General features: G+C 34.0%; 103 protein-coding genes and 2 tRNA genes (2 of these 105 cut by a window edge). 70 read left to right on the top strand and 35 right to left on the bottom strand.

Annotated features, from left to right (window positions below):
* Nucleotides 1-66, top strand: the end of a protein-coding gene (locus EIG86_RS12495; RefSeq protein ID WP_127846516.1) for an anti-sigma factor. Its footprint begins 717 nt before the window's first position; only the last 66 of its 783 coding nucleotides appear in the window; the start codon falls outside the window, past its left edge; its stop codon occupies nt 64-66.
* A 2-nt stretch (nt 67-68) separates the two neighbouring features.
* On the opposite strand, the gene EIG86_RS12490 is transcribed toward EIG86_RS12495, so the two are convergent.
* Nucleotides 69-545, bottom strand: a complete 477-nt coding sequence (locus tag EIG86_RS12490; RefSeq protein ID WP_127846515.1) for a TspO/MBR family protein — start codon at nt 543-545, stop codon at nt 69-71.
* 94 nt (nt 546-639) lie between these two features.
* On the opposite strand from EIG86_RS12490, the gene mvaD reads away from it, so the two are divergent.
* The 3 genes from mvaD (at nt 640) to EIG86_RS12475 (ending at nt 3734) form a co-directional block, all read left to right on the top strand.
* Entirely contained in the window at nt 640-1707 is a 1068-nt protein-coding gene (gene mvaD / locus EIG86_RS12485; RefSeq protein ID WP_127846514.1) for a diphosphomevalonate decarboxylase, read from the top strand.
* Nucleotides 1708-1882: 175 nt separating this feature from the next.
* Nucleotides 1883-2821 (top strand): mevalonate kinase family protein, encoded by a 939-nt coding sequence (locus EIG86_RS12480; RefSeq protein ID WP_127846513.1) that lies wholly within the window; start codon nt 1883-1885, stop codon nt 2819-2821.
* 10 nt (nt 2822-2831) lie between these two features.
* Nucleotides 2832-3734, top strand: coding sequence for a geranylgeranylglycerol-phosphate geranylgeranyltransferase (locus EIG86_RS12475; RefSeq protein WP_127846512.1), 903 nt, complete (start codon nt 2832-2834; stop codon nt 3732-3734).
* 20 nt (nt 3735-3754) lie between these two features.
* Here EIG86_RS12475 and EIG86_RS12470 read toward each other — a convergent pair whose 3' ends face one another.
* Nucleotides 3755-4270: a hypothetical protein gene (locus tag EIG86_RS12470; RefSeq protein ID WP_127846511.1), complete on the bottom strand. Its 516-nt coding sequence runs from the start codon at nt 4268-4270 to the stop codon at nt 3755-3757.
* Between the two features lie 85 nt (nt 4271-4355).
* Entirely contained in the window at nt 4356-5033 is a 678-nt protein-coding gene (locus EIG86_RS12465) for an SCO family protein (RefSeq protein ID WP_127846510.1), read from the bottom strand.
* 153 nt (nt 5034-5186) lie between these two features.
* Here EIG86_RS12465 and rseP point away from each other — a divergent pair, with 153 nt between their 5' ends.
* The 4 genes from rseP to mutS all read left to right on the top strand — a co-directional run bounded on the left by rseP (nt 5187) and on the right by mutS (nt 10431).
* Nucleotides 5187-6551 (top strand): RIP metalloprotease RseP, encoded by a 1365-nt coding sequence (rseP, locus tag EIG86_RS12460; RefSeq protein ID WP_127846509.1) that lies wholly within the window; start codon nt 5187-5189, stop codon nt 6549-6551.
* A 93-nt stretch (nt 6552-6644) separates the two neighbouring features.
* Nucleotides 6645-6718: transfer RNA gene (locus EIG86_RS12455), tRNA-Asn, on the top strand.
* Nucleotides 6719-7229: 511 nt separating this feature from the next.
* Nucleotides 7230-7676 carry a ferritin-like domain-containing protein gene (locus tag EIG86_RS12450; protein ID WP_127846508.1) on the top strand — a complete coding sequence of 149 codons (447 nt, stop codon included), beginning with the start codon at nt 7230-7232 and terminating at the stop codon, nt 7674-7676.
* Nucleotides 7677-7845: 169 nt separating this feature from the next.
* Nucleotides 7846-10431: a DNA mismatch repair protein MutS gene (gene mutS, locus EIG86_RS12445; RefSeq protein WP_394342218.1), complete on the top strand. Its 2586-nt coding sequence runs from the start codon at nt 7846-7848 to the stop codon at nt 10429-10431.
* A gap of 6 nt (nt 10432-10437) precedes the next feature.
* On the opposite strand, the gene hemW is transcribed toward mutS, so the two are convergent.
* Complete coding sequence (hemW, locus tag EIG86_RS12440) at nt 10438-11568, bottom strand: radical SAM family heme chaperone HemW (protein WP_127846506.1); 1131 nt, start codon at nt 11566-11568, stop codon at nt 10438-10440.
* An 81-nt stretch (nt 11569-11649) separates the two neighbouring features.
* On the opposite strand from hemW, the gene EIG86_RS12435 reads away from it, so the two are divergent.
* Nucleotides 11650-12147 carry a DUF456 domain-containing protein gene (locus EIG86_RS12435; protein WP_127846505.1) on the top strand — a complete coding sequence of 166 codons (498 nt, stop codon included), beginning with the start codon at nt 11650-11652 and terminating at the stop codon, nt 12145-12147.
* Nucleotides 12148-12211: 64 nt separating this feature from the next.
* On the opposite strand, the gene EIG86_RS12430 is transcribed toward EIG86_RS12435, so the two are convergent.
* Both EIG86_RS12430 and EIG86_RS12425 read right to left on the bottom strand, forming a co-directional pair.
* Nucleotides 12212-14149, bottom strand: a complete 1938-nt coding sequence (locus EIG86_RS12430; RefSeq protein ID WP_127846504.1) for a M1 family metallopeptidase — start codon at nt 14147-14149, stop codon at nt 12212-12214.
* Between the two features lie 83 nt (nt 14150-14232).
* Nucleotides 14233-15279, bottom strand: a complete 1047-nt coding sequence (locus EIG86_RS12425) for a hypothetical protein (protein WP_127846503.1) — start codon at nt 15277-15279, stop codon at nt 14233-14235.
* Between the two features lie 88 nt (nt 15280-15367).
* On the opposite strand from EIG86_RS12425, the gene EIG86_RS12420 reads away from it, so the two are divergent.
* The 8 genes from EIG86_RS12420 to EIG86_RS12385 all read left to right on the top strand — a co-directional run bounded on the left by EIG86_RS12420 (nt 15368) and on the right by EIG86_RS12385 (nt 27235).
* Nucleotides 15368-16267: an ABC transporter ATP-binding protein gene (locus EIG86_RS12420; RefSeq protein WP_127846502.1), complete on the top strand. Its 900-nt coding sequence runs from the start codon at nt 15368-15370 to the stop codon at nt 16265-16267.
* A 6-nt stretch (nt 16268-16273) separates the two neighbouring features.
* Nucleotides 16274-17098 (top strand): ABC transporter permease, encoded by an 825-nt coding sequence (locus EIG86_RS12415; RefSeq protein ID WP_127846501.1) that lies wholly within the window; start codon nt 16274-16276, stop codon nt 17096-17098.
* A gap of 31 nt (nt 17099-17129) precedes the next feature.
* Nucleotides 17130-19724, top strand: a complete 2595-nt coding sequence (locus EIG86_RS12410; protein ID WP_240032221.1) for a T9SS type B sorting domain-containing protein — start codon at nt 17130-17132, stop codon at nt 19722-19724.
* Nucleotides 19725-19918: 194 nt separating this feature from the next.
* Nucleotides 19919-21124, top strand: a complete 1206-nt coding sequence (locus EIG86_RS12405; protein ID WP_127846500.1) for a DUF4856 domain-containing protein — start codon at nt 19919-19921, stop codon at nt 21122-21124.
* Between the two features lie 74 nt (nt 21125-21198).
* A complete protein-coding gene (locus EIG86_RS12400; RefSeq protein ID WP_127846499.1) occupies nt 21199-22326 on the top strand; it encodes an imelysin family protein in 1128 nt (375 codons plus the stop codon).
* A 68-nt stretch (nt 22327-22394) separates the two neighbouring features.
* On the top strand, nt 22395-23759 hold the full coding sequence (locus EIG86_RS12395) for an HTTM domain-containing protein (RefSeq protein WP_127846498.1): 1365 nt from the start codon (nt 22395-22397) through the stop codon (nt 23757-23759).
* Nucleotides 23740-26169, top strand: coding sequence for a TonB-dependent receptor domain-containing protein (locus EIG86_RS12390; protein ID WP_127846497.1), 2430 nt, complete (start codon nt 23740-23742; stop codon nt 26167-26169). The genes EIG86_RS12395 and EIG86_RS12390 overlap by 20 nt, the downstream gene beginning before the upstream one ends.
* Nucleotides 26170-26500: 331 nt before the next feature.
* The gene (locus EIG86_RS12385) at nt 26501-27235 is read left to right on the top strand and encodes an energy transducer TonB (protein WP_127846496.1); all 735 of its coding nucleotides are present in this window, start codon (nt 26501-26503) and stop codon (nt 27233-27235) included.
* Nucleotides 27236-27301: 66 nt separating this feature from the next.
* Here the strand turns inward: EIG86_RS12385 and EIG86_RS12380 are convergent, their stop codons facing one another.
* Nucleotides 27302-28714 carry an HmuY family protein gene (locus tag EIG86_RS12380; RefSeq protein ID WP_127846495.1) on the bottom strand — a complete coding sequence of 471 codons (1413 nt, stop codon included), beginning with the start codon at nt 28712-28714 and terminating at the stop codon, nt 27302-27304.
* Nucleotides 28715-28718: 4 nt separating this feature from the next.
* A complete protein-coding gene (locus EIG86_RS12375) occupies nt 28719-30848 on the bottom strand; it encodes a TonB-dependent receptor plug domain-containing protein (protein ID WP_127846494.1) in 2130 nt (709 codons plus the stop codon).
* Between the two features lie 113 nt (nt 30849-30961).
* Here EIG86_RS12375 and EIG86_RS12370 point away from each other — a divergent pair, with 113 nt between their 5' ends.
* The 3 genes from EIG86_RS12370 to EIG86_RS12360 are packed head-to-tail and all read left to right on the top strand — an operon-like array spanning nt 30962 to nt 32888.
* Entirely contained in the window at nt 30962-31858 is an 897-nt protein-coding gene (locus EIG86_RS12370) for a DUF6607 family protein (protein ID WP_127846493.1), read from the top strand.
* A 2-nt stretch (nt 31859-31860) separates the two neighbouring features.
* Nucleotides 31861-32397, top strand: a complete 537-nt coding sequence (locus tag EIG86_RS12365; protein ID WP_127846492.1) for an FMN-binding protein — start codon at nt 31861-31863, stop codon at nt 32395-32397.
* Entirely contained in the window at nt 32397-32888 is a 492-nt protein-coding gene (locus EIG86_RS12360) for a hypothetical protein (RefSeq protein WP_127846491.1), read from the top strand. The genes EIG86_RS12365 and EIG86_RS12360 overlap by 1 nt, the downstream gene beginning before the upstream one ends.
* Before the next feature lie 74 nt (nt 32889-32962).
* On the opposite strand, the gene EIG86_RS12355 is transcribed toward EIG86_RS12360, so the two are convergent.
* Both EIG86_RS12355 and EIG86_RS12350 read right to left on the bottom strand, forming a co-directional pair.
* The gene (locus tag EIG86_RS12355) at nt 32963-33355 is read right to left on the bottom strand and encodes a PUR family DNA/RNA-binding protein (RefSeq protein WP_127846490.1); all 393 of its coding nucleotides are present in this window, start codon (nt 33353-33355) and stop codon (nt 32963-32965) included.
* Between the two features lie 76 nt (nt 33356-33431).
* Entirely contained in the window at nt 33432-35192 is a 1761-nt protein-coding gene (locus EIG86_RS12350) for an ABC transporter ATP-binding protein (RefSeq protein ID WP_127846489.1), read from the bottom strand.
* 148 nt (nt 35193-35340) lie between these two features.
* On the opposite strand from EIG86_RS12350, the gene nusB reads away from it, so the two are divergent.
* The 7 genes from nusB (at nt 35341) to EIG86_RS12315 (ending at nt 39375) form a co-directional block, all read left to right on the top strand.
* The gene (nusB, locus tag EIG86_RS12345) at nt 35341-36282 is read left to right on the top strand and encodes a transcription antitermination factor NusB (protein WP_127846488.1); all 942 of its coding nucleotides are present in this window, start codon (nt 35341-35343) and stop codon (nt 36280-36282) included.
* A 55-nt stretch (nt 36283-36337) separates the two neighbouring features.
* On the top strand, nt 36338-36832 hold the full coding sequence (locus tag EIG86_RS12340; protein WP_127846487.1) for a DUF1573 domain-containing protein: 495 nt from the start codon (nt 36338-36340) through the stop codon (nt 36830-36832).
* Between the two features lie 3 nt (nt 36833-36835).
* The gene (yajC, locus tag EIG86_RS12335; RefSeq protein ID WP_127846486.1) at nt 36836-37141 is read left to right on the top strand and encodes a preprotein translocase subunit YajC; all 306 of its coding nucleotides are present in this window, start codon (nt 36836-36838) and stop codon (nt 37139-37141) included.
* A gap of 85 nt (nt 37142-37226) precedes the next feature.
* Nucleotides 37227-37787 (top strand): thioredoxin family protein, encoded by a 561-nt coding sequence (locus EIG86_RS12330; RefSeq protein WP_127846485.1) that lies wholly within the window; start codon nt 37227-37229, stop codon nt 37785-37787.
* 101 nt (nt 37788-37888) lie between these two features.
* On the top strand, nt 37889-38206 hold the full coding sequence (gene trxA / locus EIG86_RS12325; RefSeq protein WP_127846484.1) for a thioredoxin: 318 nt from the start codon (nt 37889-37891) through the stop codon (nt 38204-38206).
* 78 nt (nt 38207-38284) lie between these two features.
* Nucleotides 38285-39217 carry a DUF58 domain-containing protein gene (locus tag EIG86_RS12320; protein WP_127846483.1) on the top strand — a complete coding sequence of 311 codons (933 nt, stop codon included), beginning with the start codon at nt 38285-38287 and terminating at the stop codon, nt 39215-39217.
* 84 nt (nt 39218-39301) lie between these two features.
* Nucleotides 39302-39375, top strand: a tRNA-Asp gene (locus EIG86_RS12315).
* Between the two features lie 183 nt (nt 39376-39558).
* Here EIG86_RS12315 and EIG86_RS12310 read toward each other — a convergent pair.
* The 5 genes from EIG86_RS12310 to EIG86_RS12290 all read right to left on the bottom strand — a co-directional run bounded on the left by EIG86_RS12310 (nt 39559) and on the right by EIG86_RS12290 (nt 46532).
* Nucleotides 39559-39855: a thioredoxin family protein gene (locus tag EIG86_RS12310; RefSeq protein ID WP_127846482.1), complete on the bottom strand. Its 297-nt coding sequence runs from the start codon at nt 39853-39855 to the stop codon at nt 39559-39561.
* A 69-nt stretch (nt 39856-39924) separates the two neighbouring features.
* Complete coding sequence (locus tag EIG86_RS12305; RefSeq protein WP_127846481.1) at nt 39925-43377, bottom strand: efflux RND transporter permease subunit; 3453 nt, start codon at nt 43375-43377, stop codon at nt 39925-39927.
* Nucleotides 43378-43379: 2 nt separating this feature from the next.
* A complete protein-coding gene (locus EIG86_RS12300; RefSeq protein WP_127846480.1) occupies nt 43380-44558 on the bottom strand; it encodes an efflux RND transporter periplasmic adaptor subunit in 1179 nt (392 codons plus the stop codon).
* Nucleotides 44559-44562: 4 nt separating this feature from the next.
* Nucleotides 44563-45930: a TolC family protein gene (locus EIG86_RS12295; protein ID WP_127846479.1), complete on the bottom strand. Its 1368-nt coding sequence runs from the start codon at nt 45928-45930 to the stop codon at nt 44563-44565.
* Entirely contained in the window at nt 45927-46532 is a 606-nt protein-coding gene (locus EIG86_RS12290) for a TetR/AcrR family transcriptional regulator (RefSeq protein WP_127846478.1), read from the bottom strand. Before EIG86_RS12290 ends, EIG86_RS12295 begins: the two co-directional genes overlap by 4 nt.
* Before the next feature lie 250 nt (nt 46533-46782).
* Here EIG86_RS12290 and EIG86_RS12285 point away from each other — a divergent pair, with 250 nt between their 5' ends.
* The 3 genes from EIG86_RS12285 to ctlX are packed head-to-tail and all read left to right on the top strand — an operon-like array spanning nt 46783 to nt 49348.
* Nucleotides 46783-47463: a peptidoglycan DD-metalloendopeptidase family protein gene (locus EIG86_RS12285; RefSeq protein ID WP_127846477.1), complete on the top strand. Its 681-nt coding sequence runs from the start codon at nt 46783-46785 to the stop codon at nt 47461-47463.
* A gap of 42 nt (nt 47464-47505) precedes the next feature.
* A complete protein-coding gene (locus EIG86_RS12280) occupies nt 47506-48417 on the top strand; it encodes a dimethylarginine dimethylaminohydrolase family protein (RefSeq protein ID WP_127846476.1) in 912 nt (303 codons plus the stop codon).
* Between the two features lies 1 nt (nt 48418).
* Complete coding sequence (ctlX, locus tag EIG86_RS12275; RefSeq protein WP_127846475.1) at nt 48419-49348, top strand: citrulline utilization hydrolase CtlX; 930 nt, start codon at nt 48419-48421, stop codon at nt 49346-49348.
* Between the two features lie 77 nt (nt 49349-49425).
* Here ctlX and recQ read toward each other — a convergent pair whose 3' ends face one another.
* Nucleotides 49426-51612: a DNA helicase RecQ gene (recQ, locus tag EIG86_RS12270; RefSeq protein ID WP_127846474.1), complete on the bottom strand. Its 2187-nt coding sequence runs from the start codon at nt 51610-51612 to the stop codon at nt 49426-49428.
* Between the two features lie 89 nt (nt 51613-51701).
* Between recQ and EIG86_RS12265 the strand changes: the two genes are divergently transcribed.
* From EIG86_RS12265 to lptB, 5 genes are read left to right on the top strand one after another with little or no spacing between them, the layout of a single operon-like run.
* Nucleotides 51702-52664, top strand: coding sequence for a KpsF/GutQ family sugar-phosphate isomerase (locus tag EIG86_RS12265; RefSeq protein ID WP_127846473.1), 963 nt, complete (start codon nt 51702-51704; stop codon nt 52662-52664).
* Nucleotides 52665-52670: 6 nt separating this feature from the next.
* Nucleotides 52671-53510, top strand: a complete 840-nt coding sequence (tatC, locus tag EIG86_RS12260) for a twin-arginine translocase subunit TatC (RefSeq protein WP_127846472.1) — start codon at nt 52671-52673, stop codon at nt 53508-53510.
* Entirely contained in the window at nt 53507-53869 is a 363-nt protein-coding gene (locus tag EIG86_RS12255) for a carboxymuconolactone decarboxylase family protein (RefSeq protein ID WP_127846471.1), read from the top strand. Before tatC ends, EIG86_RS12255 begins: the two co-directional genes overlap by 4 nt.
* A gap of 22 nt (nt 53870-53891) precedes the next feature.
* Nucleotides 53892-54551, top strand: a complete 660-nt coding sequence (locus EIG86_RS12250) for a hypothetical protein (protein ID WP_127846470.1) — start codon at nt 53892-53894, stop codon at nt 54549-54551.
* Between the two features lies 1 nt (nt 54552).
* The gene (gene lptB / locus EIG86_RS12245; protein ID WP_127846469.1) at nt 54553-55308 is read left to right on the top strand and encodes an LPS export ABC transporter ATP-binding protein; all 756 of its coding nucleotides are present in this window, start codon (nt 54553-54555) and stop codon (nt 55306-55308) included.
* 22 nt (nt 55309-55330) lie between these two features.
* On the opposite strand, the gene EIG86_RS12240 is transcribed toward lptB, so the two are convergent.
* The 5 genes from EIG86_RS12240 to tgt form a co-directional block, all read right to left on the bottom strand.
* Nucleotides 55331-56587: an asparagine synthetase B gene (locus tag EIG86_RS12240; protein ID WP_127846468.1), complete on the bottom strand. Its 1257-nt coding sequence runs from the start codon at nt 56585-56587 to the stop codon at nt 55331-55333.
* Between the two features lie 16 nt (nt 56588-56603).
* Complete coding sequence (gene dnaB, locus EIG86_RS12235) at nt 56604-58148, bottom strand: replicative DNA helicase (RefSeq protein ID WP_127846467.1); 1545 nt, start codon at nt 58146-58148, stop codon at nt 56604-56606.
* A gap of 163 nt (nt 58149-58311) precedes the next feature.
* Nucleotides 58312-59268, bottom strand: a complete 957-nt coding sequence (locus tag EIG86_RS12230) for an acetyl-CoA carboxylase carboxyltransferase subunit alpha (protein ID WP_127846466.1) — start codon at nt 59266-59268, stop codon at nt 58312-58314.
* Between the two features lie 74 nt (nt 59269-59342).
* Nucleotides 59343-60422 carry an LptF/LptG family permease gene (locus EIG86_RS12225; RefSeq protein ID WP_127846465.1) on the bottom strand — a complete coding sequence of 360 codons (1080 nt, stop codon included), beginning with the start codon at nt 60420-60422 and terminating at the stop codon, nt 59343-59345.
* Between the two features lie 11 nt (nt 60423-60433).
* Nucleotides 60434-61564 (bottom strand): tRNA guanosine(34) transglycosylase Tgt, encoded by a 1131-nt coding sequence (gene tgt / locus EIG86_RS12220; RefSeq protein ID WP_127846464.1) that lies wholly within the window; start codon nt 61562-61564, stop codon nt 60434-60436.
* Between the two features lie 195 nt (nt 61565-61759).
* Between tgt and EIG86_RS12215 the strand changes: the two genes are divergently transcribed.
* A complete protein-coding gene (locus EIG86_RS12215; RefSeq protein ID WP_127846463.1) occupies nt 61760-62605 on the top strand; it encodes a transketolase in 846 nt (281 codons plus the stop codon).
* 36 nt (nt 62606-62641) lie between these two features.
* Nucleotides 62642-63598, top strand: a complete 957-nt coding sequence (locus EIG86_RS12210) for a transketolase family protein (RefSeq protein ID WP_127846462.1) — start codon at nt 62642-62644, stop codon at nt 63596-63598.
* Between the two features lie 56 nt (nt 63599-63654).
* Here EIG86_RS12210 and EIG86_RS12205 read toward each other — a convergent pair whose 3' ends face one another.
* Nucleotides 63655-64083 carry a BLUF domain-containing protein gene (locus tag EIG86_RS12205; protein ID WP_127846461.1) on the bottom strand — a complete coding sequence of 143 codons (429 nt, stop codon included), beginning with the start codon at nt 64081-64083 and terminating at the stop codon, nt 63655-63657.
* Nucleotides 64084-64251: 168 nt separating this feature from the next.
* Between EIG86_RS12205 and EIG86_RS12200 the strand changes: the two genes are divergently transcribed.
* The 11 genes from EIG86_RS12200 (at nt 64252) to EIG86_RS12150 (ending at nt 73534) form a co-directional block, all read left to right on the top strand.
* Nucleotides 64252-65022 carry a 3'-5' exonuclease gene (locus tag EIG86_RS12200; RefSeq protein ID WP_127846460.1) on the top strand — a complete coding sequence of 257 codons (771 nt, stop codon included), beginning with the start codon at nt 64252-64254 and terminating at the stop codon, nt 65020-65022.
* Between the two features lie 7 nt (nt 65023-65029).
* The gene (locus EIG86_RS12195) at nt 65030-65644 is read left to right on the top strand and encodes a fumarylacetoacetate hydrolase family protein (RefSeq protein ID WP_127846459.1); all 615 of its coding nucleotides are present in this window, start codon (nt 65030-65032) and stop codon (nt 65642-65644) included.
* Between the two features lie 3 nt (nt 65645-65647).
* The gene (locus EIG86_RS12190; protein ID WP_127846458.1) at nt 65648-66895 is read left to right on the top strand and encodes a competence/damage-inducible protein A; all 1248 of its coding nucleotides are present in this window, start codon (nt 65648-65650) and stop codon (nt 66893-66895) included.
* Nucleotides 66896-66979: 84 nt separating this feature from the next.
* Nucleotides 66980-67219, top strand: coding sequence for a 50S ribosomal protein L28 (gene rpmB / locus EIG86_RS12185; protein ID WP_127846457.1), 240 nt, complete (start codon nt 66980-66982; stop codon nt 67217-67219).
* A 21-nt stretch (nt 67220-67240) separates the two neighbouring features.
* The gene (gene rpmG, locus EIG86_RS12180) at nt 67241-67423 is read left to right on the top strand and encodes a 50S ribosomal protein L33 (RefSeq protein ID WP_003440979.1); all 183 of its coding nucleotides are present in this window, start codon (nt 67241-67243) and stop codon (nt 67421-67423) included.
* A 3-nt stretch (nt 67424-67426) separates the two neighbouring features.
* Entirely contained in the window at nt 67427-67579 is a 153-nt protein-coding gene (locus EIG86_RS12175) for a DUF4295 domain-containing protein (RefSeq protein ID WP_127846456.1), read from the top strand.
* Between the two features lie 119 nt (nt 67580-67698).
* Nucleotides 67699-68655, top strand: coding sequence for a signal recognition particle-docking protein FtsY (gene ftsY, locus EIG86_RS12170; RefSeq protein WP_127846455.1), 957 nt, complete (start codon nt 67699-67701; stop codon nt 68653-68655).
* Between the two features lie 5 nt (nt 68656-68660).
* Entirely contained in the window at nt 68661-68960 is a 300-nt protein-coding gene (locus EIG86_RS12165; RefSeq protein ID WP_127846454.1) for a hypothetical protein, read from the top strand.
* A gap of 101 nt (nt 68961-69061) precedes the next feature.
* Nucleotides 69062-70366, top strand: a complete 1305-nt coding sequence (rimO, locus tag EIG86_RS12160; RefSeq protein WP_127846453.1) for a 30S ribosomal protein S12 methylthiotransferase RimO — start codon at nt 69062-69064, stop codon at nt 70364-70366.
* Nucleotides 70367-70525: 159 nt separating this feature from the next.
* A complete protein-coding gene (gene bshC, locus EIG86_RS12155; RefSeq protein ID WP_127846452.1) occupies nt 70526-72139 on the top strand; it encodes a bacillithiol biosynthesis cysteine-adding enzyme BshC in 1614 nt (537 codons plus the stop codon).
* 6 nt (nt 72140-72145) lie between these two features.
* A complete protein-coding gene (locus tag EIG86_RS12150; RefSeq protein WP_127846451.1) occupies nt 72146-73534 on the top strand; it encodes a pyridoxal phosphate-dependent decarboxylase family protein in 1389 nt (462 codons plus the stop codon).
* Nucleotides 73535-73608: 74 nt separating this feature from the next.
* Here EIG86_RS12150 and EIG86_RS12145 read toward each other — a convergent pair whose 3' ends face one another.
* Complete coding sequence (locus EIG86_RS12145; protein WP_127846450.1) at nt 73609-74136, bottom strand: DUF2911 domain-containing protein; 528 nt, start codon at nt 74134-74136, stop codon at nt 73609-73611.
* 257 nt (nt 74137-74393) lie between these two features.
* On the opposite strand from EIG86_RS12145, the gene gyrB reads away from it, so the two are divergent.
* The 4 genes from gyrB (at nt 74394) to secDF (ending at nt 81606) form a co-directional block, all read left to right on the top strand.
* On the top strand, nt 74394-76334 hold the full coding sequence (gyrB, locus tag EIG86_RS12140; protein ID WP_127846449.1) for a DNA topoisomerase (ATP-hydrolyzing) subunit B: 1941 nt from the start codon (nt 74394-74396) through the stop codon (nt 76332-76334).
* 36 nt (nt 76335-76370) lie between these two features.
* Nucleotides 76371-77384, top strand: a complete 1014-nt coding sequence (locus tag EIG86_RS12135) for a DUF6588 family protein (RefSeq protein ID WP_127846448.1) — start codon at nt 76371-76373, stop codon at nt 77382-77384.
* A 33-nt stretch (nt 77385-77417) separates the two neighbouring features.
* Entirely contained in the window at nt 77418-78341 is a 924-nt protein-coding gene (locus EIG86_RS12130; RefSeq protein WP_127846447.1) for a malate dehydrogenase, read from the top strand.
* 193 nt (nt 78342-78534) lie between these two features.
* Nucleotides 78535-81606, top strand: coding sequence for a protein translocase subunit SecDF (gene secDF, locus EIG86_RS12125; RefSeq protein WP_127846446.1), 3072 nt, complete (start codon nt 78535-78537; stop codon nt 81604-81606).
* 78 nt (nt 81607-81684) lie between these two features.
* Here secDF and EIG86_RS12120 read toward each other — a convergent pair whose 3' ends face one another.
* The 3 genes from EIG86_RS12120 to EIG86_RS12110 form a co-directional block, all read right to left on the bottom strand.
* The gene (locus tag EIG86_RS12120; RefSeq protein WP_127846445.1) at nt 81685-82689 is read right to left on the bottom strand and encodes a 3-oxoacyl-ACP synthase III family protein; all 1005 of its coding nucleotides are present in this window, start codon (nt 82687-82689) and stop codon (nt 81685-81687) included.
* 123 nt (nt 82690-82812) lie between these two features.
* The gene (locus EIG86_RS12115; protein ID WP_127846444.1) at nt 82813-84120 is read right to left on the bottom strand and encodes an ABC1 kinase family protein; all 1308 of its coding nucleotides are present in this window, start codon (nt 84118-84120) and stop codon (nt 82813-82815) included.
* Nucleotides 84121-84783, bottom strand: coding sequence for a TetR family transcriptional regulator C-terminal domain-containing protein (locus EIG86_RS12110; RefSeq protein ID WP_127846443.1), 663 nt, complete (start codon nt 84781-84783; stop codon nt 84121-84123). It abuts the gene before it with no gap.
* 156 nt (nt 84784-84939) lie between these two features.
* Here EIG86_RS12110 and htpG point away from each other — a divergent pair, with 156 nt between their 5' ends.
* The 9 genes from htpG (at nt 84940) to EIG86_RS12065 (ending at nt 93200) form a co-directional block, all read left to right on the top strand.
* Nucleotides 84940-86832, top strand: a complete 1893-nt coding sequence (gene htpG, locus EIG86_RS12105; protein ID WP_127846442.1) for a molecular chaperone HtpG — start codon at nt 84940-84942, stop codon at nt 86830-86832.
* 179 nt (nt 86833-87011) lie between these two features.
* Nucleotides 87012-87827, top strand: coding sequence for a hypothetical protein (locus tag EIG86_RS12100; RefSeq protein ID WP_127846441.1), 816 nt, complete (start codon nt 87012-87014; stop codon nt 87825-87827).
* Nucleotides 87828-87888: 61 nt separating this feature from the next.
* On the top strand, nt 87889-89835 hold the full coding sequence (thrS, locus tag EIG86_RS12095) for a threonine--tRNA ligase (RefSeq protein ID WP_127846440.1): 1947 nt from the start codon (nt 87889-87891) through the stop codon (nt 89833-89835).
* Between the two features lie 59 nt (nt 89836-89894).
* Nucleotides 89895-90410 carry a translation initiation factor IF-3 gene (gene infC, locus EIG86_RS12090; RefSeq protein WP_262707805.1) on the top strand — a complete coding sequence of 172 codons (516 nt, stop codon included), beginning with the start codon at nt 89895-89897 and terminating at the stop codon, nt 90408-90410.
* Between the two features lie 28 nt (nt 90411-90438).
* Entirely contained in the window at nt 90439-90636 is a 198-nt protein-coding gene (gene rpmI / locus EIG86_RS12085; RefSeq protein WP_026302647.1) for a 50S ribosomal protein L35, read from the top strand.
* 95 nt (nt 90637-90731) lie between these two features.
* Nucleotides 90732-91076 carry a 50S ribosomal protein L20 gene (rplT, locus tag EIG86_RS12080; RefSeq protein ID WP_127846438.1) on the top strand — a complete coding sequence of 115 codons (345 nt, stop codon included), beginning with the start codon at nt 90732-90734 and terminating at the stop codon, nt 91074-91076.
* A gap of 165 nt (nt 91077-91241) precedes the next feature.
* Complete coding sequence (locus EIG86_RS12075) at nt 91242-91487, top strand: hypothetical protein (RefSeq protein WP_127846437.1); 246 nt, start codon at nt 91242-91244, stop codon at nt 91485-91487.
* Nucleotides 91488-91553: 66 nt separating this feature from the next.
* On the top strand, nt 91554-92324 hold the full coding sequence (locus EIG86_RS12070; protein ID WP_127846436.1) for an ABC transporter substrate-binding protein: 771 nt from the start codon (nt 91554-91556) through the stop codon (nt 92322-92324).
* 69 nt (nt 92325-92393) lie between these two features.
* On the top strand, nt 92394-93200 hold the full coding sequence (locus tag EIG86_RS12065) for an alpha/beta fold hydrolase (RefSeq protein WP_127846435.1): 807 nt from the start codon (nt 92394-92396) through the stop codon (nt 93198-93200).
* Nucleotides 93201-93202: 2 nt separating this feature from the next.
* Here EIG86_RS12065 and EIG86_RS12060 read toward each other — a convergent pair whose 3' ends face one another.
* On the bottom strand, nt 93203-93904 hold the full coding sequence (locus EIG86_RS12060) for a DUF4197 domain-containing protein (protein ID WP_127846434.1): 702 nt from the start codon (nt 93902-93904) through the stop codon (nt 93203-93205).
* A 176-nt stretch (nt 93905-94080) separates the two neighbouring features.
* On the opposite strand from EIG86_RS12060, the gene EIG86_RS12055 reads away from it, so the two are divergent.
* On the top strand, nt 94081-97515 hold the full coding sequence (locus EIG86_RS12055; RefSeq protein WP_127846433.1) for a methylmalonyl-CoA mutase family protein: 3435 nt from the start codon (nt 94081-94083) through the stop codon (nt 97513-97515).
* A gap of 150 nt (nt 97516-97665) precedes the next feature.
* Complete coding sequence (gene guaB / locus EIG86_RS12050; protein WP_127846432.1) at nt 97666-99138, top strand: IMP dehydrogenase; 1473 nt, start codon at nt 97666-97668, stop codon at nt 99136-99138.
* 95 nt (nt 99139-99233) lie between these two features.
* On the opposite strand, the gene EIG86_RS12045 is transcribed toward guaB, so the two are convergent.
* Nucleotides 99234-99761: an OmpH family outer membrane protein gene (locus EIG86_RS12045; RefSeq protein WP_127846431.1), complete on the bottom strand. Its 528-nt coding sequence runs from the start codon at nt 99759-99761 to the stop codon at nt 99234-99236.
* 53 nt (nt 99762-99814) lie between these two features.
* A complete protein-coding gene (locus EIG86_RS12040; protein WP_127846430.1) occupies nt 99815-100267 on the bottom strand; it encodes an SRPBCC family protein in 453 nt (150 codons plus the stop codon).
* A 118-nt stretch (nt 100268-100385) separates the two neighbouring features.
* Between EIG86_RS12040 and EIG86_RS12035 the strand changes: the two genes are divergently transcribed.
* The 7 genes from EIG86_RS12035 (at nt 100386) to EIG86_RS12005 (ending at nt 109485) form a co-directional block, all read left to right on the top strand.
* Nucleotides 100386-102305, top strand: a complete 1920-nt coding sequence (locus EIG86_RS12035; RefSeq protein WP_127846429.1) for a peptidylprolyl isomerase — start codon at nt 100386-100388, stop codon at nt 102303-102305.
* Nucleotide 102306: 1 nt separating this feature from the next.
* Nucleotides 102307-103173, top strand: coding sequence for a hypothetical protein (locus tag EIG86_RS12030; protein WP_127846428.1), 867 nt, complete (start codon nt 102307-102309; stop codon nt 103171-103173).
* Nucleotides 103154-104596, top strand: a complete 1443-nt coding sequence (locus EIG86_RS12025) for a peptidylprolyl isomerase (protein WP_127846427.1) — start codon at nt 103154-103156, stop codon at nt 104594-104596. Before EIG86_RS12030 ends, EIG86_RS12025 begins: the two co-directional genes overlap by 20 nt.
* 3 nt (nt 104597-104599) lie before the next feature.
* Nucleotides 104600-105553: an AAA family ATPase gene (locus EIG86_RS12020; RefSeq protein WP_127846426.1), complete on the top strand. Its 954-nt coding sequence runs from the start codon at nt 104600-104602 to the stop codon at nt 105551-105553.
* A gap of 244 nt (nt 105554-105797) precedes the next feature.
* The gene (locus tag EIG86_RS12015) at nt 105798-108065 is read left to right on the top strand and encodes an aconitate hydratase (protein ID WP_127846425.1); all 2268 of its coding nucleotides are present in this window, start codon (nt 105798-105800) and stop codon (nt 108063-108065) included.
* A gap of 89 nt (nt 108066-108154) precedes the next feature.
* A complete protein-coding gene (locus tag EIG86_RS12010; RefSeq protein WP_127846424.1) occupies nt 108155-108718 on the top strand; it encodes a TlpA family protein disulfide reductase in 564 nt (187 codons plus the stop codon).
* Nucleotides 108719-108786: 68 nt separating this feature from the next.
* A complete protein-coding gene (locus tag EIG86_RS12005; RefSeq protein ID WP_240032220.1) occupies nt 108787-109485 on the top strand; it encodes a DUF3291 domain-containing protein in 699 nt (232 codons plus the stop codon).
* Here the strand turns inward: EIG86_RS12005 and EIG86_RS12000 are convergent.
* The 6 genes in view from EIG86_RS12000 to EIG86_RS11975 are tightly spaced (at most 5 nt apart) and all read right to left on the bottom strand, a layout consistent with a single transcriptional unit that may run on beyond the window.
* A complete protein-coding gene (locus EIG86_RS12000; protein ID WP_127846423.1) occupies nt 109482-110645 on the bottom strand; it encodes a lycopene cyclase family protein in 1164 nt (387 codons plus the stop codon). The two genes, EIG86_RS12005 and EIG86_RS12000, sit on opposite strands and share 4 nt — an antisense overlap.
* Complete coding sequence (locus tag EIG86_RS11995; protein ID WP_127846422.1) at nt 110626-111267, bottom strand: carotenoid biosynthesis protein; 642 nt, start codon at nt 111265-111267, stop codon at nt 110626-110628. The genes EIG86_RS12000 and EIG86_RS11995 overlap by 20 nt, the downstream gene beginning before the upstream one ends.
* Nucleotides 111264-112736, bottom strand: coding sequence for a 1-hydroxycarotenoid 3,4-desaturase CrtD (gene crtD / locus EIG86_RS11990; protein ID WP_317129935.1), 1473 nt, complete (start codon nt 112734-112736; stop codon nt 111264-111266). The genes EIG86_RS11995 and crtD overlap by 4 nt, the downstream gene beginning before the upstream one ends.
* 5 nt (nt 112737-112741) lie before the next feature.
* Nucleotides 112742-113185: a sterol desaturase family protein gene (locus EIG86_RS11985; protein WP_127846420.1), complete on the bottom strand. Its 444-nt coding sequence runs from the start codon at nt 113183-113185 to the stop codon at nt 112742-112744.
* 2 nt (nt 113186-113187) lie between these two features.
* Nucleotides 113188-114027, bottom strand: a complete 840-nt coding sequence (locus EIG86_RS11980) for a phytoene/squalene synthase family protein (RefSeq protein WP_127846419.1) — start codon at nt 114025-114027, stop codon at nt 113188-113190.
* Nucleotides 114024-115343 carry the 3' portion of a phytoene desaturase family protein gene (locus EIG86_RS11975; protein ID WP_127846418.1) on the bottom strand. 147 nt of this gene lie beyond the right edge of the window, so only the last 1320 of its 1467 coding nucleotides appear in the window; its start codon lies beyond the right edge, outside the window; it ends in the stop codon at nt 114024-114026. The genes EIG86_RS11980 and EIG86_RS11975 overlap by 4 nt, the downstream gene beginning before the upstream one ends.

Here is a 115343-nt window from a genome sequence, read left to right as displayed (position 1 = left end):
TTGGAACCAGAAGGTGGAAGCAAGACGCCAAATCTAGATCAATTGTATGCTTTGGGAACGATTTAAAATCAGTTTAATCGCCAAATTTCAAAATTCAAAATAGCTGCAAAAATAACCCAAATAAGATAAGGAATTAGCAGGTATGCAGCTAAGTTGTTAACAACCTTAAACCATTTGATGGTGATTATTATCAAAATCAATAAGGCTAAAATGACTAGAAATGCAAGTAATGGAGATTGATATCCAAAAAATACTATTGACCACATCGCATTCAAAATAAGTTGAAATGCAAAATGATACAAAGCAGTTTTAACCCAAAGGTGGTGTAAACCCCGACTCCAAACGATTCCAGCGGAAATCCCCATCAAGATATAAAGCGATGTCCAAACTGGGGCGAAAATCCAATTCGGGGGATTGAAACTTGGTTTGTTCAGTTCTACATACCAAGTATTTATACTGGTTTGTGTAGCAATAGAACCCAAAAAGCCCACGCCTAGACAAATCAAAATACATATGATAATTCTTATAGCAAGTCTTGATTTCATGAGTTATGATTTTCAGCAAAATATTAATATTTTTTGATTAAAGCAATATGGGTCAAAAATTCAGTCTTTCATTATATTTGTTCAAAACTTTAGTATGCAATCATCAAACTTCATTTTCAAAAACACTTCACTTTTGCCAAAATTAGGCTGTTATAAAGCAGAAGCACCAAGTAATATTGCCTTGGTGAAATATTGGGGAAAACACGGTGAACAGTTACCAACCAACACTTCTATTAGTTTTACTTTGAATGAATGCAAAACTAAAACTGAGGTTCATTTGTTGGAGAAAATTGAAGCAGACGACCAATTTCATTTTGAAGTTTATTTCAATAACTACCTCAAACCAGATTTTAAACCTAAAATCAAGACTTTTCTGAAGCGAATTGAAATATATGCACCTTTTTTGAAATCTTTCAAATTTGAAATCAGAACACAAAATACATTTCCTCATAGTAGCGGTATCGCTTCTTCTGCAAGTGGAATGGCAGCATTGGCTAAATGTATTTTACAGATGGAACAAAACATATTTGTTGATTTGCAAGAAGATTTTTTAGTTCAAAAAGCATCATTTTTAGCGAGATTAGGCTCAGGTAGTGCAAGCCGAAGCACAAATGGTGGCTTGGTGGTTTGGGGTGAACATTCATCAATAGAAAATAGTTCAAATTTTTATGGAATAGACTATCCATACGAAGTTCATGATAATTTTAAATCATTTTGCGATACAATTTTGCTAGTAGATCAAGGAAAAAAAGAAGTGAGTAGTAGCGTGGGGCATAATTTGATGCATAATCATCCTTTCGCATCACAAAGATTCAAACAAGCGGATGATAATATTGAAAAAATCAAAGCTATTTTTGAATCTGGGGATTTAATGTCTTTTATCAATTTGATAGAATTCGAAGCGCTTTCACTTCATGCTATGATGATGACAAGTCAGCCGTATTTTCTTTTGATGCAACCGAATACGTTGGAAATCATCAATGCAATTTGGGCGTTTAGAAAAGAAACTCAGACACCAGTCGGTTTTACTCTAGATGCAGGTGCGAATGTTCACTTGCTATATCCAAAATCTTCTGAATCAAAAGTTTTGGATTTAATTGAACAAAAACTTAAATATTTTTGTCAAAATCAAAGTTTTATAAAAGATTATGTGAAAATATGATTTTGTTAAATGTTTTTGTTTAATTAAATAAACAATATTTTGTAAATTTGTAATATAATGGACTGGTAAATTTTAATTTAACTAGAAAAAAATATTCATTTAAATGAATGAATATCATTCCAAAATGATTAATCTTTGCATATTGAAAAATGCTAATCTGCTTTAAGTTATATCTATGAAAGGACCTCTGTTTTACTCAAAAATTCTTTTGTTTGGTGAATATGGTATCATCAAAGATTCTAAAGGCTTATCTATTCCTTATAATTTTTACAACGGCGCTTTAAAAGTTGATGAAACTCCCGATGAAAAAGCCATCCAATCCAACCGTGAGTTGAAAAGATTTGCTGATTATTTAGGCAGTTTTCAGTCTAAACATCAAGATTTAGTCAGTTTCGATTTGAAAAGCTTAAAAGCCGATTTAGAAAATGGCATGTATTTCGATAGCAGCATTCCGCAAGGTTACGGAGTTGGAAGTAGCGGAGCTTTGGTAGCAGCGATTTATGATAAATATGCCTTCAATAAAATTACAGTTTTAGAAAATTTACAGCGAGAAAAATTATTGAAACTTAAAACGATTTTCTCCGAAATGGAATCTTTCTTTCATGGCAGTTCATCTGGTCTTGATCCATTAAACAGCTATTTGAGTTTGCCAATTCTTATCAATTCTAAAGACAATATTGAGCCAGCTGGTATTCCTTCGCAAAGTAAACATGGTAAAGGTGCTGTTTTTTTACTAGATAGTGGCATCATTGGCGAAACTGCACCAATGGTAAAAATTTTTATGGATAATATGAAGCAGGAAGGTTTTAGAAATATTATTAAAGATAAGTTTGTAAAACATACAGATGCTTGTGTAGAGAACTTTTTGGAAGGAGATTTCAAAACACTTTTTGGTAATATCAAACATTTGTCCAACGTGGTTTTGGATCATTTCAAACCTATGATACCAAAACAATTTCATAAACTTTGGAAAAAAGGAATTGAAACCAATGATTATTATTTAAAGCTTTGTGGCTCAGGTGGAGGAGGTTATATTCTTGGGTTTACTGAAAATTTAGAACAGGCCAAAAAAGCTTTAAAAGATTACAAACTAGAAGTCGTTTACACCTTCTAAATTTCATTACATGTCTAGAGAGAACAGATATCTGTGGCTCAAGTTTTTGAGTTTGTTCTCGGTTATTCGCGGGTACAATATATTGGTTATTGTAATAGCTCAATACCTTACGTCGATTTTCATAATGGCTCATCATTTGCCTATTTCTGATGTGGTTTTGGATGTTAATTTGTTTTTGATTGTCATTTCAACTTCATTAGCTATTGCCTCTGGATACCTGATTAATAATTTTTACGATTCTGAAAAAGATTTAATAAATCGGCCACGCAAAACTTTGCTTGATAATTATGTAAGTCAACAGACTAAACTTGGCGTTTATTTCCTGTTGAATTTCTTGTCTGTGATTATCGCAAGCTATGTCGGTTTTAAGGCGGTTTTGTTTTTTTCTTTTTATATTTTTTCACTTTGGTTTTATTCACATAAATTAAAAAAATATGCTTTTTTGGGCACCTTGTCTGCAGGCTTGCTTGCTATTATGCCATTCTTTGTAATTTTTGTGTATTACAGAAATTTCGAATTGGTGATTTTTGTTCACGCTTTATTTTTGTTTTTGGTGGTTCTTATCCGTGAATTGGTGAAAGATTTGGAGAATCTTAAAGGTGATTTTACTCAAAATTATCAGACTATACCTGTTAAATACAACGTGAAATTTACAAAAAAATTAATTTCGATTTTGGTCATATCTACCATTGTTCCGGCTTTGGTATTGGTGACAAAATTCGATTCTGGTTATATGGATTATTATTTTTTACTTTGTGTCGTTTTACTTATTGTCTTCCTTTGGCAATTGTGGCGTTCAGCGCAAAAGCTACACTATTTGTTACTTCACAATTTGTTGAAATTCATTATTCTATTAGGTGTTTTTAGTATTGTTTTAATTGATATTGATGTCTTAATTAAGAAATTATTTTAAATAAATCGAATATCAAATTTTCAATCCGCTTGAAGCTTTGCAGCCTCAGATTTTAAGCACTCATTTTTAGTTTCAGAATTAGTACAAAACCAGCTCAACTGACTTTCAAACTTATACAATTTCGGATTACAACCATTTATACAGCCGTGGCAAACAACAGCGTTTGGTGCTAACCACATATTTTCCAAATTTTGAATCGGAAATTGTTCAGTTCCTGGATAAACTTTTTGATTCTTTTCGAAAATTCGGGTGGCTAATTTCCAGCCATTATCTTCGCTTGTAAGCAATAAAAAAATGTAATTTTCTTTTGAATCTTCAACTTGATCTTGAATGATTTCAATATTATCAATTTCAAAATTTAAAAATTTTTCAGCGCTTTCTATCAAATTTTGAATGTTTTCATTCATTTCATAACTGCCATCCTTATTTTTTGTTGCAATTTCAATTGATTTAAGTTTAATTTGATTAGCTTCTTCAATAAAACTATTTGGATTGGAAAATATTAGGAAAGTGATTATAAATAGTAAAGTTTTCATAATGCTGAATTGTAGTTAAATCATTTCAAATTTATAAAAAAAATATATAACCAATCTTCAAATATGATGATTAAAAATTTTAGAATCAAGGCTTTTCATATTCAAGTTTCAAGATAGCAATATCATCGATAAGTTGTTCGATCTCTTCAGGATTGGTGCCATCGTAGAACCCACGGATGCGTCTTTCTTTGTCCACTAAAACAAAATTTTCCGTGTGTACCAAATCATACGGCCCACCATCGCCCTCGGTTTTGGAGGCTAAGTATTCTTTTCTGGCAAGTCTATAAATTTGCTTTTTATCGCCAGTTGCCAATTGCCACTTTTCATCGATTACACCTTTTTCTTCAGCGTATTTTTTGAGCTGTTTCACATTATCTATTTTTGGTGTAACAGAGTGGGATAGGAGTTTGATTTCATCATCATTTTTGAACTCTTTTTGCAAAGTTTGCATGCTTTTCGCCATGTCTATGCAAATGCTTTGACAAGTGGTGAAAAAGAAGTCAGCAACGTAAATTTTATCTTTAAAATCTGCTTGAGTAATTGTGTCACCATTTTGGTTTATCAATTTGAAATCACCAATTTTATGATATTTCCTAACGTATTGAATGGTGGTGTCCACCAAATCTGCTGTAACCATGCTAGGTTGATATACCGGAAGTTTAGGTGTTGGTTTCAGTTGTTGATAAATCAAGGTGATGATAATCGCAGATAGAATGAGCATGACCACTGCAAAAAACTTGTATTTGGCGAAAAACTTCAGCATGTAAAAAACTTTTTTACAAAATTAAACCGATTTTGCTGAAATAAGCCTAACGACTGTTACAATAATATGTTAAGAGCCAAATGGAATGCCGATGAAAAATTTTCTATACCATATTAAAAGTTTACTTTTGCACCTTGAAAAAATTTTAAATTAATGGATCCATTTCTTATTAAAGCCATTCAGCTCATTTTGAGTTTGTCTATATTGATTGTCCTTCACGAATTAGGACATTTTATCCCTGCGAAATTATTCAAAACTCGTGTTGAAAAATTCTACTTATTTTTTGATGTGAAATTTTCACTTTTCAAAAAGAAAATAGGCGATACTGTCTATGGAATAGGTTGGTTACCACTCGGCGGTTATGTGAAAATATCTGGAATGATCGATGAAAGTATGGATAAAGAGCAAATGGCAAAACCCGCAGAACCATGGGAATTTAGGAGTAAACCGACATGGCAACGATTGATTATTATGATTGGTGGCGTGACAGTCAATATTGTACTTGGTTTTTTCATTTATATGATGGTGCTTTTTGTTTGGGGTGAAGATTATATAGATCCTTCAGTTTTTGATGACGGACTCGCTACAAATGAAATAATGCAAGATTATGGGTTTCAGAATGGAGATAAGATTCTAAATGTGAATCAGAAACCTTTAGATAGCCAGATTGATATTAATAAGTTTTTACTATTAAGAAGTGTAGAAACTGTTGAAGTGAAGCATCCTGATGGTAGTGTTGAGGTGATTGAATTGCCAGAAGATATCGGTCAAAAGCTTTTTCAAGCGGGTGAGATGCAATCCTTTTCACCAGTAAGAAAACCTTTAATCGATAGTGTGAAACCAGATACACCAGCCATGAAAGCTGGTTTAAAAAAGGGAGATTTAATCACTTCTGTCAACGGAAATAAAGTTGAATATTGGCATGAATTTACAGAAATGGTCGAGGCGAATAAAGGTGAAAATATTCGTATTGGTTATGTGAATTCTGTGTCAGAAAATAAAGCTTTAAATAGAGAGCTCAATACAGAAGGTATGCAAGAAGTTAGCGTAACTACAACAGATGAGGGAATGGTTGGTGTTTATGTGAAGTCTTTAACATCTTCAGATATTAAAACAAAAACCTATACCTTAGGAGAAAGTATCTCTGCTGGTTTCGATTATGCGTATTGGACTTTGCACGATTATGTAGCTCAATTTAAATATGTGTTCACCGAAAAAGGCGCGACACAAGTAGGAGGTTTTGGCGCTATTGGAAGTTTATTTCCAGATGCGTGGGATTGGCAAGCGTTTTGGTCAACGACAGCATTTATCTCTATTATTTTAGCATTTATGAATATTTTACCGATTCCTGCTTTAGATGGTGGCCACGTCATGTTCTTGTTATACGAAATGATTTCTGGAAGAAAACCAAATGAAAAAGTAATGGAATACGCCCAAATGATTGGTTTCTTTATACTTATAGCCTTGGTTTTGTTTGCTAATGGTAATGATGTGTATCGTTGGCTGACTGGTGGATAAAAAATATTTTATTTTTCATGTAAAATGTTTTGTGTAACTAAAAATTGGTTTTATATTTGCATCCGCAAAACGGAATAAGTTTTACGAAAATATTCCTCCTTAGCTCAGTTGGTTAGAGCATCTGACTGTTAATCAGAGGGTCCAAGGTTCGAGTCCTTGAGGGGGAGCAAAAAAAGCCTAGTACACACGTACTGGGCTTTTTTTAATCATTTTTACTTTACTAGCATTTATCCAGATTTATCCAAAAGTCAACTTTTTCCTTTAGCACGTCAACGTACCTGTTTTAGATATATAAAAATGTTTTAGTTACAATTTTATGAGTTACAGGTTTTCAATATTATTCAGCATAGTTGGAGAATGAATTATATCTGAATGTTGAAAATAGGAATATAATATTGAGACTATCTTGGCTTCATACTTCAATAAACCCTTTGAAAAATAAGCATAACTGTAATTTTCTTCAAGGGTGAATTTTCATTTAAATTATTTCATATTTGGAATAGAAAAACTTCAACAATCACAAAAACGCTTTTATTTTTTACGCTGATCTTTTTAGAATATTAAATTATTCCTGAATTAGTTAATGTAGTGCTAATATATTATTAATAAATGTGTTAAACTACTATTTAGTTATTGTAAATGTAATGTTCGTTCTTAATTTGAAATAAAAAATAAGATATGAAGTATACAAAAGAAATTTCAAATAAGTTAAACGAATTACTTGAGAAAAATTACGATGCTGAAGCTGGTTATATAGCAGCCAAAGAAAATGTCAAAAATTCAAATCTTAAAAATTTTTTCAAGGAAAGAGCAACCGATAGATATGATTTTGGTCATGAACTCAAAGACGAAATAAAATCTTATGGTGAAGAGCCTGATAAAGGAACAAGTTGGAAAGGAGAAGCTCACCGCGCTTGGATGAATCTAAAATCTACTTTTTCAAGCAACAGTGATGATGCAATCCTACAAGAAGCCATAAGAGGTGAGAAAGCGGCGCTTGAAGATTACAATAAAATTATTCAAAATGCAGACCTCACGCCTTCAACCAAAAAAGTGCTTGAGAAACAACGTGATAGTGTTCAATCAGCATTAGATATGGTAAAAACAGTTGAAGACTTCATCTAATTTTCCATATTTAATTATATTTTAAATATTTAAAATCCATCTCAAAGTATAATTTGAGATGGATTTTTGTTTTGAATAAATAATATCCTAAGAATTTTCCTTTTGCTATTTTTGCCCCTTAAAATAATTTATTTTGGCTAAAAATAAAAGTGATAAAGTCACACCGCTAATGAAGCAATACAACGCTATCAAGGAGAAACATCCTGATGCCATGTTATTGTTCAGAGTTGGTGATTTTTATGAAACATTTGGTGAAGATGCCGTCAAAGCTTCTAGAATACTCAATATTGTTTTGACCAATAGAAACAATGGAAGTGAGCGAACAGAATTGGCAGGATTTCCACACCATTCTCTCAATACTTATTTGCCAAAACTCGTTAAAGCCGGAGAACGCGTTGCAATTTGCGACCAACTAGAAGATCCAAAAGCGACAAAGAATATAGTGAAACGTGGCGTCACAGAATTGGTTACGCCAGGAGTCGCTCTGAATGATGAAGTGCTTAATAGCAAATCAAATAACTTTTTAGCGTCCATTTTTATCGGAAAAAAGAAAAGACTTGGCATCGCATTTCTCGATGTTTCGACTGGAGAATTTCTGACTTCGGAAGGCACTTTAGAAGATATAGATAAACTTCTGCAGAATTTTAACCCTAGTGAAGTTTTAATTTCCAAAAAACATAAAACCGAATTCAGTGCTAGCTTTACTGAAAACTACAACTTATTTTATCTTGAAGATTGGGTTTATACATTCGATTTTGGAATTGATGCGCTCAATTCTCATTTCAAAACCACCTCTATGAAAGGTTTTGGTATTGAAGAATTCAACGAAGGAATTATCGCTTCTGGAGCTATTCTTCATTATTTGTCGGAAACCAATCACAACCAACTACAGCATATCAATAAAATTTCTCGGATCGTCAAAGAGGATTTTGTGTGGATGGATAAATTCACTATTCGTAATTTAGAACTTTACCAATCCAATTCAGCCAATGCCGTCACTTTGATAGACGTAATTGACAAGACATCTTCGGCGATGGGCAGCCGAATGCTGAAACGTTGGTTGGCTTTGCCTTTGAAGAATATTTTCAAAATCAATCAGCGTCTTGATAGCGTGGCTTTTTTGAAATCGAATTATGAAATTCAACAAGGAATCGTTCAACAGTTGAAACAAATTTCAGATATCGAACGCCTGATTTCGAAAATCGCCACCCTGAAAATTACGCCTAGAGAATTGGTGACGCTCAAAAATTCATTGGATGCGCTGGATGTAATAATCGATTTACTTCAGAAATCCAAACACGAAACTTTGCAAACCATTGCAGACCACATCAATCCATGCGTGCTTTTTCGTGACAAAATCAAAAAAGCTTTGCATGAAGACGCGCCTGTCAATATTGCCAAAGGCAACGCCATCCGAGACGGTTTTTCTGACGAATTGGATTCTTATCGAAAAATGGCGTTTTCTGGACACGATTACTTAGATGAATTGCTTCAAAAAGCTTCTGAAGAAACCAAAATTCCAAGTTTGAAAATTGGGAGCAACAATGTTTACGGCTATTATATTGAAGTCAGAAATACGCATAAAGACAAAGTGCCTGACTCGTGGACAAGAAAACAAACTTTGGTCAACGCCGAGCGTTACATTACGGAAGATTTAAAAATTCTGGAAGAAAAAATACTGAATGCTGAAGAGAAAATTTCAGTTCTAGAACAAAAACTTTTCAATGATTTGGTGCATTGGTCGCAAGATTATATTCGGGTCATTCAGCAAAATGCGACACAAATTGCAAAAATAGATTGTTTGTGTGGTTTTGCAGCTTTAGCCTTGTCCAACAATTATCACCGCCCACAAATTTCAGATCATTTCGATCTGAGTATCAAAGCTGGTCGTCACCCAGTGATCGAAACTCAACTGAAAGCTGAAGATGTTTATATCAGTAATGACGTGCATCTCGACAAAGAAACCAATCAAATTATCATGATTACTGGGCCAAATATGAGTGGTAAATCTGCTATTTTAAGACAAACCGCATTGATTGTTTTGTTAAGTCAAATCGGATGTTTTGTTCCAGCAGATGAAGCTGAAATCGGTTTGGTTGATAAAATTTTCACCAGAGTAGGGGCGAGCGATAACATTTCTATGGGAGAATCTACATTTATGGTAGAAATGAATGAAACTGCCAGTATTTTAAATAATATTTCTGAACGCAGTCTGATTTTGCTTGATGAAATTGGGCGTGGTACCAGTACATACGACGGGATTTCTATCGCTTGGGCAATCACGGAATATATTCACGAACATCCTTCAAAAGCACTCACACTTTTTGCGACGCATTACCACGAACTGAATGAAATGTCCAAAGAGTTTGACCGTATTAAAAACTACAATGTATCTGTCAAAGAGTTGAAAGACAAAGTTCTATTTCTTCGAAAACTTGTGCCTGGCGGTAGTGAACACAGTTTTGGGATTCATGTTGCTAAAATGGCAGGCATGCCACAATATGTGATTCAACGTGCCAATAAAATATTGAAAAAATTGGAATCTTACCGTGAAAATGACGATGCCAATCAAGTCGCACAGGCGGCTCAAATTGAACCGCAACTTAGTTTTTTCAATCTGGATGATCCTTTGTTAGAAAATATTAAAGAAGAAATTTTAGATTTGGATATTGATACGCTTACGCCAGTTGAAGCGCTAATGAAATTGAACGAAATTAAACGAATGATCAAGCCGAAGAACAAACGAGACGCTTAAGATTAATTATTTTAAATTCAATTTGAATAAATCTGCAGCAATGCCATCGGTAAGAAACTTCCCAGTTTTGGTCACTTTTACTGAATTTTCATTCACCTCCAATAATCCATTTTGGAAATGCGGTTCAGCTTGTTGAAGCAAATAGGTTTTGAAATTTAAACCGAATTTGTCTTCAATTTCTAACAAATTTGCTCCCCATTTTGTGCGCAGACGCGTCATTACATATTCATTGTAAGCGTCCGTTTTCGATAAAACTTCGGTGTTCTGAGGCAATTCACCAGTATTGATGGCTTTAATGTATTTGATGTTGTGATTGACGTTCCAACTTCTGGTATTTTCAATAAAACCATGCGCCGATGGCCCGATGCCTAAATAAAATTTCCCCGTCCAATACGCGGTATTGTTTTGAGAAAAATAACCGCTTTTTCCAAAGTTTGAAAATTCATAATTATCAAAACCAGCTTCAGCGGTTTTTTGAAGTAAAATATCGTAATGCAATTTTGCTAAATCATCATCTATTGGCGGAATCACCGCTTTGTCTATAAAATATTTCAGTGCTGTATTCGGTTCAACAGTTAGGGCGTAACTGGAAATATGTGGCACGCCCAAAGCTATGGTTTTTTCGATGTTTTGTGTCCATCGCATTTCACTCATTTTAGGAATGCCATAAATCAAATCGATAGAAATATTGTCGAAATATCGCTGCGCCATCAGAATACTCTGCTCAGCTTCTTCTGCATTATGAGCACGATTCATCAATTTTAAATCTTCCTGAAAAAAAGATTGTACGCCAATGCTTAAACGATTGATTCGGGTTTTGGATAATTTTTTTAAATAGTCCTCAGATAAATCATCTGGATTGGCTTCCAAAGTGATTTCTGGTTTTTCTGAAACTTGATAATGCTTGTCAATGGTTTCAAAAATCTGCTCCAATTCTTCGAAACTCAACAAGCTTGGCGTGCCGCCACCAAAATAAATATTTTGAATCTCGTCCGGCAGATGATTTTTGCGCATTTCCAATTCTTTGCAAATAGCGTCGACGAGTTCAGACTTATGTTTCAATGAGGTAGAAAAGTGAAAATCGCAGTAGTGACAAGCTTGTTTGCAAAATGGAATGTGAATATAAATGGACGACATAACAAGAATTTCAGCAAAAATAATTTTTAAATTCCGGCTTTTCTGTACTTTTAGGTTGAATTTAATTTCAACATTCTAAAGATGACGATATTTTTATTAAGCCTTGGATTTCTATTTTGTATTGCTGGGATTATCGGTAGTTTTTTACCGGTTTTGCCTGGACCACCCATTTCTTGGTTAGGATTTTTGATTATGTACTTCACGCCTGAAATCGATTTGAGCATTACATTTTTGTTGGTAACTTTTGGCGTAGCAACACTGATTTTTATTTTGGATTATATCGTTCCTGTTTTAGGAACAAAACGCTATGGCGGTAGTAAATTTGGGGTTTACGGCACAAGTATTGGGCTGGTGGTCGGTTTGTTTTTTCCACCATTTGGAATTATAATTGGGCCTTTTGTCGGTGCTTTTTTAGGCGAAATGATTTTCAATAAATCCAATTCCAAAATGGCTTTTCGATCGGCTTGGGGTTCATTTTTAGGCTTTTTAGCGTCAACGTTTATGAAATTTATCACCGCTTTGGTATTTACAGGAATGTATATTTACAAACTCATAGAATTCCGAGATTTTATTTTTTAGTCAAAAAAAAGCCATCCAAAACTGAATTTGGATGGCTTAAATATTAAGATTTTGTTTCTTTTTCCTAGTCTTTATAAAGATTTACAGGCCATTTGTCGTTGGAATAATTCACATCTGGTAAGATTTTATCCGGATCAATTTCTATGCTTTGGATTGTTTTGTCTGACGTAAATTTGTGCGTCCAAGTATTGCCGCGTTGCCAAATTTCAACTGGTAAAGTTTTCATAGAAGTGGTTCCGTCTTGGTAAGTAATTTTCATTTTGACTGGCATTGGCACTTCGCCATTATTGGATACAGTTAAGAAATATTCGCCATTTCGTTCACGCAGCGAGTCGATGGCTAAATCGATATTGCCAGTGCCATAAAACCAATTTCCAAAAAACCAGTTCAGGTTTTCTCCGGCTGCATTTTCCATGTGATTGAAAAAATCTTTAGGTTGTGGATGTTTGTAAGCCCAAGTTTCAATATAAGAACGGAAAGCGAAGTCAAATCTTTCTTCACCTAAAATATATTCTCTTAACATAATCAAGCCTAAAGCTGGCTTGTAATAGGCAATCATACCTAAATTTCTAAGATTTGCCACATCTGGATAAGTATCAATGCCTTCGCGTTCGTCGCTTAAAAACCAACCAGTAAGATTTCTAGGTTGTCCCAATCTTGCTGGATATTCGCCATCGTTGAAAGCCAATGTGCTGTAATAATTGATAAAGGTGTTGAAACCTTCATCCATCCAAGCGTAGCGTCTTTCGTTGCTGCCGACAATCATCGGAAACCAATTGTGTCCGAATTCGTGGTCAGTGACGCCCCAAAGACTAGCGCCTTTACTCTGCCAACTACAAAAATTCAATCCTGGGTATTCCATGCCGCCGATATCTGCAGCTACATTGACCGCCGCTGGGTAAGGATATTCGAACCACATTTCGGAATAATGTTCTACGGAAGCTTTGCTATATTCTGTTGATCTTGACCAAGCGTCTTGACCATCACTTTCTATCGGGTACGCTGATTGAGCAAGACAGTCTTCACCGCTTTGCAAATTGATTTTAGCCGCATCCCAAATAAATGCTTTAGATGCTGAAAATGCAAAATCCCTTGAATTCTCGATTTGAAATTCCCAAGTTTGTGTTCCTGAGCTTTTAGCAAAAAGACTGGCATCACCAATTTCTTCTGGTTTGATCAAATATACCGTTTCTTCGCTATTTTGTGCTTTTTCATATCTGTTATAAAGTTTATCAGACATTACGTCCTTAGGATTTAGTAATTCACCTGAAGCAACGACTAGATAATCATGTGGGACGGTTACTTCTACTTCAAAATCGCCGTAATCGTAGTAAAATTCACCTGCACCAAGATAAGGTTCTATATTCCAACCTTGAATGTCATCGAAAACTGCCACTTGTGGAAACCATTGTGCTAACGCATAGATTTCACCATTTTTGGTGGACAATCTTCCCATACGATCCATGCCATCTACAGGGATTTTGAATTCAAAATTCATAGAAACTTCAGCTTTGCCACCTTCAGCTTTCAAAGGTTGGTCAAAAAAGACCTGCATTCGCGTATCATTGATAAGGTGTTTTGTTGAGGTTGCGCGTCTGACTTTGGATTCCAAATTCGTGATTTTGACGCCTTTTCCAGTATCGCCAACATAACGGTTTCCTCCGGCCGGAGTTGTAAGCGTACCTCTAGAATTTTCAGTAAATCTATTTTGTTCCAAAAACATCCAAATATAATCTAAGTCCTGAGGACTGTTATTGATGTAGGTCATAATAATTTGACCTTCGAGGCTGTGATTTTCAGGATTTAGTCTAACCTTAATTTTATAATCAGCTTCATTTTGGAAGTAAGCTGGTCCAGGTTTACCAGAGGCTGTTCGGTATTGGTTACCATTTCGATTCATGAATTCATCGAATACATCTTGGTTATTTTCAATTTGGCCGTAGCTTACCGCGGAAACGATGCTACATCCTAAAAGCAATAAAAATTTAGAGATAATTTTCATTTTATTTTTCGATTTAAATTTATTCGGCACTAAAATATAAAAACTGAATTGGTTTATTACAATTTGTAGGTTTTCAAATGATTTTATTCAATGTCCAGATAATTTCTTTTAACGAAATCTAAAGCTGTTTTTAGAATATGACCCATGGTTTTACAGCGTTTAAAGCGAATATCTTTGGTATATGTAACCAATTCGCTGCGCAGTTGGTTCACGTTATCTTGACTAGAAACGGTGTCTTTTATCATGCACCGAATCAACATTCTGAATCTTTTTTCTGAAGTAATTAATCGTTTTGCAACTTGCGAACGTTCTTCTTTTCTGTATTGTTCAATAGAAGATTCTGCCAGACGTTCGCTGACCAAATTGACCATTGGACGGTTTTCTTTAAAAAAATGTGGCTGGTAAACTTTCAAATTGCCTTCATAATTTTGTTGGTCAAAATCGATTGCGCGAATTTTGTAATCGACATGGTCAAAATCATGGGTAGGAATTACCACATAATTATACGAACGCATATCGCCCAGAAGTCGTAAAGTACAGCGTTCGTTGAACTTTACAAACTGTTTGGCAATTTCTGTTTGCGCACGTGAATCGCATTCTGGCAATTCTTCTTTGATGAAAACATCTCCTGGAATTCCGGCAATGTGTTCTTCAATTAAAGTGTCCTTATAAACTAAAAAATTGATTCTATTTGGTGATAGAATATGTTCAAAATCTAAACCATAAATTCTAGATGCATCAGCTTTTTTGACATAAAAATAGGTGAAATTATCGTTTAGAACATTTCTGATTTTTATTCTGAAAGGTTTTGAATTCCCAAATGTACAATAGTCAATGGCGTCCACATTCAGAAAATCCAGATGTTCACTTCGACCATCAGAATGCAGAATCAAATATACACGTTTCAAGCTATTATCTATTTCCTCACGTTCAAAATCAGGATAATAACAACGCACCCAAAGCGTATCTTCATCGTGCCTGTCGTAAACCACAATAGAACCAGAAAAACGTAATAAGTCGTCGTAAGACACAGGTATTTTTGTGTTTCTGTTGTAAGTTTGAAGATATTTTTGAAGCTGAACATTTATTTGAAAAGTCGGCTTCTTTTTGGACATCAGTTTTTGTTCCATCAACTTTTTTTTCAAAGATAATGAAATTTGAATGCCTTTTTTGTAACATATTTTTAACTCAACCGTCGAATCACTAAAAGCAAAACCATTGGAAACCATTCTTAAAATAGATGAACTCACGAAGAAATTTGGAAATCTTGTTGCTGTAGATCGCTTGTCTTTTGAAATAGAAAAAGGTAATGTTTACGGTATTTTAGGGCCAAATGGAAGTGGGAAATCTACAACACTCGGCATGGTGTTAAATGTCGTCAACAAAACTTCAGGAAATTTTTCTTGGTTTAACGGAAATAAACAAACTCACGAAGCTTTAAAAAAAGTCGGTGCCATCATAGAAAGCCCAAACTTTTATCCAAGCATGAGTGCTGAAGATAATCTGAAATTAGTCTGCAAAATCAAAGGTGTTGATTACAGTAAAATTGATGAAAAACTGGAAATTGTCAATTTGCTAGATCGTAAAAAGCACAGTTTTAAAAGCTATTCTTTAGGAATGAAACAGCGTTTAGCAATTGCCTCCGCACTTTTGAATGATCCTGAAATTTTAATTCTAGATGAGCCTACCAATGGTTTAGATCCACAAGGAATTCACCAAATTAGAGAAATTATTAAGAATATCGCAGCTGATGGGATGACTATTTTGTTAGCTTCACATCTGTTGGACGAAGTTGAAAAGGTCTGTTCCCACGTGGTTGTAATTCGTAATGGTGTGAAACTATATTCTGGATTGGTCGATCAAATGAATGCAACACATGGTTTCTTTGAAGTAAAAAGTAATGACCGAATCAAGCTTGAAGACTTTTTAAGCAATCACCCAAAGATTGAAAAATTTACAGAACTAGAAGATAACTTATATAAAGCCTTTTTGGATTCACCCTACGATTCGCAAAAATTTAATGAAGAAGCCTTTGCTAAAGGCGTTATTTTTTCGCATTTAGTACAGCGAAAAGATTCACTTGAAGAACAATTTTTACAACTTACCAACCAGAAATAAGAAACTATGTTTAGACTATTATCTATAGAATTTCATAAACTCAAGAACAGCAAATCTTCCAAAATTCTAAGTATTATCTATTTTGTGTTGTTCTGTTTTATCGCTTTGTTTGCATCCATTCGCTTCAATTTTGGCTCTATAGATTTCAGGGTTGCTGATCAGGGTATTTTCAATTTTCCTTACATATGGCATTTCAACACCTATTTTCTAGCTTTTTTGAAGTTGTTTTTGGCCATTGTAATCGTCTCCATGATGTCTAGCGAATATACCAATCGTACTTTGAAGCAAAACTTGATCGATGGTTTAAGCAAAGAAGAATTCATTTTATCGAAATTTTATAGCATTCTAGTATTTGCATTAGCCTCAACTATTTTGGTGTTTTTGGTCAGCATGGTTTTAGGTTTAATTTTCTCCGATTACGATGAAATTGACATTATTTTTTCTGAAATGGAATATTTACCAGCTTATTTTGTCAAGCTGACTGGCTTCTTTTCTTTATGCATGTTTTTTGGAATTCTATTGAAACGTTCTGCATTCGCTTTGGGTTTTCTTTTTTTATTGTGGATTTTTGAAGGAATTATTCAATTAGTAGTTAGATTTCAAGCCAAATCATTGGATTTTATTGTTGATTTTCTGCCATTGCAATCGATGTCTAATTTAATTGTGGAACCGATAACAAAACTCAGTACAATCAAATCTGCAGCCTCTCAAATCAATCCTGGATTTGAAAAAGACTATGACGTTAGCTGGTTCGGAATGCTTATAGTTGTTGTTTGGACTTTAATATTTGTTTATGGGTCTTATAACCTATTAAAACGTCGAGATTTGTAATTTCCTTTTATATTTGAGGAAAATCAAAAATTTGATTCAAAAACTTACTATTCTTACTTTTATTTTTGTTACGCTTTCAAGTTTTGCTCAAGGCGAAGCTAATAACTGGTATTTTGGTAATGGTGCAGGAATAACTTTCAACACAAACCCACCAAGCTCAATCCTAGACGGGCAATTATATACAAACGAGGGCTGTTCTTCTATTTCAAATTCCAATGGCGATTTATTGTTTTATACCGATGGCAGAACAATTTGGAATCGGGAACATCAAATTATGCAAAATGCTGATTATTTTGGTGCTACAGGCTTGCACGGTGATCCTTCAAGTACTTCAAGTGGTTTGATTGTTCCTCATCCAACAAGCCCAAATTTATATTTTGTTTTCACAGTAGATGAACCTCACCATAGTAATGCATTTGCGTATCCAGACCAAGGTCCTGCAGATCAAAACGGAAATCCTATTTCAGAATATCCTGATGTACCAGGTCATTCTGTGCCACAAGACGACGATGGATTTAATAATGGATTTAATTATTCCATTGTAGATATCAACTTGAATAATGGTTTGGGTGATGTTGTGAGTGGAGAAAGAAATAATCATCTAATCACTTATGATGAAAATAATGCAGAAGATGTAAAATACAAATCTTCTGAAAAAATTACCGCAGTTCGCGGAGCAGATTGCAATTCTGTATGGGTAATTACTCATTTTAAAAATACATACTATTCTTTTTTAATCGATGAAAATGGCATTAATGAAACGCCAGTAGAATCTGTTGTTGCACCAAACATAACGACAGATAATTACCGAAGAGCAGCCATTGGATATTTGAAAGCTTCACCTAGCGGTCAAAAAATTATAGTAGCCCATAACACGACAAATTTTAACCAATCTACTATTGAAGATGAGGGAGATGGAAGCGTTTACATTTATGATTTTGATAATGCAACGGGAGAAGTGAGTAATCCGTTGCTTCTCATAGATAATGTAAATGCTTATGGTGTAGAATTTTCACAAGAAGCTACAAAAGCATATGCAACAGTAGACGATAACGGATTTAAACTTTACCAATGGGATTTGGAAAGTGATGATATATCCAATAGCTTTATTAACCTTCTCGATACTGAAATCTCAGCATCATCTGCTTTGCAACTTGCTCCGAATGGCAGAATATATCATTCAGTATTGGGAACAAATACGCTTGCTGTTATTCAAAATCCAGATGCTTTAGGTGCAGATGCCAATTATAGTCAAAATGTGGCTTTTGGCGCAATAAACTTATCAGGAAGAACCAACACATTTGGCTTACCTCCATTTATACAGTCCTTATTTAGTTCCAGAATTGGTATTGTGAATACGGGGGAACAAGTAATAAGAACTGAAGTCACTCTTTGTGATGAGTATAGTTTTACTTTAAGCTATGAAGATATTGATGGTGCAACTTATATTTGGAGTAAAAATGGAGAAGAGATTTCTGATGAGAATGATTCTTCGTTGGAAGTGGAATTGCCTCCAGACGTGAGTTTACCCTACCAAGAAAATTATAGTTTAGAAGTTAGTTTGAATGATGGCAGTTGTCCTTTGCTTGGTGTGGCTACAATAAATTTTATTGAACCTCCTATTTTTCAAGAGGTCGATTTGCTGGAATGTAAAAATATAGGTGAACAATTTGTTAGTTATGACCTAAATCAAGCTTCTTCAGAATTTTTAAATCAGGCTAATCTGAATCAAAATGAAGCAAATATTTCGTTTTATATTTCTGAAGAGGAAGCTGAGAATGAAGAAAACGTAATTACAAATATTTCAAATTTTGACAATTCAGAAGGATTGACTGAAATTTATACCTTGATTAAGTCTTTTGAAAGTTGCAAATTTATTGCAAAAGTGAATTTGAATGTAGAAAATTTTCCAGACCTCGATCTAGAAGATGAAATTAGAATTTATTGTTTAGAAAATCTACCAAACCCAATAACATTGTCGGCTCTTAAAAATAATGAAAACATAGATCAATATGATTTTTATTGGTCAACTTCTGAAAACACGCCAACAATTCAGGTTAATGAACCTGGAAATTATTCAGTAGAAGTCAGTAATTTAGATTCAGGATGTGCTATTCAAAAAAACATTGAAGTGATCAATTCCAATCAAGCGATTTTCGATTTAGAGATTGAAGATGGAATGGGAGGAAATAATTCAATCGAAATCTTTGTTTTAGAAAGCAGTTTAGGTGAATATGAATATTCGCTTAATGGTAATTATTTTCAAGATGAAAATGTTTTTGAAAATTTAGAGTCCGGTGTGTTCACCGTTTATGTACGTGATAAAAACGGCTGTGGAATGACTAATAAAACCATAGGAATTATTGGTGCAATGAATTTTTTCACTCCCAATAGTGATGGCATTAATGACGTTTGGCATTTAAAAGGTGTTTATAAAGATGAAAATAGAGATGTCCATATTGATATTTTTGACAGATATGGCAAAATGCTTTATAGCTTTACAACTACTTCTCGAGGTTGGGACGGTACTTACAACGGTAGAAAAATGCCTTCCAACGATTATTGGTATCGGATTATTCTTGCTGATGGCCGTGTTCTAACAGGGAATTTCACACTTAAACGTTGATATTTAAATAGATTTTAGCCTACTAAATATCATTTCCTAGACTTTTTTGGTAATAAGATTCTGATCCTAAGATCATCCTCGAATTTTAACTATTGTTATTTAAACTTAATACAAATAAAATTTGGTGAATTTGTGAAGTGTTTTATATTTGCATCGTATTTATAACAAGTCTAAATTAAAACAAACGAATTAGAATGAAAAAATCAAATTTATTTTTAAGCTTATTTTTTACTGTAGCATTGCTTTTGACTTCTTGTAGTGACGATGATGATAATGCAATTATTACCCCAGAAGTTGAAGCACCACAAACTTATAGCTTTGAGCGTGATGGTAATTCAACCGTAAGTTATTCAGGTCAGACGACCAGAATTATGATGGGAAATGAGCTCGATGATGCATTGAAAAACACAAGCAAAACAGAAACTGACTTATTATCTATGTATGCGCACCAAGAAGGTGATAATGATTTTTCTGATGCAGACCTAAATGCATCTGATAAAAGTTTAAGAAGTAAAACCGCAGCATCTAGAGATTATTTTTCTGCAAATACTACAGATGCACAAGCAATCAAAAATCAATTTGATAATTGGATTAGTGCGCAAGTAATAGAAGTTTTTCCAAATTGGAATACGACAGCTGCTCCTGGTCAAGCTGGTCAAATTCAAGAAGCAGGAGGTGGAAGCGTACGATATGTGAATGCTAAAGGTCTTGAATATAATCAGGCGGTGCTAAAGTCTCTTATAGGCGCTGTAATGACAGATCAAATGCTCAATAATTATTTAAGTGTTTCTGTATTAGATGAAGCTAATAATGTTGAAAACAATAATAATGACATTACAGAAGATGGTAAAAATTACACTACCATGGAACACAAATGGGACGAGGCATTTGGTTATTTATATGGTACAGATAATCAGTTGAATCCAGAACTTGGTCAAGATAGCTTTTTGAACAAGTATTTAGCTCGTGTAGAAAATGATTCAGATTTTGAGGGTATTGCAGATGAAATTTATAATGCTTTCAAATTAGGTCGTGCTGCAATAGTTGCGAAAGATTATAGTTTAAGAGATCAACAAGCTGAAATTATAAAAGAGAGAGTTTCTGAAATAATTGGCATCAGAGCTGTTTATTATTTAGAACAAGGAAAAAATGTAATTGCTAATGATAAAGGTGCAGCATTTCACGATTTGTCCGAAGGAATTGGTTTTATTTACAGTCTACAATTTACCAGAAATAACGATACTGAAGCGCCTTATTTTTCTAAAGCTGAAGTTGATGCTATGCTAGATACTTTACTTGAAGGTAATGGATTCTGGGATGTTTCTGAAGAAACATTAGAAGAACTTGCTAGCCAAATAGCTGCCAGATTTAATTTTACTTTAGAACAAGCTGGAAGCTAATTTAGAATTAGTTTAAGACTAAATTAAGTACCAAAAAGCTTTCTTACTTTTTATATTTGCAAAAAAAAATGAACATGATGAAGAAAATCATTTTAGGTCTTTTTACTTTAGCTTCTGTTATGATGATAGTCGCTTGTAGTTCAGATGATAATGATTCTGGGAACTCAGTCAATGATGGTTTCGATCGCTCAGCTATGTTAAGCAATTGGGCTAATAATATCATCATTCCAGTTTATGAAGATTTAGATACAAAGCTAGAAGCAATGGTTGCTCAAAAAAATATTTTTATTGCAGAACCAAATACTTCTAATCTTGAAAATATGAGAACTTCCTGGAAAGAAGCTTACAAAGTTTGGCAGCATGCAGAAATGTTTAATGTGGGGATAGCTGAAAACACAAATTATATCTTTCAGATGAATGTGTATCCAACTAATACTGTAGATATTCAGCAAAACATCGATAATCAAAATTATGATTTAGCGAGCGTCAATAATAATGATGCTGTCGGTTTTCCAGCTTTAGATTATATGCTTTATGGCTTAGGAGATTCTGATGTTGAAATTCTAGAATTCTACTCAACTTCAGCTGATTCTAACAATTATAAAACCTATTTATCTGATCTTACAGACAGGATGGAAAGCTTAACCCAAGCTATACTTGACGATTGGAAAAATGCTTACCGAGATAGTTTTGTAAATAATACAGACAATTCTGCAACTGGATCAATCAATTTAGTAGTTAATGATTTTATCTTTTACTATGAAAAGGGATTTAGAGCTAATAAGTTTGGAATACCAGCTGGTAATTTTTCACCAAATCCTTTACCAGATCGAGTAGAAGCTTTTTATGCCGGTGATTTTTCCAAAACATTAGCACTTGAAGCTGTTGATGCAATAAAAAACTTTTTTAATGGTCGTGCTTATGTTGGAGGTAATGAAGGGAGAAGTCTTGATGACTATCTCGATTTTCTCAATACCATTAAAGATGGTGAAGATCTTAGCACGCTGATCAATAACCAATTTGTTGCAGCAGAAAATAAGATTAATACGCTGAACGATAGTTTTGCAGAACAAGTTGAAAACAACAGTGTGGCAATGACCGAAACTTTCGACATTATCCAACTTGGAGTTGTTTTTTTGAAAGTTGATATGCTACAGGCTTTGGATATAAGTGTAGATTATGTTGATGCTGATGGAGATTAATATATTCTAAGTAAAATTATTATTAAAAATAAGGGATTTTCAGAATTTGAAAATCCCTTTCTATTCTTATGTTAAATCATTTTAAATCCTACTTACATAAACAAGTCTCAGCCGCACCACTGGCAGTGTTTAGAATAGGCTTTGGGTTGATGATGTTTATCAGTATTATTCGGTTTTGGAGCTATGGTTGGATTGAAAAGCTCTATCTGAATCCAAAATTTCATTTTTCATACTATGGTTTTGAATGGGTGAAACCTCTTGGAGATTGGACTTATCTTATATTTATCATTTGCGGGATTTCTGCTTTGTTTGTAGCACTTGGGCTAAAGTATAGATTATCAATTGTCTTATTCTTTTTGAGTTTTACCTATATAGAATTCATGGATAAAACCACTTATCTCAATCACTACTACTTTATCAGTTTAGTTAGTTTTTTGATGATATTTCTACCTGCCAATGCTTTTTATTCTATAGATAATATCATAAGAAAAAAGCAATACGCCCTCATTCCAAAATGGACCATAGATACGATTAAACTAATGCTTGCCATTGTTTATTTTTATGCGGGTTTGGCAAAACTCAACAGTGACTGGTTATTCAAAGCAATGCCTTTGAAAATATGGTTGCCTTCTAAATATGATTTACCTCTCATTGGCGGGAACTTAATGCATCAAGAATGGTTTCACTATGTTATGAGCTGGTCTGGAATGTTGTATGATTTAATGATTCCTTTTTTGCTCTTGTATAAAAGAACACGAATTTTTGCCTTTATTTTAGTGGTGTTTTTTCACATTTTTACAAGAGTTCTCTTTCCTATAGGCATGTTTCCCTATATTATGATTATTGGAAGTTTGATATTTTTTGATGCTGAAGTTCATCATAAAATTATCAATTTTATAAAAAAAATGCTTCAATTATTCAATATAGAACCTAAAGGTGTAAAAACCGAAGCTTACTTAAAATCGAGGCAAAAACCAGTAATTTTGGTTTTGGTAATATTTTTTGTTATTCAGATTATCTTGCCTTTTAGATATGTTTTATATCCTAGTGAGTTATTTTGGAGGGAGGAAGGTTATCGCTTTTCTTGGCGTGTCATGTTAATGGAAAAGCGTGGATACGCAAACTTTAAAGTTGTTAACCCAGAAAAGGAAACCTATTTCTATGTAGATAATTCAGATTTCCTTTCTTCTTTTCAGGAAAAACAAATGAGTACTCAGCCTGATTTTATTTTGGAATATGCTCATTATCTCGGTGATCACTTCAAATCTCAAGGTCATCAACCTATTGAAATTTATGTAGAAAGTTATGTAGCACTCAACGGGAGAAGAAGTCAACCTTACATCGATCCAGGTGTAGATTTATTAAAACAATACGAATCATTCAAGTCAAAAACTTGGATTTTACCATTTAAAGATGACATCAAAGGACTTTAGTAAAATATTAGTTTTATGTTTATTTTCTCTTGTGGGTTGGTCTCAAACTTATCAACTGGAGGGTTATGTTTATGATAAAGACACTCAAAAACCATTAGAAGAAGTTAATATATACGAAAAACACTATGGTATTTTAGCACAAACTGATGCTTCGGGTTATTTCAACTTTAAAACCTCAAAAAAACAAATAGATTTAGTCTTTTATGGATTTCAGTTTCAAATCTTTGAAAAACAAATTAACCTAGAAGAAGTATCAAATATAAATATTTCACTTGAAGCTTTATCTGAACAATTATCTGAAGTTCAAATCATAGCTCAAAAAGAAAGGGTTTTTGAGCTAAATCGTCTAAAAGATGTTGAAGGAACAGCTATTTATGCAGGCAAAAAAACAGAGGTTATTCAGGTCGATCAGTCTATGGCCAATTTGGCAACCAATAATGCTCGACAAATCTATAGCCAGATCGCTGGGCTGAATATATTTCAAAATGACGACGCTGGTTTACAACTAAATATAGGCGGTAGAGGTCTCAATCCGAATAGAACAGCAAATTTCAACACACGCCAGAATGGCTATGATATAAGTGCGGATGTACTGGGATATCCAGAAAGTTATTATACGCCGGCTTCGGAAGGTCTCAAAGAAATCCAAATAGTAAGAGGTGCCGCATCTTTGCAGTATGGAACTCAGTTTGGCGGACTGGTAAACTTCATTATGAAAGAACCAAATCCAAATCAACCTTTGGATGTCATTACAAGAAATACGGGAGGTAGTTTTGGTTTATATACAAATTTCACAAGCTTAAGCGGGACTTCAGGTAAGTTGAGCTATTATGCCTACACGAACTATAAACGCGGAAATGGTTTTAGACCCAACTCCGACTATGAGTCCATCAATATATTCTCACATTTAGGCTATAAGTTCAATGAAAAAACTAAGCTAACTGCTGAAGTTACTTATATGAATTACTTAGCTCAACAGGCAGGAGGATTAACAGACCAAATGTTTGCTGAAGACCCATTTCAGAGCAATCGAGAGCGGAATTGGTTTGATGTTGATTGGCTTTTGTATAACCTGAAACTTTCGCATGAATTTTCTGAGCAGACAAATTTTACATTCAATTTTTTTGGGCTTCAGGCAAAACGTAGCGCTATTGGTTTTAGAACAAATCGTGTTGACCAATTAGACTCTAATGAGGAGCGAGATCTTATTGTTAGTGATTTTAGTAATTTCGGCTTTGAAGTAAGACTGCTCAATGAATTTAAGATTTTAGATAGAGACGCTACATTTTTGATTGGTTCTAAATTTTATAAATCAGATAATCAAGAACAACAAGGTCCTGGATCTGATGGTTCCGATGCTGATTTTAGTTTTAGGAACGAAGAATTTCCAGGTTATCCAAATCAATATATATCTGATTTGCCGAATACCAACTTGGCAATTTTTGGTGAAAATATTTTTTACATCACAGATAAATTGTCTTTTACACCAGGTTTTCGTTTTGAATACATTAAAACTGCGAGCGACGCAGTTTTTACAGAACTAAATTTTGACGCAGCGGGCAATATTATAAACGAGCAGATAGTTGAAGAACAATTAAGCCTTGACCGTTCTTTCGTTTTGTTAGGTGCAGGAATGAGTTATAAGCCAACTAACGCTGTTGAATTTTATGCAAATATTTCTGAAAATTACCGCTCGGTGACTTTTTCAGATATTAATGTCGCCAATCCAACATTTGAAGTAGATGAAGATATCAAAGACGAGGAAGGCTTTACTGCCGATTTTGGTTTTCGAGGAAAAATTAATAATTACATTTCTTACGATGCCAGTCTTTTTGCTTTGTCTTATCGTGACAGAATAGGAATAGTTCAAGATGTTCGTGACGATAATCGTCCAATTCTTCTTCGGACGAATGTTGGTGACGCTATTATTTATGGTGTGGAATCTTTAGTTGATTTCAATTTTAAAAAAATTTTCAAATTAAATTCAGCTTATAGTCTAAACTTATTTGTGAATACTTCTCTAATAAATTCAGAATACACAAGATCTGATCAACAGGGAGTTGAAGGAAATATAGTAGAATTTATACCTGATCTTAATTTGAAAACAGGAATAAGATTTGCTTATAAGAATCTTTCTTCCAGCCTTCAATACACCTACCTTTCAGAACAATTTACTGATGCAAACAATTCTCGAGCAATTCCCAATAATGGTATTGTAGGAGAGATTCCTCAATACGACATTTTAGATTTTTCTTTAGCTTATAGATACAAAAGTTTCAAACTTGAAACAGGAATTAATAACCTTCTAGATGAAAACTATTTCACGAGAAGAGCAACTGGTTATCCAGGTCCAGGAATAATTCCTTCAGCGCCAAGGAATTGGTATGCTACTCTTGCTATAGAATTTTAAAAAAAGGAATCGGCTAAAATTATTTTGTAAACTTTGAAATTGAAAATAATTTTTTTTTAACGCTTAATGTTTGATTTAAAAATATATATTTTAAATATTTGATATCCAGTCATTTATTTGGGAAGCAACTTAAGAAAAGAGCAACAAGCCCTTTAACCAAATTTTGATTTTATAATTTCTGAACAGTTTTGGCATTGTTGTTGGAAAACTAATAATATCAAATATTGGCCATTTATTCATAACGAATTCGTTTTAGTGAACTTGAAAGTTATCAGATTTTTCTCTGAGTAGCTCAATAATTCTTATTTCAAATTTTTAAAACACTTTAGTTATGAAACCTAAAAAATATGACCACAAAAACCTGAACAAAAAGAAAGTATTCTTCTTTCAAATTGGACTCATTGCCGTATTATCACTTGTATTAATTTCAGTAGAATGGAAAACTGAAGCCCGAACGATGACAGATCATGATCAAGTGGATTATCAAATATTGAAAACAGAAGAAATACCAATTGTGAAATTACCTGAAAAAAAAGTGAAGCCAATTTCTAAACCACAGCCAAAAATCGATGATTTTGAAATTGTTGATGACAAAATCGAAACAGACCCAGATTCAAAACTAGAAGACACTGAACCAGAGCCACTCGAATCGACTGGTATCATCGATTTTAAAGATTTAGAAAAAACTGAAGATGAACCCATCACAGAAATGTCTTTTGAATTGATAGAAGATGTACCAATCTTTCCAGGTTGCGAAAACCTTAGCAATAACGATGAACGCAAAGCCTGTATGAATAAGCAAATTCAAAAGTTTATCAACAAAGAATTTGACACCAGATTGGCTTCAGATTTAGGATTAGAGGGCAAAAATAGAATTTATACCACTTTCAAAATAAATCATAAAGGTGAAGTAGAATTCCTAAATGCCAGAGCTTCGCATCCCAAACTAAAAGAAGAAAGTCAGCGTGTGATTGAAAAATTACCCAAAATGCAACCTGGCAAACAGCGTGGGAAAGCCGTAGGTGTGATTTTTGCCATACCGATTAGCTTCAATATTTCTGATTAATATTAAATAAAAAACCCCGTAAAATTAATTATTTACGGGGTTTTTATAAAATCAAAAATCGGATGGCTAATTCAGTTTTTCATATTCAAATTTTGGGAAACCGCGCACACCATTTTCATCGGTCAAGGCTGTAAATCTAATTTTGTATATATTTTCGTCGCTGTCTTTCAGCACAAAAAACAATTCTTGCTTCAATGTTGGCGAAGAATTTGGACCGCCGCCAACTCTCCAATTACTACCGATTGCTCTTTGGTCTAAAGAAAATTCTTCATCAGAAACATCTTCAATATTATAATCCGCATATTCAATTTCTGAATTTTCAACTGCATAAGCACTCACATTTGCCAATCTATTGTTCACAACAAAATCTGAATATCCGTAAGAACCAGCACCTTCAATTTCGTTGGTGAATGTCGTGAATTCTATATCCCACTGGATATTTTGGTCAACTTCCACAGTAGAATTTGAAGCTAAATTCACATATTCAAAAGCATTATTTCCAGATTTTGAAATCGAAATTTCTTCAAATTCAGTTGCGTCTAAATCTGCGTGTTGTAAGATGTAATTAATACCGTCTTTCAAAATTCTAATTTTCTTCCAACCTCTTGGTTCTCCAGATAATTCAACACTTCCTGGCTGTGGTGTTTCAGTGCCGACAGAATTCCCAAGATTCAACAAATACACTTTATTATCTTCATTATTGTTAGCGATTTCAGCAATTGCAGTTTCGTTAATTTCGCCACTTGGAGCATCGACATAAGCCATATTACTTGGGTTGAAAGTGCCAACCGCAACTTGACCTTGAAGCGATGCGACATCTTGAGAAGTTATTGCTGTAATGTCAGTTTCATCCAATTCTGCGGTTGCCATAAATAAAGAGCCATTTAGTTTTACACGAAATTCTTCGCCTTGATAAAATGCCAAATCCCAAGCTGCACGATTGATTGCAGTAGAATTTTGCCCACTCAAATCTACATAAACTTGGTTAGGTTGATTTGGACCGCCAACTTCAGGTGAAATATTTCCGCTCGCAGCTGCAGCTCCGGTGAAATCCACATTCAAACTGGTATTTCCACCCACAATTGCATTACGATGATTGACTTCTATAATATCAAAATTCACCGATTTTTGTGTGCCTTCAATAGGGTTTTGAAGTTTATTAATGTCGAAACTTACACCTTCATCTCCAGCATTAAATTCCAAAGTAAAACTATTGTTCGTGGCTTCAGGAATTACGGTGAAATCTTCTCCGTAAACTGAATTTGTTGAATTCCAGTCAACGATCAAACTTCCATTTTCTGTGGCTGGTGAAGAAAACACCAAATTGATGGTTTTTCGGTCATCTTCTGCTGAAAAGCTTGTTGAAGCGTTTTCAAAAGCGACCACCATTTCGCTTTGCGCAGGATTGTCATCATCGCTATCACAGCTGATGAATAGGACTAAAAGTAGAATTTGTAAGGTAATTTTTAAGTGTTTCATTGTTTTAAAATTTAAATTGATATAAAAGTTTGATAAAATAAGAACGTCCGTAAGCTAAGAGTAAACTGGAAGGCGCGGCATCGTGTGCACCGCCTTCAACCGCTGTCGTATTGACCCGGTCAACATCGAGTACATTTCTGATGCCGAATGTTAAGTCAAGTTTGTTCTTAATTAAGCGTTTTCTGAAACTGGCGTCCATCAATCCAAAACCGTCTTGTTTGCCGCGTGTTAGAACCGTTTCATCAGCTTCATTTTGCTGCTGAACAAATTGATATTGCGGCCCGTTGTATTTGAAAAAAACAGAACTTGTCAAGCCCCATTTTGGAATTCTGTAACTGATATTGGAATTGGCTTGCAAACCGTACAAGAAATCATCATTAAAATTGTCTTGGCTGTCCAAAACTTTTGAAACTCCAGTCAGTGATAGTCCAATATTTCCCGAGATATTTTTGTATTCTAAACTTGTGGTCATTGACGTCCCAATCGATTGAAATTTGTCAATATTTGAAAATTGATAGGCGAGTGGGCTTGGATTCACGATAGTCAATTCTATTCTGTCGCTGACATTTAAATACCAAAAACTGAGTTTTGGTTTAATTTTCAATTTATAATCGTCTGACCAAAATGTTTTTTTGAAATGTATAAAAGTCGAAAATCCTTGTTCTGGTTTTAAATTTTCATTGCCTCGCACATCGTGATTCACATCTACGAAATAGGTGAAAAGCTCGTCGTAGCTTGGCGTTCGAGGTGAACTTCCTACAACAGCTCTGGCTTCTACGCCATCATTGAATAAATATTTGCTACTCAGCGAAACTGCCATTAACGGGTCAAATTGATTTGAAAATAAAGCTCTGACTCCTGGTCTGATAGAAAACTTATCGGAGAACTGATATTTTGAAGTCGCAAACACATCGTAATTATTCAGTTTTCTATCTACTGGATCAGATTGCAAAGGATTCGACATTGGCGATGCAAATCCATCGATAAGATTCAACTCATAGCCGACTTGCAAGTCAAATTTTTCAAAATTCAATAAATTACTCAAATTTCCTCTTGAAAATATGGCTTGTCGAGATTCGAATTCATTTTTTCTAATGTTCAGCTTTTCACCAGTTTTTATTCTATAGGTGAATTCTTCCACATCGCGTTTTTGTTCCTGAAAAGAAGTTGAAATATTCAAGTTAGTTTTTTCAAAAAGTTTTGTGTTGAGGTTGAAATGATGGAACATTCTTCCACTTTTGAAAATATCGTCGCTTGCCGTTGGATTTATAGTTCCTGTAGACGAATTTTCATTGAGTCGCACACTTTCAGAATAGCGTTTTACCCTTTCATCAAACCACTCTAACTTATAAAAAGCTGTGGTATTTTTACTTTTGAAACGAACCAAGGCTTTGTAGTTGTTTTGCAATTTCGGCAACCATTCGTAACCGCGAAGACCGTCGTTTTGCTGGTAATTTTGACCTTGTTTTTCACCAAATCTTCCTTTGAAGTCATTTCGTGTTGCACTGATTTGTGCAAACCAATTGTCATTGATATTGTGAGCAACTTTTACAGATTGAATATGTCTGCCTTCATCTTCAAAATTATATTCGTCTCCGATAGTTTCTTCTTGAACATAGGGTGTGATTTGCCATTCGGATTGGGCATCTTTTTTGGTGATTATATTGATGATTCCAGACACTGCATTCGCACCATATTGAACGCCCATAGAACCTTCAACAATTTCTATTCGTTCAATATCATCGAGGTTAATCTGCGTTAAATCTGCATTATTTCCCAAACCTTCATCACTAATTAGAGGAATATTATCTACTAAAATTTTGAAATATTGAGAATCCAAACCAAATAACTGGACACCAGATTTTCCTGTTGAAGCGTTTGGAATAATATTGATATTCAATTGCTGGTTTAGAATATCTGCTAGGTTATTTGCTGCCAATCGATCAATGGTTTCTCTGTTAATTACTTTGACTTCAAAAACCGATTTGTTAACACTTTGTGGGTTGATTTGTCCAGTGACGACGACTTCTTCAAGACCATTTATTTCACCAAATTTGAAGTCCAATGAATCTTTTTCTTGGGCTGAAATATTCAGAACACCTATAAACGCTAGTATGAGTCTTAATCTTTTCATTATATAGAATAAGTCTTAATAAAAATAATGGCGCAAATATATGTTTATTTTTATCTAATCTAAATAAAATTACATATTTTTGTCGAAGAATTTTAACATAAAACTTTAATCAAATGGTAAACAAAATTTTACGCCTTTCAGCAGTATTTTTAATGGGAATCTTGTCGATGCAAGCCCAAGAATCAAAAAAAGCAATGGACAAAGACGCCATCAAATCCATGTGTGGTTGTTTTGAAGTGAGTTTCAAGTACACCGAAACTTTTTCTCCCGAAATCGACTATGAGAAAAAACTAGATTATACAGCTTATGCTTTGGAATGGGCAGAAGTTGTAGAAGAAGGCAAAGATGATATTTCTATTCAGCATCTATTAGTGATCAACGATTCAACGGTCATCAAACACTGGCGACAAGATTGGTTATTTGAAAACGATAAGCTTTTCAGTTATAAAACTGACAATACTTGGAAGTTCTATAATGAAAACAATAATGATGACGGGCAATGGACACAAAAAGTCTACCAAGTAGATGACAGTCCGAGATACTCAGGAACAGCTACTTGGGTGCATTACGATGGAAAACACTATTGGGAAGATGAAGCGAATTCACCTTTACCAAGGCGTGAATATTCCAAAAGAGATGATTACAATTTGATGAAACGCGGCAATCGTCAGGAAATTACTCAAAATGGTTGGATTCATGAACAAGACAACAAAAAAATCATTAAGCATGACAATGGTGAGGAAGAATTGTTGGTGATGGAAAAAGGCTACAATACTTATGAAAAAGTTGATGATGAAAAATGTAAAATAGCGCAAGATTGGTGGAAAGAAAATCAGAAATACTGGTCTAAAGTTAGAAAAATTTGGGATGAAGTTTATGCTGAACATGCTGAATTACAATTGAAAAAATCTGTAGAAGGTCGCCCGCTTTTTATGCATTTGACGCCAGAAAATGCACCGAATAAAAAGGACATTAGAGCCACGATTGAAAAATTCATTGTAAAAAGCTAAGTATGAAAATTTTGAAAGTATTCGGAGTTTTTATTTTAACTTTATCTTTATGGAGTTCAGTATTACAAGAGATTCCGGCAAGATTGAAAGCAAAATTAGATGCCGCTGTAAGTTCAACTTATGAAGTCGAAAGCTTTGAACTTCAAGAAATTTCAAAATCAGATTTAGAACTTGAAGCTGATCCGAAATACGATCAGCTTCATATTTATAAAATTTTGGATGTCGACAAAGTTGTGGGTTACGCTTATCTTTCTGAAGCCAATTCTAAAAAAGATGTTTTTGATTACGTTGTGATGTATGATACAGATTTTAGCATCAAAAAATCTAAAATTTTGATTTATAGAGAAAAATACGGTCGTCAAGTCGGGTCGCAACGTTGGTTGAAGCAGTTCAATGGAAAAAAGAGTGAAAATAATTTGGAATACGGCGAAGATATTGCCGCAGTTTCTGGCGCTACAATTACGGCAACTGCCATGACCGATGCCATCAAAAAATCCTTAAAACAGATGGCTATTTTGAAATCTAAAATTACAGATTAATGCAAATTTCAGGAACTTTAAAATCTTTGCCACTTCATTTGAAATATTTGGTGACGGCATTTTTATTGGTGTTGAGTATAGGCTACTTTACCGGAATTCGTTTTGTGGATCACACGACAGCCCAGACACCATTTGGTATTCAAGAAAATTATCTGGGCAATGAATCTGATGAAGATGCTACAGAAATGAAATTTAAAAAATCAAAACAAGAGATGTTGAACATTGTTCATACTCATATATTGTCTATGGCAATGATTTTTCTCTTGACTGGCGTTTTAGTCGCCATGACAAATCTGAAAATAGGTTTCAAAAAAATACTAATGATTGAGCCTTTTGTTTCTATTTTAGGCACTTTTGGCGGAATTTATTTACTTTGGAGTGGAATATTATGGATGAAATACGTCATCATGATTTCTGGAATTCTAATGACATTAGCCTTTGCCGCTTCAGTTGTTACGGTAATGATTTCAACTTGGTATGTGAAAAAATAATTCCGTGATTTTACATAAGAAAGCCGATTTAAATCACATTTAAATCGGCTTTTTTAAATGAATAACTTTAAATTTTAAATATCGTCAAAACTGACGTTAGTAAAAGCTTTTGCAGTACCGTGTGTTGAAGCACTTTCTGCACTAAAGTTATCTTCTCTTTCAGAAGGTTTTGTGAAGTCTTTTTGGTGCCGCTCACTGATGACTTCTTCACCTTTTTGGTCAATGATGAAATCTGTGGTGTCTTGCAGTGCTTGTTTGAAATCTTCAAAATCTTCTTTATACAAATAGATTTTGTGTTTTCTGTAGAAAAAAGAACCATCGTCGTTGGTGAACTTTTTACTTTCTGTAATAGTGAGATAATAATCGTCAGCTTTGGTAGATCTTACGTCAAAAAAGTAAGTTCTTCTTCCAGCTCTAATTACTTTTGAGAAAATGTCTTCATTCTTCATCGATCCTTGATCGTCCATAATTGTTATGATTAAATTTGATTAGTATAATGTTGGTTCAAAAATCTTAAAAAAAATTAAAAATCCCAATAAAAAATCAATTTTCTTTTTTAGTAAGCTGTTCTTGATATAATTCTTTATAATATCCGCCTTTATTCATAAGTTCATTATGAGAACCATGTTCTATGATTTTACCGTCTTCTAAAACAATAATCTGATCTGCATTTTTAGCTGAAGACGCACGATGACTTACAACTACAGATGTTTTGTTGTCAGAAATTTTATTCAACTTATTGAAGATTTCCTCTTCTGTTTCGGTGTCGACAGCAGAAAGACAATCATCAAATAATACAATTTTTGGATCTTTTATGATAGCTCTTGCTATAGAAACACGTTGTTTTTGTCCACCTGAAAGCGTAATGCCACGCTCGCCCAAAATGGTATCGTAACCTTTATTGAAATTGATAATATTGTCATGTACTGCAGCATTTTTTGCTGCATCGATGATATCTTCTTCAGTAGCATTGGCTTTGCCAAACTTAATATTGTCGCGAATGGATGTGCTGAACAGAAATGCATCTTGAGGTACATAACCAATATCTTGACGCAGAATATTAAGGTCAATTTTTTCAATAGGCTTGCCGTCAATGGTGATTTCACCTTCATCCACATCGTAAAGTCTGCCGATGAGTTCTAGGATTGTAGATTTTCCAGAGCCGGTTTTACCCATAATGGCTAAGGTTTCTCCTGGTTTTATTTTGAATGAGACACCATTTAGCGCAGTAATATTTGTATCCTCATAAGTGAAACTCACATTTTTGAATTCTATTTCACCTTTTATATTTTCTAAACCGCCTTCAGCGTAATTTTTTATGCTTGGCTCTTCATCCAAAAACTCATTAATTCGTACTTGAGAAGCTTCAGCTCTTTGAACCATGGAAGTTATCCAACCCACTGAGGCTACTGGCCATGTCAACATATTGACATAAAGCAAAAATTCTACAATAACACCTACATTGTCTATTTTTCCATCGATATATTGTTGGCCACCGAAGTATATTACAAATAAATTACTAAAGCCAATTAAAAGTACCATGAGAGGGAAGAAGAAGGCTTGAACTTTAGCTAAATCAACGTTTTTGTCTTTACTTTTGTCAGATAATTCTACAAAGTCATCATTAAATTTTTCTTGTATACCATAAGATTTAATCACGGCAATACCGCTGAAACTTTCTTGGGTGTAAGTATTCAGATGTGACAAAAATTCCTGAACTTCAGTGCTTCGTTTGTTGATGGCTACACTCAATTTATAAATGGCAAAAGATAAAATTGGAAATGGAACCAAAGTGTATAAAGTCAACATTGGTGCGGCTTTAATCATATAAGAAATGACAACTACAAAAAGCGTGAGCGTTTGAACGCCATACATAAGAGCAGGTCCGACGTACATTCTTACTTTAGAAACATCTTCAGAAATCCTGTTCATTAAGTCACCCGTTCGGTTTCTTTTGTAGAAATTCAGCGATAAATCTTGATACTGCTGGTAAACTTCGTTTTTCAGATCATACTCAATAAATCTAGAGACAACTATAAAAGTTTGACGCATTAGAAAAGTGAGAATTGCAGAAGCTAAAGCGGCACCGATAATTAGTCCTATATTAAGCATCAGTTCAGACTTAACCTCATCAATGCTGGTAACTTCACCATTGATATAATCTTCAATGGCATTTGTAGAATCTCTGATTAATTGAGGTGTGAAAACAGAAAACACGCGCGCGCCAATGGTAATAATAAGTCCCAAAAGTAAGCGACCTCTATATTTGTAAAGATATTTGTTGAGACTTTTTAGTGCTTTCATGCAGGTTTTACCTTTCAGATTGCAAATGTAATCAAAAGAAAATTTCAGTGATTTTGATAACATAAGTTTAATAGGTCTAAAAAATTCAAAATAGAGCAAAAACTCTTTATTTTAATATTATTTTTGCCAAGAATTTTAGAATCAAAACATGCTCACAAGAAGACATATTCGCGCGAAAGTAATGCAATCTATTTATGCTTTTCAACAGGGAAATCAAGAAACGATGAAGGTTGAAGAGAAGTTCTTGAAAAAAAGTACTGACGAAATGTACAACCTTTTTCTTCTGAATTTGGAACTTTTGGTAAAGTTGCGAGAATACGCTGAGGAATACTATAACATTGTCAAGAAAAAATTTCTAGCTACAGAGGAAGAAAAAAACCCTAATAAAAAATTTATTAACAATGTTTTACTCAATAGAATTTCACAAAGTGAAAAGTTGAGTCAAATGATTGAAGACCGAAAATTGAAAAATTGGCAGAGGGACGATGAATTTCCTAAGATGATTTGGGACAAAATTTTGGATTCAGAGATATATTCTGATTATATTTTTACTGAAAATTCAGATTTTAAAGAAGATAAGGATTTTTTGATTGAAATTTTCAAAAATATTATTGCACCAAACGATGATCTTTACGAATATTATGAAGATCAAAATCTGACGTGGATTGATGATTTTCCTATTGTGAACACTACTTTTTTAAAATTTCTTCAGAAACAAAAGAAAACCGACGGGATTTTAGAAATTCCAAGATTGTATAAGAATTTTGAAGATGAAGGTTTTGCAAAAGAATTATTTAGAAAAACACTTCTTGCAGACGACCAATTATCTGAAATCATTAAAGGCAAAACACCGAATTGGGATCAAGATCGAATTGCTGAATTAGATAGCATTTTGATAAAAATGGCATTGTGTGAGTTTTTAAAATTCCCATCTATTCCAGTACGTGTAACCATCAATGAATACCTAGAGTTGGCCAAGGAATACAGTACGCCAAAAAGCAGCACTTTCATCAATGGTGTTTTGGATACAGTTTCAAAAGAATACCAAAGTGATGGTAAAATTAATAAAATTGGTCGCGGATTGATGTAATTGAAGAAATTATTATACTTTTGAAATAAATTTAATTTTAAAAATTTTAGTTACAATGAAAAAATTAATGTTATTCACAGTTGCTATAGCAACGTTTAGCTTGATGTCATGCAAAAATGACGCGTCTAAAAAAGTAGATGAAGAGAAAAAAGAAATGGCCGAAGAGCGTGACTCTAAACAAGAAGAGTTTCCAGTAATGGAATTTGAAGAAACAGAACATGACTTTGGTACAGTAGAAGAAGGAGATGTTGTAGAGCACACGTTTATGTTTACAAACACAGGTGAAGCTCCACTTATCGTTTCGAATGCTAAAGCATCTTGTGGTTGTACAGTACCTACATGGACAAAAGATCCAGTTGCTCCTGGCGAAACTGGTGAAATGCTAGTGAAATTCAATACTAGAGGGAAACCAAACCAACAAATGAAGCAAGTTAGAATTACTGCTAATACTGAAACAGGTAAAGAAACAATCAGAATCAAAGCTTTTGTAAATCCAAAAAATGGAGGTGCTAAAAATGCAGGTTCACCTATGAAAGTTCAGACAAAATAATTTATGGATCAATTAGGAAGTTTACTGCCTTTAGTCTTGTTATTTGTTGTTTTATATTTTTTTATGATAAGGCCACAAATGAAAAAACAAAAGCAAGAAAAAAACTTTATTAATGCTATCAAACGTGGAGATAAAGTTGTTACCAAAAGTGGATTACATGGTAAAATTGCTGATATGAGTGAAAAACTAGATGCGGTAATTATTGAAACAGGTGCTGGTAAAATGACTTTTGACAAGTCATCATTATCTTATGAGTTGACACAAAAAATCAACGCACCTAAAAAAGAAGAAAGTTCAGATAAAAAATAAATATTATCTGCTTCAAAAACTAAAAGCTGTCTGAAAAGACAGCTTTTTTTGTTTAAATTTGAACTGGAAAATAAAGAAATAACTTATGTCATTAACGCCATCAAACATGTTGGAATTGGGCACAAAGGCTCCAAGGTTTCAGCTTTACGATACCATTTCTAGAGAACACTGTTCACTTGACCAATTGAAAGGAGAAAAAGGAACTGTGATCATGTTCATTTGCAATCACTGTCCGTATGTGAAGCATGTAAATGAAGAAATAGTTCGTTTGGCTAATGATTACAGGATATTAGGATTCAATTTTATAGCTATTTCCAGCAATGATATCAAAAGCTATCCTGCCGACCATCCTGATGAAATGTTCAAAACTGCTAGATTTTTGAACTACCCTTTTCCATATTTATACGATGAAACACAAGAGGTCGCTAAAGCCTATAAGGCGGCGTGTACTCCAGATTTTTATATATTCGATGAAGCTTCAAGGTTAGTTTATCGCGGACAAATGGATGATTCTAGACCTAAAAATGGGATTCCTACTTCAGGCAGAAATATAAGAGAAGCTTTGGATGCTCTGCTAAATAATCGCGAAGTCTCAAAAATTCAAAAACCGAGTATGGGATGCAATATCAAATGGCGACAATATTAACAATAGTTAGAATTGATTCAGAAATAAGATTAAATAATGTATAAAACTGCAAAGTTTTAATTTGTAATTCCTAATTTTGTTTAAATTTAAACTTAAAAACTATGGCTTTAGAAATAACAGATAAAGATTTTCAAGAAAAAGTACTAGAAAGTGATAAACCCGTTATGGTCGACTTTTGGGCTGCTTGGTGTGGTCCATGTCGAATGGTAGCGCCAATTGTAGATGAGTTGAGCAGTGAGTATGCAGACAAGGCTGTAATCGCTAAAGTAGATGTAGACCAAAATCAAGAATTTGCTGCCAAATATGGTGTCAGAAATATACCTACAGTCTTATTTTTTAAAGATGGTGAAATGGTAAGTCGTCAGGTTGGAGTAGCACAAAAAGAAACTTATAAAGAAGCTATAGATAATTTGTTATAAGCTTCATTACCATAAAAAATTAGTAAAGGGTTTGGTGTTTTTCCAAACCCTTTTTTTATATTCGGTAAAAATCAGATTATGGATATTAAAAACGCTTCCAAACAAGCTTCGCTCATAAATAACCTTCCGCTGTTGGCTTCTCAAGTGGTTGAAGGTTTCATATCTGGAATTCACAAAAGTCCGTTTCATGGGTATTCAGCTGAATTTGCCGAACACAAGCTTTATAATAAAGGTGAAAGTACTAAGCATATCGATTGGAAGCTTTTTGCTAAAACAGATAAATTATACACCAAGAAATACGAAGAAGAAACCAATTTGCGATGCCATTTCATTCTTGACCAATCGTCTTCAATGTATTATCCAGAATACGATCAAATAAATACGGAGCAGTTGGATAAAATTTCATTTTCCGCACTTTCGATAGCTTGTATTATGCAACTTTTAAAAAAGCAAAGAGATGCTGCCGGAATTTCAATCTATGATCAGAAATTGAATTTCCAAGCTAGAGAAAAGGGGAGTGATCGGCATTTTAGAATGATTTATAGTAAATTAGAAGAAGTGATTCAAAATAGAAACGAATCCTACACCACCAATACTTACAAATTTCTGCATGAAATAGCTGAGAATTTGAAACGGCGTTCATTGGTTTTTTTATTTTCAGACCTATTTCAATATGATGTTTCAAAAGGAGAGCTTTTTGAGGCATTGCGACATTTGAAATACAACAAACATCAAGTGGTTTTGTTTCATACTTTAGATTATAAAACTGAAGTCAATTTTGATTTTGGCAGTTCCCCAAAACGCTTTTTTGATTTGGAAACCGGAAGTAAGATAGATTTATATGCGGATCAAATCGAGAAAGAATACAAGCAAAAGATGTCATCTTTTATCGAAGAATTAAAAATGACATGTGCAAAGTATAAAATCAGATACGTTGAAACAGATGTAAGAAAAAATTTTGAAAAAGTTTTATCGACTTATTTAGTTGAAACACAGAAGCTAAATGCGTAAGGTGAAAAAAAGGTAAAATTTTTTCTTCAAACTTGCTTGTGGAATTAAAAATAGGGTTTATATTTGCACTCGCAATTAAGCAACGGTCTGGTAGTTCAGTTGGTTAGAATACCTGCCTGTCACGCAGGGGGTCGCGAGTTCGAGTCTCGTCCAGACCGCTTTTTTAAGAAGTTGTGTTGTGAATATCTTAACTGATATTCTTTGGTTTAGAGTTGTTAAACCATCTGAAGTCTTTCCTTTTGGAAGGGCTTTTTTGTTTTCTATAAAGTGTGTTTTTTCATTTCAATCCATTAAAAATATCTATAAAAAAAACAGGTTTAGAATTTTCTAAACCTGTTTTTTTAATTGAAATCTTCCAAGAGATTTATAAGTTCATTTGCGTTGTATTTTTTACTATCACGCCAAACCATATCTCCTGATTTATAAAGCATATAAGTTGGTAGTTTTTTGACTTTTAAAGCATCTACCAAGTCTTGATTTTTTTCAGCATCTATCTTAATGATTTTTGCTCTGTCACCGACTGCGGCGGAAACTGATTTTAATAAATCGTGGATTTCCTCACAGTCCTCACTCCATTCTGTATAAAAATTCAGAAGAATTGGTTGTTCAATATCTATAAGATCTCCGAACTTTGTCATTGGAATTTAATTTTAATTAAAATTAAATTAAAAATTTTCATTCACCAAATATTTCTTGACTTTTAGTAATTAAGCAGTTACAGGTTTTTTATTAAATCTCAACTTGGCTCTGATGACTAGGTAAAACATGACCGGTACTACAATTAAAGTTAAAAACGTTGCGAAGATTAACCCAAAAATAACCGTCCAAGCTAAAGGTCCCCAGAAAATAACATTATCACCACCTATATAAACACTAGGCGCATAATCTACAAATAAACCAAAAAAGTCAATATTCAATCCTACAGCTAAAGGGATTAAACCTAAAACAGTGGTAATTGCAGTTAATAAAACTGGACGCAAACGTGATTTTCCGCCAGCCACAATTTCCTCAAAGTACTGATCTTTTTCAAGCATTTCATCATCTTCTATTTCGAGTTTTTCTTTTCTGCGATCTATTAAAATTTGTGTGTAGTCGACCAGTACAATTGCGTTATTAACTACAATTCCAGCTAAGGAAATGATTCCCATCATTGTCATGATAATGACAAAATCCATCTGAAATATGCTTAATCCAAAGAAAACGCCAGCCAAACTTAAGATAACCGCCGTTAAAATGATAACGGGTTTTGAAATTGAATTGAATTGGGCAACTAGAATTAAAAGAATACCACCAACTGCAATTAGCAAGGCTTTGATTAAGAAATTCAAATTTTCTTCTTGTTTTTCCTGCTCACCAGTAAATTTATAATTTACACTTTTATCAATATCAAAGTATTCCAATTCCTTTTCGATTTCCTGAACAATTTCATTACCATTATAACCGCCTAGAACGTTAGAATAAAGTGTGATGACACGCTTCAGGTCTTTTCTTTTTATTGAAGAAAATGTTGCGGATGGTTTGGTTTCTATTAGAGATGATATTGGGGTTTGGATAATTTCTCCCTTATTGTTTCTAAAGGTTAATGGCTGATTGAAAATAGCATTTTCATCATATCTCAGTTCTTCGTTGAAACGAACATTTATCTGGTAATCATCGTCTTCATCTTTGTAGGTTGAAGCTTCTTCACCAAAAATAGAACGTCGGATGGTTTGTCCAATTTGTGCTGTAGAGATGCCTAATTTTCCAGCTTTATCTCGATTGACAATAATATCAAGTTCTGGTTTAGATTTATTGATGTCAATTTTCAACTCTTCTATACCATCAATACCAGCTTTAGTAATATATTCTCGCATACGCTCCGCTTCGGCAAGCATCAGGTCATAATCTTCACCTTTCAATTCAATATTGATAGGGTAACCTTGTGGAGGTCCGGCTTCGTCCTTCTCAACAATAATAGAAACGCCTGGAAAACCCTGAACGGCTTCTCGAACTTCTTCCAAAACTTGACTACTTTCTACGCCTCTTCGTTTTCGGAATTCACGCATAGATAATGTTACTTTTCCACGGTGAGGCATTTCATTAACTTGTCCAGCGCTAGTTCTAGGATTTCCTGAGCCGACTCCGACTTGAGAAATAGCAGATTCTACCATAAAGTTATAACCGTCTTCATCTTCATATTTTTCGATAACATCATAAATGCGCTCCTCAACTTTTTTGGTCAGTTTGTTGGTTTTATCAATATCTGTACCTTCAGGATATTCAATATAAGCCATGATTTGGTTTGGCTCATTTTCTGGGAAAAACAATACTTTTGGTTGAACTATTCCTACCAAAACAAATGAGATAATTAATAAAATTATGGTACCGAAGAAAAAGACGTATGCTTTCTTTTTGTATAACGCAAATTTTAGGGTGTTTTCGTAATAATTTTCAAGCCATTTCAAAAATTTATATTGAAAATAATAAATTGCTTTTAATAAAAATAATTTATAAACCCATAGTAGAATAACACTTAATATAGTAATATTTCCGACCCCTCTAAGTAATCCAATATCTAATATAAAACCAGCTACAAGTAAAATTATACCGACAACAGCTAAAATAAGGCTCCAACGAATCATCTTCTTTGAAGTCAGTTTTTTCTCCTCAATTTTCATGTATTTTGATGTTAGCATAGAGTTTATAATCAATGCTACAAACAATGAAGAGCCCAAAACTACAGAAAGAGTGATAGGGAAGTAAATCATAAACTTTCCAATAGTTCCTGGCCACAAGCCAAGTGGGAAAAAGGCAGCTAAAGTTGTTGCTGTTGAGGCAATAATTGGCCAGGCAATTTCTCCAATACCTTGTTTAGCTGCGGCGGTTCTAGACATTCCTTGATCCATTAAAGAATAGACATTTTCAACCACAACAATTCCATTATCAACCAACATTCCTAGTCCCATAACTAAACCGAAAAGCACCATAGTGTTTAAAGTGAAGCCAAGGCTTGATAGAATAATTAACGATAAAAGCATGGACATTGGGATGGCAACACCAACGAACAATGCATTTCTGAAACCAAGAAAAAACATCAGCACAACAATCACTAATAATACACCAAAAATGATATTATTTACCAAGTCATTAACTTGATTTTCAGTCTTAACAGATTGGTCGTTAGAAAAGCTAATTTTTAAGGCTTCTGGAAGATAATTCTCTTGTTCTTGAGCTACAACATCTCTAATTTGCTCAACGGCTTCTATCATATTTTTGCCGGCACGTTTCTTAATATCCAGCATAACAACAGGTTCGCCATATTCTCTAGCAAAAGTTGTAGCATCTTTAGTTTGAAAATTGATTTCTGCGATATCTCCAAGGTAAACTTCCCCACCTTCATTTTTGACGACAATATCGTTGAGTTCTTGTGGGTTATCAATTTCACCTAAGATTCTAATGTTTTTTTGGAAACCATTGGTGATTACATTTCCTCCAGAAATGGTTTTGTTTTCACTTCGAATAGCGTTGATGACATCTGTAAAACTGATTTGCATCGCTGCCATTTTGTAAATATCCACAGCAACTTCTACTTCCTTGTCGTCTACACCTCTTATTGATGCTTCTTTGATTTGTGGCAAAAGTTCTATCTTATCCTGAAGATATTCAGCGTAATCTTTCAGCTTTTGGATTTTATAATTACCTGAAAGACTGATATTCAAAATGGGAAATTCTTCAGAAATATTCAAGTCGAACACATTGGGTTCTACTTTGGCACCATTGTCTAAAGTCGGCCAAGTGGTTTCAGACTTTACTAAATCTACTTTGTCTTTGATAAGCTGTTTAGCGTCCTGAACTTCGGTGTCTTCTTCAAATTCAACAATCACCATAGAGTAATCTTGCATGGTGGATGAAGTAATTTCGCGAACACCTTTCACATCCTTAAATTCTTCTTCCAGAGGTTCTGTAATGAACTTTTCAACATCTTCTACAGAAGTTCCAGGTTCAACGGAACTCACATAAATTTTAGTTTCTACAATTTCTGGAAACGCTTCTCTTGGCATATTGTAGTAAGACATTGTTCCGCCAATAAGGATTATTGCGATAATCACAAAAACCGTCATCTTATTGTCTATCGCCCAAGACGCAATGCCAAATTCTTTATAAGTGTTTTTCTTAGCCATTTTTATTTCTTTTCAAAATTTACGACTTTTACTTTTTCGTCTTTTTGAATGGTGCGTGCGCCTTCTGAAACAACAATATCATCGGCTTTCAATCCTTTTAGAATTTCAATTTCACCTTCGTAACTTTTTCCGACTTTTAGCGTTTTTTGAGCGGCAGTACCAATTTTGTCACTTTCCATATCCAATGCAAAAGTGAACGATTCCCCACTAGCATTTTCCTGAAGAATATTTTCAGGAATCGCTATAGCATTTTCTGAAGAATAATCGTTTAATTTCACGGTGGCAATAAGATTTGGTTTCACAAAGTCTATACTGTCTGGGATCGGAACTCGAACTCTAAAGTTTCGGTTGCTTTCTGAAATATTACTAGAGACTTGTGAAACTTTTGCAGTAAAGCTTTTGTTGATCGCTCTAATATCTACAATTGCTTCTGTGCCCACATCTATGCTGCCTACAAAATTTTCAGGAACATTAGCACTAACGTACATTTCTCCAAGATTTAAAATTCTAAAAATTGGCGTTTGGCTTGGTGCTACAACTTGTCCTTGATCAGTAATAATTTCATCTATTTTGCCATCAAAAGGTGCGTAAATCGTAGCTTTATTTAGTTGACTTTGCATTTGCTCTACCGAGTTGTCAAGTTGCTCAAAAGCAGTTTTGGCTTCAAGAAATTGAATTTCTGAGCCGATATTCTCCTCCCATAATCGCTTCTGACGATCGAATCTGGTTTTTGCTAATTCACGTTGAGCTTTCATTTCTGCAAGTTGGCTAGACAAACCGCCTTCATCAATTTTCGCTAGCTTTTGTCCTTTTCTAACTTCATCTCCCTCTTTTATAAAAATCTTTTCTAAAACGCCTGAAAACTCAGGATAAATTAAAATATTTTTATCGGTTTGGACATCGCCTTGTACTTTGATGTAGTGTTTGAAAGTTTTGGCGTCTAGTCTTAAAGCTTCAACTAAAGCTAAGCCAGAGTTGTCTTCGAAACTTTCTAATTTTTCATCTAGCTTTTTTAAATTGCTATTTATTTCTCGCATTTCTTTACTCAAAGATTCACGCTTTTCTTGTATTTCGGTTTCGTTTCCTGAAGCGATGATTTCTTCAACTGTTTTTTCTTCTTCTTTTCCACAAGAAATTAACAATAAAATGCTAAAAGTGCTGAGGTAGGCTAAATATTTCATGGGTTTAATTTTCTGCATTTTGTATTGGTGTATTGATGATTTTTTCGATTTCTGCTTTTGAATTAATAATGTCCAACATGGCTTGTAGCAATTCATTTTGTGCAGTATAAAGTTGTTGCTGCGCTTGTCTTAGCTCAAAACTTGAACCTACGCCTTCTTGAAATTTTACTTGATTTTTGTGCTCTATGCGCTCAGCAAGTCTCAAATTGTCTTTTGCCAGTTCGTAGTTGTCAATAGCGAATTCAAAATTGCTTTTGGCGCTATTCAGTTGAAGTTTGATTTGGTTGATGGCTTCCGTCTTTTGCGTTTCAGCTTTTTCCATTTCAATTCTTGCTTGCTGTGTTTTGGCTGAACGTTGCAATGAACTAAAAATTGGAATATTTAAGCTTACACCAATGGTAGAAAATTCAAACCAGTCTGCTCTAGAACTAAAAAATTCAAAATTGTTGCCAAAACTAGTTTGACCATAATTGGCAAAAGCTGAAAGACTTGGCAATGCTTTACTTTTTTCAAGTTTCATCTCCAGTTCTCTTTGTTTTACTAAATTATCTGCGATTTTGTAATTGATGGTGTTTTCAACTTTTAGGTTTTCTGTAAGAAGTTCAGCTTCCAAAGCTTGTCTGTCGGCTAATTTTTCAAAATCTTCTAGCAATTCAACTTTTGCATTTATAGGCAATCCCAGAACCATATTTAAGCTTTCTTTCGAAATGTCTCTCATTCGTTTAGCGTTATTCAACTGGCTTTTCAACTGCTGTGTTGTGATTTGCAGTTGTTCTACATCTTCTTCTTCAGCTAAGCCGTTTTCAAAAGTTTTTCGAGTTTCTCTTAAATTTTCTGTAGCGACATCTAGATTTTTTTCAATAATTCCAATTGAATTTTTACTAAGAAGCACATTTCCGTAGGCACTGATGACATCTTTTCGAACTTCCAGTTTGGTGCGCGTTTCTTCGTTGTCAGAATATTCTAAAAATGTTTTTGCTGCCTGTAAAGCCACAATATATGAACCGTCAAAAATCAGTTGATTCAGTGTTACCGATGCATTCATATTTTGTTTTGGAGTGAATTGGACAGGGACAAAAGTTCCTGGTTCTCCGCCGGTGATTTCACCTGGAAGCGGAGTTTGACGGATTATGGCATTGTATTCGTAACTTACGGCACCGTCGATTTGTGGCAAACCGTCAGCTGTTGTTTCCCATTTTTTCTTTAGCGCAATGGCGACATCTCGACGAGCATTAATCGTTGCATAACTGCTGTCAATTGCAAAATTTACTGCTTCCTGAAGCGTAAAACTGTATGTTTTGTCTGCGTCTTGTGCTTGAGTCGCTAGACCAAAACACAATATAAAAGTGAAGCTAAAAAATACTTTTTTCATTCTTCTATTTGTTTTTCTAGTTCTGATAATCTTAATTTTCCTTTCGTATCTACGATACTTCTTAAATGGTATTTCATAAATTCTTCGTAGAGTTGTTTGGGAGTCAATTCACTGTCTTTGAAAAGTTCTTCATCTTTCAGATTGAGCATTCCTGAAATATAAATTCTACAGACAAATACTTTGTTAATGTCATTTCTATAATATTTTTCAGCTAACCCACGTTCAATATTATGAGTTATGCAGTCTTCCATTTTACAAACTTGGGACTGCTTCAGATTAGCAAAAACTTTCGGATAATATTTCTGAAGTTGATATTGTGGCGAAGATTTTTGGTTTTTCATACGACGCATAATCACTTTCTTAATTTCGAACATTTCCTGAATCGGATCAAAGTTTTTTGAAATCACTTCGTCGATTTCTTGGTGGATTTTATCTCTAATAAAAATAGAGACATTTTGAACTAAATCCAGTTTGTTTGCAAAAGATTCATAAATTGTTTTTTTAGAAACCCCTAATTCGTTTGCGAGATCGTCCATCGTGACGCTTTTGAAGCCATACTCCAAAAACATTTCTTCCGCTTTGTTTAAAATTTTTTCTTTCATAATTACATGCAAAACTAAGTCGGAAACTTTAAATACAAAAAAAGTTTCCAAAGTTTTTAAATTTATTTAACGTTTTAGACTTTTCTTTTATCTGTTAGTAAGAAAATGAATTTACTTTATTGAAATTTGTTATTAGTAAGAGTCAATTTTTTGAAAAATAAACATTGAAAAATTCACTTTATTCTGAAAAAAATATTTTTTATTTGCTTTATAACTTAATTATTGCAGATTAATGAAAAATATTGAAAAGATGTTAACCAATCTTTCTGATGAATTCTCATCTATATTTGGAAAATCTGTTTCAGAAGAAAATTACATCCAAATTGATTTGTCTGAAAATCAATTGATAAAGTTGAATATTGATCCTTCAGATTCAGATCAATTATCAAATTACATTACAGAATTTTCAAAATCGAATGAAAACAAAATACCTTACGGGGGTTATTTAGAAAAAAGGAATTTATACCAACGCAGCAATCATTTTTCAAAAAATGCAGTTGAAAATCGGAATATTCATTTGGGTTTAGATTTTTGGGCCAATGCTGAAACTTCCGTGTTTTTACCTTATGCAGGAGCGGTTCATAGTTTTGCTAATAACAAGAACCTAGGCGATTATGGTCCGACAATAATTATGAAGCATGAAGTTTTGGGCGATGATTTTTATAGTCTTTACGGACATTTGTCAGAAGATTCTATTTCTGGGCTAAAAGTGGGAGACTACTTTGATAAAGGCACTGAAATAGCGAAGCTCGGCAAATACGAAGTGAATGGAAATTACCCGCCACATTTGCATTTTCAATTGATTGTGGATTTGCAAAACTACTATGGCGACTATCCAGGCGTAAGTACTTTGTTCGATTTAGGATATTACAGATACAATTGTCCAAACCCCAATTTAATTTTGAATATCAATAACAAAACGAAATTGTAAACGGCAAAGCTTTTGCGTAACTTTGCAAAAAAAAATAAAGTATTGAAACTTAATATAACGAACGAAACTTCAAGATTGAAAAGCGTGATTTTGGGAACTGCAAATGATATTGGTCCAAAACCAACTTTGGAGGAAGCCTATGATCCAAAATCCATGGAACATATTAAGGCTGGCACATATCCAGATGAAGTAGATATGGTTCAAGAAATTGAAGCTGTTGAAGAGATTTTGAAGAAATATGAGGTAAAAGTTCTAAGACCGAAAATCATTCATGAATACAACCAAATTTTTACAAGAGATATTGGTTTTGTGATAGAAGATAAATTCATTTGTGCTAATATCCTACCGGAACGCAAATTAGAAATTGATGCTATTCAGCACATTTTAGATCAGATTGATGATGATAAAGTCATAGAGTTACCAGATAATTGTCATATTGAAGGTGGAGACGTAATGCCTCATAGAGATTATATTTTTATTGGAACTTATCGTAACGATGACTATTCAAATTTCATTACAGCAAGGACAAATCCTAGAGCTGTCGGGGAGATCGAAAAGTTATTTCCGAACAAAACCATAAAATCTTTCAGCTTAAGAAAATCTAACACAGATGCCAAAGCGAATGCACTGCATTTAGATTGTTGTTTTCAGCCAGTTGGCTCTAAATATGCTATTCTTCATAAAAACGGGTTTTTGGAAGATAGTGAATACCAGTGGTTGGTCGATTTCTTTGGAAAGGAAAATATTTTTGAAATTACTGCTGAAGAAATGTATGATATGAATAGCAATATTTTCTCTATTTCTGAGAATGTTGTAATTTCAGATGCACATTTTACAAGATTAAACACTTGGTTAAAATCTTTAGGAATTACTGTTGAAACCGTTAAATATAGAGAAATTGCTAAGCAAGAAGGGCTTTTGCGATGTTCCACTTTACCATTAATAAGAGCTTGATATGAAACAAATCACAGATACTGTACTTATGATTCGTCCAGTTAATTTCAGAATGAATGAAGAAACGGCGGTCAATAATTACTTTCAGAAATCTACAGAAGAGCTGCATGCCAGTGTAAATGTGAAGGCACAAAAAGAGTTTGATCGGTTTGTAGAAAAATTAGAAAATGTCGGCGTCCAGGTGATTACTGTCGAAGATGTGAAAGTACAGGATACACCAGATTCAATTTTTCCAAATAATTGGGTGTCTTTTCACGAAAATGGAAATGTAGGTTTGTACCCAATGTTTGCAAGAAATCGAAGAAAAGAAAGACGTGAAGACATACTTGCTACTATTGAAAGCAAAGGTTTTGTAATAAAAAATATTGTAGATTATACTTCTGCTGAAACTGAAAATATTTTTTTAGAAGGTACAGGAAGTTTGATTTTGGATCGACCAAACCAAAAAGCTTATTGCGCCTTATCGCCTAGAGCAGACGAAGATTTGGTAATAGAATTCTGTGAAGATTTTGAGTTTACACCAATTATTTTCAACGCTTACCAAAGTTTTGAAAATAAGCGTTTACCAATTTATCATACCAATGTAATGATGTGTGTGGCAGAAGATTTTGCTGTGATTTGCTTGGACACTATTGATGATAAAAAAGAGAAAAAACTTGTTAGCGAAAGTTTGAAGTCTGATGGCAAAGAGCTTATTGATATTTCTGAATCGCAAATGAACAAATTTGCTGGTAATATGCTGCAAGTTCAAGGAAAAGATGATAAATATTTAGTAATGAGCCAAGCGGCATATGATGCTTTGGGAACACACCAAATTTCTAAAATTGAAAAATACTGCAAGATTTTAAGCATTGATTTGCAAACTATTGAAACACATGGTGGCGGAAGTGCAAGATGTATGCTTGCAGAAATCTTTCTACCTAAAGCTTAGTCTTTAACTTTTGAAAATAAATAATCCCCGATTTTAAATTTAAAATCGGGGATTATTTGTTTTGATTAAATATCTATTTAATTTGCTTCTTCACTTATAAATTTAATTCTATAAAGTCGTAGCTCTTCTTCATCATAATCACCATCAAACTCGTTAAGGGCATCATTTATATTGTCAGATTCTGCATCTAGAAAATAATCGTGAATATCTTCCTGCTGATCTTCATCTAGCATATCATCCAGCCAGTAATTAATGTTTAATTTTGTACCACTGTAAACAATAGCTTCCATCTCTTTAATAAACTGATTCATATCAAAACCTTTACCATGAGCGATATCTGTTAATGGTAATTTTCTGTCAATATTTTGAATGATATAAAGTTTATTAGCACTGTTTGCTCCGGTACTTTTAACAACTAAATCATCTGGCCTAACAATATCGTTTTCTTCAACATAATCGTTGATCAGTTGAATGAATTCTTTTCCGAATTTTTTAGCTTTTCCTTCACCAACGCCATGAATATTGATTAATTCTTCATGTGAAATCGGATACTTCAGCGCCATATCATCGAGAGATGGATCTTGAAATACTACAAATGGTGGAATATCTTTCTTTTTAGCTACTTTTTTTCTGAGGTCTTTCAACATTTTTAGAAGCTTCGGGTCCGAGCCAGCGTTTCTAGTAACTGGCGTATAGCTTGCAGAATCGCTGCTATAATCATGATCTTCAGCCATCATGAAACTTTCAGGGTTTTCTAAAAACTCTTCTCCTTTAGGTTGCATTTTTACAACGCCGTAAGATTCCAATTCTTTCTTTAAGTAGCCTGCAATCAGAACTTGTCTCAGCAAAGCTGTCCAATATGGCGGTTCTTTGTCTTTACCAGCACCAAAAACTTCTAATTTTTCAGCTTTATTAGATTTAATCAGGACATTGCTTTTTCCAGTTATAGTGTGAACTATCTCTTTAGATTTGAAAAGCTGACCGGTTTGTTTTACTGTTTTTAAAAGTAAAACAACATCATCTTTGGCTTCTTTCTTTTTCTTAGGAAAGCGAACATTATCGTCCATGTCACCACCTTCACCCGTTGCGGTGTCAAATTCTTCACCGAAATAATGCAGGATGAATTTTCGCCTTGAGATTGAACTTTCAGCAAAAGCGACGACATCTTGGAGTAGGGCATGACCAATTTCTTGTTCAGCAACTGGTTTGCCACTCATAAATTTTTCTAGTTTCTCAATATCTTTATAACTGTAATACGCAATACAATGGCCTTCACCGCCATCTCTCCCTGCGCGTCCAGTTTCTTGGTAGTAACTTTCTATACTTTTTGGAATATCATTGTGGATCACAAAACGGACGTCTGGTTTGTCAATTCCCATACCAAAAGCAATTGTTGCGACAACAACGTCTATTTCTTCCATCAAAAACATATCTTGATGTTTGCTTCTGCTTTTGGCATCAAGCCCAGCATGATACGGAACAGCTTTAACGCCGTTGACCTGAAGTGTTTGAGCGAGTTGTTCTACACGTTTTCTGCTAAGACAATAAATAATTCCGCTTTTCCCAGTATTCTTTTTGACGAATTTGATGATATCCGAATCAATTTCGCTTGTTTTGGGTCTTATTTCATAATACAGATTTGGTCTGTTGAATGAAGCTTTAAAAGTATTGGCATTAGGTATTCTGAGATTTTTCAGAATGTCTTCCTGCACTTTTGGTGTTGCAGTTGCCGTTAAACCGATAATTGGAATATCATCGCCAATTCTTTCTAATATATTCTTAAGGTTTCGATATTCTGGTCTAAAGTCGTGTCCCCATTCAGAAATACAATGTGCTTCATCTATTGCTAAGAAAGAAATTTTTTCTTGTTTTAGAAAATCAATGTATTCTTGTTTAGTAAGCGATTCTGGTGCCACGTAAAGCAATTTAGTTACCCCGCTAGAAATATCTTCCTTAACCTGCTTGACTTGTGTTTTGTTCAGTGAAGAATTCAGTACATGAGCAATGCCAGGATTGTCTGATAAACCACGTAAGGTATCAACTTGATTTTTCATTAAAGCAATAAGCGGAGATACGACAATTGCTGTTCCTTCTTTAATTAAAGCGGGTAACTGGTAACACAAAGATTTGCCACCGCCAGTCGGCATAATTACAAATGTATGTTGGTTTGATATAATGCTTTCAATTACTTTTTCTTGTAATCCTTTGAATTCATCAAATCCAAAGTATTTTTTTAATTCCTGATGTAAATTGATTTGTGCCAATTGAATCTTAATATTTTGTTTTATTTTACCTTTGCAAAATTAAATATACGCAATCTTTATAAGTTTGCAAGTCCTAAAACGCTATTTTTATGAACGATATTGCCATACAATCTGTTGCAAAAGAAACAATTTTAATGCAGGCTAAAGCTATAGAGCATTTAGAGTCATTGATTGATGAATCATTTTCAGCAGCAGTGCGTACAATTTACGAATCTAAAGGGCGTGTAATTGTTACAGGTGTAGGCAAAAGTGCCATTATTGCTAGCAAAATTGTAGCTACGCTTAATTCAACAGGAACTCCAGCAGTATTCATGCATGCTGCAGATGCCATTCATGGAGATTTAGGAACTATTCTTAAAGATGATGTTGTGATTTGTATTTCAAAAAGCGGTAATACGCCAGAAATAAAAGTCTTGGCGCCATTAATAAAGAATTTCAAGAATAAATTAATTGCACTTACAGGAAATAAAGATTCCTTTCTTGGAAAACAAGCTGATTTTGTCTTGAATTCTTTCGTGGAAAAGGAAGCTTGTCCGAATAATTTGGCACCAACAACTAGTACTACAGCACAAATGGTGCTTGGAGATGCACTTGCTATAAGTTTACTGAAATTGAGAGGTTTTTCTAGCGATGATTTTGCAAAATTCCATCCTGGTGGTGCTTTAGGCAAAACTTTGTATTTACGGGTAAAGGATATTACTTCACAAAACATGAAGCCGCAAGTTCAACCTGAAGCCTCGATCAAAGATGTTATTGTTGAAATCACCAAAAATATGTTAGGGGTTACGACAGTCATAGAGAACAAAAAAATATTAGGTATTATCACAGATGGAGATTTACGAAGAATGTTGACAGAAACTGATGATTTTACAAAATTGACAGCAAAAGATATTATGTCAAAAAATCCTAAAACCATTTCAAATGATTCCATGGCTATCGATGCATTGGAGGTTCTTGAAACTTACGATATAACCCAGTTAATTGCTCACGAAGAAGGAAATTATGCTGGTATCGTACATTTACACGATTTAGTGAAAGAAGGAATTATATAATATTTAATGGTAAAAAAGAAAACAAAGAAAAATCCAGATGAAATGTCATTTCTGGATCATCTAGAGGATTTGAGATGGCATTTATTACGCGCTACACTTGCCATTTTAGTTGGTGGAGGTGTTGCGTTTGCTATGAAAGATTTTATTTTTAACGACATTATTTTTGGGCCTAAAAGTGCTAAATTTTGGACCTATGAAATGCTTTGTAACATCTCTAAGTTTTTCAAACTCGAGGATAGCTTTTGTTTCACCGAATTGCCTTTTAGAATTCAAAGTAGAACTGTTTCGGGACAATTTAGTGCGCATATTTGGACATCGATTACAGCAGGTTTTATTATTTCATTTCCTTATGTAATGTATCAATTTTGGGCTTTTGTGGCACCAGGTCTAAAAAGCTCAGAACGTAATAATGCACGCTGGTTTATATTTATCACTTCTTTTTTGTTTTTTATAGGTGTGCTTTTTGGTTATTATGTCATCACTCCATTGTCAATTAACTTTTTGGGAAGTTATAGCGTTAGTGAAGAAGTTTTTAACGACTTTGATTTAAGTAGCTATATAGGACTTGTGCGTGCATCTGTATTGGCTAGTGGCTTGATTTTCGAATTACCAGTGATTATGTATTTTTTAACTAAAATCGGTTTAGTTACTCCCGAATTTTTAAAGAAAAACAGAAAATATGCTCTGGTTTTTATATTGATTATTTCAGCATTAATCACTCCGCCCGATATTGCGAGCCAAGTGATTGTTGCCATTCCAGTACTCATTCTATATGAAATTAGTATCTTCATCTCAAAAATTGTAATAAGAAAACAACGTAAAAAAGAAAAACAAAGACAAACATGATTGATTTAGTTGACGAATTTGAAGCCTACAGGGCAAAAATGAATGGAAAGATTTTAGAGGAGAATAATAAAGTACTTAAACGTATTTTTAATCTTGATACTAATTCTTTTGCCAAAGGCGCTTTGGATGTAAAAACCAAAGAATTGCTAGGTTTAGTCTCATCTTTAGTTTTACGATGTGATGATTGTGTAAAATATCATCTAGAATCTTCTTATAAAGAAGGTTTGAATAGGGAACAGGTTGTGGAAGCACTTAGTATTGGAACTTTAGTTGGTGGAACCATAGTTATTCCACACCTTAGACGTGCCTTTGAATATTGGGAAGCCCTTGAGGATAAATTTGGAAAAACAACCGAGTAAAAAGACCTAATTTTAGATTGATATGAAAGCCATACTGCCACTATTTGTTAGACTTATTGCTTATTGCGGAATAATGTTTTTAATTTCATTAGTTACCCAGTACGATTTTAGTCAAGGCGAACTCAAAGAGGATTCTTTAACTGAAATTTCTCAGGAAATTCTTGTGGGTTTAAGTGCCTTATTACTGCTGATTTTTGGAAGTAAAAACAAAGATTATAAGGTTTTTTGTTTTGCTTTATCCGGGTTCTTAGGAATTCATTTTGTTAGAGAATTCGATTTTTGGTTGAATACTCAGCTATTTGATAAAGCGTGGCAAGTTCTGGCCTTAATCATATTAGTTTTGGTGGTAGTGATGTTAATCAAAAACTGGAAAAAAATTATTTTGGAAACTGCATCAATATCTAAAACTTATGGATTTTCATTTTTCTTTTCAGGATTAATTATTTTGCACGTATTTTCCAGATTATATGGACGTAAAATTATTTGGATTGATTTGCTGAAAGAAACTCATAATAAATACGTTATAGAAGATGCCGGCGAAAAAGTTGTAGATATCAGAGAGTTTATGCGTCCAGTCAAGGATGCTTCTGAAGAAAGCATCGAATTGTTGGCTTATGCTATAATTTTTATTGGTGTGGTTGAAATTTTAATTCACACTTCAAAACAAAGAAAACTAAATTAGAATGAGTCAACACCAAGCCACATTAAAAGCTGAAAATTTAATCAAATCTTACAAAGGTGTAGAGGTAGTGAAAGGCGTCTCAGTGAAAGTTAGCCAAGGTGAAATTGTTGGTTTATTAGGGCCAAACGGCGCTGGAAAAACCACATCTTTTTACATGATTGTTGGTCTGATAAAACCAAATGGTGGTAAAATTTATTTGGATGATACCAACATTACAAAATTCCCAATGTATAAACGTGCTCAAAATGGCATTGGATATTTGGCTCAGGAAGCTTCGATTTTTAGAAAATTGAGCATTGAAGACAACATTATGAGTGTTCTGCAATTGACAAACCTGAACAAAGAAGAACGTGAGAAGAAAATGGAAGCTTTGATTAGTGAGTTTGGTTTAAATCACATTCGTACAAATCGTGGAGATTTATTGTCTGGTGGAGAAAGACGGCGAACAGAAATTGCAAGAGCTCTAGCTACAGATCCAAAATTTATTTTATTGGACGAACCTTTTGCGGGTGTAGACCCTGTTGCAGTGGAAGATATTCAGAAAATTGTGGCGCAATTGAAAGATAAAAATATTGGGATTCTCATCACCGACCATAATGTCCAAGAAACTTTAGCCATTACCGATAGAACGTATTTAATGTTTGAAGGGCGAATCTTGAAACACGGTCAACCTGAAGAGTTAGCCGAAGATGAAATGGTACGAAAAGTTTATCTTGGGCAAAACTTTGAACTTCGGAAAAAGAAAATTTTTAAGTAAAATTCTTCAGAAAAAATCAAAATCAAGTTTTCTGCTTTTTCTTTTCAGCAGCTGGAAATAAAATATTATTTAAAATCAACCGATAGCCAGGCGATTTTGGATGCAATTCCAATTCTGTTTTTGGATCGCCGACACGATGTTGGTAATCTTCAGGATCGTGACCACCGTAAAATGTAAAAAAGCCCTTGCCTTTGATGCCGTGAATATATCTGGCTTCGCCATTGACTTTGTTTTCTCCCATAATCAATACATTAGACTTGATTTGGTCGGGATTGAAAGCTGTAGTTTGGCCCATAAATCCTTTGACCAAAGCCGTGTGATTTTGACACAACATCGTTGGAATTGGATCCCATTTGGCTGAAAAATCCATTAAAGTGAAATAATCTTTCTCTTTAGGAATTTTACGACGACTGGTTAAATCTATAGAAGAATATTCATAAACATTTGGACTTTTTTCTAAAATGAAATCAGTAAATGCAAATGTTTTGCTATAATCTATTTTGTTTTGATAACCTGATTCGCTGGCATCGCCATCAAACATCGGTTCACAAATGTCAACGCCGTCTGCAGACAAAGCAATATCAAAAGAATCTGTGGCACTACACATAGCGAACATGAATCCGCCGCCAACAACATAAGATTTTATTTTTTTTGAAACTGCTAATTTAGCTTCAGAAACTTTATCAAAACCTAAACTTTTAGCTAGCCTTTCAGCTTCTTTTTTTTCTTCGATATACCAAGGTGCTGACCGGTAAGCGCGATAAAATTTTCCATATTGTCCAGTAAAATCTTCATGATGCAAGTGAAGCCAGTCGTAAAGTAAAAGTTCATCGTTTAGAACTTCTTTGTCATATACTTTTTCGTATGGAATTTCAGCAAATTCTAGAACCATAGTAACTGCGTCGTCCCATGGAGCGTTTCCTTGAGGTGTGTAAACCGCTATTTTTGGTGCTTTTTCGAGCATAACGGCTTCCATGTTCTGAGAAGGACTATTTATGCGGTTAAGGATTTCTCTGGATTCAGCATCAGAAATAATTTCAAAAGAAACCCCTCTAATCGTGCATTCTTTTTCTAATTTATCTGAATATGGCGTTAAAAATGAGCCCCCACGATAGTTCAGCAACCATTGAACTTTTTCACCATCATCCAACAACCAGTATGTGATACCGTATGCTTTCAGATGATTTTCTTGAGTTTCATAATCCATAGGAATCAAAATGAAATTTGCTTGACATTTCAATCCGAAACAAATTAAGAAAACGATTAACGTATATTTCATAATTATGTGTTTTAATTTAAAACGGCACCTCGTCTTCAGGATCGTTTGTAGGATTCGAGCTTGGTGAATTTCCGAAAACTTCTTCCGCATTTGGGAAGTTATTAGTGTCTGGTTTTTCGTTTTCATTCATACTTGAACCGATTTCAAAAGGCGAATTGAAAGTTTCCAAGTTTTCGAATTTACCAAGTTGACCGATAAATTTCAGTCTTATGTTATCTAAACCACCATTTCTGTGTTTTGCGATAATAAATTCAGCCTGTCCTTGCGTAGGGGATCTTTCGTCATCATCCCATTCTTCAATATCATAATATTCTGGTCGATAAATAAATGATACAATATCTGCATCTTGCTCAATCGCACCAGATTCACGCAAATCACTTAAAAGTGGGCGTTTGCTACCGCCACGTGTTTCAACAGCACGCGATAATTGGGATAAAGCTAAAACAGGAATACTCAATTCTTTAGCTAGGGCTTTTAAATTTCGTGAAATTGTTGAAATTTCTTGTTCTCGATTTCCGCCTTTTTGGCTTCCTCCACCGGTCATCAATTGCAAATAATCCACAACAATAAGTTTTATACCATGTTGTGATGATAAACGTCTGGCTTTTGCCCTCAAATCGAAAATTGATAAAGACGGCGTATCATCTATGAATAATGGTGCTTGTTCTAATGATTTTACTTTCACATTTAGCTGCTCCCATTCATGTTTTTCTAAATTTCCAGTTCTAAGTTTTTCTGAATTTAAACCAGTTTCAGAAGAAATTAATCTGGTAATCAATTGTACTGAAGACATTTCCAATGAAAAAAAGGCTACCGGAATATTTTGTCCAACCGCAATATTTCTTGCCATTGTCAGCGTTAATGCTGTTTTTCCCATACCAGGACGAGCGGCAATAATAACCAAATCACTAGGTTGCCAACCAGAAGTGAGCTTGTCTAAATCGTTGAAACCAGATGGAACGCCACTCAAACCTTCTTTATTAGAAATTTCTTCGATGCGTTTTTTGGCTTGCATAACCAAACTTTGTGCAGTTTCTGAAGATCTTTTAATATTACCTTGAGTAACTTCGTAAAGTTTGGATTCAGCGTGATCTAGTAGATCGAAAACATCTGTACCTTCATCGTAAGATTCCTCAATGATTTCATTAGAAATTTTAATTAAACTCCGCTGAATATATTTCTGTAAAACTATTCTCGAGTGAAATTCAATATGAGCTGAAGATGATACTTTTTGCGTCAATTGAATCAAGTAATATTCGCCACCACAAGCTTGTAGTTTTTTCTTTTGTTTAAGCTCTGTGGAAACCGTTAATAAGTCGATTGGGTCTCCTTTCTCAAACAGGGAAATTATGGCTTCATAAATGTTCTTATGCGCATCTTTATAAAAAACATCTGGATGCAAAATATCGATGACTTCATCAACACCTTTTTTATCGATCATCATTGCGCCAAGAATAACTTGCTCTAAATCAACTGCTTGAGGTGGTATTTTTCCTTTTTGCAGGCTGATGACGTCATTGTTAGAATTGGTTTTAGTAGATGTTTGTGTGGCTTTTTCCATGTCACGAATGTAAAAAAAAGGTTATGAAGTTGAGTTAAATTTAGACGCGTTAACACTGCTTGTTTATTAACAACGCATTGTGGATAACTTTATTTTTTTGTGGAAAACTAAAAAAATCCGAAATACGAAATTTCGGATTTTGATATGTTTATAGGCTTAGTGCTTACTTTTCGTTATAAACACCAATATCAATAAATTTCTGCATTCTCATTTCTATCAATTTGTCTGGGGATAACTTTTTTAATTCTTCGAATTCTTTCAAAATAGCTTTGCCAACGATTTCGAAGGTTTTTTCTCGATTGCTGTGAGCGCCACCAAGTGGTTCTTTTACAATTTTGTCAACAATTTTTAGTTTTTTCATGTCTGCTGCTGTCAACTTCAAGGCTTCTGCTGCAGTTTCTTTATGTTCCCAACTTCTCCACAATATTGAAGAGCAGGATTCTGGAGAAATCACAGAATACCAAGTGTTTTCAAGCATCAAAACTTTATCTCCAACGCCAATTCCAAGTGCGCCACCGCTGGCGCCTTCACCAATTATTATGACAATTACGGGAACTTTCAACTGGCTCATTTCCAAAATATTCCTTGCAATAGCTTCACCTTGTCCACGTTCTTCGGCTTCCAGTCCAGGAAATGCACCTGGAGTATCAATCAAAGTGACAATAGGGAGATTGAATTTTTCAGCCTTTTTCATTAAACGTAAGGCTTTTCGATAACCTTCAGGATTTGCCATCCCAAAGTTTCTGTATTGTCTAGTCTTTGTGTTGAAGCCTTTCTGCTGTCCGATAAACATGAAAGATTGTTCATGAATTTTACCTAAACCGCCAATCATAGCTTTGTCATCTCCGAAATTTCTATCGCCATGAAGTTCTAGGAAACTTTCCCCACAAATCGCTTTGATATAGTCCAAAGTATATGGTCTGTTTGGGTGTCTCGAAAGTTGAACCCTCTGCCAAGGTGTGAGATTGGCATAGATTTCTTTCTTTTTATTATCTAGTTTGAGTTTGATTTGTTGACAAGTTTCAGTCACATCAACCTCACTATCTTCGCCGATTTTACAGGCTTTTTCGTATTGTTCTTGAAGTTCCTTTATCGGTAATTCAAATTCTAAATATTCCATAATTTAGAGTTGTTTCTTTAAAAGTCAGTCGACAAATATATGAAAGTTATCTTGTTTATTGCTTACAATATCGATTAGCGTTTTGCTTTCTGTAATAAATAGACGGCTAAAATACCAAAGACAATATTTGAAAACCAAACAGCTAGCATAGGTGAAAAGGTTGATTTTTCTGCGATTGTACCAAAAACTTTGTCCAAAAATATGAAGGCAAATGCGATGACAATACCAATTGCAAGATTCACGCCCATACCGCCACGTCTTTTCATCGCAGATACTGATACCGCAATAATAGTAAGAATAAATGCTGAAACTGGAACACTCCAACGTTTGTAAGCTACGATTTCGTAGGTGCTAATATTGCCAGACCCACGTCTTTTTTCTGTAGCTATAAATTCTTTGAGTTCTCCGTAGGTTAAAGTTTCTGCAATATATTCTACTGGCGTAAGTTCGTCGAATTCGAATGGCAAAATAGTGTCAATTTTTGTCTTTTTGATCAAAATATCATCGCGCTCGTTAATGATTCTTTTTACGTAATTATTCAATGTATAAGTTGAATCTTCTGGATTGAACCTTAATCTGGAAGCAGAAATTTTGAATTCCATTTCGTCATTTTCATTAAAATGTTCTAAAGTGAAATTTCTAGCTGTTTTAGAATTAGGTTGAAAATTGGTCGCAAAAATAAATTCGTTATCGTTGATTTGACGATACACATTTTCAGTTTCCTGTACGTCTCGTCCCTTTTTAAAATATTTATATTTAAACTCATTGAAACCTTGACTAGCTGTAGGAACCAAATACATGCTAAAAAGAAGTGCAATACCACAAACTAGACTGGCACCAATAATGTAAGGTCGCAAAAATCGACCAAAGGACACACCAGAACTCAAAATAGCGATGATTTCGGTATTGTTTGCGAGTTTTGAAGTAAACCATATTATGGATAAAAATAGAAAAATAGGGAATAAAAGATTAGCGAAGTAAATTGTGAAATTACCATAGAAAATTAAAACTTCACCCAAAGGAGCATTATTTTCAGTGATATCATCTATTTTTTCTGAAAGATTAACGATGATTCCAATCGGGATGAACATTAACAACAAAGCGGTGAATGTTGCCAAATATCTTTTAAGTATGTACCAATCTATAATTTTCAAATGCCTAAAATTTAAAGTCGAGTTGCCATTTTTCTTACCATTTCATCCTTCCAAGGTCTAAACGTTCCTTCTTGAATTTGCTTTCTGGCTTCTCTAACTAACCATAAATAAAAACCTAAATTATGAATTGTAGCAATTTGTTTTCCTAATAATTCTTTAACGCTAAAAAGATGCTTTAAGTATGCTTTGGTATATTCGGTGTCAACCCAAGTATTGGCAGCAGAATCTATCACAGAAAAGTCATCTTCCCATTTTTTGTTTTTGATATTAATGGTGCCTTCAGAGGTAAAAAGCATTCCGTTTCTTGCATTTCTAGTTGGCATCACACAATCAAACATGTCAACGCCAAGTGCAATATTTTCAAGTAAATTTATCGGAGTGCCAACTCCCATCAGATAACGTGGTTTGTCTTCTGGTAAAATTGCATTGACAACTTCAGTCATAGCGTACATTTCATCATCAGGTTCACCAACAGACAAGCCGCCAATTGCATTGCCTTCAGCACCTACATTAGCAATATATTCTGCAGATTGTTCTCTCAAATCTTTATAAGTACTGCCCTGAACAATCGGAAATAAAGTTTGACTGTGGCCGTATAAAGGTTGTGTATTTTGCATGTGCGTCATACAACGTTCCAACCAACGATGCGTCATGTGCATGGAGCGTTGCGCATATTTATAATAGCATGGATATGGTGTGCATTCGTCAAAAGCCATGATGATGTCAGCGCCAATTTCACGCTGGATGTCAACAGCTTTTTCTGGAGTGAATAAATGCGTTGAGCCATCGATATGAGATTTGAATTTAACGCCTTCTTCTTTGATTTTTCTATTGGCAGAAAGTGAATAGACTTGATACCCGCCAGAATCGGTTAGAATATTCCGATCCCAATTCATGAATTTGTGCAAACCACCAGCTTTTTTTAAAATACCTGTACCAGGTCTTAAATATAAATGATAGGTATTTCCTAAAATAATATCTGGGTTAATTTCTTCTTTCAACTCACGTTGGTGAACACCTTTTACTGTGGCAATAGTTCCCACAGGCATAAAAATTGGTGTTTCGATCACGCCGTGATCTGTTGTGATTTTTCCGACTCTAGCCTTGGAGTTTGGGTCGGTTTTTAGTAATTCGAATTTCATATCAATTTCAATAGCCGGCAAAGATACTTAAACTGAAATTAAATAAAGCCTTTACTAATTCTTGTCGAATTTTATTTTTCTGAAATGAAATTTAAAAATAATTCTTTTTTTTGATGCCGAAGACACCAATTTGACTTCAAAAAATTGCAATAAAATCGCTACTTTTGTCGAACTTTTAAATCTTAAATTTAAATAATGTCAACAACACAACAACTCCAAGATTTTGTAACCCAAGTCAGACGTGATATTTTGCGTCAAGTACATCAAGTCAATTCTGGTCATCCGGGAGGATCGCTTGGATGTGCAGAATTTTTCTCTGTACTTTACCAAGAAGTGATGGATTACTCCACAGATTTCGATATGGACGGAAAAAATGAAGATATTTTCTTTTTGTCCAACGGTCATATTTCTCCTGTTTTTTATAGCGTTTTAGCCAGATCTGGTTTTTTTCCAGTGGAAGAATTGCGTACATTCAGAAAAATCAATTCAAGATTACAAGGTCACCCAACTACTCACGAGGGTTTGCCAGGTATCAGAATAGCCTCAGGATCTTTAGGCCAAGGTTTGTCTGTCGCTATTGGCGCAGCTTTAACTAAAAAGCAAAATGATGATGAACATTTGATCTATACATTACACGGTGATGGTGAGCTGCAAGAAGGTCAAAACTGGGAGGCAATTTTATACGCTGGTAGTAACGGATTGGATAACATTATCGCTACCATAGATTACAACAAAAAACAAATCGATGGTGCAACCGATGATGTATTGCCACTTGGAAATTTAAAAGCAAAATTTGAAGCTTTTGATTGGAAAGTTTTAGAGTTAAAAGAAGGGAATGATTTAGAAGCAATCAAAGCAAAATTAGAAGAAGCTAAAAATCTTACAGGTCAGAATCAACCTATCGTTATTATTATGGAAACCGAAATGGGTAATGGTGTAGATTATATGATGGGAACACATGCTTGGCATGGTAAAGCGCCGAACGATGAACAATTGGAAAGTGCATTGGCACAAAATCCTGAAACTCTAGGCGATTACTAGAAAACATCTAAAAAAACGACAAAAGCAAAACATTTTATGAAAACATATACAAACTCCGGGAATATCGACACAAGATCAGGTTTTGGTGCTGGTTTAGCAGAACTCGGTAAAACTAACCCAGATGTCTTGGCACTTTGTGCAGATTTAACTGGATCTTTAAAAATGGATGAGTTTAAGAAAAATCATCCCGATCGGTTTTTTCAAATTGGTATTGCGGAAGCAAATATGATTGGTATCGCTGCTGGAATGACGATTGGGGGAAAAATTCCATTCACAGGAACTTTTGCTAACTTTTCAACTGGACGTGTTTATGATCAAATTCGTCAATCTGTAGCTTATTCTGGTAAAAATGTAAAAATCTGTGCTTCTCACGCTGGTTTAACTTTAGGAGAAGATGGAGCAACTCATCAAATTTTAGAAGATTTAGGTCTCATGAAAATGTTGCCGGGAATGACTGTGATCAATACCTGTGATTATAATCAAACCAAAGCTGCAACAATAGCTATTGCCGAACACGATGGTCCAGTGTATTTAAGATTTGGACGTCCGAAAGTTGCAAATTTTACACCCGAAAATCAGAAATTTGAAATCGGTAAAGCAGTTAATCTTACCGAGGGTAATGACGTTACAATTGTAGCAACTGGACATTTGGTTTGGGAAGCTTTGGAAGCGGCTAAAATTCTAGATGAAAAAGGTATTTCAGCAGAGGTTATAAATATTCACACGATTAAACCTTTGGATGAAAAAGCAATTTTGAAATCCGTTAGAAAAACAAAATGCGTAGTAACTGCAGAAGAGCATAATTTCCTTGGTGGTTTAGGTGAAAGTGTAGCTAGAACTTTAGCACAAAGTGAGCCAACGCCTCAAGAATTTGTGGCAACACAAGATACTTTTGGTGAAAGTGGAACACCAGCAGAACTCATGGAAAAATATGGATTGAATGCTGAAAATATTGTTACTAAAGCTGAAGCTGCAATTTTAAGGAAAGTCTAAAATTTATATAATTGAAATTTAATAAAAACCTCGATATCTTGAAAATATCGAGGTTTTTAGCTTGATAGCGTCTTTATAAAATCATACAACACTTTCAAAACAGGGTGTTTTTCTAAATTTTTATTTTCAAGAAAAGCACCCTCAAGATTCAAATCCTGGTTTCCGACAATTTGCTTGATTTGCGCATCGCCAACTTCTTTGTAAGCCATCGACCAGTTTTTGAATTGTCGCTCATCAAGAGTTCCTGAGTCAAGAAGAATCATATTATTATGGCGTTTATCGTTCTTTATAATATCATATATTCCATCAATTTCTTCCGCAGGACCTTCGATGTATTGAACGAATTTGCCTTGAATCAATAATAAAATTCCAGTGATGGCAATCCGTTTATTTTTCTCTCTAATTTTAAATAAAAAATCTTCTATATTTTGCTTCGTCATCACTTGTGTTTGACTGCTCATATAGGATACAAATTTCAATTGCATTCTTTTTAGTTATAAAGTGATGTGGAAAATTAATTATTTTTTTCGAATTTTTAAATGAATCAGGTATTTTTCTGAATTATACATATTTCGGCAAAAATCAAATCAAATTTTTTCACTTATTCGTTTTACAAGTTTTCAAATGATAACTTTGCAACTAAAATTTTTCTCATGGAATTGAATCTCACAAGACCAATTTGTTTCTTCGACTTAGAAACAACAGGCACAAATATATCTAAAGACCGAATAGTTGAAATTTCAATTTTGAAGGTTTTTGAAAATAACAATAAAGAAAGTTACACTTGGAAAGTGAATCCAGGAATTCCAATTCCGCCAGAAACCACAGCAATTCATGGTATAAGTGATGAGGATGTTGTTAATGAACCAAAATTTGAAATTTTAGCTCCAAAAATAAATCAAATGATAAAGGGTTGCGATTTGGGCGGTTATAATAGTAACCGTTTCGATATCCCTTTGTTGGCTGAAGAAATGCTACGTGCTGGTATAGATTTCGATCTTAAAAAAGTGAATGCCATAGACGTACAAACTATTTTTCATAAAAAGGAAAAACGAACTTTGGAAGCGGCCTATAAATTCTATTGCGATAAAGATTTGACTAACGCGCACAGTGCCGAAGCCGATACCAATGCAACCTATGAAGTTTTGAAATCTCAACTCGATAGGTACGAAGATTTAGAAAATGACACAAAATGGTTGTCTACTTTTAGTGCCCACAAGAAATTTGCAGATTTAGCAGGTTTTATTGTTTTAAATAAAAAAGATGAAGAAGTTTTTTCATTTGGAAAATTTAAAGGTAAAAAAGTTGAGGAAGTATTAGAGAAAGAACCTGGTTATTTTGGGTGGATTCAAAATGCTGATTTTCCACTTTATACCAAAAAAATTCTAACTGCGATAAAATTAAGAAAATTAGCCACAAAATAATTTCCAAATGAAAATCATCTGTATTGGTAGAAACTACGCCAGTCATATTTCAGAACTTCAAAATGAAAAACCCGAATCGCCAGTAGTTTTTTTGAAACCAGATTCGTCGATACTGCCAAAAAATCAAGCTTTTGTAATGCCTGCTTTTTCAAATGAAATCAACTATGAAGTTGAGGTTTTAGTCAAAATTAAAAAAGTAGGTAAGCATATTCAAGAAAAATTTGCCAATACATATTATGATGAAATTGGTTTGGGAATCGATTTTACTGCAAGAGATCTTCAATCTAAACTCAAAGCAGCGGGATTACCCTGGGAAAAAGCAAAGGGTTTTGACGGGGCAACTTTGCTTGGAAGTAAATGGCTTGATAAGTCTGAAATCGAAAATTTAAATCAATTGAATTTTAGGCTAGAACGAAATTCTGAGATTGTTCAAAATGGAAATACGTCTGAAATGCTATGGAAAATAGATGAAATCATAGCTTATGTTTCTCAATTCTTCACTCTAAAAATAGGCGATATTATTTTTACAGGAACACCTGCTGGAGTTGGAAAAGTTGAACCTAATGACGTTTTGAATGGTTTTATTGAAAATGAACAAATATTTACAGTAAACGTAAAATAACCGATGAAAGCAGAAATAATAACAATTGGTGATGAAATCCTTATCGGGCAAATTATCGACACCAATTCCGCATTTATAGCCAAGCAATTGAATAAAATCGGAATTGATGTTTATCAAATTACATCTATTCAAGATGAGAAAGATCACATTCTTAAATCTTTAGAAGCTGCTTCAAAACGCGTAGATATTGTTATTGTAACTGGCGGTTTGGGTCCTACCAAAGACGATATTACTAAGCATACATTTTGCGAATACTTCAATGATGAAATGGTTTTGGACAAAAAAGTTTTGAGCCATATTGAAGATATTTTTGAAAAATATGTTGATACTCCAATTTTGGAAGCTAACAAATCTCAAGCATTCATACCGTCTAAAGCGATTACATTGTTCAATGAGTACGGAACGGCTCCAGGAATGTGGTTTGAAGTGCAAGATGTCGTTTATGTATCTATGCCAGGCGTGCCTTATGAAATGAAATCTATTTTGACCGGTCAGGTTTTGCCAAGATTGCAAGACAGGTTTCACACTCCTTATATTATACATAAAACGGTATTGACTTATGGTTTAGGCGAAAGTGCCATTGCAGAACGTATTGAAGATTGGGAAAACACTTTACCAAAATTTATCAAATTAGCATATTTGCCAAGTTTAGGTCGAGTTAGATTGCGACTCAGTGCTAGGGGAGAAGATGAACAGGTTTTAAAGGATGCGCTGCAAGATGCTGTTACTACTTTGAATGAAATTATCGGCGACATTATTAAGGGTTACGAAGATGAATTGACTTTAGAGGAGCGGATTGCAAAATTATTTACTGATAAGAATTTCAGTTTAGCTACCGCAGAAAGTTGCACAGGAGGTCGATTGGCGTCAAAATTCACAGAAATACCAGGTGCTTCAGCCTATTTTAAAGGTTCAATAGTTAGTTATGCAACCTCTGCGAAAAATGATGTTCTGAAAATACCAGAAGAGGTTATTCAAAAATATTCTGTTGTCAGTGCTGAAATTACAGAGGCTATGGCAAACCGTGTTCAGAAAATGTTTCATGCTGACTTTGCTATTGCAACCACAGGTAATGCGGGTCCAACTAAAGGAGATAGCGATGCTGAAATAGGAACAGTCTTTATTGCTATCGCTGATCCTAAAAAGACAAAAGTTTTTGAATTTAATTTTGGAAAACACAGAGAACGTGTCACGCAAAAGGCTGTAAACAAAGCTTTAGAGCTAGTTTATTCAGCGATTTTAAAAAATTAAAAATCTATTAAAATCCTTTTGTCTAATTCGGAAAAATGTCGTTAATTTGCATCCTGTTTTTAATAACATATAAAAGTATATATAATGTCAAGAGTTTGTGAGCTTACTGGAAAAAGAGCGATGTCCGGAAATAATGTTTCCCATGCATTGAATAGAACTAGACGTAAATTTAGCGTTAACTTGGTTAAAAAAAGATTCTATATCCCAGAAGAGGATAAATGGATTACTCTAAAAGTGTCTACGTCTATTTTGAAAACCATCAATAAAAAAGGAATTCATGCTGTTTTGAAAGAAGCACGTGCAAAAGGATTCTTGACAAAATAGAGATTATAAAGCATTTATATTATGGCAAAGAAAGGCAATAGAGTTCAAGTAATTATGGAGTGCACAGAGCATAAAGAATCTGGGCTTCCAGGAACTTCAAGATATATTACAACTAAGAACAAACGAAACACTCCTGATAGATTAGAGCTTAAAAAGTTCAATCCAATCATGAAGAAAATGACTGTTCACAAAGAAATTAAATAAGTTATGGCAAAGAAATCAGTTGCATCGATACAAACAGGAACCAAAAGGCTTACAAAAGCTATCAAAATGGTGAAATCACAGAAAAGCGGCGCTTATGTTTTTGATGAAAAAATTATGGCTCCGGATGAAGTGAATGATTATTTTAATAAAAAGTAGTAGCAAACATCTTATTATACACAATGCCGTCTCGATATTCGTGACGGCTTTTTGTTTTTGATTATCTTTGTGCTCAATTTTATTTTTAATTTAATTTTTGAGTGCTATAACTTTATACGATGGGTCTTTTTAAAAAAATATTTTCTAAAGAAAAAAAAGAGAAATTAGACGAGGGTTTAGAGAAATCCAAATCTAATTTTTTTGGTAAGCTAAGTAAAGCAGTTGCAGGCAAATCCAAAGTCGACGAATCCGTACTCGACGATTTGGAGGATGTACTTGTTTCTAGCGATGTTGGTGTAGCCACGACTATAAAAATTATCGATAGAATTGAAGCTCGCGTTGCTCGTGATAAATACCTAGGTACAGATGAACTCAATACTATTTTGCGTGAAGAAATCGCCGGATTACTTAGCGAATCTGAACATGGTGAATTAGAAACTTTAGAAATTCCTGAAGGTAAAAAACCTTATGTAATTATGGTTGTTGGCGTTAATGGTGTGGGCAAAACCACAACCATTGGTAAACTTGCAAAACAATATAAAAATAAAGGTAAAAAGGTAATCCTTGGTGCTGGCGATACTTTCCGAGCTGCAGCGATTGACCAGTTACAAATTTGGGCAGATCGCGTAGATATTCCAATCGTCAAACAAAAAATGGGTAGCGATCCGGCTTCTGTAGCTTTTGATACTGTACAAAGCGCTATGAAGCAAGATGCTGATGTAGTTATTATCGACACGGCAGGACGACTTCATAATAAAGTTAATTTGATGAACGAATTGTCCAAAATAAAACGTGTCATGCAAAAAGTAACACCAAATGTACCAGATGAGGTGCTTTTGGTTCTAGACGGTTCCACTGGACAAAATGCTTTCGAACAAGCTAAACAATTTACGGCAGCGACAGAAGTCACAGCTTTAGCGATTACAAAACTAGATGGTACAGCAAAAGGAGGCGTTGTTATCGGTATTAGCGATCAATTCAAGATTCCTGTAAAATATATTGGCGTTGGAGAAGGTGTTGATGATTTGCAGGTGTTCAATAAATATGAATTTGTAGATTCTTTTTTTTCTAAATAATTTCAATGACTGCACAAAAACCAAAACCATTTACATCAGAGAAAAACAAGTTGATTTTCACCAAAATCATAGTGATTTATGCCGCTTTTTTTCTTGTTCTAAAATTAGCAGCTATTTTTCAAGGTGCTTGGGTGATGACGAATTTACTCATCGCTTTACCTGTAGTAATTCTCGGACTTATTGGTTTTTATTTATTGAAAAACAATAGTGTGAATTGGTTTTTTCCCATCTTTAGTATTATTTTGATCTCCGCCCTGCGTTATTATGAAACCGATTTAGCAAATTGGCTTCATGAACAACTTTAGCTAAAAAACTTCATATTTCAAGTCTCCGATTGGTTATCAAATAATTAACTTCTAAGCAGACATTAGATTGTATATTTGCACACAAATTTTATAAATTTTCCATGCGTACAAAATCATTAAAGAAAAATAAAATCAACGTTGTTACATTAGGTTGTAGTAAAAATATCTACGATTCCGAAGTCTTAATGGGACAACTGAAAGCGAACAAAAAGGACGTTGTTCATGAGCAAGAAGGTAATGTTGTTGTAATTAATACTTGTGGATTTATAGACAATGCCAAAGAACAATCCATCAACACGATTTTAGATTTTGTACAGAAAAAAGAAGATGGTGAAGTTGAAAAAGTTTTTGTTACCGGCTGTTTATCTGAACGTTATAAGCCAGATTTACAAAAAGAAATTCCAGACGTTGACCAGTATTTTGGCACGACAGAATTGCCAGCTTTACTTAAAGCTTTAGGCGCAGATTACAAGCACGAATTACTTGGAGAACGCGTAACAACAACGCCAAAAAATTACGCTTTTTTGAAAATTGCCGAAGGTTGCGATCGTCCATGTTCGTTTTGTGCTATTCCGCTGATGCGAGGCGGTCACAAATCCACACCGATTGAAGATTTAGTCAGCGAAGCAAAAAAACTTGCAGCAAGTGGCGTCAAAGAATTGATTTTGATTGCCCAAGATTTGACTTATTACGGCTTAGATTTATACAAAAAAAGAAATTTAGCAGAACTGCTAAAAGCCTTGGTTGAGGTTGAAGGAATCGAATGGATTCGCTTACATTATGCATTTCCAACAGGGTTTCCTGTCGATGTTTTAGATGTCATTCGCGATGAACCGAAAGTTTGTAATTATATCGATATTCCGCTTCAGCATATTTCCGATCATATTTTGAAATCTATGCGTCGCGGTACAAACCACAAGAAAACGACGGATTTACTTTATAAATTCAGAGAAATTGTGCCAAAAATGGCAATTCGAACAACATTAATTGTTGGTTATCCAGGTGAAACCGAAGCAGATTTTCAAGAGTTGAAATCTTGGGTTCAAGAAATGAGGTTTGAAAGATTAGGTTGCTTCACTTATTCTCATGAAGAAAATACTCATGCCTATAATCTGGAAGACGACGTGCCCGAAGAAGTTAAAATCCAGCGTGCCAATGAAATTATGGAAATTCAATCTCAAATTTCTTGGGAATTAAATCAGAACAAAATTGGCAAAGTTTTTAAATGTGTCATCGATCGCAAAGAAGGCAATTATTTTGTCGGAAGAACCGAATACGATTCGCCAGATGTGGATAATGAAGTCCTAATCGATGCTTCAAAATTTTATTTAAAAACCGGAGATTTCGCACAAATAAAAATTATAGACGCCGCAGATTTCGATTTGTATGGCGAACCAAAATCTTGATATTCTTTAATTGTCTTAAATAGTATTTTTTATTTGAATTGAATTTAAACTTCAATTATTAAATGACTAAGTCTTTGTTTTGGTGAAAAGTCTTTAACTAAAAATTAGTAGAAAAAACAGTTGACAAATGTATCTTTGAAATATTCAATATTTCAAATTATGGCTGACTGTTTACCTTATCGCGCAACGGATTATTTTTCAGATATAGTTTATGATTATATTGAAAAAAACAAAGATTTAGAAGAATTTTACGGTCATTTCCCAGACTTAGAAAATTTCAAATCTCAGATAGATTCCAAACAAAAACAGTTTTCAAAATCACAACGCGAAACTTTAGTTCAGGTATTGAAAAAACAATATCAAAACGTTGAGACTTCGTCTTTAACATCAACTCATATAGAGGATATTGATGACGATAAAACCTTTACTATTACTACAGGTCATCAGCTGAATTTGTTCACTGGACCATTATATTTTTTATATAAAATAGTTTCAACAATCAATTTAGCTAAAACTTTAAAATCTGAATATCCTGATTACAATTTTGTTCCGGTCTATTGGATGGCTTCAGAAGACCATGATTTTGATGAAATTAATTTTTTTCATTTTAAAAGAAAAACTTACCGTTGGAAAAATGACGCAGATGAAGGCGCTGTCGGTAAATTCAGTACAGAAAATATATCTGAATTATTCCAGAAAATTGAGTCAGATTTTGGAAACAGCGATCATGCTGAATACTTGAAAGGCTTGTTTACCAAAACATATCGAGAACATGATACTTTAGCCGAAGCAACAAGATTTTTAGCCAATGAACTTTTTGGTAAACACGGATTGGTGATTTTGGATGCCGATGAAAAATCACTCAAACAAAATTTTATTTCACATATTAAAAACGATTTGGTATATCATACAGCGTTTAGCCAAATTCAAAAGCAATCCGATAAACTCTCTGATTTAGGCTATAAGGTGCAAGTCAATCCGAGAGAAATCAATTTGTTTTATATGAAAGACAATTTGCGCGCTAGAATCGTAAAACAAGATGAAAATTACTATGTTTTGGATACCGAATTGAAATATTCAGAAACTGAAATTTTAGATTTGGTTGACAAATATCCTGAAAGATTTTCGCCTAATGTTTCCTTACGTCCACTTTATCAAGAAGTGGTTTTGCCTAATCTTTGTTATATCGGTGGAGGTGGAGAATTGGCATATTGGCTGGAGTTGAAGTCTTATTTTGATGCTGAAAACGTTTTGTTTCCAATTCTTTTACTTCGAAATTCTGCTCTGCTTTATTCAGACAAAACTGCCAAAAAGCTGAAGAATCTCGATTTAAATATAAAAGATTTGTTTCTGACTCCTCCAAAACTTGAAGCGAAACACACCAAGAAGATTTCGAAAATAGATATAGATTTTGAAGATCAGAAGGATTTTTTGAAAAAGCAATTCGAATCCCTTTTTGAAATAGCTAAGCAAACCGATGAATCTTTTTATGGCGCTGTAGCTGCTCAAGAGCAAAAACAAATCAATGGGCTTGAAAATCTAGAGAAAAGATTACTGAAAGCCCAAAAGAAAAAACTTCACGACGAAAATTCAAGAGTATTGAAGCTTCAAGAAATGTTATTTCCAAATGGACTTTTGCAAGAGCGTTATTTAAATTTCAGCGAAATTTATGTGGACTTTGGTGATGAACTGATTTCTACGTTACTCGAAAACTTAAAACCATTAGAATTAGAATTCACCTGTTTGGAGTTGAACGTTTACCATTCAAAATAAAACACTATGAAAAGTATGCACGCCATAGATTTGGAAACTGTTGAAATGACATTGGATGTGATGAAATATGCGATTAGCAGAATTTCAAACACATCACCAGAATTGGGCAAACCAAAAAAAGAAGAAGATTTATTGAAATTAGTCGGAGAAACTGTTACCAAAGAGGGAATAGGTGGTGAAAAAGCTTTTCAATTATTCAGAGATATTTTAGTCAAAGCTTCTGTGCCAGTAGACCATCCAAGACATTTGGCTTTTGTGCCAGCAGCTCCAACCCGAGCAGCGGTTTTATTCGATTTGGTCACTTCAGCTTCTAGTATCCATGGTGCATATTGGATGACTGGCGGTGGTGGAATTTTCTGTGAAAACCAAGCGATGAAATGGTTGGTGGATTTAACGGGTTTGCCAAAAGATGCTTTCGGCGTCTTTACCAGCGGCGGAACAGCTGCTAATTTATCTGCAATTGTAGCTGCAAGAGAATATTGGCGTTCATTAAATGATGAAAATAATGCTTTGAAGGGATTGATTATTACTTCCAAAGGTGCACATTCTTCCGTGAAATCTATGGCAAAAGTCATCGATGCGGATATTATTTTGGTTGAAGATGAAGGCGAACATAAATTGACAGGTAAAAATTTATCTAAATCTATTGAGAATTTAAGTGAATTTGATAGAAAACGATTGTTTGCTGTTGTGGCAACAGGAGGAACCACAAATGCAGGAATTATAGACAATTTGGCGGAGATTGCAGAGATTTGTGAAAAAGAAAACTTATGGTATCATGTTGACGCTGCTTATGGTGGTGGTGCTTTAGCCGCACCGAGTGTTCGTCATTTATTCAATGGTATCGAAAAAGCAGACAGCGTGACGATAGATCCGCACAAATGGATGTTTTCTCCCTACGATTGTGGTGCAATTATTTATAAAAATATGGAGCTTGCCAAAAATGCACATTCACAAAAAGGTGCTTATTTAGATATTTTCAAAGATGAAGGCGCACAAGGTTTTAATCCCGCGGATTATCAAATTCAGTTGACTAGACGACTTAGAGGTTTGCCGCTTTGGTATTCTTTAGCAATGCACGGCACAGAACGCTACACGCAAGCTATTGAGCGCGGTTTGTCTCTAGCAAACAACGCTGCCAAACAAATCAAACAAATGCCACATGTAGAATTAGTTAGAGAACCTGGTTTATCTTGTGTGCTGTTTACCAGAATTGGATGGGACGCCGAAGACTATCGAGACTGGACTTACAAAAATCACGACAGTGGATTTGCCTTGGTCACCCCTACAAAATGGACGGAAAATAGTGAAAGTATAACTTGTGCTAGATTTTGTTTTATCAATCCAGATACAACCGAGAAAGACGTTAAGGAAATTTTGGAATCTATGAAATAGTTCAGAAGTCATTTGAAATTAAAAAAGGGTGAATTCAGTATAGCAAATTCACCCTTTTTTAATGTTTTATGAATTTAAATTTTTGTGATAGGAATTTGAATAAAAACATCGTCCCAACCCATCAATAAATCTGAACCATTAGTTCTAGGTTTGAAAGTGATGGAAAAATCTTCAACCGTGGCTGCGGTATTTCTTGTTTCAACTTTAGTTCTTATCACATCTAAATCTTCATCATAATTGGTTCCCCAAGTATTAATTTTCTCATTGATGATAATTTCCCATTGTTTTTTATTAGGAATAGTAAATAAAGTGTAAGTGCCAGCGTCTATTTTTTCTCCATTGAAAAGCACATCTTCGTAAAAAGTAATTTCTGTAGCTTCGTTGGCACCAGTTCGCCAAACTTCTCCGTAAGGAACAAGTTTACCAAAAATTTCTCTATTTTTCTTTTTAGGACGGCTGTAAATAATTCTTGCCAAAGGCGAATTATCTTCATTTCGGGTAATGACTGCATCCATCGGACTTTTGTCTAAATCTTTAAATTCTTGGGCATCGACGCTCGTTGATATTAAAATTATACCTAAAAATAAATAAATCAGTTTCATGCTTTTCTTTTTTACAATTTTAGTCGAATAAGTTTTAAGTTCATCTTTAAAGCATGTTAAATTTATTTTCAATACAAGTTTGAGTTCCTAATTCTTTGAAAACTATTTGATTTACATTTAAACCTTAGAAAATTTAAAAATGATAGAAAAGTCTCAAAAATTGAAATAATGAATTAAAATTGATTTAAACGTCTTAAAATGATTCTAAAACTCATTCATTTCATTATATTTGTTGGTCGATTATTAATAAAAAACTTATGAGCGAAGAAGTCAAAAAGAACAATTATTCAGCTGATAGTATTCAGGCTTTAGAAGGAATGGAACACGTAAGGATGCGTCCTTCTATGTATATAGGTGATGTCGGAGAACGCGGATTACATCATCTGGTCTATGAAGTTGTAGATAACTCTATAGATGAAGCCATGGGCGGATATTGTGACAAAATTGACGTCGTCATCAACGAAGATGGTTCGATCACCACGTCTGATAATGGTCGTGGAATTCCTATAGATTTACACAAAAAAGAAGGCGTTTCTGCACTAGAAGTTGTCATGACTAAAATTGGTGCAGGTGGTAAATTCGATAAAGATTCATATAAAGTTTCTGGTGGATTGCACGGTGTTGGGGTTTCGGTTGTAAATGCACTTTCAATAAGTTTACATGCTAGAGTCTTTAAAGATGGCACAATCTGGGAGCAAGAATATAAACGTGGTAAAGCGCTTTACCCGGTTAAGTCTACTGGTGAAACAGAAATGAAAGGTACTGAAATAACTTTCAAACCAGATTATGAAATTTTCCAAGAATCAGTTGAATTCAAATACGAAACTTTAGCCAAAAGATTGCGCGAGCTTGCATTTTTGAACAAAGGCATAAAGATTTCAATCATCGATAAACGTCAAAAAGACGAAGACGGAAATTACAGAAGCAACGATTTCTATTCAGAAGAAGGTTTAAAAGAATTTATTCGTTTTATCGACGCCAACAGAGAGCCAATTATTTCTGAAGTCATCGCTATGGAAGGCGAAAAAAATGAAATTCCGGTGGAAGTCGCTATGGTTTATAACAATTCTTATGGCGAAAATCTACATTCTTATGTAAATAATATCAATACGCACGAAGGCGGAACGCATCTTTCTGGTTTTAGAAGAGGTTTGACTTCTACATTGAAAAAATACGCAGACAGTTCTGGACTTTTAGATAAATTGAAATTTGAAATCACAGGAGATGATTTTAGAGAAGGCTTAACAGCAATTGTTTCAGTAAAAGTTGCCCATCCGCAATTTGAAGGACAAACGAAAACAAAGTTAGGAAACAGAGAAGTAACTTCTGCAGTTTCCCAGGCTGTTTCAGAAATGTTGGAGATTTATTTGGAAGAAAATCCAAACGATGCTAAAGTCATCGTTCAAAAAGTGATTTTGGCAGCCCAAGCCCGTCATGCTGCTAAAAAAGCACGTGAAATGGTCCAAAGAAAAACTGTGATGAGCGGTGGCGGTTTACCAGGTAAACTTTCAGATTGTTCTGAACAAAATCCTGAAGATTGCGAAGTTTTTCTTGTTGAGGGAGACTCGGCGGGCGGAACTGCAAAGCAAGGACGTGACCGTAAATTTCAAGCTATTCTACCATTGCGTGGTAAAATCTTGAATGTTGAAAAAGCCATGCAACATCGTGTTTTTGAAAACGAAGAAATCAAGAACATTTATACAGCTTTAGGAGTTACTATTGGAACAGAAGATGATCCAAAAGCTTTGAACTTATCAAAACTTCGTTATCATAAAGTTATTATTATGTGTGATGCCGATGTCGATGGTAGTCATATTGCAACACTTATTTTGACTTTCTTCTTTAGATATATGAGAGAGCTTATTGAAGCTGGGCATATTTATATTGCAACACCTCCTTTGTATTTAATTAAAAAAGGAAGTAAAAAACGATATGCTTGGAGTGAAAAAGAACGAAATGAAATTGTCGCTGAATACAAAACTTCAGTTGGGGTTCAGCGATACAAAGGTCTTGGTGAAATGAACGCCGAACAACTTTGGGACACAACTATGGATCCTGAATTTAGAATTTTAAGACAGGTTACAATAGATGATTTGGCAGAAGCTGATAGAATATTCTCAATGCTAATGGGAGATGAAGTGCCACCACGTAGAGAATTTATAGAACAGAATGCAGTCTATGCCAATATCGATGCGTAATGGAATAAACTGAATATTCTCATAAACCTTGATATTATGAAAAAAATAATTTTTGTATTAGGAATGGTTTTGTTTAGTCAGATTGGCTATTCACAAACAGGAGTCAATGATTTGTTGGCTGCAGGTTTGGAAGATGCACAACAATTTAGTCAATCTTATTTTTCACCATCTACAGAAGCTATGATTTACAGTTTAAGTAGCGGATGGTATAATTCTGGTGAAGCAAAAAAACTAGGCGAATTTGAAGTGTCATTCACAGGAAATGCATCGATGATAGGTGATTCAAGTAGAAGTTTTGAACTGAACACCGCGGATTATAATTTTTTAGAATTCCAGTCAGGACCAAGTTCTCAAATGGTTGCAACTTCTTTAGGTCAAAACAATCCTAATATTGATATGAATATTGTTTTTCAGGATGAAAATGGAAATCAAGAGGAAGTGATGTTAAGATTGCCACAAGGAATTGGTTCCGAAGGAGTCAGTACTTTGCCAAGTGCTTTTGTGCAAGCCAATGTTGGTTTGGTGGCAGGTTTTGAAGTGAAATTTAGATTCTTGCCAGAAGTTAATACTGAAGATGTAGATTTGAAAATGTATGGTTTCGGTTTGCAAAATGAGTTTTCAAAATGGATTCCAGGTGTAAAGTCTTTACCAGTAGCAATTTCTGGAATAATAGGATATTCTAAAATTGATGGTAGATATGCTTTAGACCCAGATAATTTAGTCCAAGGTAGCAACCAAAGAATTGAATCTGATCTTGATTCGTGGTTATACTCATTAGTTGCTTCAACCAAATTTAAAGTCATAAATTTTTATGGTGGAATCGGTTATGTAAATGGAAGTTCAGAAACTAGTTTACTAGGAAACTATACAATTAATGAAGGCGTCATCGCGGGTCAAACGCTTGAAAATCCCTTTTCAGTGAAATCTGATATTTCTGGGATGAAAGCAACACTTGGCACCCGCTTGAAATTGAGTTTTTTCAGAATTCATGTTGATTACAGTTTTCAAGAATTCAATACGGTTTCAGGAGGCATAAGCTTTGGAATATAATAATTGAATATTAATTTATAAAAATCATTTAAAATGAAAGTTACAGTAGTAGGTGCAGGCGCAGTTGGAGCAAGTTGCGCAGAATATATTGCGATTAAAAATTTCGCTTCAGAAGTAGTATTGCTAGATATTAAAGAAGGTTTTGCAGAAGGTAAAGCTATGGATTTAATGCAAACAGCTACTTTGAATGGTTTCGATACTAAAATAACTGGAACAACTGGAGATTATAGCAAAACTGCCGATAGTCAGGTTGCTGTCATTACTTCGGGAGTGCCAAGAAAACCTGGTATGACCAGAGAAGAGTTAATTGGTATTAACGCTGGAATTGTAAAAGATGTGGCTTCAGAATTAATCAAGCATTCACCAGATGTCACTTTAATTGTTGTGAGTAATCCGATGGATACGATGACATATTTGGCTCATCAAGTTTTAGATTTGCCACAAAACAAAATTATTGGAATGGGCGGTGCTTTAGATAGCGCTAGATTCAAATATAGATTAAGTGAAGCTTTAGAATGTCCTTCTTCAGATGTTGATGGAATGGTTATCGGTGGACATAGCGATACTGGCATGTTACCACTTACAAGATTGGCGACAAGAAATAGTGTAAGAGTTTCAGAATTCTTATCAGAAGAGCGGCTTCAGAAAGTTTCTGAAGACACTAAAGTTGGTGGAGCAACTTTGACAAAACTACTCGGGACAAGTGCTTGGTATGCGCCAGGTGCAGCAGTTTCTGGACTCGTGCAATCCATTATTTGTGACCAAAAGAAAATGTTTCCATGTTCAACATTTTTGAACGGAGAATACGGTTTGAATGACCTGTGTATTGGCGTTCCCGTAATTATTGGGAAAAATGGAATCGAAAAAATAGTTGAATTAGATTTGGATTATAGCGAAAAAGCAAAATTGAAAGAAAGTGCTGAAGCTGTTAAAAAAACTAATGGACTTTTAGAGTAATAAAAAATCATAATTGCTGAAAACCCGAATATCGCATTCGGGTTTTTTTAATGTAACTAGGTTTTGGGGTTTAAATGTATATGTTTAAATTTTTTTGAAAAGGTTAAAATTATCTTTAAAAAAAATATTGCCATTTCTATATCGAAAACCTATATTTGCCTGATTTTATAACAAGAAACTAATACTTTAAAGAATGCAGAATAAAGGACTAATCAAATTATTCGCTATTTTGTTCGGATTGGTAAGTATTTACCAACTATCGTTCACCTACTTAGCCAATGATGTTGAAAACGAAGCAGAAGCTTATGCAGCGCAAGAAATTTCAGAAGATGTTGAAAATGCGTCAGATCGTAGAGCAGCCAAAGTAGAAACCTACCTAGACTCTATTGGTGATCAACCGATTTTTGCTGGAATTGACTATAACACAGCTAAAAATAAAGAGTTGAATCTGGGTCTTGACCTTAAAGGCGGTATCAACGTTATTTTACAAATTTCAGTTAGCGATTTATTGAGAGATTTGGCTAACGACTCAAAGGATCCTGCATTCAACCAAGCTATACAAGAAGCAGCTGAAGCTAGAAAAAATAGTCAAGATAGTTTTCTTGAATTGTTTTTTGAAGCTTTTGATGATATCGAAGGTGCAAAATTAGCGTCTCCGGATATTTTTGGTACTAAAGATTTGGCAGACGAGGTTGATTTTGAAATGGCAAACAATCAAGTCAAACCAATAATCGAAAGAAAAATTGATGAAAGCATTACTTCTGCTTTTGAAGTTTTAAGAGAACGGATCGATAAATTTGGTGTTACTCAGCCAAACATCCAAAGACTTGGAAATTCTGGTAGAATTTTAATTGAACTGCCTGGTGCTAAAGATATTTCAAGAATTCAAAATCTATTGCAAAGTACTGCTCAACTTGAATTTTGGGAAGTTTACAAAGCTGCAGAATTTTCAGATTTCTTAGTGAAAGCTGATGCTATTGTTGCTGAAAACATGAAATCTGAATCAGATAAAGTTTCAGAAGAAAGCAGTGAAATTACAGAAGATGAGCAAACAGAAACTGATGGAGAAGTCCAAACAGATACTACTGATGTTGAAAGTGACGATGAAGAAGATTTAGAAGCATTGTTATCTGCAGAAGAGGAAGATGCTGATGAAACAGATTTTTCTAAGTCTAATCCTTTATTAAGCTTAGTACAATCAGCTGGTCAGCCTCAAGGTCCAGTTATTGCTTATTTTGCAATCAAGGATACTGCGAAGGTCAATAAGTTTTTGTCTATGCCTCAAGTGAAATCTCAATTGCCTTCTGATAAAAAATATGCAGAATTTGTGTGGGGAAAACCACCAAAAGATTCAGAAGTTATTGAGCTTTACGCCTTAAAAGGAAATCGTAACGACGAACCACAATTAGACGGTTCTGTAATTGTAGATGCTCAGCAAACTTTCGATCAAGGAGGAAGAATAGCTGTAAGTATGCAAATGGATGGTCGTGGTTCTAAGATTTGGGAAGATATGACAGGCAAAGCTTCTGCCCAAGGTTCACAAATTGCTATCGTTTTAGACAATACAGTATATTCAGCACCTGGTGTTTCTTCTGGAGCTATTACAGGAGGAAGAAGTGAAATTACAGGACAATTTTCTGTTCAGGAAGCGCAAGATTTAGCGAATGTTCTTAGAGCTGGTAAGTTGCCAGCTTCAGCAGATATTGTTCAAAGTGAAATTATAGGACCTTCCCTTGGACAAGAAGCTATAGATAGTGGAGTTTTATCATTCGTGATTGCTTTGATTTTCGTTTTAATTTATATGGTTTTGTATTATGGTAAAGCTGGATTGTATGCCGATATAGCTTTGATCGTGAATATACTTTTCATTTTTGGCGTTTTATCTGGACTTGGTGCAGTTTTAACTTTGCCTGGTATTGCTGGTATTGTTTTAACAATTGGTATGTCTGTGGATGCAAACGTTCTTATTTTTGAGAGAATTCGTGAGGAAATCCAAAAGGGAAAAACACAAGTTGAGGCCATTAGTGATGGTTTCAGAAATGCATTATCTTCTATTCTAGATGCAAATATTACAACCGGTTTGACTGGTATTATTTTACTTACTTTTGGAACTGGACCAATTAAAGGTTTTGCTACTACTTTATTAATAGGTATTGTAACCTCTTTATTTTGTGCTATTTTCTTAACGCGATTATTTATTGATAATGGTGGTAAAAAAGGAAAATCTTTACCATTTTCAACTGGTGCGACTAAGAATCTATTTCAAAACGTCAATATCAATTTCTTAACCAAGCGTAAAATTGCTTACATCATTTCAGGAATTGCTATTTTGATAAGCGTCGGCTCTTTAGTAACTAAAGGCTTGAATCAGGGTGTCGATTTTGTTGGTGGTAGAAGTTATACTGTTAGATTTGAACAGCCAGTTAATCCAACTGAGGTTGAAAGTATGTTGCTTTCAGATTTAGAAAGTGTTGAAGCTAAAACTTATGGTTCTTCTAATCAGTTAAAAATTACTACAAATTATAAAATTGAAGAAGAAGGAACTAAAGTTGACGATGAAATTCAATCAATTTTATACAATTCACTTCAGGACTTGTTACCATCTGGACTTACTTTACAAGAATTTAGAGTAGGTGACAGTAGTAGTGACAAAGAATATGGAGTGTTATCAGCAATAAAAGTTGGTCCAACCATTGCAGATGATATCAAAACCGCTTCGTATTACGCCATTATTGGCTCTTTAATTGTTGTGTTTTTATATATCTTAATTAGATTTAGAAGATGGCAGTTTTCACTAGGTGCAGTTGCTGCAGTTGTGCATGATGTTGTTATATTATTAGGACTTTACTCTTTATTGTATAATATTATGCCATTCAGTTTAGAAATAGACCAAGCATTTATTGCAGCAATTTTAACTGTAATTGGTTACTCACTGAATGATACTGTAGTTGTTTTCGATAGGATTCGTGAATTTTTTAATGAACATCCAAAATGGAAAATGGACAAACTTGTTAATTTAGCAGTAAGTTCAACAATTAGTAGAACAATCAACACCTCGTTAACAACCTTGGTTGTTTTAGTTGCTATATTTATCTTTGGAGGTGAAAGCATCAGAGGATTTATGTTTGCATTGATTATTGGTGTGGTAGTTGGTACATATTCATCAGTATTTATTGCAACACCTGTAATGTTCGATACTGTAAAGAAAAAAGGAATCGATTTGAGCAAAACTGAAGCTGAAGAAAAAGGACAAGTAAGAGCTTAAAATAATTTTATTTAATACTTAAAAAGCCTTGAAAAATCATTTTCAAGGCTTTTTTATTTTTTTTTAATATCGATAAAGTTACCAGCGAATAATAACACTTCCCCAAGTGAAACCACTTCCAAAGGCAGCCAAAACCACCAAATCTCCTCTTTGAATTAATCCATCTTCCCAAGCTTCCGTCAAAGCAATTGGAATAGATGCAGCAGTCGTATTGCCGTACTTTTGAATATTATTATAAACTTGTTCATCTTTGAGCTGGAATTTCTGCTGAATGTATTGTGAAATTCTTAAATTAGCTTGATGCGGAATAAACATATCAATGTCTTCCTTGGTTAAATTATTGTGTTGCAAGCCTTCGTTTATAACTTCAGAAAATCTTACGATAGCATTTTTAAATACCAATTGGCCATTCATTTTTGGATAATATGGAATATCTTCTTGTGGATTGTCAGCAATAATTTCTGGCACCCAATATTCTGTAGAAGGTCCACGAAGAGATAATTCGTCTATAAATTTCCCTTCAGAATGCAGGTGCGTAGATAATATTTTTGAATCATCATTGCTTCTGCTCAAAACTGCAGCACCAGCACCGTCGCCAAAAATAACAGAGACATGACGACTTCTATCAGTCATATCGAGACCACCACTATGGTTTTCACTACCAATAACAAGAACGTTTTTGTACATTCCAGTTTTGATAAATTGATCTGCAACAGAAATGCCATAAACAAAACCGCTGCATTGGTTTCTTACATCTAAAGCTGGACAAGTGTCAATGCCTAATTTTTCTTGAATTTGCACTCCACAGCCAGGGAAGTAATAATCTGGACTTAAGGTGGCAAAAACTATCAAATCGATGTCTTTCTTGTCAATTTCTGAACGTTCTATGGCTTGTTTTGCGGCTTTGAAACCCATTTCAGCAGTAGAATTGCCATCACCTTTTTTGATATGTCGACGTTCCTTAATTCCGGTACGTTCTTGAATCCATTCATCGTTAGTTGTCATTAACTTTGACAAATCTTCATTGGTGACAACGTTTTCAGGAACATATTTCCCTAAACCTAATATTTTTGAATGATACATGTATTATGAATTTATTATTGCAAGATACGTATAATGGCGAATTTGGTAAAATAAAGACAAAAAGAAAACGCCCTATTCAAAATAAATGAAAGAGCGTTTTCCCAACCAACCTAACCAAAAAAATTACATATATTGTTTATAGTCGTGAATGTTAACTTTAGCTTTCAAATCATGTAATAAATTATACAAACCGAAAAATGTACGATTGATATATAAAAAATGTTTGCTACCTCGGTTACCATTCATTTTTCTCAATTCTTTATCACTGCTGTACTTTTCACTTAAATTTGAAACTTGTGACCAAAATCTTTCATCACCAAAATCAAAGGTTTCTTTGTGAAAAGGACTTGTGAATAGACTCAACATTTCATGAAATAAAGCCGAAAAATATTTTATTTCACTTTCAGAATCATCTTCTCTTATAATTTCAAGTTCTTTTAACTTTTCTAAGAAAAACTCAGGATCATTTATGTTTTTAGGTACTGCGAGTTCAAAATATGGTGTATAAAATTTCATTGGAATATTCTTGATACATCCAAAGTCAATAGCAATTAATTCATATTTGTCATTTACTAAAAAATTGCCAGGATGTGGGTCTGCATGAACTTCTTTCAATTTGTGAAATTGAAACATATAAAAATTCCAAAGTGCTTGACCTAGTTTATTCCCGACTTCAGAAGAAAAATCTTTCTTTACAAATTCACTGAGATGTTGACCGTGCATCCAATCCATCGTGATGATTCGCTCACTTGATAAATCTTTGTAATACTTAGGAAATTTCAGATTTGGTATATGGTTACAAGCTTCAGAAATTCGTTTACTTTGCTCGACTTCCAAAATATAATCTGTTTCTTCAATCAGCTTCTCTTCAATTTCTTTGAAATATTTTTCTGAATCTTTACCTTTGAGATTAAACATCCTTGTAGCCACGGGTTTAACCATGGCTAAATCAGAACTTATGCTTTCAGCTACACCTGGATATTGAATTTTCACAGCAAGTTTTTTCCCATTCTTTTCAGCTCTATGAACCTGACCTATACTGGCAGCGTTCACAGATTCTGAGGTGAAAGTATCATAAAGTTCTTCAGGATATTTTCCGTTATATTTTTTAAAAGTTTTTCTTACTAAAGGTGCCGAAAGTGGTGGCACGCTAAACTGAGCCAAACTGAATTTTTCTACATAAGCGCTCGGCAACAAACTCTTTTCCATAGAAAGCATTTGCGCAACTTTCAAGGCGCTACCTTTCAGGCTTTTTAGACCATCGTAAATATCAGATGCATTTTCAGCATCTAATTCATCTCTAGATAATTCAGAATTAAAGGCTTTTTTAGAATAGTATTTCAAGTAATTGGCACCAACTTTTGTTCCCGTACCTATTAATTTTGAAGTTCTACTAAATTTACCCGTCGGTATTTTATCTAATGTTTTCATTTATTTCATTGTTTCTTTATAGAGAAACTTTCCAAAATCAAATACCTTTTCGAGTGGCGTATTATCAAACACATCAAAAATAGTATTGACTGATTTTTCTATGGCGATATCAGTTTTTTCAAAATCTGGCGAAGAATCTTCTTTCCAGAATTTCAATAAAAATAAAAACTGAATCCAAGCACCTTCTGAGTAGATTTTCTCATTGCGTTTCAGAAAACCATACTGTTTTTCATCATTATCATCTTCAATTAAATCTGTAGCAAAAGATTTGATGTTAGAACGCAAACCTTTCAGTTGTTTAAGATTTTTCATGTTTTGTTCATTTTCGTCTAAAACGTACAAAACATAACTTCTGTTGGCTGTCAAAATTTCAAAAAAAGTATAGAAAAACGTCAACATTTTCTCTCGACTGCCGTAGGATTGAACTTCTTCGTTTTGCATCATCAGTTCATGTGCATTTTTGAAAAAAGTTTCCCAGATATTATGTCTTAAAGAATCGAAATTTCCGAAAAACTTATAAAATTCTGCTTCTTTGAATTTATGAATTTTGGCAAATTTGTATACAGATTTAGGTGTTTCCTCATGCTCCAAAACGTATTCCATATAGTATGTAAGAATATCCATTTTGGAAACCGATTTTGATTTTTTTACTTGGTTAGCCATAATTTTTCCCTTTTTACAAATATAATTATTGTTTAACTTATTGAGTTTATTCTTAAACAGAATATTTTGTTAAATCTTGATTTATGCCAAAATGTCACAACTTAGGTTGCGGTATTCATTTTGATAAGTTTGTTTAAAATCAAAATAAACTAAATTATGGCAACTGGTAATATTAATGTTTCCGTTGAAAACATATTTCCGCTGATAAAGAAGTTTTTATACAGCGATCACGAGATTTTCTTAAGAGAATTGATTTCAAATGCAACAGATGCAACTTTGAAACTCAACCACCTTGTTAGAATTGGTGAAGCCAAAATAGATGTTGGCAAACCAAAAATTGAGGTGAAAATTGATAAAGAGAACAAAACACTTCACATCATCGACGAAGGTGTCGGTATGACCAAAGAAGAGGTTGAGAAATACATCAACGAAGTGGCTTTTTCTGGAGCTGAAGAATTTTTAGAAAAATATAAAGATTCTGATGTCAAAGAGTCAGGAATTATTGGTCATTTTGGTCTTGGATTTTATTCAGCTTTTATGGTTGCCAATAAAGTTGAAATCAAAACCAAATCCTGGAAAGACGAACCAGCAGCGCACTGGATTTGTGAAGGAACTACAGAATTTACATTAGAAGATAGCGATAAAAGCGAACGTGGAACAGAAATTATTCTTCACATCAATGATGGTGAGGAAGAATTTTTAGAAGAACACAGAATCAATGAATTGTTGGTGAAATACAACAAATTCATGCCAGTTTCAATTAAATTTGGAACTAAAGAAAAAGAATTACCAAAAGCCGACGACGCCAAAGAAGATGAAAAGCCCAAAACGGTAACCGTTGACAATATTATAAATAATCCCGATCCAGCTTGGACCAAACAGCCAACTGAACTAGAGGATGCAGATTACAAATCTTTTTACAGAGAGTTGTATCCAACGCAGTTTGAGGAACCGCTTTTCCATATTCACCTGAATGTTGATTATCCATTCAATTTGACAGGGATTTTATATTTCCCAAAATTGACAAACGATTTATCAATTCAAAAAGATAAAATTCAACTTTATCAAAATCAAGTTTTCGTAACGGACAACGTAGAAGGCATCGTTCCAGAATTTTTGACTATGTTGAAAGGTGTCATTGATTCTCCGGACATTCCGCTGAATGTTTCAAGATCTTATTTGCAAGCTGATGGCGCTGTGAAGAAAATTTCCAGCTATATCACTAGAAAAGTTGCCGATAAGTTGAAATCGCTTTTCAACAACAACCGAGAAGATTTTGAGCAAAAATGGAACGACATCAAAGTTGTCATTGAATACGGCATGTTGTCTGAAGATAAGTTTTACGAGAAAGCGCAGAAATTTGCACTTTATCCAACAACAGATGGTAAATATTTCACTTTCGATGAACTGAAAAATGACATCACTGAGCATCAAACTGATAAAGATGGGAAGTTAGTTGTATTGTACACTTCAGATAAAGATAAGCAACACAGCTATATTAAAACTGCAGAAGACAAAGGTTACAAAGTCTTGTTGTTAGATTCTCCAATTGTTCCACATTTGATTCAGAAAATCGAACAAGAAAACGAACAAAAAGTATCTTTTGTAAGAGTTGATAGCGACCATATTGAAAATCTAATCAAGAAAGATTCTGAGCAAGTTTCTAAGCTTTCCGATGAAGAAAAAGACAAAGTCAAAGAAAGTTTTGAAAGCGTTGTGCCGAAAGAAAAATACACAGTTCAACTTGAAGCTTTAGATTCTGAAACTGCACCGCTTATGATAACTCAGCCAGAATTTATGCGTCGCATGAAAGAAATGCAACAAACTGGTGGAGGCGGAATGTTTGGTATGGGCAATATGCCAGAAATGTATAATTTGGTAGTAAACACCAACAACACATTAATATCTGACATTCTGAATACTGAAGATGAGGAAACCAAGTCAAGATTGATTAAACAAAGTTTAGATTTGGCATTATTGTCTCAAAATCTGCTGAAAGGTGAGGAGCTAACGAATTTTGTAAATCGTAGTTTCAAAATGATAAAATAATTTGAAACAGTTATAATATCATGAAAACCGCTTCAGTTTTGAAGCGGTTTTTTTATGAAATTTTGAAACACTAATTTTAACAAAATCAGATTCAAATGAAATTTTTGAATCTGATTTAAAACCTGATTTTCATTTGAAGTATGAAATCAATTTCGTTAATTTGGAATAAATTTGATATAATGAAACACTTGTACTTTTTATCGATTTTCTCTCTTTTTATTCTTGTAAGTTGCAATTCAAAATCATCTAAAGATTCTGAAAAACAACAAAATGAAGTTGAAAAGACAAAGCAAACCAAAAAATCTCATAAAATAGCACCAGATCATAAGCGTTTGTATAAAACCTATGCAGACATAAATAATCTAGAAAAGTTCAATGAGGAATCTGAATTTCAATATAATATTGAAGTGAAATTTGAAAAAGACAACTCTAAAGATTTCTCTGGTACAATTCAGTCCAAAACAGATTTTAGTGATATCAAATTAAAATTAGATTCAGGGAAAAGTTTTTTTTATAAAAATGGTGAATTTTATGGAAATCCAAAAAATGACCTTCGGATAAATCCTTTTGAAATTATAAATATGACGAGTTTGCCGTTTGCTATGCAAAACTTAAATTATGAAGCAGAGAAAAAAATAATTGTAGAAGATAACGACAAAAAGTATAATGTTTTGTCCTTAGGTTATGAAGACTTGAAACCTTCTCCAATTCAAATAAAATCAGTTACTTCAAGTGCAACAACAAATTTGTTGCAATCAGCAAAATTAGAAACTAAATCAAGCACCATTTTAGAAAACGGAGTTTTTGAAATTAATTTCGATCGATACATTACTGTGAATAAAATTCCAATCGCTTTAAATTTGAATTTGTTTTCAAACGAGAAAAAAATAGCGACAATTACTGTTTCAAGAATCAGTTATCCAAAAGCTGGAAGCATAGATTTTTCAATACCAAACAGCTATAAAGTTATTCAATCTCAAAATCAAATCAACTAAGCGAGTTTTCAGCTTGTAAAGTATTCTGAACTCAGTATCTTTGCACCAAATTATAGGAACAATGATAAATATCACTTTACCAGATGGTAGCGTAAAGCCATACGAAAGCGGTTCAACACCGATGGACGTTGCGCAAAGCATTAGTGCTGGATTAGCACGAAACGTAATTTCAGCAAAATTCAACGGTCAAATTGTTGAAACCACCACGACGCTTACCGAGGATGGTAAATTGGTATTGTTAACATTCAACGACGACGAAGGCAAACAAGCATTTTGGCATTCGACTTCGCATTTGATGGCGCAAGCTGTTTTGAAACTTTATCCGGGCGTTAAACTTACAATCGGCCCTTCCATCGAAAATGGATTTTACTACGATGTGGATATGGGTGAACAATCCATTTCTGAAAATGATTTCCCAAAGATTGAACAGAAAATGTTGGAATTGGCACGTGGAAAACATGAATTCCAAATGCGTTCTGTATCCAAATCTGAAGCGCTTTCTTATTACAAAGAACGTTCAAATGAATTTAAAGTTGAATTGATTGAAAATCTAGAAGATGGCGAAATTACATTTTGTGATCACGACGATTTTACCGATTTATGCCGTGGCGGACATATTCCGAACACTGGTTTTATAAAAGCCGTAAAGTTGATGAACATTGCCGGCGCTTACTGGCGTGGCGATGAAAATAATCCACAGCTGACAAGAATTTACGGAATTTCTTTTCCGAAGCAAAAACAGCTTAAAGAATATTTAGCACTTTTGGAAGAAGCCAAAAAGCGCGATCACAGAAAGTTAGGAAAAGAATTGAAACTTTTCACCTTTTCGCAAAAAGTGGGACAAGGTTTGCCGCTTTGGTTGCCAAAAGGCGCTGCATTGAGAGAGCGTTTAGAAAATTTTCTAAAAAAAGCACAAGAAGAAGCTGGTTACGAACAAGTGGTATCGCCACATATCGGACACAAAGAATTATACATGACTTCGGGTCATTTTCAAAAATATGGTGAAGACAGTTTTCAACCTATAAAAACGCCACAAGACGGCGAAGAATATTTGCTGAAACCAATGAATTGCCCACATCACTGTGAGATTTTCAATTCACAAGCTTGGAGTTACCGTGATTTGCCAAAACGTTTTGCAGAATTTGGAACGGTTTATAGATATGAGCAAAGTGGTGAATTGCACGGTTTAACACGTGTTCGCGGTTTCACACAAGACGATGCGCATATTTTTTGTACACCAGAACAGCTTGACGAAGAATTCAAAAAAGTTATAGATTTGGTTTTGTATGTTTTCGGGTCTTTAGGTTTCGAAAACTTTACTGCGCAAGTTTCATTAAGAGATCCAGAAAATTCGTCTAAATATATCGGTTCCGATGAAAATTGGAAAAAGGCGGAATCTGCTATTTTGAATGCTGCAGAAGAAAAAGGTTTGAATTATAAAGTTGAAACTGGCGAAGCTGCATTTTATGGTCCAAAATTGGACTTTATGGTAAAAGATGCTTTAGGCAGACAGTGGCAACTCGGCACCATTCAAGTAGATTATAATTTGCCTGAGCGTTTTGAACTTGAATACAAAGGTAGTGACAACGAAATGCATCGCCCAGTTATGATTCATCGTGCGCCTTTTGGAAGTTTAGAACGTTTTGTTGCTATACTTTTGGAACATACTGGTGGGAATTTCCCACTTTGGTTGATGCCTGAACAAGCTATTATACTATCAATCAGTGAGAAATATGAAAATTATTCTAAAAAAGTTTTAAGTTTACTGAAAAATCACGAAATTCGCGCCAAGTTTGATAATAGAAATGAAACCATGGGCAAGAAAATCCGTGAAGCAGAAATGGATAAAATCCCATTTATGTTGATAGTTGGAGAAACTGAAGCCGAAAATGAAACAGTTTCTGTTAGAAAACATGGTGGAGATGATTTGGGTGAAATGCCGATAGAAAGTTTTGCAAAACTCATCAACGCAGAAATAGATAAAGAAATTTATAAATTTGAAGTTTAACTTAAAAATATATAGCCATAGCAATACGTAGAAAAAAATCAAGACAGTCACCGAGGCAAATTAAAGAAAATCCTCACAGAATCAATGACAAAATTCGTGCTCCCAAAGTTCGAGTTGTCGGAGATAACGTTAAAGTAGATATTTACTCACTCAAAGAGGCTTTAGCTATAGCTGAAGAGCAGGAGCTGGATTTGGTGGAAATTTCACCAAAAGCGGATCCGCCTGTTTGTAAAGTTATGGACTACAAAAAGTTCTTGTACGAGCAAAAGAAAAGAGAAAAAGCACTTAAGCAAAAAACATCTCAAGTCGTTGTCAAAGAAATTCGTTTTGGACCAAATACTGACGATCACGATTATGAGTTTAAGAAGAAAAATGCTGAAAAGTTTTTGAAAGACGGTGCCAAATTAAAAGCTTTTGTTTTCTTTAAAGGACGTTCTATAGTGTTTAAAGATAAAGGACAAATATTACTGCTTAGACTTGCTCAAGATTTAGAAGACTATGCTAAAGTTGAGCAAATGCCAAAATTGGAAGGTAAAAGAATGATTATGATGCTTGCCCCAATTTCCAAAAAATAAATTGCGATAATCCTAAATAAAGATCCAAATGCCTAAAATGAAAACAAAGTCGAGTGCTAAAAAACGTTTTAAACTTACCGGAACTGGTAAAATAAAACGCAAACATGCATTCAAAAGTCACATTTTGACTAAAAAGTCAAAAAAGAGAAAGTTGAAGTTAACGCATGACACGTTAGTTCACAAAGCAGACGAACACAGCATCAAAACTCAATTACGTTTAAAGTAATTATTTTTTGAAGGTTTAGTTAATTATTAATCCATGGAGTTAGGCTCAGAAAATGTTTAAAAAATAAACTGCCTACTACAAAAAAACATCAAATTATGCCAAGATCAACAAATTCAGTAGCTTCAAGAGCGAGACGCAAGAAAATAATGAAGCAAGCTAAAGGTTACTACGGACGTCGTAAAAACGTTTGGACAGTAGCTAAAAACGCAGTCGAAAAAGCAATGTTATACGCTTACAGAGACCGCAAAACCAAAAAGAGAAATTTCAGATCTTTATGGATCATCAGAATAAACGCTGGTGCAAGATTGCACGGTTTGTCTTACTCACAATTTATGGGGAAAGTCAAAGCAAATAACATCGACTTGAACAGAAAAGTTCTAGCCGATTTAGCAATGAATAATCCAGAAGCGTTTAAAGCTGTTGTAGATAAAGTAAAATAAATTTAATCTTATTATCGCAATTTTAAAGACCTGTATCATTTCGATGCAGGTCTTTTATTTTTATTAAATCTAAAAAGGTATTATTAGAATTTACCTTTATATTTTAAAAAAATCGCACACTTTTAGCTAAATTAGTTGAAAATTGTTTAACTAAAAAGAAAAATTATGGCTATTAGACATGCAAATAACTGTTCGAATTGTGAAAACCTTGTTGAAAATTCATTTTGTAGCAAACATAAAGTAATGGTTTCAGCAAGATATACATGCGATCAGTTCAATATGAAAGTTGAATTCAAAAATGAAAGAAATTGTACCAATTGTGCAAAACACGATACATCGAGTTGTGCACATCCACAAAAAGCTGCTCCAGGAATGCTTTGTGCATCTTGGGCTCCACAAGCGATCTCATAATAGATAAATTCACAAATACCTGAAACCGACTGAATTTTCAATCGGTTTTTTTATTTTTATAAAAAAATGAAAGATCAACTTGGCCGTAAAATTCAAATCGAAAAAGTACCTCAACGAATCATTTCTTTGGTACCAAGCCTAACAGAATTGTTAGTTGATTTAGGTTTGGAAGATAGACTTGTGGGCGTGACCAAATTTTGCGTGCATCCTGAAGATTTACGGAAAAAAGTTGAAGTTGTAGGCGGTACTAAAGATGTAAAAATCGATAAGGTTAAATCGCTTAAGCCTGATATTATAATTGCGAACAAAGAAGAAAATACATTAAAAACTGTTGATGAGTTATCTGAATTTTGCACAGTTCATGTCAGCGATGTTAACAATTTTCAAGATGTCATCGATTTGATTCAAGATTATGCTGAAATCCTTGAAGTTCATAATAAAGCTAAATCAATTATTGAAAATCTTCAAGAGAAATTTACAGATTTCAAATCATTTTCTAAAAATAGTTCTAAATTGAAAGTAGCCTATTTCATCTGGCGAAAGCCTTGGATGCTAGTAGGAAATGGTACTTTTATCAATTATATGTTAGAACTGAATAATTTTGAAAATGCATATAAACACCTTCCGCGTTATCCAGAAGTTGACATCAATCAACTGGAGGAATTGGATTTTGTATTCTTATCTTCAGAACCATTCCCGTTTTCAGAACAATATTTTAGGGAAATTCCTCTAGAAAATTCTAAAATTGTGATTATAGATGGCGAGTATTTTAGTTGGTATGGAACAAGGTTATTAAAAGCATTTGATTACTTTAAGCAATTGAGAAAGAAATTATAAAATTTTTGGATATTCCTGCCATATATGAGTTTTTAGCTCAAGAAGTTTTATCTTTACTCAAAAAAAAGCTTGATTCACCATTCAGTTTTCACTCATAAAAGTTCAACCCAATGGGTGACTTTTGTTCATGGCGCCGGCGGAAGTTCGTCTATTTGGTTCAAACAATTGCGCGCATTCAAAAAGCATTTTAATATTTTGCTTTTAGATTTGCGCGGTCATGGCAATTCTCAACCTTCTTTAAAAGATTCTCTTAAAGATAATTACACTTTTGATGCTATTACAGACGATATTGTTGAGGTTTTAAATCATAGAGAAATTGAAAAATCTCATTTTATAGGAATTTCTTTAGGTACGATTTTAATTCGAAACCTTGCTGAAAATTATCCAAATCGCGTTGAAAGTATGATTATGGGTGGTGCAATTATGAAGATGAATGTACGTTCTAGATTTTTGATGAATGTTGGTGTAATTTTCAAATCTGTAGTGCCTTACATGATTTTATATAAGTTATTTGCTTTTATTATCATGCCGCGTAAAAACCACAAAAAATCTCGAAATCTCTTTGTGAATGAGGCTAAGAAGCTATATCAAAAGGAATTTATTCGTTGGTTCAAATTGACCTCGGAAATTAATCCTTTATTAAAGTTTTTTAGGCAAAAGGCTATCGATATTCCTTCCTTATATGTTATGGGTCAACAAGATTATTTATTCTTGCCAGCTGTTCAGAAAATTGCCGAGACTCACGAAAAAGCAAAGCTTTTTATTTTAGAAAACTGTGGACACGTTGTCAATGTTGAAAAACCTTTGGAATTCAACCAAAAAGTTATAGGGTTTATTAAAAATATTCAAGTTGAAAACCAAATAAAACTAGCTTAGTTTTAATCCTGAAGTGCAAAAACTCGTCTCAATAATTCTGTAGTTCTTGAATTGACTTTAGCTCGAATTTCTTTCTCTTCAATTTCAATCATAGTAAAAACGCCATCTAAAGCACGATTGGTGACGTAATCTGTCAAATCTGGATTCACATTTTCTGTTAACGGAATTTTGTTGTATTTCGAAATAATGTTTTCCCAAATTTGGTCAGCACCAACTTTACTGAAATTTTTGTTTACCACAGGTTGAAATTTGTTATAAAGCTCTGTTTTGGTCTGGCTTTTTAAGTAATTTGTCGCTGCATTTCGATCACCGAGCAAAATATTTTTAGCATCGTTGATGCTCATGTTTTGAATGGCGTTAATAAAAATCGGAGTGGCTTCTTTCACTGCTTCTTCAGCAGTTCTATTCAAAGCTTTGATGCCTTCATCCGCTAAATTGCCCATGCCAATTTTTCTCAAACCACTTTCCAGTTTTTGCAACTCTTCAGGTAAACCAATTTTGACCAAATCGTTCCCGTAAAATCCGTTTTCTTGTGTCAGTTTTGTCACTTGCTCGTCAATTCCTTTATTCAAAGCTTGTTTCAAACCCTCTGCAATTTGACCTTCGCTCAAAGTTCTGTTTTTATTGACTTCCTCTGCTACTTGCTGAAGTTCAGCGCAAGAGCTGATAAACAATAATATTGGAATTAGTAAGATTTTTTTCATGAGAATCATTTTATTCCTTCAAATATACTTGTTTGGCTTAGATTATTTTCAAATTCAATTATGAATTCTCAAGTTGAAATTTGATTAATAATCGTTATTAGAATTCTAATTTTGATGACATTAAATACATATTTCGTAATTTTACATTTCAAAAAATAGAAATTATTCAAATTCATATGAAGCAGGAAAAACCATATAAACCAAAACATCAAATCAGAATTGTAACTGCAGCCTCACTTTTTGACGGTCATGATGCAGCCATTAATGTGATGCGTAGAATTATTCAATCTACAGGCGTTGAGGTGATTCACTTAGGACACGATAGAGGAGTGGAAGAGGTTGTGAACACAGCGATTCAAGAAGATGTTAATGCCATTGCCATGACGTCTTACCAAGGCGGTCACAATGAGTACTTCAAATATATGTATGATCTTTTAAAAGAAAAAGGTGCGACACACATCAAAATTTTTGGTGGTGGTGGCGGTGTTATTCTCACAGAAGAAATTGAAGAACTCATGGATTACGGCATCACCAGAATTTATTCTCCAGATGATGGTCGTGAAATGGGACTTCAAGGTATGATTAACGATTTGGTAAAACAATCTGATTTCCCAACACCAAAATTAGACAATGAAGCCAATGCTGAAAAGAATCTGAAAGGAAAACATACCAACACTATTGCAAGATTAATTTCTTTAGCTGAAAATAAACATGATAGTTTTGAGAAAATTTTCAAACCAATTCAAGAAAACCATTCCAATAAAGTTCCAGTTTTAGGAATTACAGGAACTGGTGGCTCAGGAAAATCTTCTTTGGTTGATGAATTGGTAAGACGTTTTTTGGTAGATTTCAAAGACAAAACTATCGGTATTGTTTCTGTGGATCCTTCCAAAAGACGAACTGGTGGCGCACTTTTAGGCGACAGAATTCGTATGAATGCCATCAATTCTCCAAGAGTTTATATGCGTTCTTTGGCGACACGACAATCCAATTTAGCACTTTCCAAATACGTTCAGGAAGCAGTTGAAGTTTTGAAAGCTGCAAATTATGATTTGATAATTCTAGAAACTTCAGGAATCGGTCAAAGCGATACGGAAATTCTCGACCATTCCGATCTCTCTTTATATGTCATGACACCAGAGTTTGGTGCAGCCACACAACTTGAAAAAATTGACATGCTAGATTTTGCAGATTTGGTTGCCATCAATAAATTCGACAAACGTGGTGCCAAGGATGCGTTGCGTGATGTGAAAAAACAATACCAAAGGAATCACAATCTTTGGGATGCCAAATTGGATACACTGCCGGTTTTTGGAACCATTGCTTCACAATTTAATGATCCAGGCATGAATGTCTTGTATCAGAAAATAATGAAACAGATTTCTGAAAAAACAGATTCCAGTTTGAAAAGCGATTACCATATTACAGACGAAATGTCTGAAAAAATATTTGTAATTCCACCAGCGAGAACACGTTACTTGTCAGAAATTTCAGAAAACAACCGCGCTTATGATGATAAGGCTGAGAATCAAGTTGAGGTTGCTCAAAAACTTTATGGAATCTACAAAACCTTAGAAAGTGCAGTAAATTCTGAATTGGCTTTAGATAAAAACGGAATAGATGAAGACGCACTTTCTGAATTAATTACCGAAGACAATAAAGATTTTGCAGATTTATTGAAAAAAGAATTCGATCGTGTCAAGATGGATTTAGATCCATATAATTGGAACAAAATTTTAGAATGGGATTCAACAGTAAAACGTTATTCTGACGATGTTTACACATTTAAAGTCAGAGATAAAGAAATCAAAATTGATACGCATACCGAATCGCTGTCCCATTTGAAAATCCCGAAAGTTGCGTTGCCAAAATACAAAGCTTGGGGCGATTTGTTGAAATGGTTGCTTCAGGAAAATGTGCCTGGCGAATTTCCTTACACAGCTGGTTTATATCCGTTTAAAAGAACTGGTGAAGATCCGACAAGAATGTTTGCCGGAGAAGGCGGCCCAGAACGTACCAACCGAAGATTTCACTATGTGAGTGCTGGATTGCCAGCCAAGCGTTTGTCTACCGCATTCGATTCTGTAACTTTATACGGCAACGATCCTGATCATCGCCCTGATATTTACGGTAAAATCGGTAATGCGGGTGTTTCTATTTGCTGTTTGGACGATGCCAAAAAATTATACTCTGGTTTCGATTTGGCGGACAAAATGACTTCCGTAAGTATGACGATTAATGGACCAGCACCGATGTTGCTTGGTTTCTTTATGAATGCCGCCATAGACCAACAATGTGAAAAATACATTAAGGAAAACGGACTTGAAAAAGAAATTGAAGCCAAAATTCAAAACATTTATGAAAAAGCTGGTACAGAACGTCCAGTTTATCGCGGAGATTTGCCTGAAGGTAGTAGTGGTTTAGGCTTGATGCTACTTGGTGTAACTGGAGATCAAGTTTTACCAGAAGATGTTTACGAGAAAATTAAAATAGAAACCATCGCGGTAGTTCGTGGTACGGTTCAAGCAGATATTTTAAAAGAAGACCAAGCCCAAAACACTTGTATTTTTTCAACAGAATTTGCCCTCAGACTAATGGGCGACGTTCAGGAATATTTTATTGAAAATAAAGTCAGAAATTTCTATTCGGTTTCTATTTCAGGTTACCATATCGCAGAAGCTGGCGCCAATCCAATTACACAATTGGCATTAACGCTATCAAATGGCTTCACTTACGTAGAATATTATTTGAGTCGTGGCATGGACATCAATAAATTTGGTCCGAATTTATCCTTCTTTTTCTCCAACGGAATTGATCCAGAATACGCTGTGATTGGGCGAGTTGCGAGAAGAATTTGGTCAAAAGCCATGAAAGAAAAATACGGTGCCAATCCAAGAGCTCAAATGTTGAAATACCACATTCAAACTTCTGGACGCTCGTTGCATGCGCAAGAAATCGATTTCAATGATATCCGTACAACGCTTCAAGCTTTGTATGCGATTTACGATAATTGTAATTCTTTGCATACTAACGCTTACGATGAAGCGATTACCACGCCTACAGAAGAATCTGTGCGTCGTGCAATGGCAATCCAATTGATTATCAACAAAGAGTTAGGTTTGGCTAAAAACGAAAACCCAATTCAAGGTTCATTCATTATTGAAGAACTTACCGATTTGGTTGAAGAAGCTGTTTTGTTAGAATTCGACCGTTTGACAGAACGTGGCGGCGTTTTAGGTGCGATGGAAACCATGTATCAGCGTAGCAAAATTCAGGAAGAAAGCTTGCATTACGAAACCTTGAAACACACTGGAGAATTCCCAATTATCGGTGTGAATACATTCTTGAGTTCAAAAGGCTCGCCAACTGTGAAGCCTCGTGAGGTTATTCGCGCAACTGAAGAAGAAAAAGAATTTCAAATTACGACGCTTCAGAAACTTCATAAAACTTATGAAGAAAGCGCAGATCAATATTTGAAACGTGTTCAAGATGCAGCCATCAAAAACGAAAATATGTTTGAAGAATTGATGGAAGCGACAAAATTTTGTTCTTTAGGACAAATTACTGAAGCACTCTTTGAAGTTGGCGGACAATACCGTCGAAATATGTAAGAAAATTTAATACTTACTTTTTTAAAATAAATCCCACAATTTTAAAAACTGTGGGATTTTTTATTTTATAATATCAAGTCAGAAAATTACTGATTTAGATGTCATTAGTTATAAATCACGTATATTTGCACGCAATTAAATCTAATTGCAATGACAGTTTCAAATTCCAAAATTAAAGGCTTAGGATTAACTTACGATGATGTACTTCTGGTTCCTGCCTATTCTGAAGTACTTCCGAGAAAAGTCAGTATTCAAAGTAAATTTACAAGAAATATCTCACTCAACGTACCAATCGTTTCTGCAGCAATGGATACCGTTACAGAATCTAGAATGGCTATTGCTATTGCTAGAGAAGGAGGAATTGGGGTTTTACATAAAAACATGACTATTGAAGCGCAAGCTTTAAAAGTTAGAAAAGTAAAACGTGCTGAAAGTGGAATGATTATCGATCCTGTTACTTTGCCGATATCTGCCACAGTTGCTGATGCTAAAGCCAGTATGCGAGAACATAGTATTGGTGGAATTCCAATTGTGGATGACTCTAATATATTGATAGGAATTGTCACCAACCGCGACCTTAGATTTGAAGAAAATAACAATCGTGAAATCAGAGAAGTCATGACTTCAGAGAATTTGGTCACTGCTAAAGAAGGTACGTCTCTAAAGGAAGCAGAAGTTATTCTTCAAAAACATAAAATTGAAAAATTACCTGTTGTTGATCAAAATAATAAATTAGTAGGTTTAATTACATTTAGAGATATCACTAAATTGACGCAGAAACCATTTGCAAACAAAGATCAATATGGAAGGTTGAGAGTTGCCGCAGCTTTAGGCGTTACAGCAGATATTGTTGAACGCGCTTCAGCTTTAGTAAAAGCTGGCGTTGATGCAGTTGTGATTGATACTGCTCATGGACATACTAAAGGCGTTGTTGATGTTTTGAAATTAATAAAAGCCGAGTTTCCAGAACTTGACGTTGTCGTTGGAAATATTGCCACAGCTGAAGCTGCTAAATATCTTGTAGAAGCTGGTGCTGACGCTGTAAAAGTTGGAATTGGTCCAGGTTCTATTTGTACCACAAGAATTGTGGCTGGCGTTGGTGCACCTCAATTATCTGCAGTCATGGAAGTTTCTGAAGCTATTAAAGGTTCTGGTGTTCCTGTGATTGCTGACGGAGGAATTCGATATACTGGCGATATTCCAAAAGCCATTGCTGGTGGAGCAGATTGTGTGATGTTAGGGTCTTTATTGGCTGGAACCAAAGAATCTCCTGGTGAAACAATCATTTATGAAGGTAGAAAATTCAAATCTTATCGAGGCATGGGTTCTGTAGAAGCGATGCACAAAGGTTCTAAAGACCGCTATTTCCAAGACGTTGAAGACGACATCAAAAAACTTGTTCCAGAAGGAATTGTTGGTCGAGTTCCGTATAAAGGCGAATTGGTGGAAAGTATGGTTCAATTCATTGGTGGTTTAAGAGCTGGAATGGGATATTGTGGAGCAGAAAATATTGAATCACTAAAAGAAAATGGCCAATTTGTGCAAATTACAGCTTCTGGTGTTATGGAAAGTCATCCTCATGGTGTAACTATTACGAAAGAAGCGCCAAACTACAGCCGATAGATTTTTTGGGACTATTTCCCAAAGTGAATTTAAACAATAAAAAAAGCCTCTAGATTTTTGAAAATCTAGAGGCTTTAATTATTCACTAAAGTAAATTATTCAGGAGTGACATCCGGGTTTTCTTGTTCAATTTCGATGCCCATGCTTTTCATAACTTTCAAGGTTAAATCAAATTCAGGATCGATATAAATAATGCTGTTGTTTTCATCGAAAACCTGAGTGAAGCCTTCTTTTTGAACAATGACTTCTAGCGCATTTCCGATTTTATTGTACAATGGTCTAAGTAATTCATCTTGCTTGATTTGAAGCATTTTTGAAGAATTTTGCTGTAATTTCTGAAGATCTTCTTCCATATCAACAATTTCATTCTGTTTGATTTTTTTCATGACTTCATTCATGTCAGCTTCTTCGGACTTGTATTTATCCAGTTTTGTTTTGTACTCAGCATATTTTGTTTGAATAGTGCTGTCCAACTGTCGACTGTAAACTTTCATTTGTTCTTCAACACTTTTTATTTCATCCATTTTGGATAATATATACTCGTTGTTAATCGTTCCGACTTTTGTTTGCGCAAGACTTGTTAAACTGATTAACAACAAGGCAATGCTAATAATATGTTTCATTTTAAATATTTTTTACAAATAAAGTTATTTAAAGTCACAAATCAAATTTTCATTTATTTTGTTTTTGCACTTATATTACATTCAATGAAATCTTTAAAGTCTTCTTGGATCATTTTTGAGCGTTTTTTGAAAATTTCCGGCATTAATTTGGCCACAATTTTCATGAATCCAGAAAATTTGAATTCACTTTCAGAAACCCATTCTGTTTCGCCTTCAGAAATGATTTTAAAATAATTTTTCTGAGAACTTTGTATTCCAAGGCTTTCATATTCTGCATGCCATTCTTCAGGCATATTTTTTTTGGTGATAATTTCGGTCATTCTTAAGTTACGACCCTCTATTTTTATATAGAGTTTCCGCTTACTGCCAACTTCACCTTCTTTGCCCGCAACGACTCTGCTGCGTTGAAGTCCACGTTGCCAATGTATAAGATTTTCAGAATTTTCAAATACATCAATAATCTCAGATCGTGGTTTATTTATTTTTATAGTTGTGGTATATTTCATAAAAGATATTCTTTTGCAAATTAAAATAAGGCTAAGAATTCCACTCAAATTTTATAAAAACTTAAACATTGTACACACTTTCAATTTTGTTACTTTTGTCGAAATAATTTTTTAAACTATGAAACAATTTTTTGTTTTTTATGCACTTATTTTTTTCTGTGCGATAAATTCTTTCGCACAGCAAAATGAACAGATTTTGTTCACCATAGATTCTGAATCTTATACTGTAGATTCATTTTTGGACTCTTACCAGAAAAACATAGAATTAGTAGAAAATGACGATAATTCTATTTCCGATTATTTAGAATTGTACGTTAATTTCAGATTGAAACTTAAAGCTGCTTACGATCAGAAATTGGATACTTTGCCTGAGTTTCAAAAAGAATATCAAAATTATTTCAAACAAATCGCAGACAATTATATTTCTAATGGAGAAGTCACTGAAAAAATGATTGCTGAAACCTATGAACGATATAAAACTGAAGTCCGTGCAAGACATATTTTATTTAAAATTTCTGAACATGAAGAAGATACCATTCAGATTTATAAAAAAGCAAAATCAGTTAAGAAACGCATTGAAAACGGAGAAGATTTCGAAAAATTAGCCAAAGAATTTTCAGAAGATCCATCGGTAAAAGTTAATGGTGGTGATATGAACTGGTTTAATGCTTTCAAAATGGTTTATCCTTTTGAAAATGCAACTTACAACTTAGAAGTGGACGAAATTTCTGAACCTGTTCGGACTCAATTTGGCTACCACATTATTCAAAAAACTGGTGAAAGAAAATCTCGAGGCGAAATTTCAACAGCACACATTTTAGTGTTTGAAAACGATTCCTTGAGCGATCCTAAATCATTAATAGATAAAATTTATAAAAAATTAGAGAGCGGAGAAGACTTTCACGAATTGGCAAAACAGTACAGCCACGACACCAATACTGGAAAAACTGGAGGTTACATTCCTGCTTTCAAAGTTGGTGGTTTGAATTCCAAAACTTTTGAGAATAAAGCTTTTGCGCTTCAAAATCCGGGCGATTATACCGAGCCATTCAAAACGAAATTTGGCTGGCACATCGCTAAACTCATCGAAGTGAAACCTTTGGAGCCTTTGGCTGAGGTGGAGAGAGAAATTCGTCGCCAATTGAAAACCTCTTCAAGATCTAAATTGCTGAATAGCAGAATTCAGTCTAATATTGAAAAAAATTATGATATTGAAATTAATCCTAATGCTAGAAATTATTTCTTAAATCAACTTGATGATAGTTTCAAAAAAGGAAAATGGAAATTTTTAACAGAAAGCAACATTCCTGAAGAATACTTTTTGAAAATTGATGATTACCAAGTCGGTTTTCAAGAATTTGGTGAATATCTTCAGAAAAAACAGCGTATGTTGGGTAAGATGCCTAACTTTGAGGTAATTGTAGATGAGTCCATCGACGAATTTGTTTATAAAGAATTGATAGATTATCACAAAACCCAATTGATGGATTTAGATGAAAGTTTTGCTAAAAAAATCATGGAGTATAAAAATGGGATTTTGATTTTTGATTTCATGAAAAAAAATGTCTGGCAACCAATATCTGAAGACAGTTTGAAGCAAAAGGAGTATTATGAAAATCATAGAGAAGAATTCAAATCTGACGCTAAAATAAAAACATTGATTGTTACATCATCAGAGCGTTCGAATTTGAGAAAAGTGAAAAAAGCTTTGAAAAACAATCAAGATATCACTGAATTAAATGACGAAATCTTAGAAAATATAATTCAAGAAAACCTAACTTTAAAACTGAATTCTTCTAAATTGCCCGAAGATTTGAAATTGAAAACTGGCTTAAGTAAGATTTACAAGCATAATAAACAGTTTTTACTCTTAAATATTGAAGAAATTTTACCTTCAAAAATATTAGAATTTGAAAAAGTAAAAGGGAAAGTTATAAATCAACTTCAAACTGAAAGAGAAAAAGAACTGATTGAAAACCTTAGAAATCAGTACAATGTTGAAGTGAACGAAGAGGTTTTAAAACAGATAGAGCAATAATTTGAAAACTAAAAACTTATTAATATTACTTGTTTTCGCATTTATTTTGTCTTCATGCGAATACTTTGAAGAAGATAGATCTGACAATGTAATTGCTAGAGTCAATGATCATTTTCTGACTTTGGAGGAGTTGAATGAAAATCTTCCAAAACAAATTAGTACTGAGGATAGTGCGGTTTTTGCAAAAAACTTTATCCGAAATTGGGCCACGGACAAATTGCTTTTAGATCGTGCCAAATTAAATTTACCTGAAGAGCAGCAAACTCATTTTAGAAATTTAGCTCAGAAATACAAAGAGCAACTTTTTAAAAAGGCTTACAAAGATGCCATTATAGAGCGTGAGTTGGAAGGTGAAATCGATTCTGCATCGATTGCAGAATATTACGAAAAGAATAAAACTAACTTCAAACTCAACGAAGACCTTATCAAATTGCGATATTTGCAGGTTGATAAAAAAATAAATGGTTTCAAAAACATAAAAGAAAAATTTCGACGTTTTAATGCTGAAGATAAAAAAGAACTCGATAGTCGGATTTTAGAATTCAAGTCGATGATACTAAATGACTCTACATGGGTGAGAAGTGCTGTTATTATAGACGAATTTTCCAAAAAAGATTCATTAAACATCCGAACCGATGCTTTTTTTAAATCAGATAATTTTATAGAACTTGAGACAGAAAATGGAAACGATGTTTTTTTGATTTTTGTAAAAGATGTTTTGAAACGAAATAGTGAAGCGCCATTAAGTTATGTAAAGCCAACTATAGAACAAATTTTATTGAATAAAAAGAAAACTGAGGTTTCCAAAAATATTGAAAAAGAAATAACAAAAGATGCTACAAAAAACAATGAATTTGAAGTTTATTAATATTAAAACAATCTTGTGTTTTTGCTCACTCGTAACTTCAGTCAGTTTATTCGGACAAGTTACTGTTGACGAAAAAGACAATTTACTAAACGATAGCGATGTTGACAAAGCGGTGCTAGAATCCACAAAAGTCACAGAAGATGGTCGCGTAAAAATAGATGGTGTAGCTGCAGTTGTAGGCGACTATCTTGTTTTAGAAAGCGATATTTTAAAAGCATACCAAGATATGAAAAACCAAGAAATTGGTGAAGTTTCATATTGTGATGCTGCAGAAACCATAATGGAAAACAAATTATTTGCTCATCATGCAGTTCAGGACAGTTTGCCGTTTGATCCAGAGCGAATAGAAAGTTATACGCAACAACAAATTAGCCAATTTGTGCAGCAGACCGGAAGCATGCAGAAGCTTTTAGATTTTTATAAAATGGAATCTGAAGATGAATTAAGAGATCAGTTAATGCAAATTAACAAAGAACGCATGCTGGCAGAATCTATGCAGGGTGAAATTGTTGATGATGTAGAAATTACTCCTGAAGAAACACGTCAGTTTTTTGAAGCAATACCTGAGGATGAAGTACCAATGATTAGTAATGAAGTTGAACTTGCACAAATCATTGTGCGCCCAGAAGTTGGAGAGAAAGAACGACAAGCAGTAATCGATAAACTGAATTCCTATCGTGAGGATGTTATGAGTGGAGGTAGTTTTGCTACAAAAGCTGTTCTTTATTCTGAAGACAGAGGGTCAAGAAGTCAAGGCGGAAAAATAACATTGTCCAGAGATGATAACTTTGTTAAAGAATTCAAAGATGCTGCATTCAGCCTTCAAGAAGGTGAAGTTAGCCGCCCTTTTGAAACTGAATTTGGATGGCATATACTTATGGTAGAAAAGATACGTGGACAACAAGTTGATGTTCGACACATATTACTTTATCCAGAAATCAGCTCTGAAGCTATTGAAAAAGCAAAAAAAGAAATAGAGTTGGTCAGAGAGAAAATTGTAAATGGAGATGTTAGTTTTGGCGATGCTGCTAGAGAAGTTTCAGATGAAAAAGAAACTCGTGAAAGTGGAGGTCAACTTATAAATAGTGCTACAGGTGACCGACGATTCGAGCTTACAAAAGTTGATCCTTCTATTTATGATCAAGTTTCAGAATTGAAAGAAAATGAAGTCTCAAGAGTAATCAAAGATTCTGAACCGAGAACTGCAAAAACTTTTTTTAAACTAATTACCGTTACTAAGCGAATTCCTGAACATATTGCAGAGTTCAGCGAAGATTATACAAAAATCCGAGAATTAGCTTTAAGACAAAAGAAGCTTAAGGAAATAAAAGCTTGGAAAAAGGAAAAAGTAAAAGATACTTACATAAAAATAAATGGTGAATACAAAGAATGTGAATTTGCCGAATCTTGGATAAAAAAATAACTCATGTCAAACGTTGAAGCATTAGATCAATTTGTAACCAAATATAAAAGTTTAAAATCAGAAATATCAAAAATCATCATCGGTCAAGAAAAAGTGGTCGATGATATTTTGATTTCAGTTTTCTCTGGCGGACATTCTCTGTTGGTGGGTGTTCCAGGATTAGCAAAAACTTTGATGGTTAATACAATTTCTAAGGCTTTAGGTTTAGATTTCAAGAGAATACAGTTCACGCCAGATTTGATGCCAAGCGATATTATTGGTTCTGAAATTTTGGATGAAAATCGAAATTTTAAATTTCTAAAAGGACCAGTTTTCACCAATATTCTTTTAGCAGATGAAATCAACCGAACACCACCAAAAACACAAGCTGCACTTTTAGAAGCTATGCAAGAAAAAGCAGTCACAGTTGGTGGCAAAAACTACTTATTATCTAAGCCATATTTTGTGTTAGCTACACAAAATCCAATAGAGCAGGAGGGAACTTATCCTTTGCCGGAAGCACAGTTGGACAGATTTATGTTTGAAATCAACCTGTCTTATCCATCTTTTCAAGAAGAAGTAGATGTCGTAAAATCGACTACACAAAATAATATTGTTGAAATTAATCCTCTTTTCAATGCGGAAGAAATCATTGAATTACAACAATTGATTAGACAGATACCAGTTCCTGATAATGTGGTGGAATACGCCGTTCGATTGGTTGGTAAAACAAGACCAAATGCTGAAAATTCGTCAGATTTTGTAAAAACATACATCGACTGGGGCGCTGGTCCTAGAGCTTCACAAAACTTGATACTTGCTGCAAAAACTCATGCAGCAACAAAAGGTAAATATTCTCCAGATATTGAAGATGTCCAAGCCATTGCAGAAGGAATTTTAAGACATCGTGTCGTGAAAAATTATAAAGCTGAAGCTGAAAATATTAGTATCGAAGAGATTATATCAAAGCTTCTCTGATAATCTTTTCTTATGCAAAATCAATCTAAATTGCAAGCGGTTATTCTTTTTTTTTGATTTTAAAGAGTCTTTAATTGTCATTTTAATAAAAATAAGCTTTAAAATTCTTTATTCTCATAAAATAACTCATAGTAATAGCTTGTTTTGTGAATTATTTTCATAGATTTTGCCATTATCTTACATATTTTCAAAATTCAAGTGAAATCACTATTTTTGCAGTCGTTTAATATAAAATACAACACATATGGCTTTTGATATCGATATGATTAAAAAAGTGTATAGCCAAATGGCGGATCGGGTTGAGAAAGCTCGTGAAATCGTAGGCAAACCACTTACACTTTCAGAAAAAATTCTTTATTCTCATTTATGGGATGGTAAACCTAATAAAAAACTTACACGAGGAAAAGATTATGTGGATTTTGCGCCAGACAGAATTGCGTGTCAAGATGCCACTGCGCAAATGGCACTATTGCAATTTATGCAAGCTGGGAAAGACAATGTAGCTGTGCCAACCACAGTGCATTGTGACCACTTAATTCAGGCAAAACAAGGTGCAAGTAAAGATTTAGCGCGTGCTAATGAAACGAGTAACGAAGTTTTCGATTTCTTAGAGTCGGTATCTAGTAAATATGGCATCGGTTTTTGGAAACCTGGTGCAGGTATTATTCATCAAGTAGTTTTAGAAAATTATGCATTTCCAGGTGGAATGATGATTGGAACCGATTCTCATACAGTAAATGCTGGTGGATTAGGAATGGTTGCAATCGGCGTAGGTGGTGCTGATGCGGTTGATGTTATGGCAGGAATGCCTTGGGAACTAAAATTTCCAAAACTTATCGGTGTCAAATTAACAGGTGCTCCACAAGGTTGGACAGCTGCTAAAGATGTAATATTGAAAGTTGCAGAAATCCTAACCGTGAAAGGCGGAACAGGCTGTATTGTTGAATATTTCGGTGAAGGTGCCAAAAATTTATCTTGTACTGGAAAAGGTACAATTTGTAATATGGGTGCCGAAATAGGCGCAACGACTTCTACTTTTGGTTACGACGATTCTATGGAGCGTTTTCTAAGAGCAACAGATCGTAATGAAATTGCAGATGAAGCCAATAAAATTAGAGAACATTTAACTGGAGATCAGGCAGTCTATGATGATCCAGATCAATATTTTGACCAAGTTATAGAAATTGACTTGAGCACTTTGAGACCACATCTAAACGGGCCCTTTACACCAGATTTAGCAACACCTGTTGGTGAACTGGGTGAAAAAGCTAAGAAAAATGATTGGCCAATCAAAGTAGATTGGGGATTGATTGGTTCTTGTACCAATTCATCTTACGAAGATTTAACTAGAGCGGCTTCAATTGCAAAACAGGCTGTTGATAAAAAATTAAAACCAAAATCAGATTTCGGAATCAATCCAGGTTCAGAGCAAATTCGATTTACCGCTGAACGCGATGGATTATTGAAAGTGTTTGAAGACTTAGGTGCTACAATTTTCACTAACGCTTGTGGTCCTTGTATTGGTCAGTGGGACAGAAGTGACAGAAAAGGCGAAGAAAAAAATACAATTGTTCACTCTTTCAACAGAAACTTCTCCAAACGTGCAGATGGTAATCCAAATACTCACGCTTTTGTAGGCTCTCCAGAAATGGTTGCTGCAATTGCTATTTCAGGTCGTTTGGATTTCGATCCTATGAATGACACTTTGATTAATGAAGATGGAGAAGAAGTGAAACTCGATGCTCCACAAGGTATTGAACTTCCTGAATTAGGTTTTGATGTTGAAGATAACGGTTATTTGAAACCAAAAGAAGATGGCAGCTCAATTGATGTGAAAGTTGATCCAAATTCAAATAGAATTCAATTGTTAGACCCATTTGATCCGTGGGACGGAGAGAATTTAACCGGTGCAAAATTATTGATTAAAGCACATGGAAAATGTACAACAGACCACATTTCTATGGCTGGTCCATGGTTGAAGTACAGAGGTCATTTAGATAATATTTCTGACAATTGCTTAATTGGAGCCGTAAATGCTTTCAATATGAAAACCAATTTCGTAAAAAGCCAAATTACTGGCAAATACGATGCTGTTCCAAAAACACAACGTGCTTATAAAGCTGAAGGTGTTCCTACTGTTGTTGTTGGCGATCACAACTATGGCGAAGGTTCTTCTCGTGAGCATGCTGCCATGGAGCCAAGACATTTGGGTGTAAGAGTTGTATTAGTGAAATCATTTGCTAGAATTCACGAAACAAACCTTAAAAAACAAGGTATGTTGGGTATAACTTTTGAAAATGAAAGCGATTATGACTTGATTCAAGAAGATGATACATTCAACTTTGTAGATCTAAAAGATTTTGCTGAAGGCAAACCATTAACGATAGAAATTGTTCATGCTGACGGTTCAAAAGATACCATCAAAGCAAATCATACTTACAACGACACACAAATCGGTTGGTTCAAAGAAGGTTCTGCTTTGAATATGATTAAGAAACAAAATAAAGCTTAATCTAATTAGCTTTTACTTTTTATAAGAAAGCCATCTTTTTTAAGGTGGCTTTTTTGTTATTTTAAATCAGTTTTTACGACTTTTAAAATATGAAATTTCTAAAGAAACATTGGGGGAACATACTATTCGTAGTTATTATTTTGCTTTTACTAATTCCACAAACAAGGTTACCGATACAGGTTATGATCAATAGGATTGTATCCTTCAGTCCATCAGAAATTAAGGCAACTGAACGTGAGCAATTGTCAAATTACAACTGGAATATTGAAAATAAAAAAGGTGAAGTCGTGAATTTTACCAAATCAAAAAATCAGTTGACCTTAATAAATTACTGGGCAACTTGGTTCGGGCCGTGTATTGCAGAAATGCCGAGTTTACAAGCATTATACGATAAATATATTAACGATATGGATTTCTATTTTATCACTTCAGAGCAACCAAATACTGTTGAAAAATTCATGAATAAAAAAGGTTTTGACTTACCGATTCATTATTTCATTTCAGATCCACCAAAACTTCTTCAGAGTAGAAGTTTACCAACCACTTTTATAATTGATCAAAACGGCAAAATTATATTCAAAAAAAGCGGCGCAGCTAACTGGAATAGTAAATTAGTAAGACAAACTTTGGATGACTTGATTCAGGATAAATGATTCATTTATTATTTAATTTTCTTTAAATTTTAGCTTTTTGTGTTTTAATTCTAAAAAACACATGATATTTGAAATTAAATATCGCTTTGATGCCACAAATTACGACACTTTCAGTTTTTAATTACGAAGGATTTCAAAATAAATTCTGGGCATTATCTATGATGCAGTTTGGTCATTTTCAGATGAAAACAGTTGAAGGTTTACAATTTTATAAGCTTTTGGGCAGCGGTAAGGCGCACTTTAATCCTTTGCCAGACTGGCGTGTTTATGCTTTATTGCAGGTTTGGAATTCACCATCAGATTTTGAAAATTTCAAACGAAATCATCCTTTATTCAAAAAGTATAAATCGCATACTAAACATATCCAAATTTATTTTCTTGAAAATATTCAAGCTCACGGCTTGTGGAATTCTAAAAATCCTTTTGAATCAGTAGTTTCTCCAAAGTCAATTAGTGATGAAGATCAGATTGCTGTAATTACAAGGGCAAGTATAAAGAAGCGCATGCTGAGAAAGTTTTGGAAATATGTCCCTGAATCTCAAAAACCTTTAGAAAATGCAAAAGGTTTGCTTTACACGAAAGGTTTTGGTGAATTGCCTTTTGTCGAGATGATGACTTTTAGCGTTTGGGATTCTGTAGAAAACCTTAATCAGTTTGCGTATAAAAGTAGGGAGCACGTCAAAGCGATAAAGAAAACTCGTCAACTGGATTGGTACAATGAAGAAATGTTCGCTAGATTTAGATTGTCTAAAATTGAGGAATTTTAAATTTTAAAACCGCTTTTTGCATGTCTAATCAAAGCTTTTATAAAAGGTTTTGAACTTAAATTAGTGATGATTTCTAAGTCTTCTTTCCAAGATGAATTTTCGTCTAAAAACTTAAAAATCGTTTCAATTTTATTGTTTTTGTACATTCGATAAAACAATTCTTCTCCAAAATCATTGTTTTTGGTTAAAACTTCAAGAAATATTTTATCGTAATGTTTATATTTTGGATTTTGAGCTTCATGCAGATTTGCAGATTTAGATTTCAGTTTTTCAATTATTTTTTGGCTTTCTTTTTCACAGTTTTTAAAAGAATAACCTGAAGAGGCTTTTACCCAACCACCAGCAGTACCAATTTTAATCATATTTTGACTACTGAAATTAGAAAATGGAAAATTAGTCATCGGTATGACGCCTTGTTCTTCGTCTACAATCTTATATTTTTCAATGTCAAGTTTTTCAGAAATGTAATTCTCCATAAAACTCTCGTAAACTGATGGCTCTACCAAATTTGATGTGAAATAAGTAAATTCAACTAAAGCTTTCTTAGATGAAATAGGTAAGACATAAGTAAAACTTGTGGTATTTCCATCTTTTAAGCTGAAATCCATCATTGTAAATCTTTGATCATCAAAAACAGCTGCTTCAGTTTCTATCATCCAGCCTTTGAAATGCTGTGCAATGTTGAGATATTCTGGATGTTTCAAACTGTAAGATTTCGGAATACGACTGTCAAAAACATAATCTGCCGTATATTTTTCTTCACCTGTATAGACTTCTACAGTATTTTCAAGTTGTCTGGTTTTAGTTACCTCTTCAGTTAGCCAAACCACGTTTTTATGGGCTTCAATTTTAGATTTAGCCATCCTATAAAAGTCAGAAGACTGGAGCATTTTATAGCGATATGCATTCAATTCTAACTGAATATTTTCGTTCTTTGCAACAACTAAACCTTGATTCCAAGATTTAGTTAATATTTTATCCCATCTTCCTTCACCTTTCTCCCAAAAACACCAAGTTCTGTCGTTTTTGTTTTTTTCAATTTTATCTAAAATCAAAATCTTTTTGTCTCTATAGAATTCGTCATCAAGCATTGCCAAAGCGAGATGTAATCCCGCGGCACCAGCACCAATGATGATATAATTATATTTGGTAGAAGACATAGAAATAAGTAAAGAAAATGAATTGAACGATATATATATGTGATGATATTTTTAAGTTGCCTTCTAACTTTGCTGAATGAAAAATAAAATTGAAAAGTAATGCAAATCCAAACCATGCTATATAATTTGATAAGGGCACGCTTGAATTTTCAAACTCCCAAAACCCAAATCTTGGCGCATTGAATTCCATCAGAAAATCCAAAATCAGCATTAATATTGTTCCGATGAACACTTTTATAAGCCAATTGATTTTGAAAAAATGACTTATTTGAGCACAAATAAAAGTTAGAACTGCCCAATTAATGCCAATCAAAATAGGAACACCACTTATCTTTACTCCTAAATTTTCTCCATATGAATAATCGCCAAAAAACCAGCCATAGTTAACCCCTAAAGCTTCAACGATAAAACCTAAGATGGCAATTGAGATGAATATAATTGATTTTTTTAAACTGAATAAATCAAAGCAAAAAACTACTGATAATAAAATAATAATCAAATTTAGACTAGTTTTTGAAGCAAACCAATCTAAATATCCTAAGCTAATGCCGATTATTCCTGAAATGTGAAACAACCACAGTAGAATAATAAATAGCGACGTTACTTTTAGGTTTGTTTTCATTTTTTATTTTTTGCCACTAAGTCCGAAACTATTTTTGCAGATAATAAACATAATGGAATTCCACCTCCTGGATGAACACTACCTCCACAAAAATATAGATTTTTGATTTTTGAGCTGAAATTAGGATGTCTCAAAAAAGCAGCAAATTTATTATTACTTGATGTACCGTAAAGCGAACCTTGATATGAAGCGCTTTGTTTTTCGATATCCACAGGCGTAATTACTTTTTCAACTTCTATATGTTTTTCAATTTTTGTATTCAAACATAAATTGATTTTATTAATAATTTTTTCACGGATATAACTGACTTGCGTTTTCCATTCTTGACCTGAATTAGCTGGAGCATTAACCATGACAAACCAGTTCTCTTTACTTTTTGGAGCATCTTTCTCGACTTCTTTTGAAGTTATGTTGATGTAAACCGTGGGGTCTTTGTAAAAGTATTTTTTATTGAAAATATGGTCAAATTCAGATTTATAGTTTTCAGTGAAAAGAATATTATGTAAATCCAATTCATCGAAAGTTTTATCGATTCCCCAATAAAAAATCATTGCAGAACTAGAGCGTTCCTGAGCTAAGGTTTGCTCAGGTGGTTTCGCTTTTTTCAACAAAGAATTGTATGCGGAATACACATCCATATTGCAAACCACTGTGTCGTAGTAAAACTCTTTGTTCTCAATTTTTAGCCCTGTAATTTTATTATTGTCCCATAAAATTTCATCCACTTTTTGATTTAAATGAAATTTAATATCAACATCTTTAGCAAGTTTGGTTAAGCTTTTAGAAATATCATGCATTCCATTTTGTGGTAAAAAAGTACCAAAATTCATTTCTAAATGTGGAATCATGGACATTATGCCAGGTGTTTTGTAGGGAGAAGAACCATTGTAAGTTGCGTACCTGTTGAAAAGTTGTACCAATTTGGGGTTATTGAAATAATCTTGATTTACACCATCTAATGAGCTGTTCAAGTGCAGTTTTCCTAGATTTAAAATAGCTTTTACTGTCGATTTGGATAAATAAGTCGATGCTTTATGAAGTGATTTTTTCAAAAACAAATCAGCAGTCAATTCATACTTACTACGACTGCTTTCTAAATATTTTCTAAGGTTTTCAACTGGTTCTTGAAATGTTTCAGAGGCATTTTCAATAAATTTTTCAGTTTCGGATTTTGCTTGAAATTTCTGTCCATTTTCCCAGAAATAATTGCAAATCACTTTTTTTTTATTGTAGTTGAAATATGAAGCTGGCTCTTTATCAAAAAGCCTGAATAGTTCATCTACAAATTCGGGCATAGTAAATAGGGAAGGGCCAAAATCAAAGCGATATTCGCCAAGTTGGAAACTATGTAATTTACCTCCTGTATAATCATTTTGCTCAAAAACATCCACATCAAATCCTTGTGCTTTTAGACGCAATGCTGATGCAATTCCAGCAATTCCGGATCCAATTATAGCTGCTTTCTTCAAAATAATTATTTTTTATTCTTTAAGAATTTCATTGGAGGAACCAGCATTCCAAAACACTCTCCGTCTTCTTTACCTAAATGTTTATGATGCATCTTGTGTGCTCGTCGAATACCTTTTGCATACCAGTGATTTGCATTTCTGAAAAGCTTGAATCTTTGGTGTATAAAAATATCGTGAACCAAAAAATAAGCTAGGCCATACGCAGCAATACCAGCACCAATAGCGATACTAAATTGGAATTCTGAAGTAAAAAAAATCATACTTACTACTGCGTAGAATACAAAAAATAAATCGTTGCGTTCCCACCAACTTTTATGGTCTTTTTTGTGGTGATCTTTATGCAGAACCCATAAAAAACCATGCATAACATATTTGTGAGTGAACCACGCCATAAATTCCATTAACAAAAATGTTGCTATAAATAAAACAATCCAAATCAAAATATTCATAATTAAACTAAGTTAAATCTGCATGAAATATAAGATTTTGCCAACAAACTCGCTTTTTGATAGTTTGGAACCCGAATTCTTTTGTTTTTAATTTCCAAAGAAGGCGTATTCTTTAGCTTTTGTAGTAATTTAGAATAGTAAATATATGCTGTATAAACTCCTAATTTCGCTTCCACAGGTAGGTGGCTAATGCCACGCAAGCCTGCTTCAAAATCTTGATCTATTTCATTTATAATTCGGGATTTTGTGGCTTCGTCCAAACTTTCCAAATTTGCATTGGGAAAGTAAGAGCGTTCTAATTCTTCTGAATCTGCTTTTAAATCACGTAAAAAATTCACTTTTTGAAATGCTGAACCGAGTTTCATAGCGTCATTTTTCAGTGCATCATATTTTTCTTGATCACCTTTAACAAAAACTTTTAGACACATTAATCCCACTACATCTGCACTACCATAAATGTACGCTTCATATTCTTCTTGCGTTAAATAGTTTGATTTATGAAGATCTTTCTCCATGCTATCCATAAAAGCTTCGTAAAGTTCAACGTCGATATTGTATTTATGAACAGTTTCCTGAAAACTATTCAAAATTGGATTGAGACTTATTTTCTGCTCTATTGCATCATACATGTCAGATTTAAATTTTTTAAATAAAAAAGATTTATCATAATCATGAAATGTATCGACTATTTCGTCAGCAAAACGTACAAATCCGTATATATTATAAATATCTTGCCTTATAGAAGGCGCTAAAAGCTTAGTAGCAATAGAAAATGATGTGCTGTAACTATGTGTTACAATTTTGCTACAACTATTGGCTACATTGTCAAATAATGATTTCATTTTCTGCAATTTTTTTTAATGAGTTCAGACACAAGTTTTCCTGAAATTAAGGATGGAGGAACTCCTGGGCCTGGGACAGTAAGCTGACCTGTAAAATATAAGTTTTCTACAGTTTTACTTTTCAGCTTCGGTCTCAAAAAAGCCGTTTGCAAAAGCGTATTTGCCATCCCATATGCATTACCTTTATATGAATTGTAATCTTTAATAAAATCTGTTACGCAAAAGCTTTTTTTAAATATAATATTTTTTCTAACAGTTTGTTGAGTTAAAGATTCAAATCTTGTCATAATTTTGTTAAAATATTGCGATCTCAATTCTTCTGTATCTTCAATTCCTGGTGCAATTGGTACAAGAAAAAAACCATTTTCACAACCTTCTGGAGCGGTTTTAGGATCGGTTTTCGAAGTGAAATTCGCATAAAACAAGGGTTCTTCTGGCCATTTTGGATCAGTATAAATTGCTTTTGCGTGTTTATCGAAGTCAACGTCAAAAAATAAATTATGATGATTTACATTTTTTATTTTTTTATCGAAACCGATATAAAAAAGCAAAGAAGAAGGTGCAAAGATCTTTTTATCCCAGTATTTTTCAGAATACTGACGGTGTTTTTCATCTAGTAAAGTTTCGGTATGGTGGTAATCTGCACCAGATAGAATTACGTCAAAATTTTCAATTTCATTATTAATTTTTAAAGCTTTGGCTGTTTTATTTTCAACAATTATTTTTTCAATATTACTGTTGGTATGAATCTTAACTCCCAAAGATTTCGCTAAATCTGCCATCGCAGCAATTACTGCAAAAAAACCACCCTTGGGATGCCAAGTCCCTAAGCCGAAATCGGCATAATTCATAAAGCTATAAAAAGAAGGCGTCTCGCTTGGTTTTGCTCCTAGAAATAATACAGGAAACTTTAATATTTGCTTGAGTTTTTCATTTTCAAACTCCTTTTCTACATCTTTATCTACAGTACTAAAAAATTCACCAAGTTTGCTGATGGTTTTTGGTGTAACTAATTCAAGTGGAGACACACCAGGTTTATATACCAAGTCTTTAATAGCTATGTCATAGTTTTTTTTTGCATTGTCAATGAATTTTTTTAATTTTTTAGCCCCGTCTTCCTCGTTTTTATCAAAAACTTTATAGATTTTGTCCAATTCATCACCAATTTCAATTTCATCATTTTCTCCAAAAACAACTTTATAACCAGGATTGAGTTTATCTAAATGGTAATAATCTGAAGGTTTTTTATCGAAATCTGCAAAAAACCTTTCAAAAACATCTGGCATCCAATACCAAGATGGACCCATATCAAAAGT

Source organism: Psychroflexus aestuariivivens, assembly GCF_004010055.1.
GTDB lineage: Bacteria > Bacteroidota > Bacteroidia > Flavobacteriales > Flavobacteriaceae > Psychroflexus > Psychroflexus aestuariivivens.
Note: the sequence above shows the minus strand (reverse complement) of the source record. Positions and strands in the feature narration are given on the sequence as shown.

Excerpts from the sequence above, each read along its gene's own strand:
- dnaB (WP_127846467.1), bottom strand. The coding sequence starts at position 58,148 with ATGGAAAAAGCCACACAAACATCTACTAAAACCAATTCTAACAATGAC.
- EIG86_RS12120 (WP_127846445.1), bottom strand. The coding sequence starts at position 82,689 with ATGTATCATTCAAAAATATTAGGTTTAGGGAAATATGTTCCTGAAAAC.
- secDF (WP_127846446.1), top strand. The coding sequence starts at position 78,535 with ATGCAGAATAAAGGACTAATCAAATTATTCGCTATTTTGTTCGGATTG.
- mvaD (WP_127846514.1), top strand. The coding sequence starts at position 640 with ATGCAATCATCAAACTTCATTTTCAAAAACACTTCACTTTTGCCAAAA.
- EIG86_RS12400 (WP_127846499.1), top strand. The coding sequence starts at position 21,199 with ATGATGAAGAAAATCATTTTAGGTCTTTTTACTTTAGCTTCTGTTATG.
- trxA (WP_127846484.1), top strand. The coding sequence starts at position 37,889 with ATGGCTTTAGAAATAACAGATAAAGATTTTCAAGAAAAAGTACTAGAA.
- EIG86_RS12075 (WP_127846437.1), top strand. The coding sequence starts at position 91,242 with ATGGCTATTAGACATGCAAATAACTGTTCGAATTGTGAAAACCTTGTT.
- EIG86_RS11985 (WP_127846420.1), bottom strand. The coding sequence starts at position 113,185 with ATGAATATTTTGATTTGGATTGTTTTATTTATAGCAACATTTTTGTTA.
- EIG86_RS12070 (WP_127846436.1), top strand. The coding sequence starts at position 91,554 with ATGAAAGATCAACTTGGCCGTAAAATTCAAATCGAAAAAGTACCTCAA.
- EIG86_RS12310 (WP_127846482.1), bottom strand. The coding sequence starts at position 39,855 with ATGACAAAGTTCGGAGATCTTATAGATATTGAACAACCAATTCTTCTG.
- gyrB (WP_127846449.1), top strand. The coding sequence starts at position 74,394 with ATGAGCGAAGAAGTCAAAAAGAACAATTATTCAGCTGATAGTATTCAG.
- EIG86_RS12055 (WP_127846433.1), top strand. The coding sequence starts at position 94,081 with ATGAAGCAGGAAAAACCATATAAACCAAAACATCAAATCAGAATTGTA.
- thrS (WP_127846440.1), top strand. The coding sequence starts at position 87,889 with ATGATAAATATCACTTTACCAGATGGTAGCGTAAAGCCATACGAAAGC.
- EIG86_RS12290 (WP_127846478.1), bottom strand. The coding sequence starts at position 46,532 with ATGAAAGAAAAAATTTTAAACAAAGCGGAAGAAATGTTTTTGGAGTAT.
- rpmI (WP_026302647.1), top strand. The coding sequence starts at position 90,439 with ATGCCTAAAATGAAAACAAAGTCGAGTGCTAAAAAACGTTTTAAACTT.
- EIG86_RS12130 (WP_127846447.1), top strand. The coding sequence starts at position 77,418 with ATGAAAGTTACAGTAGTAGGTGCAGGCGCAGTTGGAGCAAGTTGCGCA.
- tatC (WP_127846472.1), top strand. The coding sequence starts at position 52,671 with ATGGTAAAAAAGAAAACAAAGAAAAATCCAGATGAAATGTCATTTCTG.
- bshC (WP_127846452.1), top strand. The coding sequence starts at position 70,526 with ATGGCTGACTGTTTACCTTATCGCGCAACGGATTATTTTTCAGATATA.
- rpmB (WP_127846457.1), top strand. The coding sequence starts at position 66,980 with ATGTCAAGAGTTTGTGAGCTTACTGGAAAAAGAGCGATGTCCGGAAAT.
- nusB (WP_127846488.1), top strand. The coding sequence starts at position 35,341 with ATGCTCACAAGAAGACATATTCGCGCGAAAGTAATGCAATCTATTTAT.
- EIG86_RS12430 (WP_127846504.1), bottom strand. The coding sequence starts at position 14,149 with ATGAAAATTATCTCTAAATTTTTATTGCTTTTAGGATGTAGCATCGTT.
- EIG86_RS12135 (WP_127846448.1), top strand. The coding sequence starts at position 76,371 with ATGAAAAAAATAATTTTTGTATTAGGAATGGTTTTGTTTAGTCAGATT.
- mutS (WP_394342218.1), top strand. The coding sequence starts at position 7,846 with ATGAAGCAATACAACGCTATCAAGGAGAAACATCCTGATGCCATGTTA.
- htpG (WP_127846442.1), top strand. The coding sequence starts at position 84,940 with ATGGCAACTGGTAATATTAATGTTTCCGTTGAAAACATATTTCCGCTG.
- EIG86_RS12450 (WP_127846508.1), top strand. The coding sequence starts at position 7,230 with ATGAAGTATACAAAAGAAATTTCAAATAAGTTAAACGAATTACTTGAG.
- rpmG (WP_003440979.1), top strand. The coding sequence starts at position 67,241 with ATGGCAAAGAAAGGCAATAGAGTTCAAGTAATTATGGAGTGCACAGAG.
- EIG86_RS12165 (WP_127846454.1), top strand. The coding sequence starts at position 68,661 with ATGACTGCACAAAAACCAAAACCATTTACATCAGAGAAAAACAAGTTG.
- EIG86_RS12115 (WP_127846444.1), bottom strand. The coding sequence starts at position 84,120 with ATGAAAACATTAGATAAAATACCGACGGGTAAATTTAGTAGAACTTCA.
- EIG86_RS12285 (WP_127846477.1), top strand. The coding sequence starts at position 46,783 with ATGTTAACCAATCTTTCTGATGAATTCTCATCTATATTTGGAAAATCT.
- yajC (WP_127846486.1), top strand. The coding sequence starts at position 36,836 with ATGGATCAATTAGGAAGTTTACTGCCTTTAGTCTTGTTATTTGTTGTT.
- EIG86_RS12000 (WP_127846423.1), bottom strand. The coding sequence starts at position 110,645 with ATGTCTTCTACCAAATATAATTATATCATCATTGGTGCTGGTGCCGCG.
- EIG86_RS12340 (WP_127846487.1), top strand. The coding sequence starts at position 36,338 with ATGAAAAAATTAATGTTATTCACAGTTGCTATAGCAACGTTTAGCTTG.
- EIG86_RS12380 (WP_127846495.1), bottom strand. The coding sequence starts at position 28,714 with ATGAAACACTTAAAAATTACCTTACAAATTCTACTTTTAGTCCTATTC.
- EIG86_RS12415 (WP_127846501.1), top strand. The coding sequence starts at position 16,274 with ATGTTTAGACTATTATCTATAGAATTTCATAAACTCAAGAACAGCAAA.
- EIG86_RS12200 (WP_127846460.1), top strand. The coding sequence starts at position 64,252 with ATGGAATTGAATCTCACAAGACCAATTTGTTTCTTCGACTTAGAAACA.
- ftsY (WP_127846455.1), top strand. The coding sequence starts at position 67,699 with ATGGGTCTTTTTAAAAAAATATTTTCTAAAGAAAAAAAAGAGAAATTA.
- EIG86_RS12465 (WP_127846510.1), bottom strand. The coding sequence starts at position 5,033 with ATGCTGAAGTTTTTCGCCAAATACAAGTTTTTTGCAGTGGTCATGCTC.
- EIG86_RS12395 (WP_127846498.1), top strand. The coding sequence starts at position 22,395 with ATGTTAAATCATTTTAAATCCTACTTACATAAACAAGTCTCAGCCGCA.
- EIG86_RS12035 (WP_127846429.1), top strand. The coding sequence starts at position 100,386 with ATGAAACAATTTTTTGTTTTTTATGCACTTATTTTTTTCTGTGCGATA.
- EIG86_RS12265 (WP_127846473.1), top strand. The coding sequence starts at position 51,702 with ATGAACGATATTGCCATACAATCTGTTGCAAAAGAAACAATTTTAATG.
- EIG86_RS12025 (WP_127846427.1), top strand. The coding sequence starts at position 103,154 with ATGAATTTGAAGTTTATTAATATTAAAACAATCTTGTGTTTTTGCTCA.
- EIG86_RS12100 (WP_127846441.1), top strand. The coding sequence starts at position 87,012 with ATGAAACACTTGTACTTTTTATCGATTTTCTCTCTTTTTATTCTTGTA.
- EIG86_RS12355 (WP_127846490.1), bottom strand. The coding sequence starts at position 33,355 with ATGGACGATCAAGGATCGATGAAGAATGAAGACATTTTCTCAAAAGTA.
- EIG86_RS12110 (WP_127846443.1), bottom strand. The coding sequence starts at position 84,783 with ATGGCTAACCAAGTAAAAAAATCAAAATCGGTTTCCAAAATGGATATT.
- guaB (WP_127846432.1), top strand. The coding sequence starts at position 97,666 with ATGACAGTTTCAAATTCCAAAATTAAAGGCTTAGGATTAACTTACGAT.
- EIG86_RS12390 (WP_127846497.1), top strand. The coding sequence starts at position 23,740 with ATGACATCAAAGGACTTTAGTAAAATATTAGTTTTATGTTTATTTTCT.
- EIG86_RS12385 (WP_127846496.1), top strand. The coding sequence starts at position 26,501 with ATGAAACCTAAAAAATATGACCACAAAAACCTGAACAAAAAGAAAGTA.
- EIG86_RS12020 (WP_127846426.1), top strand. The coding sequence starts at position 104,600 with ATGTCAAACGTTGAAGCATTAGATCAATTTGTAACCAAATATAAAAGT.
- EIG86_RS12475 (WP_127846512.1), top strand. The coding sequence starts at position 2,832 with ATGTCTAGAGAGAACAGATATCTGTGGCTCAAGTTTTTGAGTTTGTTC.
- EIG86_RS12320 (WP_127846483.1), top strand. The coding sequence starts at position 38,285 with ATGGATATTAAAAACGCTTCCAAACAAGCTTCGCTCATAAATAACCTT.
- EIG86_RS12490 (WP_127846515.1), bottom strand. The coding sequence starts at position 545 with ATGAAATCAAGACTTGCTATAAGAATTATCATATGTATTTTGATTTGT.
- rimO (WP_127846453.1), top strand. The coding sequence starts at position 69,062 with ATGCGTACAAAATCATTAAAGAAAAATAAAATCAACGTTGTTACATTA.
- EIG86_RS12010 (WP_127846424.1), top strand. The coding sequence starts at position 108,155 with ATGAAATTTCTAAAGAAACATTGGGGGAACATACTATTCGTAGTTATT.
- rplT (WP_127846438.1), top strand. The coding sequence starts at position 90,732 with ATGCCAAGATCAACAAATTCAGTAGCTTCAAGAGCGAGACGCAAGAAA.
- lptB (WP_127846469.1), top strand. The coding sequence starts at position 54,553 with ATGAGTCAACACCAAGCCACATTAAAAGCTGAAAATTTAATCAAATCT.
- EIG86_RS12365 (WP_127846492.1), top strand. The coding sequence starts at position 31,861 with ATGAAAATTTTGAAAGTATTCGGAGTTTTTATTTTAACTTTATCTTTA.
- EIG86_RS12150 (WP_127846451.1), top strand. The coding sequence starts at position 72,146 with ATGAAAAGTATGCACGCCATAGATTTGGAAACTGTTGAAATGACATTG.
- EIG86_RS12195 (WP_127846459.1), top strand. The coding sequence starts at position 65,030 with ATGAAAATCATCTGTATTGGTAGAAACTACGCCAGTCATATTTCAGAA.
- EIG86_RS12175 (WP_127846456.1), top strand. The coding sequence starts at position 67,427 with ATGGCAAAGAAATCAGTTGCATCGATACAAACAGGAACCAAAAGGCTT.
- EIG86_RS12405 (WP_127846500.1), top strand. The coding sequence starts at position 19,919 with ATGAAAAAATCAAATTTATTTTTAAGCTTATTTTTTACTGTAGCATTG.
- EIG86_RS12230 (WP_127846466.1), bottom strand. The coding sequence starts at position 59,268 with ATGGAATATTTAGAATTTGAATTACCGATAAAGGAACTTCAAGAACAA.
- EIG86_RS12470 (WP_127846511.1), bottom strand. The coding sequence starts at position 4,270 with ATGAAAACTTTACTATTTATAATCACTTTCCTAATATTTTCCAATCCA.
- EIG86_RS12045 (WP_127846431.1), bottom strand. The coding sequence starts at position 99,761 with ATGAAACATATTATTAGCATTGCCTTGTTGTTAATCAGTTTAACAAGT.
- EIG86_RS12060 (WP_127846434.1), bottom strand. The coding sequence starts at position 93,904 with ATGAAAAAAATCTTACTAATTCCAATATTATTGTTTATCAGCTCTTGC.
- EIG86_RS12295 (WP_127846479.1), bottom strand. The coding sequence starts at position 45,930 with ATGAAAAAAGTATTTTTTAGCTTCACTTTTATATTGTGTTTTGGTCTA.
- EIG86_RS12300 (WP_127846480.1), bottom strand. The coding sequence starts at position 44,558 with ATGAAATATTTAGCCTACCTCAGCACTTTTAGCATTTTATTGTTAATT.
- EIG86_RS12435 (WP_127846505.1), top strand. The coding sequence starts at position 11,650 with ATGACGATATTTTTATTAAGCCTTGGATTTCTATTTTGTATTGCTGGG.
- rseP (WP_127846509.1), top strand. The coding sequence starts at position 5,187 with ATGGATCCATTTCTTATTAAAGCCATTCAGCTCATTTTGAGTTTGTCT.
- EIG86_RS12350 (WP_127846489.1), bottom strand. The coding sequence starts at position 35,192 with ATGAAAGCACTAAAAAGTCTCAACAAATATCTTTACAAATATAGAGGT.
- EIG86_RS12015 (WP_127846425.1), top strand. The coding sequence starts at position 105,798 with ATGGCTTTTGATATCGATATGATTAAAAAAGTGTATAGCCAAATGGCG.
- EIG86_RS12425 (WP_127846503.1), bottom strand. The coding sequence starts at position 15,279 with ATGGAACAAAAACTGATGTCCAAAAAGAAGCCGACTTTTCAAATAAAT.
- EIG86_RS12375 (WP_127846494.1), bottom strand. The coding sequence starts at position 30,848 with ATGAAAAGATTAAGACTCATACTAGCGTTTATAGGTGTTCTGAATATT.
- EIG86_RS12190 (WP_127846458.1), top strand. The coding sequence starts at position 65,648 with ATGAAAGCAGAAATAATAACAATTGGTGATGAAATCCTTATCGGGCAA.
- EIG86_RS12330 (WP_127846485.1), top strand. The coding sequence starts at position 37,227 with ATGTCATTAACGCCATCAAACATGTTGGAATTGGGCACAAAGGCTCCA.
- EIG86_RS12255 (WP_127846471.1), top strand. The coding sequence starts at position 53,507 with ATGATTGATTTAGTTGACGAATTTGAAGCCTACAGGGCAAAAATGAAT.
- hemW (WP_127846506.1), bottom strand. The coding sequence starts at position 11,568 with ATGTCGTCCATTTATATTCACATTCCATTTTGCAAACAAGCTTGTCAC.
- ctlX (WP_127846475.1), top strand. The coding sequence starts at position 48,419 with ATGAAACAAATCACAGATACTGTACTTATGATTCGTCCAGTTAATTTC.
- EIG86_RS11980 (WP_127846419.1), bottom strand. The coding sequence starts at position 114,027 with ATGAAATCATTATTTGACAATGTAGCCAATAGTTGTAGCAAAATTGTA.
- EIG86_RS12360 (WP_127846491.1), top strand. The coding sequence starts at position 32,397 with ATGCAAATTTCAGGAACTTTAAAATCTTTGCCACTTCATTTGAAATAT.
- EIG86_RS12145 (WP_127846450.1), bottom strand. The coding sequence starts at position 74,136 with ATGAAACTGATTTATTTATTTTTAGGTATAATTTTAATATCAACGAGC.
- EIG86_RS12305 (WP_127846481.1), bottom strand. The coding sequence starts at position 43,377 with ATGGCTAAGAAAAACACTTATAAAGAATTTGGCATTGCGTCTTGGGCG.
- EIG86_RS12205 (WP_127846461.1), bottom strand. The coding sequence starts at position 64,083 with ATGCAATTGAAATTTGTATCCTATATGAGCAGTCAAACACAAGTGATG.
- EIG86_RS11995 (WP_127846422.1), bottom strand. The coding sequence starts at position 111,267 with ATGAAAACAAACCTAAAAGTAACGTCGCTATTTATTATTCTACTGTGG.
- EIG86_RS12370 (WP_127846493.1), top strand. The coding sequence starts at position 30,962 with ATGGTAAACAAAATTTTACGCCTTTCAGCAGTATTTTTAATGGGAATC.
- EIG86_RS12040 (WP_127846430.1), bottom strand. The coding sequence starts at position 100,267 with ATGAAATATACCACAACTATAAAAATAAATAAACCACGATCTGAGATT.
- EIG86_RS12250 (WP_127846470.1), top strand. The coding sequence starts at position 53,892 with ATGAAAGCCATACTGCCACTATTTGTTAGACTTATTGCTTATTGCGGA.
- EIG86_RS12480 (WP_127846513.1), top strand. The coding sequence starts at position 1,883 with ATGAAAGGACCTCTGTTTTACTCAAAAATTCTTTTGTTTGGTGAATAT.
- EIG86_RS12210 (WP_127846462.1), top strand. The coding sequence starts at position 62,642 with ATGAAAACATATACAAACTCCGGGAATATCGACACAAGATCAGGTTTT.
- EIG86_RS12240 (WP_127846468.1), bottom strand. The coding sequence starts at position 56,587 with ATGAAATATACGTTAATCGTTTTCTTAATTTGTTTCGGATTGAAATGT.
- tgt (WP_127846464.1), bottom strand. The coding sequence starts at position 61,564 with ATGAAATTCGAATTACTAAAAACCGACCCAAACTCCAAGGCTAGAGTC.
- EIG86_RS12215 (WP_127846463.1), top strand. The coding sequence starts at position 61,760 with ATGTCAACAACACAACAACTCCAAGATTTTGTAACCCAAGTCAGACGT.